We start from the raw sequence: 115,343 nt of genomic DNA, 5'->3' as shown, positions 1-115,343 counted from the left end.
AAAAGTGAAAGGATAAAATACTGCTATCATCTTAGAAATAGACATTCTTGTATATGATCAGAAATATGGTCTGATTGTTTCTACCTAGTAACCGTAAAAAACTAGACTACAAGAAAGTTTGAATAAATTTGAACGAGTTGAAAAGGACAAGTTCTTTTCTGTTTGCTCTTATTTTTCACACTTTCTGCACTTCCAGAATTTGTGAAGAATAAGAGCTTTTTTTGTTTCCAAAATAAACCTCATAGGAGTTGCTATCATGTACTTTTTATTAAACCTTGTCGGTCTCATTGTGATTATGGCAGTTGTATTCCTATGTTCTCCGCAGAAAAAGAAAATCAAGTGGCGCCCGATCATTACGTTAATTGTTCTGGAATTGCTCATTACTTGGTTTATGCTGGGAACAAAAATCGGGAGCTGGACCATCGGTAAAATTGGTGATTTCTTCACTTGGCTGATTGCTTGCGCCAGTGATGGTATCGCGTTTGCCTTCCCGTCAGTGATGGCGAATGAAACAGTAGACTTTTTCTTTAGCGCGCTTCTTCCAATTATCTTTATCGTCACATTCTTTGATATTTTAACCTATTTCGGAATTTTGCCTTGGATGATTGATAAAATCGGCTGGTTGATTTCAAAGGCTTCCCGCTTGCCGAAATTAGAGAGCTTTTTCTCTATTCAAATGATGTTTTTGGGAAATACTGAAGCACTTGCGGTCATCCGCCAGCAGCTGACGGTATTAAACAACAACCGCCTGCTCACGTTCGGCTTAATGAGTATGAGCAGCATCAGCGGCTCTATTATTGGATCTTACCTGTCAATGGTGCCGGCGACATATGTGTTTACAGCGATTCCGTTGAACTGCTTAAACGCGCTGATTATCGCAAACCTGCTGAACCCTGTTCACGTGCCAGAAGATGAAGACATCATCTATACGCCGCCTAAAGAAGAGAAGAAAGACTTTTTCTCTACAATTTCTAACAGTATGCTTGTCGGCATGAATATGGTTATCGTGATTTTGGCAATGGTGATCGGGTATGTCGCATTAACGTCTGCAGTCAATGGCATTCTTGGCGTTTTCGTCCACGGCCTGACCATCCAGACAATCTTCGCTTATCTCTTTAGTCCGTTCGCGTTCCTGCTGGGGCTGCCGGTACACGATGCGATGTATGTCGCTCAGCTGATGGGAATGAAATTGGCAACGAACGAGTTTGTTGCGATGCTTGACTTGAAAGAAAATCTCACATCACTTCCGCCTCACACAGTTGCGGTGGCGACGACATTCCTGACATCATTTGCCAACTTCAGTACTGTCGGCATGATTTACGGCACGTACAACTCGATCCTTGACGGCGAAAAGTCAACGGTCATCGGAAAAAACGTGTGGAAATTGCTCGTCAGCGGAATTGCGGTATCTTTACTAAGTGCTGCGATTGTCGGCCTGTTTGTATGGTAAAAACATTGAGCCATATCCCTTTCCCGGATATGGCTTTTTTGATTATTGATAAATAGACGAAGGCACCTGCACATCACGGATTCCGGCCGCATAAGGCCCTAAGTCATACTGGCCGAAGACGATGGCGATCCCGTTTTTCGTAAAGTAAAACGTTGTGTCTTGGTTAAGGGTAATATCCTCTTTCTTTACGTCAGGAAAAAACAGCGTCTCATGTTTTTTGATATAGCTGTACAGGTAATCTTTCGTTTTGCTGACTTTTGTTTTGGTATTCAGAATCTGATTCAATGTCACCCGCTTTTTGGTTTTCAAGTCATAGTTGAAGGACTGAACAGACGTTAAACCATGGGCGCCGCCTGAATAGATATAATTGAGTGTTTGAATGCTAAGCTTGCCCGCCGCATTATATTTGACGCTGAACGATGTTTGATATTCCGCTTTGAAGCCTTGCTGTTCACCGGCTTTTTTGTTTTCGAGGTATTCCTGATACGATTGTTCAATGTAAGCTTTCAGCTCTTGGTTGATTTTCTTTTCAAACGAAGCATTCCCGATGTGATGTACCTGGGGATACTTTAATTCCTTGATCTTTTTGTACGCATGGCTGCTGACAGTCGGTGTTTTCAATTGAACCGCTTGTAAAGTTGGAGCCGCGTATGCCAAAACAGAGAAAAGCAAAACTGCAATCCCCGCGGCTTTTAGCGCATGATTCCATTTCATATGATCTCCTCCTTTGATGTCTTCGTTTATCATTCCCTTTTAGGACTGATCAAATCAAAAGAAGTGTCCAAATAAAAAAAGAGACAGGATGCCTCTTTTTTTACTGTTTACGCTCCGAAATCGCTTCATGAACCGCTTGCGCCAAATCTATATTTCCAAACATCTCTAACACTGCAAGGACGGTCTGGTCGGGAATGTTCTCTGATTCGTGTTTCGGCACGACCAGTTCATCCATGGTTTTTTTCAAACTTTCATTGAGCTTTTGCTGCGGATACGCCTTGGTGTACAGCTCCAGTGGATCAAGGTCATGGTTCACGCACCATTGGGCAAACACCAAAATCATCATATTTTCATCGCGTTCGTAAGCTTCGGCGAGCTGTTTTTCGTTCATCTGTCATGCTCCTTATGAAAAGTATCTTCTTTTAAGATACAGGAGCAGATCAAATTCGTCTATCCCAATGGCGGTGAGCGGCGACCGCCTCGATAAACGTCTTGCTGAAGGCGTTGTAATCAGCATCATCTTTAGCAGTCACAAGACCCGGCCCCTCTGTTGTCCCGACAGCTGATTCAAGAAGATCAATTCCTTCATTTGCCGCACCGATCGCCTTATAGTGATTGTAGGCTTCTCTGATAAACGCCATTGCTTGTTTGTCGTCTTTTAACTCTGGTCCTCCCGCGGCATAGACGGCATCATACAGAACAGAGTCAGTCGTCAGGAACGTGCCGCCTGCCTCAAGCTGCCGACCGTTGCCGCTCGTGATGTACCCCAGCGTTTGGCTGATGATATCCGCTGTGATTCCTTCTTGCTTTAAGGCATCCAGCACGGTTTGCAGCTCTTTTTCATGAAATCCGTTTCCAGCGAGAACAGCTACTTTTCTTGATGACGCTGTTTTCACTGTGCGGGCTTGGCTTAACGCAGGCGAGGTCAAGATTTCTTTAGACGCATTACGTTTCGCCGGCGGCGCCACACCTACTCCTTTGGCGATTTCTTCTGCTAAGCCTTCATCCACATTGCTGAAGACATCAACGACCTGCCGTTGCACATCCTTGCTCTTGACCTTCCCGACCTCGAAGCAGAAGGCAGAGATGATGTGCTGTTTCTCGACAGGAGACATGCTGTTCCAGAACAGCTTCGCCTGTGCGTAATAATCGTTGAAGCTGTCACTCCGTTGGCGGATTTTTTTGCCCTCGACTTTTTCCTGATAGTGGACGTAGCCGCCTTCTTCGGCTGTCGCAGGCGACGGGTCATTGTTTTGCAGAGAGTTTTTATGATAAGCGACAGGTCCCTTATTGATCGTCATCCGGTGATAGCCGTCGTATTGATTGTTGTGGAACGGACATACCGGGCGGTTAATCGGAATCTCATGGAAGTTCGGGCCGCCAAGACGGATCAGCTGTGTGTCCGTATAAGAGAAAAGCCGGCCCTGCAGAAGCGGGTCATTTGTAAAATCGATGCCCGGCACGACATTTCCCGGGTGGAATGCGACTTGTTCTGTTTCCGCAAACACATTGTCCTGGTTGCGGTTCAGCGTCATTTTCCCAATGATTTTCACCGGCACGAGCTCTTCCGGCCACAGCTTGGTTGGGTCAAGAATATCAAAATCAAATTTGAACTCATCTTCTTCATCAATCATCTGCACGCCGAGCTCATATTCAACCGTGCCGCCGTTTTCAATCGTTTCCCACAGGTCGCGGCGGTGGAAGTCGGGATCTTTCCCGGCAATTTTCTGCGCTTCATCCCATACGAGAGAATGCACGCCAAGCACTGGCTTCCAATGGAATTTCACGAAACGCGCCTTTCCTTGTTCATTAACAAAACGGAATGTGTGAACGCCGAAGCCCTCCATCATTCTGTAGCTGCGAGGGATGCCTCTGTCAGACATCGTCCACATCACCATATGCGCTGACTCTGGATTGTTGGCGACAAAATCCCAAAACGTATCATGAGCGGTCGCGGCTTGAGGCATTTCATTATGAGGTTCAGGCTTAAACGCGTGAACCAAGTCCGGAAATTTGATCGCATCCTGAATGAAAAACACCGGGATGTTATTTCCCACAAGATCATAATTTCCTTCTTCAGTATAAAATTTCGTCGCAAAGCCTCTGGCGTCGCGCACCGTGTCTGCGGAGCCTTTAGAACCCGCGACCGTCGAAAACCGGACAAATACCGGTGTCTTCACTGAAGGGTCCTGAAGAAATTTGGCCCGTGTATACTCGGCCATCGGCTCATAAACCTGAAAAAAGCCATGTACGCCATACCCGCGCGCATGCACAACACGCTCCGGAATCCTCTCATGGTCAAAGTGCGTCATCTTCTCCCGGAAGTGAAAATCCTCCATCAGCGTGGGACCGCGAACCCCGGCTTTTAACGAGTGTTCATCCTCTGACACCCGCACGCCTTGGTTTGTCGTCATTTTCTTCCCGCTGTTATCGGCTCTGTACTGCTCAAGCTGCTCGTCCTTTGCGTGTTCATTTACACGTTTGCTTTGATCATCACTCATGTCCGTTCCCCCTTTTATTGATTCCATATCTCAAAACGAAACATTCTACAGCACATTTACCCGCGGCATTCTTCAGATAAACTGCTAATCCGTTCAATAGGATTTTAGGTCTACCTATCAGTATGAGGACATACATATTTGAAATAAGCCTTCTGTTCAGAAAGAAAACGTGGAAACGCTTACTTAAAATCGACTGAGGGAGGTCATAGCGTGCTTGCCATACTCGGTTTTGTGATGATCATTGTCTTTATGTACCTGATTATGTCTAACCGGCTTTCCGCTCTTATTGCGTTGATTGTTGTTCCTGTTGCATTTGCCTTGATCAGCGGATTTGGCAAAGATCTTGGCGAGATGATGATTCAAGGTGTAACAGACCTCGCTCCGACCGGCATTATGCTGTTATTTGCCATCCTGTATTTCGGCATAATGATTGACTCCGGTTTGTTTGATCCGCTCATTGCCAAAATCTTATCGCTTGTCAAAGGAGACCCGTTAAAAATCGCCGTCGGCACAGCAGTTCTGACGATGACCATTTCGCTGGACGGGGATGGGACAACAACCTATATGCTTACCATTGCGGCGATGCTGCCTCTGTACAAACGGCTCGGCATGAACCGATTGGTATTGGCCGGAATTGCGATGCTAGGTTCGGGGGTCATGAATATTATTCCGTGGGGCGGGCCGACTGCGAGGGTTTTGGCTTCCTTGAAATTGGACACGTCGGAGGTCTTCACGCCGCTGATTCCCGCTATGATCGCCGGCATTCTCTGGGTGATTGCAGTCAGTTATATCCTCGGAAAAAAAGAGCGGAAGCGGCTCGGCGTCATTTCGATTGAACACGCGCCTGCCTCCGATCCGGATGCAGATCCGCTCAAGCGTCCCGCTCTCCAATGGTTTAATCTTCTGCTGACTGTCGCCCTCATGGCTGCGCTGATCACCAGCCTGCTTCCGCTCCCTGTTCTTTTTATGACTGCGTTCGCCATCGCCTTGATGGTCAACTATCCAAATGTCAAAGAGCAGCAGAAACGGATCTCGGCGCATGCGGGAAACGCGTTAAACGTTGTCTCGATGGTGTTTGCGGCAGGCATATTCACAGGCATTCTTTCAGGCACGAAAATGGTGGATGCGATGGCACATTCTCTCGTTTCACTCATCCCTGACGCCATGGGCCCGCACCTGCCGTTGATCACAGCTATCGTCAGCATGCCATTCACCTTTTTCATGTCGAATGACGCCTTTTACTTCGGTGTTCTTCCCATTATCGCAGAAGCCGCTTCCGCTTACGGAATAGACGCCGCCGAGATCGGAAGGGCCTCCTTGCTGGGCCAGCCGGTGCATCTGCTCAGCCCGCTTGTGCCTTCCACCTATCTGTTGGTCGGAATGGCAGGCGTCAGCTTTGGCGACCATCAAAAATTCACCATCAAATGGGCCGTGGGGACAACGATTGTGATGACGATTGCGGCGCTTTTGATTGGGATTATTTCGTTTTAATGAGAAAAGGATTTCCGCTGGCGGAAATCCTTTTGTTCTGCATAATTTAAAAATCGAAGACCATACTATGAAAAAATCAAAACAAAAAGGTGATTGCATGAATTTTGCTTGGGAAGCACTCATTTTAATTATATCCGGCATCATATTGCTAAGAATTTCAGGAAGAAAGTCAATCTCTCAGATGACATTAGCACAAACTGTGGTGATGATTTCCATTGGAACGATTATTGTCCAGCCGATTATAGAGACAAGTTTATGGAAAACCCTTGTGGCAGCCGGTATTTTTACTGCGGCTTTAATACTCATGGAATGGTTCCAGGTGAAGGCCAATTGGATGGAAAAGTTCTTAACCGGCAAAGCGAAATTAGTCATTGAAGATGGCAAACTCAATATAGAAAATATGAAAAAACTGCGGCTGACAGTTGACCAGCTTGAAATGAGATTGAGGATCCATGGAATCTCCAGCATAAAGGACATTAAGAATGCAACGATTGAAGCGAATGGTCAAATAGGATATGAATTGCGTGATGACAAGAAACCGCTCACGATGGGTGAATTCAAGAAATTGATGAATATGCCGGCTGCAAACACAGTTAACCAGCCTGAACCAGAAAATCAAGAAAACATTTTTCAAGAAATAAAAAACGGTCATTCCACTCCATCTGGCAAACTAAAATAAGGCTGTTCCTTGTGCAGAAACAGCCTGAGTGATTGGACTTATTGGATATATGAAATGACCGGCAGACTTTCAACACCCGATGCATAGTAGTAATTGAAAACGCTGAAAGAATCGATTGCTTTGCCGGTTTTTACATCTACGATTAAAATATGATATCCGTAGCTTTGATCATCTGCATCTAGTCTTCTAGGTGTTTTTTTCCTAACGTATCTGAAAACATTGGATTAACCAGACCTATAAAAAACTGATTTTTATGAATCAAAAGAGGACTGATATAATCTCGATAAGTATTGCCCAGATCAGAAGATTCATGCCAACAACTTCACATTACAATCATAAGAGCCTGACTATATTGAAGCAGCAGGCTCTTATCACATTTGACATTATTTTTTTGTATAACGCACCCAGTCGTAATGAGCGTATAGCGGTGTTACACCATTGTAGGAACCGAGCCACTCATCAACACCCGTACCATTCCACAAGTTCATCATGATCTTTCCTGGTGTTGTCGGAATTTGGCTTGTCGCAGTATGTTTTAATTGCCCATCGACATACCATTTAATAGAGTTTGGCTGCCAATCGAACGCATACGTATGATGAGCAGTGGCTGCATCAAATCCGAGATCCACCACCTTCTCATGGTTTCCTGCACCATTTGTATAATAGTTAAATTGAACCTTTGTTGTGTCTTTTCCTAAAAATTCGATATCAATCTCATCCCAAGGAGTTCCATCCGTTGGTCCTGTGTAAGTGAAGAACGATGAAACGATCCCTGTGTTTTTAGCTGGTTTCATTCTGACTTCATAAAGTCCATAACCATATGTTTGAACAGAGCGGTTTTCCCCGCAGTCAAACTTGTTATAAGATGGACTTGTTAGCGCCAAACGCATTTCACCTAATGACGTCATTGATACGTTATTTGCACGCCAAGTGCAGTTAAACATATTTCCATTCGAGTAACCATTTGCTTTTTGCCATAATCCGGAGTTATAGCTGTTAAAAGGGTCAAAAAACGATCCACCTGTTTGAGCCGAGGCATTAGAAGTGACTGCAGACAAACTCATAAACAATCCAGTGACAAGAATCAACAACACTCGTTTCATACAAGATGCCATGTTGACATTCCCCTTTCTAAGAAAGCGTTTTCTTTGTCGATCATACATGATTCTTTTAAAGGGAACATCGGTCAAAATAATGATAATAACGAATCTTACTTACTAGAATCCTGTACTATCATTTTTAGATTATACTTAGACTCAACTTTAACAAAATGAAAGTGATGAATGTATTGAATTCAACATGTTTGGTATTTCTTCTTCAACGCTGCGCTTTTATAAAAAGGAAGGAATTGGTTTCAGAAATGAATCGAGATGCAAGCGGCCGAACAGTCGATGATTTGTTGATCGAGTACAAGAGATGGCCGCTCTGAAAAATTGTACGACGGCTCAGCTTGCACTTGCATAGACGATGGCAAATGAAGTGATTCATATCCCTGAAACAAAGAGAATCCCTTATTTAGAAGAAACGACCAGCTGTAAAATGCCTTTTGCCGCTGCTTGAATCCCCATTTTCTCATCCCTTCTTCTAAAAAATAAAAAACCTAAACTACCCCTATCGCAATAGGAACGAGTAGTTTAGATTTTGCCTGCCTGATCAGTAACAATCCTATGAAACGCCCTCCACCATCCCTCTGAAAAAAATAAAAACCTAAATTACCATCAGTACAGACAGAGATCATCCGCACTTATTGTAATTTAGGTTTTGCCTGCTTATCAGTAACAATCCTAACAACATCATATATGAATGTAAGAAAAAATTAACATAAGGAAATAAAAATGTCAACGCTTTCATTCTGCTTATTTGACGACCCTTTCTATGTGAATCGTTACATACAGCAGCTCGTCACTGGTGAGCTTGTGTTTATACTCCCGCTCAATGTAGGTTTGGATTTTTTTCGTGCATTCATACGCGTGATGGTATTTTTCTATCACTGTCTCCAGTAAAAAATCGTCCTGGCTTTCCATGTGCGTGCCATTAAAAAGACGTTGCGCGAAAAACTTCAAATGGGTGACAAACCGATAATAGTGAAGCGATTCTTCGTTGAAATCAATCTTAAAATGGTATTTTACGATACTCAAAATCTCTTGCATGACTTTTGTAATATTGATGATATTAGGCATCTCTTCATTCAGCTCGGCATTTACGATATGCAACGCGATAAAGCCTGCTTCATCCTCCGGCAGAGACACGCCAGTCTTGTTTTTCACCATGTACAGCGCTTCTTTTCCGATCGCAAACTCGTCTTTGTACAGCCGCTTTGTTTCCCACAGCAAGGCGTTTTTGATATCAAGCCCTTTCTGATTGCGCTGGATGGCGAAGTTAATATGGTCGGTCAGCGACACATAGATGCTGTCGTTGAGCTTTTTGCCGAGCTTTAATTTCGCATAGCTGATAATCTCTTCGGATACTTCCATACACTCGATCGGTATATCATACAAAAGGGTTTTGAATTTTTCTGATACATCCTTGTTATCGAGCGTGAACACCTTCTCAATGCGGTCTTCATCGACATCATCGCCGGTCTTTTTCTGGAACGCGAGCCCCCTGCCCATGATGACCAATTCTTTTCCCTGTTCATTGACCACGCTGATCACGTTATTGTTGATCACCTTCGCAATTTTCATGACATGTTCCTCCAATCAACTAAGAACAAACTACACCTTGATTGTACATTCTTTTTGTACTAGGTCAATATCATCAGGGAAAGAGCAGGAAGCAGGTCAATACAATCCACTCAGCACCGGCTGCCCGGGCTGTTTTTGAAGCAGTGCCTCCAGATGTCGTTCAAATGATGGCTTGTCAGCCCCCTGCTTTTTGACAATGCTGTTCATGATTTTGACGCTTTCGGCACTGTATTGCGTATATTGTTTTTTCAGCTGATCCAGCTGCTGTCTTGTCTTCTTCGCGTTTTTCGGTGTGACTTGGCTGATGAGTTTGATCATACGTTCTGTGATCTCAAAAAAAGCAGCACGATTTTCTTTCAGCTGCTGCATTTCGTTGCGGCTCATTCCATGATTGCGGGTTTTTTGAAGCAAAGCGATTGCCTCGGTGTTTTGTTTTTTGAGCGGTTTGTTTTCATGTTGAATCGCTCTAAGGTTCTCCTTCGCAATGTCTGCTTCTTCTTCAGTCATGCTGCTCCGCACAAAGTATTCAGGATTGCCGATTCCATAATCAAATGCTTCGCTTACACGTATCATGGAACTGAATACAATCGCCAGCTGCATATCGATTGGAAGGGTCTGGAAGTCCTGTTTATTCTTATTGCTCATCGGTTTGGCTGTGGTTTGTTTGACCGTCTCTTGATCACGATCTGCAAACGTCTGAGCCTCATCTTCACTTTCGCATGCGCTCATCACAAGAACTGTGACCAGCAGGCTTATACACAAGCCTATTCGCCTCATGCTCTGTCTCCTCTCTGCTGAATCCCTTCTGGAAAATACGTAAAATGTAGTTAAATGGTACCAGATATACCTATCCCCATCAATAAACCAAAAGTTTGATTTGAAGCGCAAAAACATAAACATTTTGTAAAAATTTACGTGCTTTCCATTCTTTTCAGCCCCATTTCTCGTACAATAAAAGTATTGTTACCAGAGAAGGGGGCTTGTGATGAAACGTTTTACGAAACAAGAAAACAGCTGGATTTTATATGACTGGGCAAATTCTGCATACTCGATTGTCGTGACCACCGCGGTGTTTCCGTTGTTTTATAAAGCAGCTGCTGCGGAAGGCGGTGTCGGAGCAGCTCAATCGACTGCCTATTTGGGATATACCATTGCGATTTCAACGTTTGTTCTTGCGATGCTCGGGCCGATTTTAGGCACGATCGCCGACTATGAAGGGTGCAAAAAAAAGTTCTTCGGTTTCTTTGTGTCAGCCGGTGTTGCCAGCACCGCGATGCTAGCCTTTATTCCGAGTGAACATTGGCTGCTTTTATTGCTGTGTTATACGATATCAGCTATCGGTTTTTCCGGCGCCAACGTGTTTTACGATGCCTTTCTCGTTGACGTCACCCCGGAGAACCGAATGAACCTCATCTCTGCACGGGGTTTTGGCTTAGGCTACATAGGAAGCACGATTCCATTTATCATCAGCATTGCTGTCATCCTACTTGCTCAAGCAGAGTCGATTCCGCTGTCTGTATCGGCCGCAAGCCAGCTGTCCTTTTTCATAACGGCTGCCTGGTGGGGGCTGTTTACCATCCCGATGCTGAAACATGTCCATCAGCGCTATTTCATCAAAAGAGAACCTCATATTGTTATCAACAGCTTTAAGCGGCTCGGCCAAACGATGAAACGGATTAGGCAGTACCGGGCGCTGTTCCTCTTTTTGCTTGCTTATTTCTTTTATATCGACGGAGTCGGCACGATTATTACGATGTCGACCTCCTATGGGTCTGATTTAGGGATCAGCCCCTCAAGCCTCCTGATCATCCTGTTTGTCACTCAAGTCGTCGCCGCGCCGTTTTCCATTGTATACGGAAAACTGGCAGAACGCTTTACGGGAAAAACAATGCTGTACGTTGGAATCGTCATTTATATGATTGTCTGTGTGTACGCTTATTTTATGGAGACAACGCTAGATTTCTGGATACTGGCCATGCTTGTCGCCACCTCGCAGGGCGGCATTCAAGCCCTGAGCCGATCCTATTTCGCCAAGCTCGTGCCAAAGCGCCACGCCAATGAATTCTTCGGTTTTTACAACATTTTCGGAAAATTCGCTTCGATTATGGGACCGCTGCTCATTGCCGTTACCGCTCAGGTTACCGGGAGATCCTCGACTGCGGTGTTCAGCCTGATCATTTTGTTTGTGATCGGCATTGTAATTCTTGCGTTTGTCCCGGAGGAAAACCAGGCCGATGTCAGCCAGCATCAAAATGACCTGCCCCTTTAACTGGGAGCAGGTCATTCATCATTTATTCGCTTTATTCACCTTGAGCTTTTTCCCTTTGACGGATGTGTTTTTCATCACTTTGAGAACTTGAGGGCCTTTTCCGTTTAAAATTTCCACATAAGAGGCGTTATCCATGATTGTGATAATGCCGATGTCATCAGCTGACACACCATCAATTTTGGCAATCGTTCCTACAAAATCAACGGCTCTGATTTTCTTTTTCTTTCCGCCGTTAAAATACAGCTTCATAATGTCTTTATTCAGCTCTTCGCTTTTGTCCTTTTTGAATTCCGGACGGTCATTCAATTTGGATAGAAAATCAGGTTTCTTCTTGGCCGCTTCCTCTTGAGAAGGAGCTTCTATTTTCGGAATCTCAAACCCAATATACTCTTCAATGTCAGCTAAAAACCGTTTTTCGAAGGCCGTGACAAACGAAATGGCCTTTCCTTTGTTCCCTGCTCGCCCCGTCCGGCCTGTGCGGTGCACATAGCTTTCCTTTTCAAGCGGCAGATCATAGTTAATGACAAGGGAGATATTTTCAATATCAATCCCGCGCGCGGCGACATCTGTCGCGACTAGGTACCGATACTCGCCCCGTTTAAATTCATTCATGACTTCGAACCGGTCTTCTTGAATCATTCCGCCGTGTATTTTATCGCACGGATACCCTAAGTCATCCAATTCATCGGTCAGCTGATTGACATGTTCTTTCGTCCGGCAGAAAATGATGCAGCTATCCGGATTTTCCGTTATTAACACATCTTTCAGCAAAGAAAACTTATTCTCTTCTCTGACTTGGATCACCGCATGTTCAATATTCCTTGTGGTAAGGCCGGCCGCTTTGATCTCAATATGCTCCGGGTTTTTCATATATTGACGGCTCAATTTCTCAATATCCTCCGGCAGGGTCGCCGAAAACAGCATCGTCGTGCGCTCAACCGGCAGATGCTTGATGATCGCCTCCACCTGCTCAATGAAGCCCATATTCAGCATCTCATCGGCTTCATCAATCACCAAATAGGACAGACGGTCTAACGGCAGCGTGCCCTTTTCGATATGATCCAAGACACGTCCCGGCGTGCCGACAACGATGTGGCTTTTTTGCTTCAGTTCAGCTTTTTGTTTATCAAAGGAAGACTTTCCAAACACGGCAGTCGCTTTAATTCGTTTAAAGCGTCCGATGTTTGTGAGATCCTCTTTTACTTGTACGGCAAGCTCACGGGTCGGTGTTAAAATAAGCGCCTGCGGCTTGTTTTCGTCCCAATCCGCCAGCTCACAGAGAGGAATCCCGAATGAAGCCGTTTTCCCGCTTCCCGTCTGTGATTTGACGACAAGATCCTTTCGTTCTAAGGCAGCGGGGATCACGCTCTGCTGCACCTTGGTCGGTTCTGTATATCCCAGTCCTTCTAATGCTCGTAAAATGTCATGACTGATTTGATAGTTTTTAAAATGACTCATGTATAAACTCCTGTCTCTTGCAGATGTTCTCATTATACGCTAATTCACGCAGGCATATGTGTTTTGCCGAAAAATGACGTATTAAAATCCTTCAATTCTCTGGCGTTTCAACTCCTGAACAGCTAGCCGCGCCAGTGCGTCAGCTCCCGCGCGGTTAGGATGCAGCGTATCTCCGTCCATATATAACGCGAGTGTTTTTTCCGGACCGATTGATGTAAAGTAAGCCGAGCTGAGGACATTTAAGTCAATGAGGTGCGTTTTTTCCTCTTCGGCCAAAGCCAAAATAGAAGCCCTGTACCATCGGTTGACAGACGAATGAATGCCTTCAGACGTAAAATCTGTCGCCCGTCCCTGTGGTGTTGAAAGGATGACTTCCGCACCCTTCGCTTTCACCTCGCGGATCATATCTCGCATAATCTCCTTAAACTCCGCTTCAGATTCATTATGCTTCGGATTTGTGTCATTAATGCCGAGCTGCAACATAAAATAATCTCCCGGCTTGATATACTTCAAGATCGCCTCAAGCTGCCCGTCATTTCGAAACCCTCTCGCGATCTGCCCGCCTGACGCCATGTTTCTCACTTGAAATTGTTTGTCGACATAGTGAGGCAGCATCTGCCCCCAGCCCGCCTGCTTGCTGCTGTTGAGCGGATAATAATTGCAAACCGTCGAGTCGCCTCCAACATAAATGGTTCGATTCGTCACCGGCTGATCAGACAATTTCTTGATTTTCAAGGCGCTGAGCGTAAAAGCGGTGCCTGCTTTTCCCTCTGTCACCAGCAGATTCAGCTGCCCGTCGGTGACAGGAATTTGGAACGTATCCTCCGCACCGTCTCCCGTCATATTGATGACCTGAAACACACCCTCCGCCGCCACACTGGCCCTTGCCGTATTGCCAAGCGTCACCTTCACCTCGTAAAGGCCGTTCGGGAGATCCACGTTAAACGTGTTGTCGCTTTTCGTCCCATACGCCAAAAATTGAACCGCATCACTTTTCACACCAGTGCCGGATGCCGCCACATCCTTCATATTCTCCGGTGTTTGAAAACCGTAGCCCTTTGACGGGTGATAACGGTCAGACGCCCTTACCCCAATGTAACCAGGCTCAACTGAACCGTCTCCAAAGTCAAACTGATACACCTTCGGCTCTGACGCCTTCAAACTCTCCGCCCCGCTGAAACCTAACATCAACATCATCACAAAACCCGCCGTTATCCATTTTTTCATCAAGATTCCCCCTCTATGAAAACGTATACATTAATGCATACTCGGTGATTGTTTCTTTATGATGACTGAATGCAGAATTGACAAAACAAAAGGAAGATTTTATTATATCAATAAGTGATATATCATTAGTTGATACAAGAAATGAGGTGACCCCTTGCCAAAACAACGTCAGGAAATGGATCAGCTTACCGATCCAGCCTATTATATTGTCTTAACATTGCTAGAACCAAAGCACGGATATTCGATCATGCAAGAGATTGAGGAAATGACCGATGACTCCTTTACGATCGGCCCGGCTACTTTATATACATTGTTAAAGAAATTACTGCAAAAAGAGATCATTGAGCTTATCAACAATGACAACCCACGCCGCAAAGTGTACCAGACCACCCTGCACGGCCAAGAATTACTCAAAAAAGAAATTCAGCGCAGAAAAGTGATGGCTGAACACGGCGAACGCGCTTTTCAACAAAGGAAAGGGGATGAATCATGAAACAGAAAAAATATATGATGTCCGAAGGCTTGGCGTTTTCAGAAGAAAAGGATATGAAGAGACTAAGCGATATGGCCGGCAAAGGCTGGGTGCTCGATTCATTTGCGTTTATGGGGTATAAGCTTAAAAAAGCTGAGCCGCGGAAGTTGATATACAGCATTGACTATCATGATGTTGAGGAAGAAAGCTTGGCGGAATACACCGAGATGTTTGAAGCGGCCGGATGGGAACGTGTTTGCTCTGTATACGACACACACATCTTTGCTGCTGAACCCGGAACGAAGCCGATTTACTCCGACCGTTCAACTATGATTGATAAATATAAACAAAGTGAATCTTCCCTGCGCTATATCACATTGTTCATGCTCTGTCTTACCGCGGCTGTCACTGTCATCAGGAATACGTTTATTTCTGGTGAAGCTTCCATACTTCATAACACCGTCCACGTCCTTTTTGTCTTTCTCATCGCTATCACTATACCGGCTATTCTCACTTACGCAGCCTCTGTCTTTAGAATTTGGCGAGTCAAACACAGAAACCCCAACCTTGAGTGAAGGCTGGGGTTTTGCTTTTTCATTACTTTCCGTGCCTGTTGTACAAATATTCTAAGCTTATATATACTATCATTTCTTAAAGTGCTTGCTAATTAGAAATGATATTAATTAATAATCTCCTTGCTCGCTCGTGTAGTTCTATTTCTCGCTTTAGTGCAGGATAGTTTTCTAAAATTCCATTCATTTGATAGTACCTAGGGTATAGTTCCAAAAAAGATTTTGATAATGAATCAAGTTGGCGTTTGGGCAGTTTTTTATCTGCTAAAACATAACTTAGACTTCCAACAATGAGCATAAAAAATTCATAAAAATCTTCCGCTAAACAAAATTCATTATAATCGTCCTCTAATTTCTCAATATCAGAAGGAAATGGACCTTCTAAATCTCTTTTAATTCTCTCAAGGGTGGAAATTAATTCATTATCTAAATTGTAACGTTTATACTTTTTTATTATTATCCCTCCACAAATAATTAAGACCGCTTAGGCCTTTTTACGTTTTCTCTATTAGTGTTACTGAATTTGTTCAATATCCTTACCCTCAGCGACCACATCCGCTTTCCCCTGCCTTCTGACAAGCGTCAAAGCCATGCCCGCAAAGATCATCACGATGCCTAGTGTTTGATAGAGGTCTGGGCGGAAGCCTGTGAAGACGGTATCCAGCACGATCGCGACAGCCGGGTCGAGGAAGACAATGATTGAAATAAATTTCGTTGATAAAAAACGCAAACTGTCAAAAAACAGCAAATACACAATACCCGTATGAATGATACCGGTAGACACCACCATGATCCAGTTCCCCTGAGACAGGCCGGCAAAAGCGCCAAAGTGAATAAACGGAATCAGGATAATGATCCCTAAACCGGTTTGCAGGAAGGTGGTCGCGTAAGGGCTGAGGTTGTGAATGCCTTTTCCCAATAAAGTTGTGAATGCATAAAACAGTGCGGCGAGAACGGCCCAAATGATTCCTGATCCCATCAGCTGCGTTAGTGATGTGCTGCCATTAATCCCGGAAATCAGCGCAGTTCCCAGAAAACAGATGATAATGGAACTGACGGAGATGACGTTTAATTTTTCTCTGTAGATGATGCTCCCCAGGAGAAGAACAAGCACCGGTGCAAGGTGATAAACCGAGATGGCGATCGTGACAGATGTTTCTTCAAAAGACTTAAATAAGAACACCCAGTTGAATACAAGAAAGAAACCGCACGCCAATGTTTGCAGCACTTCTCTCTTGCTCCACTTTTCGGTTTTATACTGGCCGGACGCCAGCCAGCAGAAGCTTAAAAATAGCGTCGCGCAAAGGCAGCGGATGAATACCAATTCAAATGACGGCAGATTGGTATGCTCTGAGAAAAAGCCGATGGAACCGAAAATCACCATGGAGATGACCATTTTCAGCACGGCTGTTGATTTTTGTTTTGATATGATTGAGAGATCTTGCTTCATCAAGTGTATTCTACCTCCAGTTATGTATAGGGAAAAGCACCCCAGCTGCAAGGTGCTTTTCCCTTTATTATAGTTTCTTGCCGGCCGTCCAGCCGCCGTCTATGACAAAGTTTGAGCCTGTAATAAAGTGCGCCTCATCAGAAGCTAAAGATGACCTTTTAAATAATCCTGCTGATAATTCAAAAAAATTCCTTATTCCGCCGCATTGATTAAGATACCGGAATCAAATGGTTTTGTTCAGGCTTTGGCATCAAAGATTCTGCCTGCTGAACATCAGACAAGGCTGCTTCCTTCATGTGAAAGCATTGTTTACTATAAATTCTGACATCTTATCCGTTTAATTATCTACTCCAACGACACGCTGGCCGCTAGAAGTTGCTTTACCGCCTCAAAGCCTTTGCACTTGTATTCATTATATTCTTTTTTTCACCATTTTACATTATGACTTTATTCATTTTGGTAATTTTAAACAACACAGATACTATACTTAATTGATGTATCACTTATCTTTTAGCATGTTGCACATGTAGATTTCTGGTTTTTGCCAACACGAAGAGCCCCCAAGAAATACCAACCTACTCAATTGGATTAACGATAGATGAGAAGGGGAATGCTGTTGATATCGCAACTTTTACAGCACACTTTACGTTTTAGAAAGGAACGATGTTAATGGAGTCTATCTGGCTGGAATATGCCTGGACATTACTCATTTTAATTGGATTAGAAGGACTGCTGTCGGCTGATAATGCCCTTGTACTGGCAGTGATCGCCAAGCATTTACCCGATGATCAGAAGAAAAAAGCGATAAATTATGGAATCATAATGGCATTTGCGTTCAGGTTTGCGGCGCTTTTTGCCATTTCGTTTATCGCGAATGTCTGGCAGATTCAGGCGATAGGAGCAGCGTATCTTCTTTACCTGGGCTTAAAGCATGTGATGAAGGCCCGTTTCGGGAAAAAAAACGAGAATATTCATGAGGAGGCCAAAGAGGAGGCTGCCGGGAAAGGTTTCTGGCCCACAGTCGGGAAGATTGCTTTAGCGGACCTCGCTTTTGCCATTGATTCGATTCTTGCTGCGGTTGCTTTAGCTCTCGGCCTTCCGGAATCACCGCTTGATGATTTCGGCGGCATGGATGGAGGACAATTTATTGTTGTTGTCCTAGGCGGAATTGCAGGCCTTATCCTGATTAAGTTTGCCGCAACCTGGTTTGTAAAACTTCTTAATCAGCGCCCCGCACTGGAAACAACCGCATATGCCATTGTGGCCTGGGTCGGTGTCAAACTGGTGGTCATTACCCTTGCCCATGAAGATATTGGAATCCTGGACCATCACTTTCCCCACAGCACCACCTGGACGCTGATCTTCTATGGCGTTTTAGTGGCCATTGCTTTATTCGGTTGGTTTGCGCCGGCCAATAAAGCAGCAAAGAAATAGATAGAATAAGCAACAATGAAAAGAGGAAGGTATGTTTAAGAGCATACGGAATTTTTATGTGAACGGGGCAGCTAACATTCGAATAGGAACTGGGAAAACAAATTAAAACGCTGTGGCAACTAGGCAGTTGGATTTGAAACCAAACCAGATAGAGGCGTCATCCCTTATTGTTCAAAGGGAGGCGCCTCTTTTGGTATTTGTTTTTCTTGGAACGCAACAACTTTTAAAAAAAAATTGAATATAAACTTTCTAATGTTCACTTATCCATCCATACTAACAAGTCCACCAATGGATAACTCCAGTGATTTTCGGACGCCACCCAGTTGCTATAAATAGCAATACGCAATACATAAATTCAAACGAGTTATTTTTGGGCAATGAAGATAAGTATCGCTAACTGTTCTAAGAAACACAATGGATCATTAAAAAGCAGAATCAGCGCTGTCACCAAAGCCATTGAACACCATAAACATTTGTCCAAGACAGTTGTTGTTCTAATAGGTTGTATCATCCTATTGTTGCCCCAATGGGAAAATACCCCTGTTACTTTTGATTGCACATTGCACATAAATTCTAAGGTCTTTCCCTTGAACTATATTAAAGCGAATGAAGTCATTTATTTGATTTGAAAGTATGGAACTACAATAAATAAAGAAGCAAGTAAGACTAAAGCAATTATTATGACTGTATATATGCTTTTTATTAAAACGCCAAAAACCATAAGTAACAAAGGCATTAATATAGTGAATACTCCAATTATAAATAGTATAATCCCCATTCTTTTTGATAACTTTTCCTTATCACCTAAAAAAGTAAAGTCATTGTAATTTATTAATAGAACTAATATTTTTTTTACACCAATTAAATAGGCAAATAATAAGCATAAAAACCCGCCAATAATATAGTTCATCAATCTCTTTCACCCTTTATAATGGCTTCTAAAAATTGTTTTGAATCAAATCCTAACTCTGCATCGGCTTGTTTTTTTATTTCTGTTTGATTGTCTAAAAAGATCTTATACTTCGAACTTATTTTATATAACATATCACTAAATTTACTTCCTTCTTTTAATTGAGGAAGGTCATTTCCGCTATTTACTTGTTTAATGAAACTCTCTTTAAACTCTTTATTTGAATTTACATTTTTCACTAAGTTTATTATTGCTTGTTTTTGTTGTTCAACTAATTCAGGGTCTTTATTAATTATTTTATTTACAGTATCTTGATTGTTCTTCTTAAGGCTTTCCAGTTCTTGCTCATTTTCCATAATTAACTTCATAATCGGATGATTGTCCTCTACCTCTTCAATATCATCCAAATAGCTGACTAAATTTAACCAATCTAAACGTTTACTCTCATTATCAATAGTAACTTCTAAAAAAGGCTCAAACATAACAACAACGAATTCACCAAATTTACCTGGGAATATTCTCAAAATTTTATCCAGTATATATTCTTTCTTTTCTTGATCTTTCAACTGCAAAGTGTCTTCTAAAATTTTAATCTTATCACTAAAATCATCTATTTCATTTATGTTCTGTATGAGAGTCTCTGTTAATAATTTCTGTTGCTCAAGTTGCTTTAAATTTATATTAATTTGATTTAACTGTTCATTTAATAATTCTGGAAGCTTTCTTTCTCCTTTTAGAAGCGATTTAATCTCTTTTATAGGCAGATGGAGCAATCGAAGAGACGCAATTAAATTCAACTGAGAAATTTCTTTTTCAGAATACTCTCTATACTGATTCGTTGGGTTTTTATTAACTTCAATTAATCCTTCAGATTCATAATACTTAATCGCTTTTTTAGTTAAACCTGTTAATTCAGATACTTGTTTAATATTCATGAAATTCACTCCTTAGAGATTTTCACTTTAATCTTAAAGGTATACGTGAGGGATATGTCAATAAAAAATGGATCTTAACTTTTTTAAAATTAAGATCCATTTTTAGAGTTTAATTTAGTCTTTCCACCATATTTTTAACAAGCATTTCATTCATCAAAGATGTCTTATCATTGGTCACAGTGGAGGCAACAACCACAGCTCCAGCAACAACAGCTACCCATATAGCAGCTACTGCCGTCCACGTCACAAATGTGACACAAGCTCCTTCGGCAGAGTCAACTTGAGTATTTTCAGATATGTTTGGATCAACCTTTTTTAGAATTTTTCCGCTTCTTGTGAGAAGTTCCTTTACTTCTTTTGGATCTTTGTTTTCATAAATGGCTTTCTCCAAATTATTGAAGTAGTTTGGATCTACTTCCTTCATTTCTGCGATTAACTTAAGTGCTTTTCTTTTTGATTCTTTTGTAGATAATTTTTCTAAATTCTCTTTACTCCAAACTTCCGGAAAAAGTTTTGCTACATCTCCTTGCCCAAAGGCCACACCAGCATAAATTTCTTCGCCAGAAAATTTATGGCTTTCGATAGCCTTAGCAGAGTTAAAATGGCTTGTAATTGATGAAACTAACAATACAAATAGAATGAATATTAAGTTTTTTCTGTTGATAAAATTCCCTTTCATTTTTCTTCCTCCTTTATTATTTAATTTAATAATTCACAACCTTTTGTTTATCCCCCCTTTCTAATAAACCTTTTTTAAGTTTAATTTTTTTCAACTTGAAAGGTTTGTCTAGAGGTCTTAAATATAAAATTAAAATACTGCACATAATCATTGAAAAACTAATTAAACCAAACATAATTGCAAAAATATCATGCATAAGCAATCCTATATAGAATAAAAGATTCCATTTTTTTTAGGTGCCAGTATAGCTGCAAACAATAAGAACTGAATGAGCAATGTTCCCCAAGTAGCTACCACAACATATTTACTAGTGATTATAAATTGAAAGACATGAAGTATGGGCTCTGGAAAACCTAACATTAAGTGTTGGGAATAGTAATAAACTGCTGTTCCATTAATCCAGTCTTCCTCACCTAACTTAGCTACAAAGGAATTAAAATATAATATAGATACTTGTACTCTTATTACAGCAAAAGAGACCAAAGCTATCATCCTAGCATAAAACTCTCCGTTGCTATTAATGTTGCTTACTTCATTATTGTACCAATGCCATTTCCTACCGTCAGTTAATGTTATAGGTAAGAGCAATAGACTAAAAACCGCATTTACCTGTTCGCCACCATCAATCGTAAGGGCAGAAACCTGCAAACTATAACAAATCCACCAATGAATAAATCCAGTGATTCTCGGTCGCCATCCAGTGGCTATAATTAGCAATAAAAATACACAAATCCAACGTACTATATTGAGATGAAGATAATCATTTGAAGTAAAGCAAAAAACACTTGGAATAGTTTTTGGACAATAAGGGTAAGTATCTATTCCGCTAGCCGGTCTAAAAAACACACTGGCATCATTAAAAATCAGAGTTAGAGCTGTTGCCAAAGCCATTAAACTTCTAGATACTCCATAAACATTTGTCCAGGGATAGTTACAATTAACCCACTCAAAAGTCTTTTCATTGAATGTCTTAAAAACACTTCGATTTAAGAACATTTAACTTCAACTCTCAATACTTTAGATTCTTTTGAAATATTACTTCTACTTTTACTGCTCCATGCCCAAGGTATCAGTGTTTCTCTGGATAAACCTAAATTTCCGCATAAAGATGGATTAAGTGTTTTATTATTTATAGTCAATAAAGTATAAGTCTTTTTTAAACAAGCTCTTGATCCGTCATGACATTCTTCCCATTCTATTGATTTTGGAATCTGTTCTATTAAATATCCCAACTCAATCCCTTGTGCTCTTCCATGTCTGTCTAACCCAAAAATGTTCTTAAAGCTATTATTCGGCCAAGAAACTGCCTGTGTATAAGTTTTAGTTTCATAAACATTTATCATTTCTTCTCTAGGATTTTTGCTAAAAAAGCCCCATCCCTGAGGATACAGAGTTTTCATGAAACTTTGCTCATCAATATTGGAAGACAATGGGTTTGTGGGTAAGACGGCAATGATCGACTTACCTATAAAAACCATCCACACAGCAGAAATGACTACTAACATTAGAAAACTCTTGTTTTTTATCGAACTATTATTCATATCGAATCTCCTGTATATTTGTTAATGATCATTATGCATATATTAACATAGAAGAAAAAGGTAAAATAGATCTGTATTTATTTGGTTATTAACTTATTGTTTTAAATATAATTTAAATTTTTTTAATTTTCTTGGGCATTTTTTTGTTTGTTTATTTTCAATTATTTTTAGCTTAGTAACTTGCTTTTGTTCATTACATTCAGTTTTGATATACAAAAAAAAGAGAGCTTATTAGCCCTCTCTACTTATTCAAAAATCCTCCAAATTACTCTTACTATAAATCACTCACTCTTTCTAACTTTTTCCACTTTTGTAAAAATTATTAATTTAAACTTCGCAATTCAATTTTCTTATTTTTAAAATTAGACCCAATCGCTTTTTTTCTATCGAACAATTAATACAGGACAGGGCGATAATTGAGACACTTTATGGCTGACGCTTCCAAGCATCATTTCTTTGAGGCCGCTGATGCCCCGGCTGCCGACTACGATCAGGCTGACGCCTTTCTCTTTTGCGGTATTTAGTATCTCATGCGCCGGCTCGCCTTGCGCGTAAATCGTTTCAGCTTGAACACCGTTTCCCGCTGCTTTTTCTTTTGCATTCTCAAGAATTTTCAGGCCTTCTTTTTTAACCTGGTCCCTGATTTCTTCAATAAAATGTTCAGGCACATAGACCATTCCCGTCAGAGAAGAAGTCGTGACGACGGCTTCTCTCCCCACATGAAGAATGCTTAGTTCCGTCTGCTGCTCTTTAGCCAAATGCACTGCGGCATCAAGCGCTTTTGCACTCATATCTGATCCGTCAATCGCAACTAACATTTTGTTAAACATGCTCTTCCCGCCTTTCGGACTGTGGGTGGTTCATCTTTCTCTTTTATTGTCCGCCTGCTTCCGGTTATTGTCAATTGAAGCGCATGAGTATTCAAAAAGTTGTCAGAGACTCTCTCCATTTGTGGCGATGACCCGCTGATACCAGCCGAAGCTTTTTTTCTTGATGCGGTTTAATGTTCCGTTTCCTTCATTGTCCCGATCAACATAAATGTAGCCGTAGCGTTTTTTCATTTCCGCAGTGGAGGCGCTGACAAGGTCAATCGGTCCCCATGACGTGTATCCGATTAAGTCGACACCGTCAGCAATGGCTTCCCGGGCTTCAATCAAATGGTCCCGCAGATAGTCGATTCTGTAATCATCCTGAATAGAGCCGTCCTCCTCCACTTTGTCTGCCGCACCAAGGCCGTTTTCCACGATAAACAGCGGCTTCTGGTAGCGGTCATATAACGTATTAAGCGTGGTGCGCAAGCCTTTCGGATCAATCTGCCAGCCCCATTCTGATGATTTGAGATATGGATTTTTCACACCGCCCAGCAGGTTGCCTCCTGATTTTGCAAGATCTTCAGGATCAGTGCTTGCCGCCATGGACATGTAGTAGCTGAATCCGATGTAATCCACCGTATGTTCTTTCAAAATCTCTTCATCGCCATCAGCCATTTCAATTTCAATATGATTTTCTGCCAAGAAGCGTTTCATATATCCCGGGTATGCGCCTCTTGCCTGCACATCTGAGAAGAAAAGTGTTTTGCGCTCATTCTCCATTGCCGCGAAGACATCCTCCGGCTTAGATGTCATCGGATAGGTTGTCGTTGCCGCAATCATACAGCCGATTTTTGAATCAGGAATGATCTCATGCCCCGCTTTGACAGCGCGGGCGCTGGCGACAAACTGGTGGTGCGCGGCCTGATACATCGCGTTTAATTTGTTTTCTCCTTCTTCAAAGACAAGGCCGCCGCCAGTAAACGGCGCATGGAGCACTACGTTAATTTCATTGAACGTCATCCAATACTTCACTTTGTGTTGATAGCGCTTGAAAACGGTTTTGGCATAGCGTTCGTAAAACTCTATGACCTTGCGATTCTTCCAGCCGCCGTAATTCTTCACTAAACCTAGCGGCATTTCATAATGAGAGATGGTGACGACAGGCTCAATCTGATGCTTTAACAGTTCATCAAATAGATCATCATAAAATGTGAGGCCTTCTTCATTTGGTTCCTCTTCATCACCATTCGGAAAAATTCTTGTCCACGCAATCGATGTACGGAACGCTTTAAAACCCATCTCCGCAAACAAGGCAATGTCCTCTTTATAACGATGATAAAAATCAATTCCGTTATGATAAAGATTCAAGGAAGACATCGACTCATCAAATGGAGACATGATGCCGTTCGGTGATACGTCAGCTGTCGAAAGCCCCTTACCGCCCTCGTTATAAGCACCTTCCACTTGATTGGCAGCAACCGCGCCGCCCCATAAAAATCCTTCTGGAAATCGTTTTGCATTTGCACTCATATTGATCACCTCATCAGTTTTTTAAGATATAGCTAGCAACGCTTCTTTTGTCTTCACCTTGCCGATTTCTTTTACAGGGGAAAACGAATATTGGTCTGTGTTGGTCACGATCACCGGGGTGATGACGTCATATCCCACCGCTTTGATTTGTTCCAGATCAAAGGACACGAGCAAATCTCCCGGTGCGACCTTGTCGCCTTCTTTGACGTGAGCTGTAAACCATTGCCCCTCCAGCTTCACAGTGTCCAATCCAATGTGTATGAGAATTTCGGCTCCCTGATCACTCGTCATTCCAATCGCATGCTTTGTTTTAAAAACAGTGGTAACGCTTCCATGAACAGGAGAAACAACTTCTCCTTCTTCAGGCTCAATAGCGAATCCTTTTCCCATGACCCCGGCAGAAAACACCCCGTCATTCACTTCACTTAATGACTTTACTTCACCTTTAATCGGGCTGTGAATGATTTCTCCGCTGCCTTCATGCACAGACGGCCGCTGATCACTATCAGACGGCACATCCTCGAATCCAATAAGATAGGCTGCCGCTGTTCCCGCCGCAAACGCAATCACAAGGCCGATCATGGCGTAAATAAACGTTGGTCCGATGAAGACCGGAATACTCGGCAGACCCGCGTTTCCTCCAACAATATAGGAAGCAACACCCGTCACACCGTAAAATGCTCCGCCGGCCGCGCCACCCAGCAAAGCCGCCGCAAACGGTTTTTTCAATCTCATATTCACGCCGTACATCGCGGGTTCTGTAATCCCCATCAGCGCCGTGACACTCGTTGTGAGCGCAAGTGATTTAAACTTTTTGTTTCTGGAGCGAAGGAAAACGGCAAATGATGCCCCGGCCTGCCCCATATTCGCCAAAAACATAGCGGGCAGCAAGTAATCGTGCCCGTTTTGGGCAATGTTGTTAATCATAATCGGCACCAGTGCATAATGCATGCCCGTCATAATGATTAAAGAGAATGTTCCCGCAAGCAAAATCATCGCAATAAGCCCTGCATGATCAAATAAAACGTTTACACCGACAGACAAGTATTCTCCCAAAATAGCGCCAAGCGGACCGACTGTCATCAGCGTCAGCGGCACAACAATCAGCAATGTCAGTGTCGGAACCACAATCAGCTTCAGAGAAGAGTGGGTGATCCGGTCAATCCACTTCTCAACATACGATGCGATCCAAATCGCCAGCAAAATCGGAATGACTGTTGACGAATACGTAGCAGCGGTGACAGGAAGCCCGATAAAGGAAATCGGTTTCCCCGCACCAAGCAGCGCCGTCAAATCCGGATGCAGAATCGCCGCCCCAATCGCCGCCGCTACATATGGATTGCTTCCGAACTTTCTCGCCGCGCTCATCGCAAGCAGGAGCGGCAGGAAGTAGAACGCGCCGTCACCGACAGCCGAAAGAATCACATGTGCCTGGCTCGTCTCTGCCATCCAGCCGAATGTAACGGCTAACGCGACAAGCCCTTTAATCATCCCCGCTCCCGCAATCGCCGGAAGAATCGGGGTAAACACACCGGAAATCACATCAAAGACCGCACTCAGCACACTCTTTTTCTGAGATGATGAACCGGCACTCTTCTCATCACTGAGCTTACCGTGCTGCAGCATCGCCTGGTACACCTTCGGCACATCATTTCCAATGATAATTTGAAACTGACCACCGCTGATATTAGTGCCCATCACACCCGACAGCCGCTCCAATTGACCGCGATCCGCCTTCGAATTGTCATGAAGATTAAAACGAAGCCTCGTCATGCAGTGAATCACGCGCTGAACGTTGTCTTCACCGCCTACGAGTTGTAATATGTCTTTCGATAACTTATCATAATCCATGTGAATACCTCCTTTTTATGGGGGAACCCGCTGGATGAAAGGTGGCCGCCTTTCACCAGCTTTTTTTGTATCAAATGCCGCATCACCTCCTAAATTGAGAATAAAAAAAACCTAAATGACACAGATTGCGAGAGTCTCCTCCTGCACCTGCACCATTTAGGTTTTGCCTGCTTTCGCAGTAACAATCCTGACGGGTCGATGTATTTGTTTGTAGGTATACTTTAGCACTAGGTTTATAGGATGTCAACGCTTTCATTTTTGGTTTTTGACTAAGGGTAACGCTTCTAGTACAACGGCAATTGATCTTGTATAGTTTGTTTTTCTTTTACTAAAAAGTCTTGAAACAAATTGCATAATTTATTTATATTTTTTTCATATGAATGTAAACGCGGATTGCATCCGTCATTAGAAGGCTGATAATGAATAAAACCCTCCATATCTTCAGGGTAATTCATATCTGCGTAAACTTCTGCGAGCTTGCTCAAAAGCTCAGTTGCATGATCACTATACTTTGATTTTACTTCAAGAAGAATAACATATCTCCATTTTCTTTTTTCAATAGCATAAAAACCATTTTCTTCAACTCGTATTATATTTAAAATGGATTCTTCAATCTCATCTTTGTCTCCCCAAGCCAGTTCTAGTATCTCTTCTTGTTGTACATCGGGATGGTTCATCAAATATTCAACAGCATAATTCATTACTTCAATTTTGTTTATCCAATCCTTTTTCAATCCAACGTAAAGAGTTTTCCAATCGTAATTTATATGATGTACTTTGAAAGTATTTAAGGTGATTTTCATTTTCTAACATTCCTTTAATTTCATATATGTCATTAAATAAAAATAATTCCAAGTTGCTTTTTAAATATAACCTTTACCCTTGGTTCGTTATGAATATATATAAATAGATCAGAATTACATCTCTTTAATTGAGTAACATTTATAAACTTAGATTCAAAAACAAGCAACTCATTGAAGGCAAGACTTAGATTGCACTCCAAAGCGTATACATCCATTGTCAGAATCAGTTTAAAGCCTTTCATATCCTGGATAGAGTACATAAACACTTCTGCAAGAGGATCACTCGCCACGCTTATTGGCTCGCTATCAAACAGTTCTAATAAATCATATTCATTATAAATAGTAAAAATTATAAGCCGCCCCTAAACTTTTTATTTGTTGTTGCTAGAAAAAGATGATAATTGTGAAAAACCTTGAAAGGTTCGCCCTTCAAGGTTTTTCTTTATTATTATTTTAATGCCTCTTCTAATATGTTGATTTCATTATCTCCTACATCGTTTATAATGACACCACAAATATTGTTATCACTATCCAAACAAAATAACACGTGATTATTTTCTATAAGAGATTCTATCTCATGAGCTGAAAATTGAATATAAACTGTCTTATCTGTTATATATACGTTTAATATTCCTTTTACATCAAAATACATTTCATTTTGTTGTCGGTCTACGCTAACAACAGGAACCCCTTTTATTGGTTCAATGTTTTCAATATTCCATTCTTTAGATCTATAAACACTTTCACACAGAGTTAATGTAATAGAACGAATTTCTCCTGTTTTTTGTGCAAATCCTATTTCGATTATAAAATCACCGGTTCTCCAGTATACCGTTTTATCTTCTGATATATCCCAATTTCCAAATTCTATATTAATGGGTGTGTAATAATCAAATTTTATTACTTCTGTCTTTTTTCTTTATATACCGATACTCTCAACATAATTCAAACTACCTTTATCAAAATTAGAAATAAACTAAAATCCATTTAGCTAAATCAAGGTTTAAAAGTCAATTGCCATTCTAATTCCGGAAGTTTATTCCAACAAATTAACGAAATCTCTAAAGCTATCTGCAATTTCAAAAATTGCTTCTCCCCTATCTTCATACGCTAAATCATAGCTGAAATATACAATCGATGGCTCATGTTCCCTACCTCGACTGTAATAAAAACATATATAATCCTCATCCTCTGTAATAGCAAAAGGTACTAAATCTTCTAATAGCATATTTCTATCTCTGCCATAAACATTTACTAAATAATCTTCATCATTTTCGTTTTCTAAGGAACAATATTTTTTAATTTCAACTATCTCTTTATCATCAGGTAGATACAAGCGACTAAATCTATTAAAATTATTATTTTGATAGCTATTAACATACTCGACAGGAAGTTTTATATTTAATATTTCTTCAATTTTTTTATACATATTTCATATCCCCCTAATTACTTATTAATTTTAAAATAAGGAAATTGCGAGTGCCTTCTAGGATTATTAAGATTTAAAAACACTCTGTGCTGTCCTGTTGGAGTATCAGGGGTACTAATATTAAAATTGTAATTCTTTTTGTATGCTATGGTATTCCTAATATCGTCGTAAACAATACTATCGGGGTTAAGCATGGTGTCTCTTCTTAATTCGGACACATTTATGTCTTTACTGTACTGTGTTTTTTTAGGGGTTGAAACTTTATTTGGATTATACATATGCTTTTGTGAATGACTTGAAATAAAGTCATTAGCATTTGATCCCCCATTAACCTTTGTAAAATGAGTCGCCCCCTTAGAAGCAACCTTATTAACTTCACCCTTACTTTCCTTCTCCGCTACATGTTTAGCAACATCTGTGACAACACGCTTCCCGCCTCGCACCGCCAATTTTTTAACAGCACCCTGAGGGCTTACCCACTCAATAAATTCATATTGAGTTCCGGCAAGAAACGAATCAAGTGGCTTAGCTCCGCCAACTTTATCCTCTGGAATGTAAGAAACTTCTTCTAGCCGCTTTTTCCCTCCAGCGTAGAATTCTCTCACAATTTGGCCGTTTTCATATACAATATATTTGCCGCCGACGTAGTCGATGCTTGCAGTATCGCGAGTTAGTTCGTCAATCACTTCTATCGTATCTATCTTTTTTAATCCTTTATGATTATACAGTTTATCATTTATCACCCGTATGTCTCCATAGACTTTCGGGTGCGCTGCTGCTTCTTTCTGCAGAACTGTTACGTAACTGTCATCAGCATGAATCTCACGCTCGATCTTCTGCTGTTTGCCATCCTTCATCACGGTATCAACGTTGGACTGCTTATGTTTCTCCAGCTTCTTCAACATCATCTCCATCGGAGAATCATCCGCCTGCTTCATTTGCGGGTTAATCGCGCCGAAGGTTTGGTTGATGTTTTCTTCTTCCTTTGATTTCAAGATCGAACCGCTTTTGTAGCCTGTGATTTCAATTTTCGGGCCGGTGTACATCGTTTCGAGCTGATCTATGTATTTTTTCATCGTTTGAAAATCTGATTTTGCTGTTTCCAGCGCTTGGGTTTGCTGGCCGTCAAATTGAAAGAGCTTATGCAGGGTGTCCGTGATCAGCCTTTCAGCCTGTTCTGTTTCCATCCGAAAAAAGGAGTCATTGACTGTCGGCAGGCTAACGATGTGGTCGATGGCTGATGTCTGGCGATTGACTGCGTCTGTGAGCTGTTCTGTCACTTCTCGCGCATGCTTGATCCCGTGTCTTGCGTCATGTGAGAGAAAAGCCTCCGCAATCATGCCGTGAGAGTCGGATTCTACAGAGGAAATGCCGTGCTGCGTTTGTTTCAACACTTTTTTGTATTCGTCGATAAACATGCCGAAGAAAAGGAGAAAGGGTTTATGAATTAGCTTTATAAAAAATTATTTTTATTAAAAAACCTTGAAAGGCACTTTGCCAATCAAGGTAAAACAGTTACCACTACACTACTCTAAAGTTACTCACTAGGAAGCAAATCAGAGGGTTCTGAAAACCATTTAATTGAAATAATTAAGAAGTGAGAGTTTTATAATTCTCTTCTGACATGAAAAAACCTCTAATTGTTTATCATATAACATGTGTATTAAATCCAAAATTGATTACAGTTCTGATATATTATATTCTTTTATAACTATAAGCAACTAGCCAACAACTCTTTTGGTGTTATCCTTGTAATTTAAAGTATTGAGATAAATTATTCATATACTTATCATAGTCATCGTCTTTACATTTATTCATGATAGTCTCTACAGTAGAATTGACAGTTTTTATATTAAAATCTCTCATTATGAAATATCCATGACCTAATTCAATTTCTGTACTTTCAAGTACCTTATCCAATCTTTTAGGGCTTATAATGTTAAAAGTAAATAAATCAGAAGCACCAGGGACATCATGTAACCCTACATCAAGTTCAAATGAAATGTAGAAATCATTAGTGTCTTCTCCCCAATTTTCATAGTCCTTAGTTAAAGCTTTAATTTCTAACATAATTATATCCCACCTTTTAATCTAAAATATCAACATGTACATTTCTTAATTCTGTTTTTGACCCTACAACTGTAATTTCATTTTCAGTGAAGTTAGCTCTCCACATGTTTTCTTTTGGCTTATATTGCAATCTAAAAGCTCTCATTTTATCTACACTTTTGTATCCTAAAAAATTTCCTGCTTTATCATACATTTTTTCTGCTCCTTCACCAACCCATCCTTTTCCTGCATCTAGTGCATTCTCACGTGTAGAACTACCAAGCGTTGATAAACCTTTCGGGGAATTTTTTATTCCTATGACGGTTTGAGTAGAACTTATATTATCTACATACCCAGGATGCCACCACTTACTATTAACGCTACCCTTAGAAGTTTTCTTCTTTGCATCTCCCTTTATTTCCTTCTCCGCTACATGTTTAGCAACATCTGTGACAACACGCTTCCCGCCTCGCACCGCCAATTTTTTAACAGCCCCCTGAGGGCTTATCCACTCAACAAATTCATACTGAGTTCCGGCAAGAAACGAATCAAGTGGCTTAGCTCCGCCAACTTTATCCTCTGGAATGTAAGAAACTTCTTCTAGCCGCTTTTTCCCTCCAGCGTAGAATTCTCTCACAATTTGGCCGTTTTCATATACAATATATTTGCCGCCGACGTAGTCGATGCTTGCAGTATCGCGAGTTAGTTCGTCAATCACTTCTATCGTATCTATCTTTTTTAATCCTTTATGATTATACAGTTTATCATTTATCACCCGTATGTCTCCATAGACTTTCGGGTGCGCTGCTGCTTCTTTCTGCAGAACTGTTACGTAACTGTCATCAGCATGAATCTCACGCTCGATCTTCTGCTGTTTGCCATCCTTCATCACGGTATCAACGTTGGACTGCTTATGTTTCTCCAGCTTCTTCAACATCATCTCCATCGGAGAATCATCCGCCTGCTTCATTTGCGGGTTAATCGCGCCGAAGGTTTGGTTGATGTTTTCTTCTTCCTTTGATTTCAAGATCGAACCGCTTTTGTAGCCTGTGATTTCAATTTTCGGGCCGGTGTACATCGTTTCGAGCTGATCTATGTATTTTTTCATCGTTTGAAAATCTGATTTTGCTGTTTCCAGCGCTTGGGTTTGCTGGCCGTCAAATTGAAAGAGCTTATGCAGGGTGTCCGTGATCAGCCTTTCAGCCTGTTCTGTTTCCATCCGAAAAAAGGAGTCATTGACTGTCGGCAGGCTAACGATGTGGTCGATGGCTGATGTCTGGCGATTGACTGCGTCTGTGAGCTGTTCTGTCACTTCTCGCGCATGCTTGATCCCGTGTCTTGCGTCATGTGAGAGAAAAGCCTCCGCAATCATGCCGTGAGAGTCGGATTCTACAGAGGAAATGCCGTGCTGCGTTTGTTTCAACACTTTTTTGTATTCGTCGATAAACATGCCGAAGAAAAGGAGAAAAGGCTTGTGGCACTCCTCGTAGAAGGCCCGGATCGCGTCTCCGCCTTTTCCTTTTAACGCATCCTTCATGCCTGCCAGATGCTCAACGCTTTTTTCCAGCTTCTCCAGCTGCTGTTTTTGCTTGTCCAGTTTCTCAATCGTATGCTGAATGCCCTCGTAAAGAGCGTGGACATCTAATGTTTTCAATCCCTTGTCCTCCCGCGCTTTATTTCATGGAAGATGATATGTTTTCGTCCGTTTCCTTCATCGCGTTTACAGCACTTTCCGTTTGTGCGATATGCTTGGCCAAAACAGACGCATATGCTTCAGTGAGCTCCTTGATATCCTCATTTAATTGCTCGATGGACTTCACAACATTCAAATGGTTTCGTCCTGAGAGATGGCCGGGCAAGGAGGACTTGAGTTCCGCTGAATTCTTAAGCTGAGAGAGCCCTTGCTTCACTGTGCCGTAGACCATTTTAATTTCCTGTGCCATTTGTGCTCACCTCACTTTTTATGTTTTTCCTTCTCTATTTCATGCTCTATCCTCGTGATTTGGCGTCTTATAGAATATATGTCTCCCTCTAATGAATGGATTTTTCCTTCTATACTTTCGATAATTCCACTGACTTGTTGGCTTTTGATTTGATCGTACGATTTGTTCATTCCTTCACGAATATCTTCAAACCGCTCCGCATGTGTTCCTCTCCATGCCTCCCGGTTAAGATGCGGCCGGTGAATGAGATGCTGAACCTCGGAAAAATCGTGTTTGATTTGCCTGATTTCGTTCAGCACTCTTTTTAATTGATGAATCTGTTCCTGTTTTTCATGTAAGTCGGCTTTGACCGAATGTAACAACATTTCACTATGCATGCCGCAACACCTCGTGTTTCTATCAAACTGTGTTAATTCTTTACAATACAGACTATTTTCATATTACATGATGGGTCATATTGGATAAATAGGTAAAAAGATTTGTCTTAGGGAGAGTTATTCCGGTTCTAAATTGCTAAAAATACGTTTTTTTGATTTTATAAGTGGGGTGATAATCATAAGAGGGACTTTTCGTTCAGGTCTTTAATCTCACTGCAAGTTCTAATTTCTTCTTCCGCTTAACCGTTACTTATAGTCAATAATAATCATAAAAAAACGCCTTCCCTCGAAGGCGCTTCTCCATCTTATTTAGATCCCCAAACAGCCTCACCACTGCCATTCAACACACTAAACGTCATCACGTTCTTCTCTCTCATCGAATCCCACTGCTGTAAAAACACTCCGCTATACTTCTTGCCATCTAACGTGATTTCGGCTGTGTTTTTACCGGTTTTCTTCCATGTCCCTTTCATTTCCCCGGAAATGGTGTGGTTTTTATTGAGCTGAATGTTGATGGTTTTTTTGATGTCGGCTGAGATGTCTTTTCCGTGCTGGATGAGTTTGTAGGTTCCTGTGATGTCTTTTTGTTTTACATCTTTCAGCGTTTCACCCGCGTAGCGATATGGCGCTGTTACCGGCCAGCCGTCTTTGTTCATGAACATTTGATGGACTCTGACCTGGTGTTCTTCACCTCTGCCCGGGAAGCGGGTGTGGAAGAGTAAATAGGAACGTCCGGTTTTTTCGTCATAGTATGCCGAGTTGTGGCCTGGTGAGACGTATCCTGTTCCTTTTTCATTTTCTGTCTCAAACGAATAGCTGCCCATGAGTTTGACACCGTATGGTTCGATGGAGCGGTCGTCGAAGATTGTGCCTTCTTTGCCGCGGACGTCAATCATTGGGTTGCCTTCTGCGTCATAGTAAGGGCCGTCCGGTTTTTTGGAGCGGACCACACGGATATTGTATCCGCCTGTTGCGTCGAGACCGCCATAAGACAGGTATAAGTAGTAGTACTTGGTCTCTGGATTGTAGAGAACATACGGGCCTTCAATTCTGCTGTGGTTGCCGCCGAGCAGTTTTTTGCCGTATCCCTGGCCAGGAAGCGGGAAGCCCGTTTTCGGATTCATTTCTAGAATGAAAATGCCGCCAGAGTATGATCCATACACCATCCACAGCTTGCCGTCTTTATCAAAGAAGGTATGCGGGTCTACGGCATTTGGATGTTTGGTCGCGTCATACGGTGTTCCATCGTTGCTTGTGCCCTCCATGCCTGATTTCAAAAAGATGCCTTTGTTTTTGTATGGACCTTCAATGTGATCAGCGACGGCCACTCCCATGGCCGATCTTGGCGAGTCACCGCGGCAGGCGTTGTAGTACATGTAGTATTTGCCGTCCGCCAGCTGTGTGACGTCAGCCGCCCACAAGGTATCGGATTGCGCCCATTCGAAGGTATCTTTTAATTCTTCGTAGACATTCGGAATCAGAGGATTGTTGTTACTAACGTTGGTGGTCAGCTGTTGCCATTGCATGAGGTCATTTGTTTTTGCTGAAGAGAGATGAGATCCAAAAACATAAAAGGTGCCGTTTGTCTCAATGACGGAAGGGTCATGTACACTGACTTCTGTAAATACAGGTTTTTCTCCCTTTTTTGCATAAGCGGAGTTTGGCAGGGTGAAGGCCATGATAAGGGCTGCAAGAAAACATACACGGAACAATCGGTACAACATCTAAACAGTTCGCCTCTCTTTTTTATTAAATTTTTAAGCGCTTACATTTTTCTTATGAAAAAGCCCGGGTCCGTTATAAAGGCCGGATGTTTTCATATTCAAACGTTCCCCACTGTTCTCTTACATTGACCATGATGTTCATGACATCCAGGGAGAGGATGGTCTGGCTGCCTGCTTGGCGCAGGACTGTAGCTTGCATATTCTCTACTTCATAATTCAACCCTTTTGCCGTTTCTCCTTCTTTCTTCACTTCTGTTTTTCCATTTACGTACGTAATAAGTGCTTTGTCTGGCCTTGTGAAATCATCGACTGGATAAAGCCATTTTCTCCGGCAACTACGCCTTTTTTTGCATTTTCACCCTCATTGTCAGTGATATGCCTGACTGCTCGTCTCCACCTTTGTCAGCCGGCTTGGCCGTGCTGAGGATCTCATTCGGCTGGCTCGTGAGAAAATCGACAGCAACCGCCCATACTCCTGTCTGGCTATCGTGTGCAATGTGCTGAAAAAACCCGTCCGGTTATCTGCGCCACGCTATCACAATAGCAATCTAACTTGTTAAAGACTGTAAAAAACCTTTTGACTTCTGCTGCTGAACCAATTAATATAATACACAGTTAATAGTTATCAGAATTTTTAGGAATTGAGTGATTCATATGACACTGCACAAAGAGCGCCGGATCGGCCGGCTGTCTGTTCTTCTGCTGCTTAATGAAGATGAAGAACGTACACAGGTCGGGGAGCTGGAGCGAGATGGATGGAAAGTCTGTCTCGGCAAGGTAGGATCAATGGACGCGCATAAAGTAGTAGCCGCAATTGAAACCGCTTCCAAAAAGAGCGGTGTCATTCAATCTGACGGTTATCGCGAGTCACATGCGCTTTATCATGCGACGATGGAGGCTTTACATGGCGTGACCAGAGGTGAAATGCTGCTTGGATCGCTGCTTCGGACGGTTGGCTTGAGGTTTGCCGTTTTGAGGGGAAATCCTTATGAAAGTGAAGCGGAAGGCGATTGGATCGCTGTCTCGCTTTATGGAACAATCGGGGCGCCGATCAAAGGACTTGAGCATGAGACATTCGGCGTTGGAATCAATCACATATGAAACAGCCCATAGATCTTAGACGATAGGGGGCTATGCGTGAAATCAAATTTTCACAGCATAGCCCCTTTTTGTATGGGCGCTTTACCAAAGTAAAGACAAAGGAGTTGGGCTTATGGTGACTTTAGACGGTTCTTCATTGACAACAGCCGACGTCGCTCGTGTGCTGTTTGATTTTGAGGAGACAGCGGCTTCCGAGGAAAGTATGGAGCGCGTGAAAAAAAGCAGAGCGGCAGTTGAACGGATTGTTCACGAAGAAAAGACAATCTACGGCATCACCACCGGATTTGGCAAATTCAGTGATGTCCTGATTCAGAAAGAAGACTCGGCGGCGCTGCAACTGAATTTAATCCTTTCTCATGCCTGCGGAGTCGGCGATCCTTTTCCTGAGTGTGTTTCCAGAGCAATGCTGCTTTTGCGCGCCAATGCGCTGTTAAAAGGTTTTTCCGGTGTACGTGCTGAACTGGTCGAACAGTTGCTTGCTTTTCTAAATAAACGCGTCCATCCTGTCATCCCCCAGCAGGGATCACTTGGCGCAAGCGGTGATCTGGCGCCGCTTTCCCATCTGGCGCTGGCGCTGATCGGTCAAGGAGAAGTCTTTTTTGAGGGAGAAAAGATGCCGGCAATGAAAGGATTGAAAAAAGCCGGTATTCAGCCAGTAACGCTGACATCCAAGGAAGGACTTGCCTTGATTAACGGGACTCAGGCCATGACTGCTATGGGTGTGGTCGCATACATTGAAGCTGAAAAACTAGCCTATCAAATCGAGCGCATCGCCAGCTTAACGATTGAGGGGCTGAGGGGAATTATTGATGCGTTTGACGAGGATATTCACTCAGCCCGCGGCTATCAGGAGCAGATTGATGTCGCAGAACGAATTCGCTTCTATCTATCCGACAGCAGCCTGACAACCTCTCAAGGTGAACTGCGGGTTCAGGATGCCTATTCATTGCGCTGTATTCCGCAAGTGCATGGTGCGACTTGGCAAACGTTAGGCTATGTCAAAGAAAAATTAGAGATTGAGATGAATGCAGCTACGGACAATCCTCTTATTTTCAATGACGGTGACAAAGTCATCTCTGGCGGAAACTTTCACGGACAGCCGATCGCCTTTGCCATGGATTTTCTCAAAATCGCAATGTCAGAGCTTGCGAATATTGCTGAGCGCAGGATAGAGCGCCTTGTGAACCCGCAGCTAAATGACCTGCCGCCTTTCCTAAGCCCTCATCCCGGTCTGCAATCCGGTGCAATGATCATGCAGTACGCCGCGGCCTCACTCGTTTCTGAAAATAAAACACTGGCGCATCCTGCAAGTGTGGATTCTATTCCGTCATCCGCCAACCAAGAAGACCATGTCAGCATGGGAACCATTGCTGCGCGGCATGCCTACCAGGTGATCGCGAATACAAGAAGAGTCATTGCAATCGAAGCGATTTGCGCATTGCAGGCGGTTGAATACAGAGGCATAGAACATGCAGCGACCTATACCAAACAGCTCTTTCAGGAAATGAGAAAAGTCGTGCCTTCCATTCAGCAGGACCGTGTTTTCTCCTATGACATAGAACGCCTGAATGACTGGCTGAAGAAGGAATCTTTATTACCAGATCACAAGAATGAAGAACTGAGGGGGATGAACATATGACTGATATAAAAAAATCTATCCGTGCCAATAGGGGAACAGAGCTTGAATGCTTAGGGTGGGAGCAAGAGGCAGTGCTTCGGATGCTTCGAAACAACCTTGATCCGGAAGTCGCCGAAAAGCCCGAAGACCTCATTGTATACGGCGGGATTGGCAAAGCCGCGCGGAATTGGGACGCTTTTCACGCCATTGAACATGCCTTGAAAACACTAAAAAATGATGAGACCTTGCTCGTGCAATCCGGAAAGCCCGTTGGCATGTTCCGTACTCACCCGCAGGCGCCGCGCGTGCTTTTAGCAAATTCTGTTCTTGTTCCGAAGTGGGCGGAATGGGAGCATTTCCACGAACTTGAGAAAAAAGGGTTAATGATGTACGGACAGATGACGGCAGGCAGCTGGATTTACATTGGCTCACAAGGCATATTGCAAGGAACCTATGAAACCTTCGCTGAGCTCGCGAGACAGCATTTCGGAGGAAGCTTAAAAGGAACATTGACGCTGACAGCCGGTCTCGGCGGAATGGGAGGCGCCCAGCCGCTGTCTGTCACGATGAATGAAGGAGTCGTCATTGCCGTCGAGGTTGACGAGAAACGAATCGACAAACGAATTGAAACAAAATACTGCGACCGAAAAACAGCGTCAATTGAAGAAGCCTTAGCATGGGCTGAAGAGGCAAAGCTAGCAGGAAAACCTCTCTCCATCGCTCTTCTCGGAAACGCGGCAGAGGTTCACCATACCCTTCTGAATCGCGGTGTCACCATTGATATCGTCACCGATCAGACATCTGCCCATGACCCCTTAATCGGTTATGTTCCCGAGGGCTATTCCCTTAATGAAGCCGACCGTTTGCGCCAAGACAATCGAGAGCTTTACGTGCGCCTTGCGAAGCAAAGCATGAAAAAACATGTGGAAGCCATGCTGGCCTTTCAGCAAAAGGGCTCTGTTGTATTTGACTACGGTAACAATATCCGGCAAGTTGCTAAAGATGAAGGCCTGGAAAATGCCTTTGATTTTCCAGGGTTTGTCCCAGCCTACATCCGCCCCTTGTTCTGTGAAGGAAAAGGACCGTTCCGCTGGGCGGCGCTTTCCGGTGATCCGGCAGATATTTACCGTACAGATGCGTTATTAAAAGAACTGTTCCCGGAAAATAAAGCTCTTCACCGGTGGATCGATATGGCACAGGAAAAAGTCACGTTCCAAGGCTTGCCGTCCCGTATTTGCTGGCTTGGATATGGAGAACGAAAAAAGATGGGCCTCGCCATTAACGAGCTGGTCAGAAACGGGGAGCTAAAAGCGCCTGTCGTCATTGGGAGAGACCATTTGGACTGTGGGTCTGTCGCCTCTCCTAACCGGGAGACAGAAGCGATGAAGGACGGAAGTGACGCTGTCGGCGATTGGGCTGTGCTAAATGCGCTTGTCAACACGGCGGCCGGTGCAAGCTGGGTTTCCTTCCACCATGGCGGCGGCGTCGGAATGGGCTATTCCCTGCATGCCGGCATGGTCGCGGTTGCCGATGGAAGTGAGCTGGCTGACGAGCGGCTTGCCCGTGTCTTAACGAGCGATCCGGGAATGGGCATTATCCGTCATGCGGATGCAGGTTATGAACGTGCCGTTGAAGTAGCGAAGAAACAAGACATTATCGTGCCAATGCAAAAAGAAAGGGAATGATGACATGCCGAAACAAATTGATACGATTCTCATCAACATCGGTCAGCTTTTGACGATGGAAAGCAGCGGCCCCCGCGCGGGCAAAAGCATGCAGGCTCTTCATGTGATCGAAGACGCTGTGGTCGGCATCCATGAACAGAAGATTGTGTTCGCCTCAAAAAAAGGAGCTGAAGCCGATTACGAAGCAGACGAAATCATTGACTGTTCGGGACGGCTTGTAACGCCGGGTCTCGTCGATCCGCATACACATCTTGTATTTGGCGGATCTCGGGAAAAGGAGCTGAATCTAAAGCTTCAGGGCATCTCATATTTAGATATACTGGCGCAGGGGGGCGGAATTCTGTCTACTGTCAAAGACACCAGAGCGGCTTCAGAAGAAGAGCTGCTGCAAAAAGGCCATTTTCATCTGCAAAGAATGCTGTCATACGGCACAACAACGGCTGAAGTAAAAAGCGGCTACGGCTTGGAAAAAGAAACAGAGCTGAAGCAATTGCGTGCCGCAAAACAACTTCATGAGAACCAGCCTGTTGACCTTGTCTCCACGTTTATGGGAGCCCATGCGATTCCTCCCGAATATCAACACAAGCCAGATGAATTTCTGGATCAAATGCTTTGCCTTTTGCCGGAAATAAAAGAGCAAGAGCTCGCAAGCTTTGCGGATATTTTTACAGAAACAGGCGTTTTTACCGTCAGTCAATCCCGCCGTTACTTAAAAAAAGCGGCTGAAGCGGGATTCGGGTTGAAAATACACGCAGATGAAATCGACCCGCTTGGAGGAGCTGAATTAGCGGGGGAGCTAAAGGCTGTCTCAGCCGACCATTTGGTAGGCGCCTCAGACGAAGGCATAAAAAAATTGGCTGAGGCAGGAACGATCGCCGTCCTCTTGCCGGGCACGACATTTTATCTTGGCAAAAGCACATTCGCCAGAGCAAGAGACATGATTGATGAGGGTGTATGTGTCAGCTTGGCAACGGACTTTAATCCTGGCAGCTCGCCGACTGAAAATATCCAGCTGATCATGTCGATTGCCGCGCTTCATCTAAAAATGACTGCGGAAGAAATATGGCATGCGGTCACAGTCAATGCCGCATACGCCATAGGAAAAGGAGAAGAAGCCGGTCAGCTCAAAGCCGGCCGCTCAGCTGATCTTGTCATTTGGGAAGCCTCGAATTACATGTATATTCCGTATCACTATGGAGTCAATCATGTACATCAAGTCATGAAAAACGGAACAGTTGTTGTTAACAGGGAGAGAGCCATTTATGGATAAATACCCTTTTCTCAGAGAGGCTGGTTCTTCGTTTCAAGACCGGGATGTAACAAAAATGAGCGACCTGATCGCAAAATGGGACGGCCAAGGCATTAAAGGGCCGGCATTGATAGGTGTCCCCCTATCAAAATCCTCCATCAGTCATTCAGGCGCTTCCTTTGCTCCCGGAACAATCCGCCAGGCTCTTAAAAACGCATCTGCCTATTCTGCTGAGCTTGGAGAACATGTCGTATCTGACCTTCTTTACGATCTGGGGGATATTGATATTCATGTCACTGATATCGTAAAGTCACATCATCAAATCTTTCTTACCATGCATGCGCTACTTTCGGAACACCCAGATTGGGTGCCGTTCATACTCGGTGGAGATAACTCCATCAGCTACTCCACTATAAAAGCAATGGCACAAACGAAAGGAACGATCGCAGTTATTCAATTTGATGCCCATCATGATGTTCGAAACACGGAGGACGGAGGGCCGACCAACGGCACTCCCTTCCGCCGCCTTTTGGATGAAGAAATCATTGAAGGCCAGCATTTGATTCAGCTGGGTATCAGAGAATTCAGCAACAGCTTAGCGTATGAAACATATGCGAAAAAACATAACGTGAACATTCACACGATGGGCATGGTACGTGAAAAAGGACTAGTCCCGACGATAAAAGAGATTCTGCCTGCCATTCAAACGAGAACAGACTCCATTTTTATATCAGTTGATATGGATGTCTTAGACCAGTCCCATGCACCCGGCTGTCCAGCGATTGGCCCAGGCGGCCTTTATACAGACGAATTACTCGAAGCCGTCAAATACATCGCACAGCAGCCTAATATCGCCGGGATTGAAATCGTTGAAGTCGACCCTACCCTCGATTTTCGAGATATGACTAGCAGAGCCGCGGCTCACGTTCTGTTACACGCATTAAAAGGAATGAAGTGCTCCCCATTCTAATGATCTTCTGTCTGGTTGTATTTTGGGTACGAGAAACTCATCTGCCTAATGAATGGCAGCTAAAAGGAGGACGAGACGGTGAGTCTTCAGGGAAACAGCGGCCAACAGCTAAAACGCACGATGAAAAGCAGGCACTTATTTATGATCTCATTGGGGGGCGTCATAGGCACAGGACTTTTCCTCAGCACAGGCTATACGCTAAATCAAGCTGGACCCGGCGGTACGATTTTCGCATATGTAATCGGCGGGTTGATGATGTACCTCGTCATGCAATGTCTCGGTGAATTGTCGGTCGCCATGCCGGTGACCGGTTCTTTTCAAAAATACGCCACAACATTCATCGGGCCATCTACCGGTTTTATGGTCGGCATCATGTACTGGGTGAATTGGGTGGTGACGGTAGGTTCAGAGTTTACCGCATCCGGCATTCTCATGCAGCGCTGGTTTCCTGACAGCAGCGTATGGATGTGGAGTGCAATTTTCGCAGCTCTCCTTTTCGTATGCAACGCATTTTCAGTCAAGTTATTTGCGGAAACCGAATTTTGGTTTTCCAGCGTAAAGATTGTCACCATCATTTTATTTATCATTTTAGGGGGAGCCGCCATGTTCGGCCTGATCTCTCTAAACGGGACGGCTGATGCTCCTGTGTTTTCAAATTTCACAGATCATGGAGGGTTGTTTCCGAACGGCTTTCTCGCCGTATTTATCGCTATGATATCTGTGAGTTTTGCCTTTTCTGGAACAGAATTAATCGGAGTCACAGCAGGAGAATCAGCAAATCCTCAAAAAGATATTCCGCGCTCCATTCGTAATGTCGCATGGAGAACAGTTATTTTTTTCATTGGTGCCGTCTTCGTATTATCCGGACTGATTTCATGGAAAGAAGCAGGAGTGATTGAAAGCCCCTTTTTAGCAGTGTTTGCAGAAATCGGAATCCCTTACGCCGCAGATATTATGAATTTCGTGATATTAACAGCCTTGCTGTCCGTTGCCAATTCAGGCCTATATGCCTCAACCCGTATGCTGTGGTCGTTAGCAAATGAAAACATGATCAGCTCTCGTTTTAAAAAAGTCACATCTAAAGGCATTCCACTAAATGCCTTAATCATCAGTATGGCCGTATCTTGTTTATCTCTCGTTTCCAGTATCGTGGCGCCCGGAACTGTATATGTGGTGATGGTAGCGATTGCTGGGTTCGCAGGAGTTGTGGTCTGGATGAGCATTGCCCTGTCTCAGCTCTTGTTTAGAAAGAGATTTCTTAAAAAAGGGGGGAATGTAAAAGATCTGACATTTCGCGCACCGCTTTATCCTTTTATACCTATAGCCGCTCTTTTATTATGTTCAGCTTCTTGTATCGGTCTCGCTTTTGATCCCAATCAAAGAATCGCACTATTCTGCGGAGTTCCTTGTATCATCCTTTGCTATCTCATCTTCTATTTCAAAAGTAAGGTTGAGAAAGCAAAAAAAATCACCCAAGAGGATTATCAGATCGATCATATCCTTTAATTAAAACAGCACACCCCACTCAGGATGGGATGTGCTTTATTTTTATTCCGTAATTAACGTATGAATCAGCTTCGGCGCCTTCGCCTCTGCTGCGATGCGGATGTTGTCATAGACTTTCGCCATGACTTCATCGACGTTCTCGCGGTTGGCGTAAAGCGTGACGAGTGGTTCGCCTTTTTCTACCTTGTCGCCGACCTTTTTGCGGAGCATGATGCCGACGGCTAAATCGATTTCGTCTTCTTTTGTGGCGCGGCCGGCACCTAACAGCATCGCTGCGACACCGATTTCGTCCGCGACGATTTCAGAAACGAAACCGGCTTCTTTGGCAGGCACATCAATTTGATAAGCAGCCTGCGGAAGCTTAGACGGCTCGTCAACAATCGAGCTGTCGCCGCCTTGGTTTTTCAGGAAGTCCTTGAACTTCTCAAGCGCTTTGCCGTTTTTCATGACTTCTTCCAGCTTCGCCCTCGCTTCGTCCAATGTATCGGCTTTTTTCGCAAGCACAACCATTTGGCTTCCCAGCGTTAAGACAAGCTCATGAAGATCCTCAGGGCCCTCGCCTTTGAGTGTGTCGATCGCTTCTTTGACTTCAAGCGCATTTCCAATCGCAAAGCCGAGCGGCTGGGACATGTCGGAAATGACTGCCATTGTTTGGCGGCCGACGTTATTTCCGATGCGCACCATCGCTTTGGCGAGTTCAGCCGCGTCTTCTTCCGTTTTCATGAAGGCGCCCGCTCCCGTTTTCACGTCAAGCACGATGGCATCCGCACCGGCAGCGATTTTCTTGCTCATAATCGAGCTTGCGATCAGCGGAATGGAATTGACCGTCCCCGTTACATCACGTAGCGCGTACAGTTTTTTATCAGCCGGCGTTAAATTGCCGCTTTGGCCGATGACGGCGACCTTGTCGCGGTTCACGAGCTTAATAAATTCATCCTTTGTCAGCTCCACGTGAAAGCCGGCAATCGCTTCTAATTTATCAATCGTTCCGCCTGTATGGCCGAGGCCGCGTCCGGACATTTTGGCTACCGGCACATCAAGAGCCGCAACAAGCGGGGCGAGAACGAGTGTTGTCGTGTCGCCGACGCCGCCGGTGGAGTGTTTATCCACTTTAATTCCTTCAATGGCAGAAAGATCAATCGTTTCACCGGAGTTCACCATAGCCATCGTCAAATCCGCACGCTCGCGGTCACTCATATCCTGGAAAAAAATCGCCATGGCAAGCGAGCTTGCCTGATAATCAGGAATGCTTCCATCCGTATAGCCGTTCACGAAAAATTGAATTTCTTCTGTGGTGAGTTCTTTTCCGTTCTGTTTTTTGATGATAATATCTACCATTCTCATTATGGTCACCGATCCTTTTCGTTTATGTTCAGTAAATCAAGCCCACAATTGCCGCTGATAAAAAGCTGACAAGCGTAGCGCCGTATAATAATTTCAGGCCGAAACGAGCAACAACATTTCCTTGTTTTTCATTCAGTCCTTTTACGGCACCGGCTATGATTCCGATTGAGGAGAAGTTCGCAAATGACACAAGGAATACCGATACGATCGCTGTTGTACGGCCGCTGAATTCAAAGCCGTTTTGCGTTAATGTCGTCATAGCGACAAATTCATTCGATACCATTTTTGTTGCCATAATGCTTCCCGCATTAACAGCTTCATTCCATGGGATACCCACAAGAAAAGCGAATGGAGCAAACACATATCCAAGAAGGTCTTGGAAGGAAATACCGAGCACTGCATTAAAAATACCGTTAATCAAGGCAATAATCGCGACAAATCCGATCAGCATCGCAGCGACGACAACCGCTACTTTGAAGCCATCGAGGATGTATTCTCCAAGCACTTCGAAGAAGGATTGTTTTTCTTCTTCTTCAACACGAAGCATATCCTCTTCTTCATCAACATCGTAAGGATTTATAATAGTAGCAATAATGAAACCGCCAAATAAGTTCAAGACCAGCGCCGTTACAACATATTCCGGTTCCAGCATCGTCATATACGCGCCGACGATTGACATGGATACAGTTGACATCGCAGAAGCGCAAAGCGTGTACAAGCGCTGCTGATTTAAAAGACCGAGTTCTTTCTTCAAGGAGATAAACACTTCAGACTGCCCTAAAATAGCAGAAGCGACTGCGTTATACGATTCCAGTCTTCCCATACCGTTTATCTTGCTGAGAGCAAGTCCGATATACTTAATAATAAAGGGAAGTATCTTCCATTTTTGCAAAATCCCAATCAGAGCGGAAATAAACACGATCGGCAAGAGAACATTCATAAAGAATGTCGTTTGGTCCGCATTCACCAGACCGCCAAACACAAAGTTGATTCCTTCTGCCGCGTATTCAAGCAGGTAATTGAATCCTTTTGCAAATCCTCCTACAAGGAAATTCCCTACCCCGGTATTGAGGAGAATGTAGCCGAGTATAAATTGCAAAATGAGCATAACAACAATTGGGCGGATCTTAATTCTTTTTTTCCCGCTGCTTGCGATCCACGCAAGGCCTAAAAACACGATTAAACCGATAATCCCAATCAAATACTTCATATGTGTTCTCCTTTATCTGTATTCGCTTACAATTATTATTTCCCCGTGAATAATAGAAGAGTAACGGAAAGCAATGGGCCTTCCGTCTGCTTCTTAATAGTTGTCTCCGCCAGATGCGTTTTCTCCTTTTACAATGGAAACGCCTGCGCTTGCGCCGATACGGCTCGCTCCCGCCTCGATCATTGTGTCTACATCTTCTTTCGTTCTGACGCCGCCGGATGCTTTCACGCCGATATCAGGGCCTACAGTTTTGCGCATTAAGGCGATATCTTCCTTCGTTGCGCCGCCTGTAGAGAATCCCGTTGATGTTTTCACGAAATCCGCTCCCGCAGAAACCGCTAAACGGCACGCGCGTTCTTTTTCTTCATCAGTCAGAAGGCATGTTTCGATAATGACTTTGACAAGCGCTTTTCCGGCTGCAGCTTCCACCACACCGCGGATATCCGCTTCAACTATATCGTCTTCTTTGTCTTTCAACGCCGCAATGTTAATAACCATGTCCACTTCAGTGGCGCCTTTTGAAATCGCGTCTTTTGTTTCGAACGCTTTTGTTTCAGTTGTGTTGGCACCGAGCGGGAAGCCGATGACCGTACAGACGTCAACTCCAGTTCCCTCAAGCTCTTTTGCAGCAAGCTCCACCCATGTCGGATTGACACATACTGAAGCAAATTTGTATGTTTTTGCTTCTTGAATTAATGTTAGAATCTCCGCTTTTTGTGTATGCGGTTTCAAAGCTGTATGATCAATTATGTTAGCTAATGACATCCTTCGCACACTTCCTTTTTTGTTAAGATATTTTTTAGCATAACCGACTTTTGAACATATGTAAATTGGTAATTGAAATTTTGTTCAACGAACGGTTTGCACGTGTCACAAATCATTAACAAGCGCCCTTGCAGTATGCTGGTCAATGATCAAAACGTTGGCATATTTTCCGGTTAATGCACCGTGTATGGAGGACACTTTTCTGCTCCCGCCGGCCACTAAAATCGAGCGTTCCTTCAGCCTAAGGTCTTCAAGCTCAACGCCGATGGTCCGGCCATTGATGGCTCTGCTGCAAATATTTCCTTTCGCATCAAAAAAGCGTGAACAGATATCCCCGACGGCCTGTTTTTTCAGCAGGGCTTTCTCTTCTTCGCTAAAGTATCCGAGCCGGAACAACAGCGCTTCGTCACGGACAGTTCCCACCGTGAAGAGAGCGATATTCGCCTGCTTGCCCATCTCGATGATCCGCTCGATATGACGGTCTTTCTCCACCATTTGCTTTACATCCGCATGGTCAAATACGACGGGAAGCGGGAGATAGCGCGGCATCGTTTGAAAAGCCTCTGCAAACAGCTGAATCGTTTCAGCAGAATACGTGTTCACCCGAGAATGGCTGATGCCGCCTTTCAACTGGACGACCTCGACGCCTTTAACCTGCTTCGGCTGCATGTTCTGCGCGATTTGATACATGGTGGTTCCCCAGCTGACCCCGACAATGTCGCCGTCTTTCACCGTTTCATGCATATATTCTGCACCATAGCGGCTTAGGTCATGTGTAATTCCTGCATAATCGGGGGTCGGAGAAAACACAACATGCGCCTCGAGAAGCCCGTATTTTTCTTCAAGCATGGAACCGAGCGCATCCAAATCCTCAAAAGGGTCCATGACGCGAATCTGGACAAACCCTTTTGCTTTTGCATATTGCAGCAGCCGGGAAACGGTCGGCCTTGAAATGCTGAGCTGCTCAGCAATTTGCTGCTGACTGTAGTCAGACTGATAGTATAGCCTTGCCGCTTCTATGCTTAATTGCTGTTTTTCCCGATCCATTCCGCACCTCCCTGTGGATCAGTTCATGATGAAACTGCTTTCGATTTGCTTTTATTATACAGGCTGACACCAGCTTTCATCCACCTGATTTCTAAGAAACTGAAAAACGCCCTGGAACGCGAATCTGCCCAGAGCTCACTTCTTCCATGTCATATGCTGATAAATGCCTTTCATAATGGCGTACATTCCGTATAAGATCAGCCCGAACGCCAAAATAGATAGAAGCATTTTGCCATGCGGCTGCTGCGCGAGTTCGGCGAGCGCGCCGTCAAAGCCTCTTGTGTCGTCAGGATCCGCGGTCATGGCTGTCTTAATGAGGAAATAACCGATAGCTGAGAAAATAATGGCCCGGGCGATATGGCCTGCGCGTCCGGTGTTTTTCGCAATACATATCATGTGTTTGTCCATTTTTGACGTGTCGAACTCTTTCATAAAAGCAGCCCGTACACCCTTCACAAATTGTACAATCGCAAATAGAATAAAACCTCCACCCGTAAACCCTGTAAGCCATTGACCGAACGGCTGTGCCAATACATAAGCGGACCACGTCTTTTCCGACGTGCTGCCGTCCCCTTGGTCAAACACAAATCGCAAGGCTTTCCAAGCAATGGATGCGTAAACGGCGGCGCTGAAAAAGTTTCCCGTTCTCCGTGACAGGCCGCGCTTGCTTGTTCCGTAGCCCTCTGTGTCCTTGAGCGCGCTCAGCACCATCCATATCACATAGCCGATGAGACCGACGCCAATGAGCAAAAGCAAGATTGATCCATACGGCATGCGTGATAGCGTTTGAAACGCTCCGCTCGAATCTTTCGGGCCGCCCGCCCCGGCTGCCGTCATACATGCTAAAATCCCGAGCAGGATAAAAACGCCGCCGAATGCAAAATAACCAAGCCTCCCAAATCGCTTGACCCAAGGCTTGGTTTCCTGTTTGATTTTTGACATGCACTGGTCTCTCACGGCCATGTGTCCAACCCTCTTTCACAGAATCCTTACTGTTACATTCCCGATTGGATAAAGTTGAAACAGCTTCTGCCTCAGTTATAGCCGGCTGAGGTGTTTCTGCTGATCAGCTGATTGTGCAGGCGTCATCCAGGCAGCCGCTGCCGCAGCTGTGATTCCCCCAGCTAATTTTCCAATGATCATGGCCGCCGCCATTTCTTTTTGCATTCCCGCCACAAAACCGAGATGGCTGCCAAGCACAAAGGCTGCGCTAACGGCAAATGCGACATTGATGACCTTCCCTCTCGGCGTCATATTTTTTAATGAGGCCAGCATCGGAATATGATGAGCCAAAGAGGTCACCAAGCCTGCTGTTGCTTTCTCATCTAAATGAAAACATCTCCCCACTGCCTGAAGCGGCTTTTTAAAGACTTTTGTGATAAAGGCCGTCATCGGAAAAGCCCCTGCCAAGGCAATGGCGATGGTGCCAGTCGTTTGTATTCCTGTTTCAACGCTTTCCATTCCCGGAATCAGCATAATGCCGGTCATCGTTTCAACGGAAACAGCTGCGAGCCCGATAATCGCAACCATACTGACAGCCTTTCCGAAGAGATAAAATAATCGAATGATGTTGTCGGTATACCGCCATAATCCAAGAGCGATCACAGCAGCAAAAAGACTCGGAATCAGAAGGTTTTTTCCTATCATAATGGTGTCAAAACCTGCGCATAACCCGCCGGTTAAGCACCCGATCGGTACTGTACACAGCCCGATTAATATGCCTTTCGCAAAATACGGGTGATCCTCTTTTTCGATGATGCCAAGAGCGACGGGAATCGTGAAAACGATTGCCGGCCCCATCATCGTTCCTAAAAACACCCATGAAAACAGTCCGGCATCTGGATCTTTGGCCATTTCTCCAGCGAGCGCATATCCACCCATATCAATGGCCAAGATGGTGTTCGCAAAGGATGAGGGATCGGCGCCAATCGCTGTGTAAACCGGAGAGACAATGGGAATCAGGATTGCTGCCAGCACGGGTGCCAGCGACACAATTCCGATCATCGACAGCGCCAGCGGACCCATAGCCTTGAAGCCGTCGGCAAACCGCTCGCCAAGCCCCCATCTGTTTCCCAAACAATAATCCGCTGCTCCCAATAGTAAAAAGGCAGCCAAAATGAATACAACCGCGTCATTCACCAACAGGGTTTTCTCCTTTTTTAAACGTATGATTGGTTTAATCATATCATCTGAAATCACCTAATAGAGCCCAATCTTAATCAATATGCGCTAAAAATTCATTGATCTCGGCTTTCTCAACGGCTGTTATGATATGCCGCGCTTATGCAGAACCGCTAATGTCCATTTTGTTTTGCCAATCATTCAGAAGCTGTGACATTGTACAAAAAAATCAGCTGACCCCGGATTCATAACGGCATCAGCTGATTGAATCTTAATTAAGCTCTAGAATATTTTCTTCTGCTTTAGCAGAAAACACTTTAGGCTCCAGACAGTCAAGGTCTTCATGAAATAAACTTACTTTTTGGATTTGCCGATTATCGTAGTGGTGAAAGTAGTAGTTTCCCGTGTCGCTGCACATCACAGAAGTATATTGCGTATAATCAATTTCGTCATCTTCCGTTATCACAGCACCCTTGGGTATCGCCATGTTTGACAAAAGCTGAAAAGCTGCGGATACACCTCTCGTTTCATCTGCCGCCGGCTCTAGATGTTCTTTCAGAAAAACAGCTCTGACAAACCGTGAAGGCGGTGTATAATCTCCCGGCAGACCTACAGTGCCCGAGCCTTCGCCAAAAGCGGACAGCATCAAGCCAGCCATCTCCTTGCTCTCGAATTGTTTCGGCCTTATTCCTATATATTGCCGAAGATTGGTCACATGCCATAAAAAGTCGGGGCTGTTCGTCATGACACCTGGTTGATTGTCATAGATTTTGATGCCTTCTGTTCTCGGTTCTATCGTCAGGCTGCGTCCCGTCCGGTCTGACAATATCCAGTGTAAAGGTAAAACTGTATCCAATAGCTCTAATTTCTTCTCTACAATCGTTAAAGATTGGATCTTTTCTTTTACGTCTTCCAAAGACTTACAGACTGACAGCACCCATGTTACAAACTCATGCGGGGCAATATGAACGCCGTCTCCCCGTATCGTTTTTTCGTACTCCGCATATCCCATAAAATAAAGCGCCGCACAAGATAAACCGCTTTCATTTACACCGTCGGCAAATAATATATTTCCAAGTTTTCTCCCCATACCGATAAACGCGTACTGCGTTTGATGCACCTTTCCGTCAGCTTCACTCGTCCAGCTGTAACGGCGCGGATAGAGAATGACCTCCGTCCCCAGCTGAAATGCAAAATCCATTGTTCTCGCTAATAAATGATTCCGGTCAGCAGTTTCCAATGTAAGACTTGTGCACATCTGATTCAGTCCCCTTTCAATTCAGGCTAAAATCATACATTTTGTGAACAACTTGTTTTATCAGCATAACGAAAGTCAAATAGATTCGTCAAAAGATTAGCATGACATCAAAACAATGAACAAGAAGATTCGTTCCTCAAAAAAAATGTACGATGCTGATGTTTATGGCGATTGATTCCTTTTTATTTCTACAGTCCTCTTCAGCAGCAGAGCCAATCAGAAATTATAAAGGTTCATGATCAATCGCTGACGTTCTAAATATCGACGGGGCAGCAGGAAAAGAAATGTTAGCGTCCATTCCGCAATTACAGACCGGACAGGACAATAAAGCCGCCATAACAAAAAATCCAGCCTCCTAAAAGGCTGGACTTCATTATTTCGCCAAAACAAGCTCGTGAATCGCATGTGCAACCCCATGTTCATTATTGGAGCGTGTTTGAAAGTTTGCGGCCTCCAATACTTCTGGAATGGCGTTTGCCATGGCAACGCCGCATCCCGCCCATTCAATCATTGTCAGGTCGTTCCCGTTGTCACCTATGCTCATGACTTCCGCCTGTTCAATTTCAAGCAGCTGCGCCAGCTGGCGTACGGCATTTCCTTTGCTGGCTTCCGGATGCAGAATTTCATAAAAGAAAGGCGCGCTTCTGACCATCGTATATTTTTCTCTCACGTCTTCTGGAATCGATGTAATGACGCGGCTTAAGTTCTCCGGTTTATCAATAAACATCACTTTCGGGATGAGGATGTCTTTTGGCATTTCGTCAACTTTGCGGTAATGAAGCGGCACTTGTGTCACATAGGATTCGTATACGGTAAATTCACTGATATCCCGGTTAGGCGTATACAGATTAGATGAGTCAAAGTAATGCATCGGCGTCTTCAGCTCTAAGCTCAGGTCATATAATGAAGTTAAATCATCATATCCGAGAGACAGCTCCGTGACCACTTCATTTGTATGCGTATTTTGAACAAGCGCTCCGTTGTACGCGATGACATAGTCGCCTTCTTCAATTAAATTCAGTTCATCTAAATATCTCCGCACTCCCCCGATAGGCCGGCCGGTGCAAAGCACAATTTTGACGCCTTCCGCTTTTGCAGCGTGAAGCGCGTTGCGGACCTCCTCTGTTACTTCATGGTGATCATTTAAAAGTGTTCCGTCCATATCAATTGCAATTAGTTTGTACATCCTGCATCTCCTTCATGTCGTTTTCAGTCTATAGTCCCATCATATCGTTTTTTCTTTTTGATATTCAACTGGAAGAGATGATTTTCTCCTGATTCTATTTTGACGCCGGCCTTGTCTTCGCATACGCGTGCGCGGTTTCCGCGTTCTTTCTGTCTCCATGCCGCCATTTTCTGCTTTTTCCTGTTTCATCAGCAGGAAGCCGGCAGCTATATAAGGAATGCCGGTTATATTCAAGATGGCTAGCTTCACACCTGCCGCCGTCAAAAAGACTGCCCATGATGATGCAGGGTTCCGTCTGATCATAACGTAAGCGGCCATTTCCATAACAATCAGGATGGCGTGAAGCACTACACAATAAATAAGCAATACAAGCGCAAAAAACAAAATATAATTCACGAATGCCCCCGAGTAGATCATAGCGCGCATCATTTGGATAAATGATAAGGACTGCATAGATCCGCTGATGACATTAGGATTATAAATCGTATAGTCACTAAATAAATGTTTAATCTTGAGAAAAGCCCATAATATCAATATCCACTGAATAATATGTAAAATAAGTCCTGTTAGCACAAGGCTTTCAGCTTTTTTATTTCTCATATGTCTCCTCCTTGCCGGTCTTTGATTCGATTCTTGTCATCGTTTTTGTCTGGCCATTTTGCTCCCATATTTCAACGTCCCGTTTTCACCTCTTTTCAGCGTGCTTTTGAGCGGATAATAGGAGCCGAGATACTGAATCTCAATGGACCCGTCAGTGCTCTGGGACATGATCTTGTATGCCTTAAAACAGCTGCACCTCTCCCTTTAATCACTTCCGTCTCTACTACCTCGTCTTTGGTAAATGTAACTGCTGCTGATCTCACGGCGTCCATGGGTCCCGGGGTCATCCCCTCATCCCACGTTCCATCATAAAACGGCGTTGCTGTTGGCAGCCCGCTATCATGAACATACAGCCGTTAAGAGTAACATGGCACAGTTTTTTTCATGGCGATCTCCGTCCTTTCTCTCCTTTTTGGGCGAATGCCGTGACACTGTGCCAATGACTACATAAGTTATAAAGAATTCACCCATATTTTACATTTTTTAAGGAGATTGATCACATGGACCCTTATCAATATTACAGTCCGCAGCCGCCTTACTATAGCCAATATGAATACAATCCTTATCCGCAGCAGGATTATTATGAGCCCCGCCAGATGGACAGACAGCCGCCAGCATTAGAAAGAAGAATTGCAGCACTTGAACGGCAAAATGAACAACAAACAAGAGAGTTAACACGCCTGACAAATGAAGACCGCCGCCAAAATCGGGAAATTGCACGGATGGCCGAACAGGTTAATCAGTTAAGCCAAGCTGTTGAACGCCATACCCGCCGCTTAAATCGGCTCAATCAGCGCCTCCGCACAGTAGAAAACAGGCTGAATATCCCATTTACCGCAGGTGAAGGCGGTTTTTGAAGCGGGCAAAGAAAAAAGCGGAATACGATTCCCCATTTCAGGGTTCCGTGTTTCGCACTCCTTATGGTATGAAAAGCGGAGCATTTACATAAAAAGGGTTTGTGCAAGTATACAATCTTTACCGGTTGCATTCAAAGAAAGAGAAGTTGAGGAAAATAATTGTAGTTTTTCGTTTGCGGAATTTCTTTTCATTCAGGTTGCATGATAATACCGACTCACGTCAATCGATCACATGGAGGGATAACTCATGCATAATACACAACACGGCTTGCAGCAGCTGAACCAAGCCCGCCAGACTGCTCAGCAGCTCATTCAGCAAACACAGCAAAGCAGCCAGCAATATCGCCAAATGCTTCATCAGGAGCAGCAGAACATCCAAATGCTGCAGCAGATACTAAACCACGAACAACAAGCTGCACATACCATTCAGCAAGCACTGCACGGACATGACATGGCGATTCAAAAATGCCAGCAGGTTGTCAACATGTGCAACCAAATGCAGCAGGAACTCACTGGGCAATCCAGCGGCATGAATTCGAATGTTTCAGCACTTCCATTCGGACAAAACACGCCATTCCAGCAGCATTCCTACCAGCAGTAATATATAAAAGCAAGCGGCATAGCTCCCCCTATGCCGCTTGCTTCTCTATTGTTTTAATTGTGATTGGACGTTTTTGGGCAAATCTTTATATTGCACTTCTTCCCAGGTCTCTACATATTTGCCTTTTGTGTTGACTTTTAAATAGGCATTCTTCCGCAAATCACCGCTTACCAGGAACGTTACTTCGCTCTTTTCACCGGACTTATTGCAGCCGTCTAGTGTATATTTAGTGCCGCCTGGTTTAAGGTGCTGGCCATCTCGATTCATCTGGACATACAGATCCTGTCTGGGAACTAGCGGATTGATTCTATCTGTTATCTCGTTATGAATGAAGAGAATGCCGCAAATGGCCGCGATGGCCCCTGCACCCACTATAATTGATAAAAATTTTTTCATACTCACCATCCCTTATTTCATCGTTAAGAAGCTTTTTATTTTTTTCAAGTAGCTAAACCGCACCATCAGGAAGAACAGCAGCTGAAAAGCTAAAAATCCTCCGATTGTCAGCAACACTGGTTTGGTTACGTTGACAAAGTCGCCAGCTCTAATGGCAAAAACCGTATGAAGAACAGCCATCGCAAAGGGAAAGAAGAACAAGATCGCTAATTGAATGGTTACGCTCTGTGACATTTCTTCTTCACTAAATCCAATCTTCGCTAATGAACGGTAGCGCTTCTGATCTTCCTCTAAATCCGTAAACAAACGGAAATACAAAAAGCTTCCGGCCGCGGTAAAGAAGACAATGGCAATGAAAAGCCCAATAAATAAGCTTAAGCTTGGCAGTTGCACTGTCATATAGTGCGTACTGGCCTTCGCATCAAATTGAAAGTGAACGTCAGAATAATCACCATACAATTTATTTGTAAGTGATTGGCTGTTGCCTAAACTGTCTTTCCAATTCTTAAATTTGTAACCAATGAGCTTCGTGCTTTCTCCAAGCTTATGAAGCTTTTTGTAGGTTGTTTCATTTACGACAAGAACGCTGTTTACAGAAATCAGCGGTTTTTTTGTTTCTTTCACTTCGAGCTTCTGATTTGCCAGCTCATTTTTCTTGTTCAGCAGATCTAATTGTTTCGGAAATTCAGTTTTATCCTTGACTTCATAGGTGCTTGGGAAATAGATGCTTTCCCCGTTTTTCAGATCATTCATGCTCATGCTGAAGTGCTTTTGAAATGTTTCCTGATCCATTAAGATAACAGGCGGCACTTCATCTCCCCGCTTATAGCGCACATATGAAACTGACATATCGTAACGTGTAAATGCGAAATGATTCTGTTTCAGCTCATGTTCAATATCATGCAGGTGTTGTTTTTCTTTCAGATTGCCTTCAAATGATAAGTACTCCATTTCATAGGCTGAATCCATTGCCCCGACAGTTGATTTGTAAACGGCCAGCACTCCTGTAGCAGTAAAAGCCACTGCTGAAATAATACTGACGATAAAAAACAGGCGGGCATTATCTTTTAGGCGATAGACTAAATCAGAAATCCAAATGACATTTTTCCCGCGCAAGTAAAAGCCCTTCCACTTCTTCACGGCCCTCAATATCCAAATGCTGCTCTGGCTGAAGAAAAAATACGTTCCAACTATGGTTAAGATCAAAATCAGAAAAGGCATATAGGAGTGAACATTCTCTTTTAAGACCATTCCGTAGCTCATCACAAGGCATGCCACGCCGAAAATCGACAGAAGGATAGACGGCTTCGGCTCAGGTTTCATGTTTTCCGCGCCTTTGATCAGCAAAATAACGGTTTTGGATTTAATAAAAAAGAGCGTAAACTGCGATAATAGGAAAAATAAGAGCATAAATCCGCAAATCGTAATCCCCAACGCCTTCCAAGGCATATACAGGGGTAAAGCGTCCATTTCTAAAATATAAGCTCCGATTGTAAAAAATGTTTTTGAAAAAATCAGTCCGCCGATGATCCCGGCAACAATTGAAAAGGCGCCGATCATCATGTTTTCAGCTGTCACCAGCACCCGCAGCTGGGCGGGAGTAATCCCCTGAATCAGCAGAATGCCAAACTCTTTGTTTCTGGATTTCAAAAAAGCATTAACGGAATATAGAACAAATAAAATTGAAAAAATAAAAATCATCCACTCCGCTGCTGTTAATCCTTGCCTCGCAATGTTATTCAAGTATCCTTCCTTAAGAGCAGGATGAAAAATAAACATAGCGAAAGTAAAGAAAATCAATACAGAAAAAGCACTGCTCAAAAAAAACGCCAAATACGACCGTTTGTTTCGTGTAACATTTTTATAAGCGAACTGAAGAAAGGTCATTTGCGTTTCCCCCCAGCATAGAAAGTACATCCAGGATTTGATCATAAAACACCTGGCGGTTATCCCCGCGGTAAATTTCGTTAAACAGTGTTCCGTCTTTAATAAAAATCACACGCTGGCAATAGCTTGCCGCCACAGGATCATGGGTGACCATCAATGCTGTAATCTGATCGTTCTGGTTCAGGCTTTGCATGGTTTCCATAACATCCTTGGAAGCTTTAGAGTCGAGGTTTCCCGTCGGTTCATCAGCCAGAATCAGTGAAGGTTTATGAATCATTGCTCTCGCAATGGCCGCCCGCTGGCGCTGTCCGCCTGAGACCTCAAACGGACGCTTTTGTAAAAGATTCTCTATTCCAAGCTTTTCTGCGATGGCATACAGCTTTTTTTCCATGACAGAAGGAGATTCTTTTTCGAGTGTTAACGGCAGCATGATATTTTCGCCAATCGTCAGTGTATCAAGCAGATTAAAGTCCTGAAACACGAAACCAAGCTGTTTGCGCCTGAATTGTGCCAGCCTTGTTTTTTTCAGATTGTGAGGGTTGTCTCCTTTGATCAAGACATCTCCGGAATCAGGACGATCTATGGTAGAGATGATATTCAAAAGCGTTGTTTTACCGGAACCCGACGGGCCCATTACAGCCGTGAATTCCCCTTCTTCTACTGAAAAAGAGATTTGTTTTAACGCCCGGTGAGACACTTGTCCTTTGTAAGTTTTATTTAAATGTTTGACCTCGAGCATATTCGCCATGAGAATCCTCCTTATCGTTATTCTTCATCAGAAACCGGCTTATCATGTGTGCGAAGAACCTCATAAAAAATCCCCCCTGATAAGCTGATAAACAAATCTTATCAAGAGGGATGGCAGTGTGCTATGCGGTTTTCTTAATGCCTCCTTACACTTTTGTAAGAAATAAAAATTGTACCGCTGTACCTTTTCCCGAAGAAGAGCTGATCTCTACTTCATGATTCAGTTTTTTCGTAATTTCTTTCACCAGATGAAGGCCTATCCCGGTTGATTCTTGGAAACGCCGGCCGTTTTCACCTGTGTAATAGGGATCAAACACACGCTTTATATCCTGTGAGGGAATCCCCACACCATAATCTCTTATTTCTAACACCGTTTTAACCTCATGCTGAAATATCGTCAGCTCAATCCGGTCACTCATTCCCGCGGAATACTTCACCGCGTTTGTCACAACCTGCCCAATCGCAAATTTCAGCCATTTTGGGTCTGTATAAATCGTATCGTCAGTGAGAATATTTGTTTTCGGATATACACGATGCTCAATAAAATACCGTTTATAGCTTTGAATAACGGTTTGGAGAATCTCGGATAAAGAGACTGCTTCTATTTTGAAATCTCTCTCAAACAGGTCGAGCCTCGAGGAATATAGCAATGTTTCCAATCCATATTCAATCTGCCGGACTTCTTTTTTGATTTGCCCAAAAATGGGTTCGTCCTCTTCCTGAATGATTAAATTAATAACAGAAAGCGGTGTCTTCACTTGGTGCACCCACTGGTTCATATAGGTTACCCTATCTTCCAGTTTGGCTTCTTTTTCTTGAAGCTTTTGATTGTGGAGGCGGTTCAGTTCCATCTGTTTTTCATAAAGCTCAGAACAAAACAAAGAAGAACCTAAACCAGGCACTTCCGCATCCTCCTGATGAGAGCTGATCCACTGATAAACACCGCGGTCTTGATACCAGCGATAGATCAAATACACCGCTAACAACAGCAGCTGCACGCCGAGTATATAGAATAAATGGGCAAGGGAACGCTGACCTGCAAACCAATAGTACGTAAAAACAAAAATGCCTTGAATCAAAAAAAGCAATATTAAGAGTACATGAGCCCGTAAAAACAGTTTCATGACAGCGGCCTCAACTGATATCCTTCACCGCGGACAGATTCGATCGAAAAAGGCACCTCTAAGTCACGAAGCTTTTTGCGCAAACGGGTGATATATACATTCAGCGTATTGTCATCAACAAACAGATCAGTATCCCACGTTTTTTCCATTAACCGGTCTCTTCCCGTTACCTTTTCTCCGCGTTCCAGCAACACCTCAAGAAGCTTGCTTTCTTTCTTTGAGAGCTCGCACTTTTGTTCTTGATAACGCAGTTCAAATCGCTCTACATACAGCTGCACACTCTCGAATTCCACGATTCTTTCTCCCTGCTTTACCGCATACTCTCCATACGCCCTGCGAATTTGGCTTTTGATTTTCGCGAGCACAATATCATAAGAAAAGGGCTTTTCAATATAATCATCGCCGCCGTTTTCAATCGCCATCACCTGATCCATTTCGCCGCTTCTGGCAGAAATAAAGATGATCGGGCTGGTCGAATGCTGGCGGATTTGCCGGCACCAATAATATCCGTCATATGCCGGTAAGTTGATATCAAGCAGCACCACATCGGGCTTTTCCCGCAAGAACTTATCCAATACAGCTGTGAAATCATTGATAACCACGGTATTATATCCGTACTTCTCTAAATAATTTTGTAATAATGACCGAATGTCTTCGCTATCTTCCACAATCATGATTTTATTCATGCAATCCATCCTCCAAAAGGATAAGGCCGTTTCAGAGCCATCATTTTTTGATGCCCCCATCATAATGCTTTCATCGGTTCTGCGCAACAAGAGAAAGCGGGCCTTCATAAAAGACCCGCTTCTTACCGTTCTTTGCGAATATGTATATCTTGAATCGATTGTTTCGGTGCATGAAATCTGCTTTCGGCTTCACTTCTTGCCTCAGCAAAGGTCCGTGCCTCCACATTGTCTTTGTAGACATCCAGCTGAATCAGATACAGCGGACGCACTTTAAAACCATGAATAATCGTCACAGCCCATAACGGGAGCACAATAAAAATTCCTGGTAAATCGGGCAGCACAAAACCAAACGCAAATACGAAAAAATAAATAATTCCATACATGATCCACTTTTTATTTCTAACCTTGATGCCAATCAATAAAAAGGCAAAAAAACTGGTGATAGCAAAAGGCATGAAAATAAACAGCATCCACCAGCTATGCCGCCATTCCCAAGCGGCACCTCTTTTTGTAATTTCCATATTTTTATCCTCCTATTTACCTATAATAATAGATTAAGCATACCGCGTCACCTGTTAACGAGAAATTTTTTCCCTTAAAAATAGTGATAGACGGAGCACAGGTTTCCTGCTATATTATTAATTGATAATGATAATCATTACTGATTAATTAAATACATATTGGGGGATTCTTGATGAAAAAGAACACATTGCTCGTGGGCATGCTGGTGCTGCTTCTTATATTTATCAGCGCATGCAGCAGCACGGCTTCGAAAGGAAGCTCAGGTGATTCAGCTTCCGATAAAACAGAAATGAGAACATACAAATCCACAAAAGGAGACGTCAAAATCCCTGCACATCCGAAACGCATCGTCACTGATTTTTATGCTGGAGAATTGCTGTCTGTCGGGGCGAATGTGGTTGGCTCGGGTTCATGGTCATTTGATAATCCGTTTTTAAAATCAAAGCTGAAAGATGTGGAGGATGTCGGGGATCCGATCAGCGTCGAAAAAGTGATGGAGCTTCAGCCTGACTTAATTGTTGTCATGAATGAAGAAAATGTAGATCAATTAAAAAAAATCGCGCCAACTGTTGTCGTTCCTTATAACACAGCGAAAAACATAGAAGACACAGTCAGCATGTTCGGGGATATCGCCGGAACGAAAGACGAAGCAACATCCTTTATGGCTGACTTTAACAAAAAAGCGGAAGCAGCCAAAAAGAAAATGGCCGGCATCCTCGACAAAGATGCGACTTTCGGTATTTATGAAAACACGGACAAGGGCGAATTCTGGGTGTTCAATGACAATGGCGGACGCGGTGGCCAAGCTGTATACAACGCGCTTGGGTTAAAAGCGCCTGAAAAAATTGAACAAGATGTCATCAAAAAAGGAGAGATGAAACAGCTCTCTCAAGAGGTCATTCCTGAGTATGCCGCAGATTATATGTTCATTACGGACTACAATCCGAAAGGCGAAAGCAAAACACTCGACAAGCTGAAGGAATCCGCTATCTGGAAAAACCTAGACGCTGTCAAACATAACCGCGTGTTTATCAATGACTTTGACACATTCTACCCGTACGATCCGATTTCCGTCAGCAAACAGGTTGATTTGATTGCTGATATGCTGGTGAAGCGTGAGAAAGAAAACCAAAAATAAATGGCATGACAAAAGCACTCACGATGACGTGAGTGCTTTTTCTTCAGCTGACTTGCTGTCTAGCGGCTTTTCCCGCTGAGCCGAATTCTTTCATTTTGCTTTTCACTGTTTCCTTTACCGCGTCAATTCCCGGCGTCATATAGGCGCGGGGTTCGTATAAGTCTCGATTTTCTTCAAACATGACGCGCGTTTTTTCTGCCCATGCCACCATACATTCTGTATTGATGTTGATCTTCGCGTGGCCAAGCTGGATGGTTCTTACGATTTGATCAGCCGGAATTCCCGATGCACCGTGAAGAACTAGGGGAATGTTCGTAGTCTTAGCGATTTCCTCCATCTCTTTGAATCCGAGCTTAGGCTCACCTTGATACTTTCCATGAACTGATCCGAGCGCAGCGGCCAGGGCATCAATATTGGTTTCTTCCGCGAGACGCTGGCACTCATGAAGATCAGCGTATTTTACACCGCCCACAAGACCGTCCTCCATGCCGCCTACCGTACCGACTTCAGCCTCTACTGACACACCGTGAAGCTTGGCATAGTCTGCTACCTCTTTCGTCATGGCGATATTCTGATCAATCGGTGAATGTGATCCGTCAATCATGACCGAGCTAAACCCTGCGTCAATGGCTTGTTTACAGCGCTCCACGCTGCTGCCGTGATCAAGGTGAAGGACAACGGGAACGGTGATTGACAATTCTTCCATTAATGCATTGACCATCGCGGCTACGGTTTTGAATCCGCCCAAGTAGTCGATCAGCCGATCTGATGCCGCCGCGATGACAGGAGACTGTTCTTCCTCCGCAGCCCGTAAAATCGCTTTTGTCCACTGCAAGCCATTAATATTAAACTGGCCGATTGCGTAATGCTCCCGTTTTGCATCTTCAAGAAGCTCTTTCATCGATACAAAAGCCATGTTCACCCCTCCTTTATCCATTACATGTTGAAGTATTTTGATACAACATCAACCGTTGTTTTTTTCGCTGTTTGAATGGCTTCCTCGGCACTCAGCTTATAGTATTCAGGCCGGAAAAGCTCAACCGATACAACATCAGAGAAACCGATTTCTTTGAGGGCTGATAAATGGGCATTTAAGTCAATCGCTCCTTGGCCAGGCCACACACGATCCTCATCCGTTAAAAAGCCGATTGGGAAATCTTCGGTATCGTCGATGTGGTAGATGAAAATTTTCTTTCCGTCCGCCTGCTTTAAGCTTTCAATATTTGAACCCATTGCATGGAAGTGGAAACTGTCAAGGACAAGCCCGACATTGTCCCGGTCGACTGTGTTTACGATGTCGTACGCTTGTTCAAACGTATTGACCGTACATTGCGGGTGGCCGACAAATTCAAGTGCGATTTTTACGCCGTACGGCTCCGCGATATCTGAAAGCTCAGTCAGCACCTCTACACTGCTCTTTTTGATCTCTTCTTTTACAATCTTCTGCTCAGTCACAAGCGGGACGGCCACGACATATTTTACGCCGAGGGTTTTGCACGTTTCCATCATGCCTTTAAATTCAGCGATGATCTCATTGTGGCCCTTTTCATCACGGTTGTTAAAAAAAACGAGTGCGTTTAAGGCAAGCGGTTTAATGTGATGGGTTTGAAAATACTCCGCAAGATCGTCCAATGAATGGTCTTTTAAGTACTCCGGCAGCTTATCCATTGTGCGGATTTCAATATAATCATAGCCGTGCTTTTCGCATAGTTCTAGTTCCTGTTTAAGATTTGAGTTTTCCAATGTTGTTGCTTCATTAAAGCAAAGTTTCATGTCAGACTCCCCCATCTGCGTTTTAGATATGAAGGGAGTTCGGCAGGATGGCTATTCGCCATATCCCGCCGAACTCCATGCTCAGCTTATGCCAGACCTAATTCTTCTTTCATTTTCCGAAGCATAAATCGGCTTGATTCATCCGCTCTTTCGTCGACCCAAGCAAAAACGGCATTCGTCGCAATTCCGTCGAACTTCATCTCTCTCAGCTTTCTGAAAATCGTTTCAAAATCAACCTCGCCTTGGCCAATGTCCAAATGCTGGTGAACCGTTACTTTCGCATCTGGCGGATTGACGATATAGCGAAGCCCGTGGGCCGCTTTATGATTAAAGGTATCCGCAAATAAAACGTGTGTGAGGCGGTCGCCGGCTTCGTCAAACATTGTCTCAATGTCGCCTATGCCGTCATCATAGAAGAACGTATGCGCAGTCGAGTAGACAAGATTGATCCAGTCCTTGTCAAGCGCGCGAATCATATCCATCGCACCTTTGTGCGTTTCGATAAAATCGTATGGATGGGCTTGAAGATTGAGTTTAACGCCTTCTTTTTCAAAGACTGGCAGAAGCTCATCCATGGATTTGATAAATTTTTCTTCACTTGTTAAAGGATCATATTTTGAACCGCTGAATTCACTGTTCATCAAATCCACTTCAAGTTCAACCGCAATTTCAATCGCCCTTTTCCAATTGCGCACCGCAGCCTGACGGCGATCTTCATCAGGACCCGCCCAGTGGTAAAGAGGGAGGAGCGATGAAAGCTTGACACCTGTATCCTTTAAAAGCCGCTTTAATTGTTTAATCTTTGCTGAATCGACCTTCGGATATTTATAGAATGGACAAAAATCCTCGCGCGGCGATAGCTCAATATATTCATAGCCAAGCTCCGCAGTTTTATAAACCATTTCCTCCAACGTTAAATCATCACGATACATCGATGGATCCAATGCTAATTTCATATTTTCACTCCTCTATTTTTTAGTTTTCAACTGTTGTATAAGATTGATAGAATTCAGGTTTTTCCTTCAAATCAACTTTTTCTTTTTGTCCGGATTCCTGGGCTTTTACACATGCGTCAGTCGTAACAGCAGCAATATAGCCGTCCCACGCCGTCGGTCCGCTGACCTCGCCTTTCTTTTGAATCGAATCAATGAAGTCTTGGATTTCTACATCGTACGCGGCCACAAAGCGCCTCTGCCAATCCATCAGAATATCTGTGCTGAATTTGCCTTCTTTTCTCATGCTGATGCTTGATGGTTCAGGAAGCTTGATGATACCGTCTTCTCCGACGATTTCACATTGAATGTCATAGCCGTATTTACAGTTCACATAGATTTCAGCATTGATGACGATGCCGCCTTTTGTTTCAATGACTACAATTTGCGGATCTTTTAAATGCGGAAGCGCGTTTTTCGATTTTTTCGGATAGAAGACTTGAACGGACTCGTAGTCATCATTGACAAGCCAGTGCAGCACATCAATTTCATGAACAAGCGTATCAACAACGGCCATATCCGTTGTGTAGTTTTCGGCAACACTTGGGTTGCGGTGCGCGCAGTGAATCATAAGCGGCTCACCAATGACATGGTTATCAAGCGCTTCCTTCAGCTGTACGTAACCGCTGTCATAACGGCGCATAAAGCCGACTTGAACAAGGCGTTTGCCCACTTTGATTTCCTCTTCGACGATGCGCATGCATCCTTCAGCCGTTGTCGCGAGCGGTTTTTCACAGAACACATATTTCTGGGCTTTAATCGCTTTCAGTACGCTCGATTCATGAGCAGGCCCCCAGCTTGTCACTAAGACAGCGTCTACATTTTCGTCGGCAAGAAGACTGTCATCATTCGGATACACCGCCGCGTTTAATTGGTATTGCTCAACGACCTTTTGCGCAGCTTCTTGATTCACATCCGTTACAGCCACGATTTCTGCACCGGACAGCTTGTTCGTGATGCGGTTAATATGTTCTTTTCCGATTGCTCCAGTTCCAATTACACCAATACGTAAACTCATTGACAGCCACTCCTTCTGTTGGTTACATGATTTTGCTTTCTGTTCGTTGCTTTACTTGGGTCCGAGGAGATCCGTAGAGTTCCTCCTGAATTTGTTCAAGCGACTTGCCAGACGTATTAGGCGCGAAGAGAAGCCCGATGATCATACTGGCCGTCACACATCCGAGAAGAATTGCAGCCATTGTTCCAATGCCGAAATTGGTCATAACCATTGGGACAAACAGACTCCAAATCCCGATTGAAATACGGACAAGGAAAAACATCAGTCCTTGTGCAGAAGCACGATATTGCGTAGGAAAGATTTCACTGGCCCATAACTGATAGTTTGCTTGCTGCCCGGCTCCGTTATTGATGCCGATGACAACAATAAACAGGAGCAGAACCGGCAAGCCTTCAACCGGCAGCAGAAACAGCGTCCATCCGATCACTGCCATAAAGGCAGCGATTCCAAACACGGTTTTTCTATATTTGTCGGCATAGGGCATGAAGATCAAAGCGACCCCCAATCCTGTGAAGATAAACAAACCCATTTGCAAAAGGTTTGCCGTTGTGGCCGATACACCGCCGACCTGCTGATAAATGTATGGCATAAAGAAGCCCATTACACCGGCTGCTAAATTCCAAACCAGGAACACACCCATTAAAAACAGTATATTTTTTAGATACATAGGTTTAAGCAAATCAAAATACGATGTTTTGTTCAATACGGCTGGCTTCCCTGTCTGCGAATCTCCCGCCTGTTTTTTTGGCTGCCAGGCGTCTGACTCCGGAAGCCTGATTCTCAGGATGTACGTAATCAGCGCAATGACAAGCAGATGGGCAAAGACGATTTTATTACCCAGGAGGCCTAAATCACCGACCAGTACGGAGAGAAGCAGCACAACCACAGCGCCCGCGGCCCAAGCGACTTGTGCTACGCCGCAATGCCGGGCCCGATTTTTCTTTGGCGCATTTTCTGCAATAATCGTCCATGATGCGGTAATGTCGGCTCCTACTGATAAACCGATAATCATGTAACCGCTTAACAACATGGGGAAATTAGCCCCGAACAGAACCAAACAAATCCCTAGCGCATAAACCAGCATGCTATTGGTATAAACAGCCTTCCGCCCGATTTTATCAGCCAGAAACCCGCCGAGCAAAGCGCCGACAGCGGCTGAAATTGCATTTGCGCTTAGCGCGCCGAGCAGCCCGATCTGCGTATCAGATAGCTTTAGGTAACTGACCCATAACGATAAACCGGCAGATCCAGCTACAATGGAACCGGCATCAATATAGTTGGCCAATGCCGCCGCGATTGTCCGTTTATTGAAGGCCGAATCGGCTTTGGTATTTTCCATATATTCAGTCCCCATTAAGCCAGATTCAACAACTGCTTATCAATATAGTTTCTGGCGATCAATGCATACTCAAGCGGGTTTGCCACATCAGGGTCCTGTTCAGCTTCAACGACAATCCATCCGGAATAATTGTTCTTTAACAGCAGCTGATATACTTCTCTAAAATCAATGCATCCATCACCGGGAACCGTAAACATGCCTTTTAAAAACGATTGCCGAAACGACTTCCCTTCAAGCCTGCACTGTTCCATGACATTCAGTCTGGCATCTTTAAAATGCACATGCTTAATGCGGGCGAAATGCTTCTCAAGCATTCCCATGTAGTCTCCGTCAGAAATATAAGCATGGCCTGTATCATAGAGGAGGTGTACATGCGCAGGGTCTGTACCCGCCATCAGATGGTCCACTTCTTCCGCCGTTTGAACGCCGGTGCCGAGATGATGATGATAGACGAGCTTTAAGCCATGCTGATCGGCAATTTTGCCAAGGTGATCGAGCCCTTCACAAAGCCGTTCCCATTCTTCATCATTAAAGTACGGTTTATCTGTGAACACGTTTTTTTCCAAGCTTTGCACACTGTAGGTTTGTTCAGAGACAACAGCGACATCCGCTTTTACTTGCTGTAAGTACTCACAATACGCTTTAAACGCCTTTGCTGTTTCTCCGAGTCCGTCTCGGAGGATGAAGCTGCTGAACCATTTTCCTGCGATCCGCAAATTCCGAAGCTTCAGCTCTTTATTCAGAATGGCAGGTTCGGGGAAAAAGCCCCCGACTTCCGTGCCTTGAAAACGCGCGACGACAATATCACTTAACAAATGCTGAAGAGTATTTCCCGCTCCGATTTCAGGCATATCATCATTCCGCCACCCAATGGGAGCGATCCCCCACAGGATTTCATTTTTGCCCATCTATGATGCCTCCCCTCTAATACTGCTTAGCAGATTCCAGCATTTTCTCTTTTGCTTCGTATGCTTTCTGAACACTTTCTTGTTCAGACACCTCTGCTACGCCGACATGCCACCAGCTGTCATAGCCGTCCGTCATTGTTTTTGGCAGAACCTTCATTTCAATTAACGTTGATACGTCCTGTTTCTTCGCATCCTCTAACGCCGCTTTTAACTCTTCTACTGTGTTCGCACGATAGGTTTTCGCGCCGTAACCCTCAGCAACTTTCGCATAATCGACATTTAAAATCTGGTTGTCATCTGTGCGGAACTCGCAATAGTAGCTGCCACTGCCGTGATCCATTTGCAAGTTGTTGATACATCCAAAACCAGAGTTATCAAAGAGCAGCACATTGATTTTCTTGTTGTACTGAATCGCTGTAATCAGCTCAGAGTGAAGCATCAGGAAGCTGCCGTCTCCGACAATGGAATACACTTCTCTGTCAGGATGGGCCAGTTTAAGACCCAGTGTCCCGGACACCTCATAGCCCATGCAGGAATACCCGTACTCCAGGTGATACGTATTTGGCACATTTGAATGCCACAAACGCTGCAAATCTCCTGGAAGAGAGCCTGCTGAACAGATGATTACGCTGTCTTCAGCAATCGTTTCGTTGATTGTCAGCAATGCTGTTGTTTGCGGAAGCTCAGTATTTAACGCGTCAGCGTATTCGTTTAGAACCTCCTGGGAGAAATGATTTTTGATTTCCGGATCAAATGCCTCCCGTTTAAACGTCACTTTGCTAAGGCGTTCGCGTTCAGCGAGCCATTCTTCCTTTAGCTCCTTAATCGTTGAGCCGAATTCACTCTTATAGCCTTCAAGCAAGCCGTTCAGTTTGCCAAGCGTTATTTTCGCATCCGCCACCACTTGGAACGCGTCGAGTTTATACGCCTGCATTCGGCTGACATTAATGTTCAGGAACTTCGCTTTATCAAAATCAAAAGCGGTCTTAGAGGATGTCGCAAAATCCGTATATCTTGTGCCGATGCCGATAATCAAATCAGCTTGGCGGGCCGCTTTATTTGCCGCAAGTGTACCTGTGATGCCCATTCCGCCGAGGTTGTTCGCAAAATCAGCTTCAACTGTCGACTTTCCTGCCTGCGTTTCAACTAACGGAATGTGATACGCTTCAGAAATGGCAACCAATTCATCGCGCGCACCGGAGTATTTTGCGCCTCCGCCGACAAGGATCACAGGATTTTTGCTGGCTTTCATCAGCTCCGCCGCACCTTGCAGCTCGCGCTCGCTCGGCTGCATGCGATCAATATAGTGAATCCGTTTGACGAAGAAACTTTCATCAAAGTCGTATGCTTCTCCTTCCACATCCTGAGAAATACAAATCGTTGCCGGACCTGCTTTTGCCGGATCAGTCATGACTTCAAACGCGCGCAGCAAACTGCTCATAAGCTGCTCAGGACGCGTAATGCGGTCCCAGTATCTCGATACAGGTTTCAATGCATCGTTTGTTGTAATCGCCGCACTGTATTCTTGCTCCATCTGCTGCAGTACAGGATCTGGCTGTCTTGTCGCAAAAGTATCTGCCGGAATCAAGAGAACCGGGATATTGTTTGCCAATGCAGTGCCGGCTGCCGCCACTAAGTTGGCCGCTCCCGGTCCGACGGATGTAGAGACCGCATATATTTTTCTTCTCAGCATTTGTTTGCTGTACGCCATTGCGGCATGCGCCATTCCTTGTTCATTTTTCCCTTGATAGACTTTCAAATGGCCTGCATCCTGCTCAAGCGCCTGGCCAATCCCTAATACGTTACCATGACCGAAAATCGTGAAAACCCCTTCAACGAAAGGCTCTTCCTTTCCATCTACATGGATGTACTGCTGGTTTAAGAATTTAATCAGCGCTTGTGCTGTTGTTAAGCGAATTTTCTTACCCACAAACGATCCCACCTTTCCTCGATCTTTTTCAATTATGACTGTGCTTCAATAAGCTGTACGATTTCTTCCGCAGTCGGCATCGCTTCTGACGAACTGTGCTTGCTCACCACAATGGAGGCTGACGCGCTGCCGTATTTCAATGCCGTTTCGATATCTTTTCCGCTGACAAGGCCATAGATAAAGGCTGACGCATAGGAGTCACCGGCTCCAAAGGTTTTCAGCACTTTTGTCTTGTACGCTTGCGCTCGGTATACCTCACCAGATTTGCTGTATGCGTAAGAGCCTTCGACGCCGTGTTTGATGACAACGAGGTCGGCTGAATGGCCAAATAAATGATTGACGGATTCCTCATTGCTTCCGCCTGTGCGATTTTCCATCGCGTCAAACTCATCGCGTGTGCCAATGACGATATCAGACTGCTCGGCGACCAAAGAATAGTAAACGGCTGTTTCATCCGCTGACTGCCACGTATATGGGCGGTAATCCAGTTCGAACACCACTTTGACCTGATGCTTTTTCGCATATTGAACGGCTTTCAACACCGCTTCCCGTGAGGGGCTTTTGGCGAGCGCTGTCCCAGAAACAAGCAGCATTTTCGCCTTTGCGATATACGCCTCGCTTACCTCTGAAGGCTCCAGATAGAGGTCTGCCACATCATCGCGATACATTAAGATGCTGCACTCCTCAGGGCTGAGGATTTCTGTAAATGCCAGGCCCGCTTTATGGCCATCTTGATCAACAATCATCTGGGTTGTGTCAACGCCGGTATTTCTCATATAGGACTCTATGAATCTTCCATGCTGGTCATCTGGAATTTTGCCGATGAAGCCCGCTTTTAAGCCTAGCTTCGCACTGCCGATCGCGATATTCGCAGGTGAACCGCCGACGTATTTCGAAAATGTCATTGTTTCTTCCATTGGGCGGTTGTATTCGACTGCGTTGAGATCAATACATGCCCGGCCGATGGCAACAATATCAAAAGCCTTCTCTTCATTAAATGTATACTTCATCGTAAACAGCCACTCCTCACTTGTTAGCGTTCTAAAATCCACTCATGCGCCGGGTCATTATGAAACTTCCATTTCCGCGTCGGCCCTGCCATGACATTTAAATAGTAGGATGTGTATCCGTCCGGAACGCCTACCGGGTGGTATCCAGCAGGAACAATGACAACGTTTTCATTTTCTACAGTCATTGTCTCGTCAATAGAGCGGTCATCTGTGTATACACGCTGAAACACAAAGCCCTGTCCCGGGTCTAATTCATGGTAGTACGTTTCTTCTAAGAAAGATTCTTCCGGCAAGTTGTCTTGATCGTGTTTATGAGGCGGGTAGCTGGACCAGTTGCCGCTGTCTGTATAGACTTCAACTACTAACAGGCTGTTAGCTGAAGGGTCTGAATCCGGAAGAATGTTGTGAACAGTACGTTTGTTTGAAAACTTCCCGCGATGCTCAATTCCGGTGTCTTCCGCTTTGATTAGCTTTGTCGGAAGCTGTTTTTCTGATGGAGAATAGCAAAGCGCCACTCTTGCGTCGCTGACCGCTGTAATCTCAAATGCACGGTCATTTGAAATATAGACGCTGTCTGTCGGTTTTCGTTCGAATACGCTTTCACGTGTGCCGATATTCTCAAAAGTCGACTCATGATCGGTCACTGTGATTTTTCCCGTTACTGCCACAATACAAATTTCTTGTTTTTTCAACTCTTCTGCATAGCTGGAACCGGAAGCGAGATCTAACACTTTAAACTCTACATAGGTGAGATCAGAGTTGGATTTCGTTACTTCGTGCACCAGTTTGACCCCATTCGATCCTTCATTCGACTGCGGCTTACGCAACAAATAACTCATAGTGAAGCCCTCCTCTTTCTATTGTAAGAATGAGTCCGAACAGCGCACATGGACGCCGTTCGGCTGTTCGTCGTTTAGTTGAAATCAGGTGCCGGATATCTTGCTGTAACCACTTTTTTACGCGTATAGAAGTCGACGCTGTCTTTTCCGTTCGCATGCAGCGTTCCAAAGAATGAAGACTTCCAGCCTGAGAATGGGAAGAACGCCATTGGAGCCGGCACACCTAGGTTGATGCCGAGCATTCCCGCATCGATGTTTTCACGGAAGTAGCGGATTGCATTTGAGTTGGATGTGAACAGGCAGGCACCGTTCGCAAACTCAGACTTATTGGCAATTTCAATCGCTTCTTTCAGGTTTTTCACGCGGATAACAGATAAGACCGGTGCGAAAATTTCATCTTTCCAGATCGTCATCTCTGTCGTGACATTGTCAAAGATCGTCGGGCCGACAAAGTAGCCTTCGTCAGACCCATTTTCACGTCCGTCACATACGAGTCTCGCGCCTTCTTCCAAACCTTTTTCGATATAGCTGAGTGTGCGTTTCTTGTTGTCTTCGCGAATAACCGGTCCTAAGAACACGCCGTCATCAAGGCCGTTACCGATTTTAATGTCAGCCACTTTTTCCTGCAGCTTCGCCATAAACTCATCAGCGATTCCTTCTTCAACCGTCACAACCGCACAAGCCATGCAGCGTTCACCGGCAGAACCGAAGGCTGCTCCGATGATGTTGGTGATTGTGTCTTCGAGATTCGCATCGTTCAGGACAATCGTATGGTTCTTCGCTCCTGTCAAAGATTGAACGCGTTTTAAGTTTTCGCTACCTTTTTTGTAGACGTATTCGCCGACCGGCTTAGAGCCTACGAATGAAATCGCTTTAATTTCAGGATGCTCGAGGATGCCGTTTACAACATCATGCGCACCATATACGACGTTGAATACCCCTTTCGGAAGACCCGCTTTTTCAAAAAGCTCAACCAATTTCTCTGTTAACAGCGGAGTCCGCTCAGATGGCTTTAAAATAAATGTGTTTCCGAGTGCGATTGCCATCGGGAACATCCAGCAAGGAACCATCATCGGGAAGTTGAATGGCGCGATTCCGCCGACAACTCCGATTGGGTAGCGGTAGTTGGCCGCTTCAACGTCCGTTGCGATGGAAGCAAGTGAGTCACCCATCATCAGGGAAGGTGCTCCAGCTGCGAATTCCACGTTTTCAATTCCGCGTCCCACTTCTCCAAGAGCTTCTTTTGTGTTTTTTCCATTTTCAATGGTAATCAGATGAGCAAGTTCCTCTATATGCTGAGAAAGCAGCTGCTGGAAGTTAAATAGAATTCTGGCACGGCGCGGAACCGCCACTTTTGACCAGGTTTGAAATGCCTCAGCCGCTTTTTGCGCAGCGTACTCAATATCCTCTTTTGTAGAGATCGGCACTTGGCACAGCACTTCTTTCGTCGCCGGATTAACAACGTCTTCGTATTGATCTGTTTTACTTTCAACCCATTCACCGTTGATATAGTTTTTTAATTTTCTGATTTCTGCCATTCTTATTGCCTCCTTCATTAGTAAACACATACACTTGTATGGATGGTTCAAGATAGATTCATATCAATATCCACTTTTCAGCAAGCCAAGAATTAAACGCTTTCAAAAAAACCAAAAAAATAAATGGCGATGCAATTTGAGATAAGCAACCATTTCATGCACATCAGGTTACTTTTTGGTCATTTCTTGGTTATATTCTAATCGCACAATACCCATAAGTCAATCATAAACACTACATTTTTTCATTATTTTTATTATATTAATCTTTTAACTAATTAAGAGATAAACAAGAAGCCCGTCGATTCTTGCAAAAGATATACACCGGTGTTATCATTTTTTAGCAACTATTGATCAACTCTTGGTTTTCATTATATATTTATGTTACGTAAAGATTCAAGAAGGAGTTTTTAATATGAAACTGATGCGGATTCAGGAAATGGAGGAGTACATTTTATCGCATGGCACTGTTTCCTTAGATGAGCTGTGCCAGGTGTTCAATGTCTCTAAAAACACAGTCAGACGAGATATCAACAAGCTAACAGAAAAAGGTGCGATTGAAAAAGTATACGGCGGCGTAACATCTATTGAAAAAACCGCATTAGTTCCTTTTGAGAATCGCACCATTCAGCACCAAGATGAAAAAACAAAAATTGCCCATTATGCTTCCCGTTTTATTGAAGATCATGATTTGATCTTCATTGATTCAGGAACGACAACTAAGTCTATTCTCGATACGCTTGATCCGGCCAAAAATGTCACCATTCTAACCAACAGTTTGGACATTATCAATGCGGCGTCTGCTTTGAAGAATATCAACTTAATCATTATCGGAAACAACTATAAGAGAAAAACCCGCTCCTTTGTCGGCATGGACGACCCGGCTATGCTTGATAAGTACAACATCAACAAAGCCTTTATGTCCGCTACCGGAACGACGCTGACACACGGATTGACCAATTCCGATCTGCTGGAGTACGACATTAAAAAAAGGATTTCGGAAAAAGCAAGAGAAGTGTATTTATTGGCTGACCATTCTAAATTCGGAAAATCAACGCTTTTGACGTATGCGCCGTTTGACAGGCTGCATTGCATTGTGACATCTCAGCCATTAGATGACGAGTACACACAGTACTGTAATGAGCACCAAATCAGCATTCATCTGGCCTAACGGTTACAATAGTGTTGAGAGTCTTTCATCCATTTTATTCTAGGAGGCAGATCATGAAAAAAGCTACGCTTGGAAAATCAGACTTGCAGGTCTTCCCTATCGGATTAGGAACAAATGCTGTCGGAGGACATAACCTCTACCCGAACCTGAATGAAGAAACCGGGAAAGAATTGGTACGCGAGGCGATCCGTAATGGTGTGACCATGTTAGACACCGCTTATATTTACGGGATCGGCCGTTCCGAAGAGCTAATTGGTGAAGTGCTGAGCGAGTTCAATCGCGAAGATGTCGTCATCGCGACGAAAGCGGCGCACAGAAAAGAAGGAAATGACTTTGTTTTTGATAACTCACCAGAATTTCTTAAGAAATCAGTTGATGAAAGCCTGAAGCGTTTGAACACGGATTATATCGATCTGTTCTACATTCACTTCCCGGACGAACATACGCCGAAGGATGAAGCGGTTAATGCGCTGAATGAGATGAAACAAGCCGGAAAAATCCGTTCCATCGGTGTATCCAACTTCTCTTTAGAGCAGCTGAAGGAAGCAAACAAAGACGGCTTGGTAGATGTATTGCAAGGCGAATACAACCTGTTAAACCGTGAAGCGGAAAAGACATTTTTCCCGTATACAAAGGAGCATAACATTTCATTTATCCCTTACTTCCCGCTCGTATCAGGATTATTGGCAGGAAAGTATACAGAAGATACAACGTTCCCTGAAGGAGACCTGCGAAACGAACAAGAACACTTCAAGGGCGAGCGTTTTAAAGAAAATATCAGAAAGGTCAACAAGCTTGCGCCGATTGCCGAAAAACACAACGTGGACATCCCTCACATCGTATTGGCTTGGTATTTGGCAAGACCGGAAATTGATATTTTAATCCCTGGAGCAAAACGTGCCGATCAGCTGATTGATAACATCAAAACAGCCGACGTAACGCTTTCTCAAGACGATATTTCGTTTATTGATAAGCTGTTCTCATAATAAAAGGAAACCCGCCTTCTCACTTAGGAAGGCGGGTTTTGTATATTAATCTTGATCGCATTTCCCATCTTTATACTTAATTGGATTTATCTCATCCTTTTTTTCATTTTTTAAAATTTGAAGTTACTTTTTCCCTAAAGTAGTAGTATGATAGGAATTGTTGAGCAGAAAATGAACTTTGCAATCTTTCTTTTGTCTTATTTTTCTTTGATTCTGCTTACGATATCATCTTAGAGAAGAGGTTGAATACGATGAAGGTTTTGCTGAAAAACGAAGGCGGACTGACAAAGGAAGTAAAAGTCGGATTTAGCTGGACGACTTTCTTCTTCGGGTTTTTCCCTGCGTTATTCCGCGGTGATTTAAAATGGGCTGCGATCATGTTTATTATTTCTGTCGTTCTTGGCTCATTTACGTTAGGAATTGGCGGCTGGGTCAGCGGCATTGTTTTCTCATTTATTTATAATAAGCTTTACATAAAAGAACTGATCGAAAAGGGATACCGTCCAGCAAACGAAGAATCCCAAGCGATTTTAGAAAGAAACCAAATCGTTACACCTGCAGCATAAGAATGAAAACCTTACCCCATTAGGTGTAAGGTTTTTTCATGACATTTCCCCTTCGGCACATGAAATGCAGGTGCAGAAACGGCCTGTTTTCCGATAAATATGAAGAGCACCGCCCCTATGATCAGCAGCTTTTTGCTTTTGATTTTATCGGAGAGAAATCCAAACAGGCTCGCATCAGGGATAGACCCCAAGGGACAAGAGAAGCATTTGTAGGCTATACTTACACATTTTTTCTTTTCCCAATTTGTAAAATAACTTTTTTAACTTTTCACATTTGAAAATCACATGATCATTTCATTATGCTGTTGTAAACCACGTAAATAGATAAGCTGTTGTCCCTTCATATCCAAATACCAGAAACAAATTCCATTCATCAAAGATGACGACATGTCTGCTTTCATTTGTAAATAGCCGTTCATCAATTTGAATCCCGTTATTTTCATAGGCAAGAATTCGCTGTAAAACAGATGCTCTGTCAAATTCTGAAAAGACCCCATACTCTATTACCGGTTCCAGTATTTTGGTGATTACAGCCTCTCTGTTTTTCTCTACCGCTGCTCTTTTCCATTCCCAGCCTTCTTCCGCATACTCTTCCCTCTCCATCAATAAACTAAAGACCTCTTCAACTGATCTCTCCTCTGGTCGTTCAGCTGTTAAGTAAAAAACGAATGATTCTGATTCAGGCTGGCGAAATTCCTGAATACTGATATGTGGTAAAAAAGCCAATTGGCTGCTGCACACTTTCTCAAGCTTTTGTTTTTTCAACACGGTAAAACCTCCTTTTATTCATATCCTTGCGTGAAAAAGGTTTTGGCGCTTACAATGATGTTGAAAGGAATGATTACATTGGCAAATACTCAATTCCCTCTTATCACACAAAACCTTTCTCTCGATCTCGTGAATACTGAAATCATAAGCTATGATAAACGGCACGATCTTATCCAGTCAGAAAAAGATCTGATGGCATGGTTAGAAATAATGGGAGAAACCGCTCCTTTTCTCCATTCTTTTACATTACAGCAAGTCCAAGAACATGATTCTCTCGTGCTACAACGAATTCATCAATTTCGCGCTGAGCTGAGAAAACACTTTGAGCGTATCGCCGAGGGCAGTGAACCCTCTCAAGCTTTCATCTCTTTCCTGCAAGATCAAATTGCCGCCGCTCCCTTTTCTTATCAAATCATAGTTGACACACTGGCCCGCATACCGAATGGAACACTCGATCAATCCATTTTATCGCTTATCGCTTACGACGCGTTATGGCTGATTCATACAAAAGAAATCCAACAGCTGAAAAGGTGCGCAAACGAAAAGTGCATTTTGCTCTTTCTTGATAAAACAGGAAGGCGAAAATGGTGCTCCATGAAGATATGCGGCAACAGACAAAAGGTCTCGCGCCATCAGAACAAAATCAACAATGAGTAAAAAACCGTTCCCCAGTGAACGGTTTTTTATTGCCATCATATACTAACCATTAAAAATTAAATTGACAGGTTAGTTTATAACTATTATTCTATACCTACTGGAGGGATTCATTTGGAAAACAACTTCTTTTTGAAAATGAAAGGAAAAGGGAAAACACCTTTACAGGTAAATAGCAAAGATGCTGTTACAGGGCTTATAGGAGGATTTATCACCATATTGGCACTTGCTTCATTGACCGCTTATACTTCAAGCTTATGGTTAATGGCACCTTTTGGAGCAAGCTGTGTGCTCGTATTCAGCGCTTGGAATGCTCCATTATCACAGCCGAGAAATGTGATTGGCGGCCATTTCATTTCTGCACTTACAGGGATTGTTGTCTTTGAGGTGTTCGGGGCCCATCCATGGACCTTTGCATTAGGCACAGGACTTGCCATTTGCTTGATGATGCTGACTAAAACCACTCATCCTCCTGCCGGCGCAGATCCGATTGTCGTCATTCAAGGGGCGTATGCTTGGAGCTATTTAGTATTTCCCGTACTTATTGGATCTGTCATCATCGTGATCATCGCTCTCGTTATCAATAACTTGCGCAAAAATCGCCAATATCCCGCATTTTGGCTTTAATATTTCCTTTTTTCAAAACAAATGTTTCAAATTTGATAGGGAAAGGGTACTCCTTTATTAACTTTGTTAAACATATATGAGGTGCTCATTGGTTCAACAACTGAGGGGGAACATTTGTGAAAAAAGACATAAGGAAATATATGATCTACTTTTTCGGCGCTTTAGGGGGGCTGCTTTACGGTTACGATACGGGCGTCATCTCTGGAGCGTTACTGTTTATCAACAACGATATTCCTCTAACAACATTAACAGAGGGATTGGTCGTCAGTATGCTGCTTCTTGGCGCGATTTTCGGATCAGCCTTAAGCGGCACATGCTCAGATCGCTGGGGCAGGAGAAAAGTTGTATTTGTCCTCTCCATCATTTTCATTATTGGTGCGCTCGCTTGCGCATTTTCTCAAACGGTCGGCATGCTGATTGCGTCTCGGGTGATTCTCGGGTTGGCCGTCGGCGGTTCAACGGCACTGGTGCCTGTATATCTTTCAGAAATGGCGCCGACAAAAATCCGCGGAACACTGGGCACGATGAACAACTTAATGGTGGTTACCGGTATTTTATTAGCCTATATCGTCAACTATCTGTTCACGCCATTTGAAGCGTGGCGCTGGATGGTGGGGCTGGCTGCGGTGCCTGCTGTGCTTTTATTAATCGGGATCGCGTTTATGCCTGAATCACCAAGATGGCTCGTGAAACGCGGGCGTGTAGAAGAAGCGAAAAACATTATGAAAATCACTCATGACCAAGAAGATATTGAACAGGAACTTGCAGATATGAAAGTAGCGGAAGCAGGGAAAAAAGAAACAACACTCGGCTTGCTAAAAGCCAAATGGATTCGCCCTATGCTTCTCATTGGCGTCGGCCTTGCCGTTTTTCAGCAGGCTGTCGGCATTAACACGGTGATCTACTACGCGCCAACCATTTTCACGAAGGCCGGTCTCGGCACATCGGCATCAGTACTCGGCACAATGGGGATCGGCGTCCTCAACGTCATCATGTGCATCACCGCCATGATCTTAATTGACCGTGTCGGCCGCAAAAAGCTCCTGATCTGGGGAAGCGTCGGCATTACACTGAGCTTGGCCGCATTAGCAGCTGTGCTCCTGACACTGGGGCTCTCTACATCAACAGCATGGCTGACCGTCGTTTTTCTCGGCGTCTATATCGTGTTTTACCAAGCAACATGGGGGCCGGTTGTATGGGTTCTGATGCCTGAGCTCTTCCCATCCAAAGTACGCGGAGCCGCAACAGGCTTTACTACTTTGGTATTATCAGCGACCAACCTGATCGTGTCGCTCGTCTTTCCGCTGATGCTCAGCGCGATGGGCATCGCATGGGTCTTTACCATTTTTTCAGGGATCTGTCTGCTTTCATTTTTCTTCGCCCTCTACGTGGTTCCTGAAACCAAAGGGAAAAGCTTGGAAGACATTGAAGCAAGCCTGAAACAACGGTTTAAAAAGAAGAACAGCAGCCAGAGCCAAGTGCTGAATGAGCGTACATTATAAAAAAGGAATCGTCTCACAGGACGATTCCTTTCTCTGTTACACCATAACCTTGCACATATTGTTCGTAAATTCCACAGGGTCCTGAATCGGCAGGCCTTCGATGAGAAGCGCCTGATTGTACAGGAGATTTGTGTACAGGCTCAGCTTCTCTTTATCTTGTTCAAATGCGTCCTGCAGTGTTTGGAATACCTCATGATTCGGGTTGATTTCCAGCACTTTTTCCGCCTGTACATTTTGGCTGTCCGGCATCGCGTTTAAGATTTTTTCCATCTCAATCGTGACTTCGCCGTCAGCAGCAAGGCAGACCGGATGTGATTTGAGTCGTTTTGAGATTTTGACGTTTTTTACTTTATCTGACAAAATGTTTTTCATTTCCTCAAACAGATCCTTGTACTTGCTTTCCTCTTCCTCTGACTGCTTTTGATCCTCATCCGTGTCTATGCCAAGATCCCCGCTTGATACGGATTTAAATTCTTTTTCCTGATAAGATGTCAGCATTTTAATCGCAAACTCATCGATGTCCTCTGTGAAGTAGAGAATTTCATAGCCTTTGTCCGCTACCATTTCCGTTTGCGGCAGTTTCTCAATGCGATCGTATGAATCACCTGTCGCGTAATAAATATATTTCTGCTCCTCAGGCATTCTGGATACGTACTCATCTAGGCTGACCAATTTTTTCTCTTTCGAAGAGTAGAATAATAAGAGGTCCTTCAATTGTTCCTTATTCGCGCCAAAATCATTATAAACGCCGAATTTCAGCTGTCTGCCGAACGACTTGTAGAACGTCTCGTACTTCTCACGGTCTTTTTTGAGCAGGCTTTGCAGCTCGCTTTTGATTTTTTTGCTGATGTTTTTCGCAATCAGCTTCAGCTGACGGTCATGCTGCAGCATTTCCCTGGAAATGTTCAGTGACAGATCCTCAGAATCGACCATCCCCTTCACGAAGCTGAAGTGGTCCGGAAGCAGGTCCGCGCATTTGTTCATGATCAGAACGCCATTGGAATACAGCTCCAAGCCTTTCTCATATTCCTTGGAATAATAGTCAAACGGCATGTTTTCAGGAATAAATAGAATTGCGTTATAGCGTACGGCGCCATCCACACTGATATGAACGTGTGAGAGCGGTTTATCAAATCCATAATGCTTTTCAGCATAGAACTTTTCATAGTCCTCATCTGTCAGCTCGCTTTTGTTTTTTCTCCAGATCGGCACCATGCTATTGACTGTCTGTTCTTCCTGCACCTCTTCAAATTCATTTTCGCCGTCTTCCTTCGGCTTATTAATGGTAGTATCCATTTTGATCGGGTAGCGAATGAAGTCGGAGTACTTTTTGATGATCGCTTTTAAACGATATTCCTCTAAAAACTCGTCATAGCTGTCATCTTCTGTGTTCTCTTTGATTGTCAGGATAATGTCTGTACCGACAGCATCCTTTTCACACGGCTCAATCGTATAGCCGTCTGCGCCCGCAGACTCCCATTTATACGCCTCTTCGCCGCCGAGCGCCTTACTGATGACCGTCACGACATCGGCAACCATAAACGCCGCGTAAAAACCGACACCGAATTGTCCAATGATGTCATGGCCGTCTTTCTGCTCGTTTTCCTTTTTAAACGCAAGGGAACCGCTTTTTGCAATTGTTCCGAGATGCTGCTCAAGCTCATCCTTTGTCATCCCGATTCCCGTATCAGAGATCGTTAACGTTCTCGTGCTTTTGTCAGCTGTGACCTTTATGTAGTAACTGTCTTTATCAAACGTAAGCGCATCGTCTGTCAGCGCTTTGTAGTAAATTTTGTCAATCGCATCACTCGAATTGGAGATTAACTCACGCAGGAAAATTTCTTTTTGGGTATAAATGGAGTTAATCATCATATCCAGCAGGCGTTTGGACTCTGCTTTAAATTCTTTTTTAGCCATTCTAGATCGCTCCTTTTTGATTTGTTGTTATGTTATGTAAACCCTTTTCAGCATCTATTTATTACATACGGTGACAATTGTCAACTAGATTGATAGATGCATATATATGTAAATTTAACATGATTTAGATGCGTTTTCACTATTTATTCTGAAAAAAAGAGAGGCCATCACCCTCTCTTTTTTTCAGCCTCGTTCCAGCGGCCAAACTCCCGCTTCATCCATATATGCACCGGATAGAAAAACAAACCGAACGGTATCAGAAACAATAGATTATGCCATGAAGCATTCAGAAACGCGCTTGCTGTCACCGGAAACGTAATCTCCTTCAAGATAAAAGAGACGACAGTCAGCACAACAAACGCCGATGGAATCGTGATAAAGCAATAAAACTTGAGTTCCTTCTTGTGCTGTATCTTCAAACACACAAACCTCCCAACAATTTCCCAATCCATCTTAACATATGTTGGCAGTTCTTTTCCGGCATGTTTATCACTGCATAGAGCGGGAAGACAAATAGAAAAAGGAGGTCTCGTCATGGGAAGACTTGAAAACAAAACCGCAGTGATCACAGGTGCCGCGACAGGCATTGGACAAGCGACGGCAGAGGTTTTTGCCAATGAAGGCGCGCGTGTGATAATTGGAGACATCAATACAGATCAAATAAAAGAAACAGTTGAAGCAATCAGACAAAACGGAGGACAGGCGGATGCCATACACCTTGATGTGTCGAATGAAAATAGTGTGAAAGCATTTGCTGATCAAATGAAGGAGACGTGCGGAACGATAGATATTCTGTTTAATAACGCCGGCGTTGATCAGGAGGGCGGAAAGGTGCACGAATATCCGGTTGACCTGTTTGACCGAATTATCGCCGTCGACCTGCGCGGCACGTTTCTTTGCAGCAAATACTTGATTCCGCTCATGCTCGAAAACGGAGGCTCCATCATCAACACCTCCTCCATGTCAGGCCGGGCCGCGGACCTCGACCGCTCCGGCTACAACGCCGCAAAAGGCGGAATCACCAATCTGACAAGAGCGATGGCGATAGATTACGCAAGAGACGGCATCCGCGTCAATTCCATCTCACCGGGCACGATCGAAACGCCGCTGATTGACAAATTAGCAGGTACCAAAGAACAGGAACTGGGCGAAAAATTTCGCAAAGCCAACAAATGGGTCACGCCGCTCGGACGCCTCGGCCAGCCGAAGGAAATGGCGACGGTGGCGCTGTTCCTCGCTTCAGACGACAGCTCATACGTTACAGGAGAAGACATCACCGCAGACGGCGGCATCATGGCATATACATGGCCTGGGAAGATGCTGATTGATGAGAAGTGGAAATAAAATTCAGATGATTCATTAAGAGAGGGTGGATAGAAATCTGCCCTCTTTTATTGAATTTAGGATTAGCTTTTCTAGAAACCTATAAATTAGATTATTAGAACTAATCACATTATTATAATTATCTAATTTATCATCTTGAAGATTCATTTAATATGATATCTTTATCCAAAAGAAATTAAATAATCTCCACCATCTAATAGTAAGTTGATCCCAAAGAAAAATATAGTAAATGATATTGATTTTACCGATAATTTATACTAGAATAACTAAGAAACTAGTACAAAAGGAGTGTTGTTTATGAGAGAATTATCTAATTTAGAATTAGAAAAAGTGGAAGGCGGTAACTGGCAAAATGTTACGAAGAATGCTCTATTTGCCGCTGCTGATGGAGCTGCAATCGGAGGAATGTTTGGTGGCCCAGCGGGCGCTTTTGTTGGGGCTCATTATGGGGCTGCTGCATATGCTATTGGTTACGCTTTGGATCACAGAAAATAAAACTATGTTAGGGGAATATACATATGAATAATTTAGAGAATAAAAATTTTGAAGTCTTATCTGATAGTCAGCTTGAGTTAGTAGAAGGGGGTTCTGGCTATGGTGATGGTGTAGCTGGAGGACTCACAGGAGGAGCTATACTGGGTGGTGTAGTAAAAGGAGCCCAAAATGGCGCAAAATATGGAAGACTAGGTGGAGCATGGGGAGTTGCCGCTGGTGTTGTAGTTGGAGGAGCCATCGGTGGTTACTTAGGATATAAAGGGGCTTAAAAATCCCTAATTTAAGACGATCTGTTTGATTAACAGATTGTCTTTCTTTTTTAAAATAATTAGAATCATGGAGTATTTAGATGTTCTTTAAAAAATACCAATATGTAAAACAAATCGATGAAAAAGACTGTGGAGCAGCTTGTCTTGCCACTATATTGAAGCATTACGGCTCCAAATTATCAATAAATAAAATTCGAGATATTGCGGGAACAGATAAACAAGGCACCAGCGCACTTGGACTAGTCAGAGCCGCTGAACAATTAGGCTTTTCAGCAAAAGGAGTAAAAGCTGACAAAACAGCTTTAGAAGAACCCATTACACTGCCGGCTATCGCACATATCATTCTTGATGGACAATTATTACATTATGTTGTTATTCATAAAATTACAAAAGATCAGGTTATTATTGCAGATCCTGGCCGCGGAATCATTAAGTATACAAAAAAAGAATTTTTAGAAATTTGGACAGGAATATTAATTTTACTGACTCCTTCTGAAACATATAAGATCCATGCTGAGACCAGTACTATACAAAGTGATATATTCAAATTGATACTTCATCAAAAATCATTGATCATACACACAATTTTAGCATCCTTTATTATTACAGTTTTCGGTATTATGGGGACTTTTTATTTTCAAACGGTCATTGATGAGATTTTACCAAATGGATTGAATAGCACGTTACATATACTTTCATTCGGCCTCATCATTATGTACTTATTTAAAGTCCTTTTAACAGCCTTTAGGCAATATTTAATGATATTATTGGGCCAAAAATTAAGTATTTCAATAATGTTTGGTTATTTCAAACATGTACTTAGCTTACCGATGAAGTTTTTTAGCACTCGAAAGATCGGGGAGATTATATCAAGATTTAATGATGCTAACAAAGTAATTGATGCGATTATTAGCGCCTCTCTTTCAGTAGTACTTGATACAGTAATGCTTGTAATGGTAGGCATCTTTTTATATCTGCAAAATACAACTTTGTTTTTGATTACTTTGGCTTTTATTCCATTTTATGTTCTTACAGTTTGGCTCTTTATGAAGCCATATGAATCTATCAACATTACTGAAATGGAAAACAATGCTCAGCTGACATCAAAAATAGTTGAAACACTTAATGGTATTGAAACAGTTAAAGCATATAATGCTGAATATATGATGTCATATGAGACAGAAAAGAAATTTGTGAAATATTTGCGCTCTGCTTTTAAGCACGGCGTTATTGATAACCTTCAGAATTCTATTAAAATGTTTCTGGATTTAGTAAGTGGAGCATTCATATTGTGGATCGGTTCAACTCAAGTCATGAAAGGAAATCTCACAGTGGGGCAGCTCATTACATACAATGCATTGTTAACGTATTTTTTGAACCCTTTACAGAATATAATAGGCCTTCAATCGAAACTTCAGTCAGCTTCTGTTGCTTCTAAACGACTGGGAGAAATACTAGAAGTAGAACACGAAATAAAAGATAAGGATGCTCAGATAACAACGCCAGCGTCTATTAATGGCCCAATAGAATTTAATAAAATTAACTTCCGATATGGTACTCGGCGACTAATCTTAAAAGATATTACATTACATATAGATAAAGGGGAGAAAGTCGCTTTAATTGGAGAGAGCGGTTCCGGCAAATCTACTGTAGCTAAACTCTTAATGAAATTTTATACAGCTGAGTCTGGTGAAATTTTAATTAATGGTTATCATATCAATGATATTCATGCTCATGCATTAAGAGAAAGTATCGGTTATATCCCTCAAGAATCCCACTTTATACAGGGGTCCATTTTTGAAAACCTTCTGCTAGGTAACTCAGGCAGTTTTACATTTGAAGAGATTATAAAAGTATGTAAACAAACTAAAGCACATGATTTTATCAATGATTTACCAATGAGATACGATACACTTGTAGAAGAAAACGGGTCTAATTTATCTGGAGGCCAGAAACAAAGACTCGTAATTGCCAGAGCATTATTAAGAAAACCTAACATTCTCATAATGGATGAATCAACTAGCAATCTCGATACGACTACCGAACAAGGAATATCAAAGATGATATACGATCAGACTGTTGGTATAACTACGATTATAATCGCTCACCGTTTGAGTACAATTATGAATTGTGACAAAATATTTGTCATGGAAAATGGAGAAATCATAGAGTATGGGAACCACAATGATTTATTGAAGAAAAAAGGCAAGTACTATGAATTGTGGGAGAACCAAATGCCATCCAAAGGGATGGTGACTATTTAGATGAAACGTAACTTTTTCAATTTACATGATTTGAAGGATAGCAGAGAATTCTATGAATCAAAACCCAAACCAATTGGTGTTTTATTTACATATATACTGATAGCTTTACTTATTGCATGTATTGTTTTTAGTTTCTATGGAAAGAAAGAAGTGATTCTAAAAACGACAGCTGACATCCAATATACCAAGCCTAACAGCAACGTAACAAGCGAAGTAGCCGGAAAAGTAAAAACTATTGATATTAAACAGGTTGATAAGGTGAAAAAGGGAGATACTCTATTAACTCTAGACAATACTGAAATCCAAGCGCAGAAAAAAGCTGTTAAAGCAGATATCAAAGATTTAAAAGAACAAGCTGCGTTAAACAAAACTCTAAAAAAAAGTATTGAAAATGACAAAAATTTATTCAGTGAGGACGATCATTGGGGTTATCAAGATCAATATCTCTCGTACGAAAAACAAAGTAATTTGTTAGAGTCATCAAAAGAAAATGCAAAAACTCAGCAGAAAAAACTTAAGAAGCAGAAAAAAAGCATAAAAAATAGTCTCGATAAGACAAAAAAAAAAGTGGAACTAAAGCTTCAAAGAATTTCTGATCTGCAAGACTCCATTAAAAACAATAAATCCTTTGCCAAACAGGATGATAAGTATAGTTCTTACTATAATAGTTATCAAACTAACAAACAAAATGTAGAGCAGCAGCTTGATGATCTACGGAAGATGAAAGATGAGCTCGATAAAAACAGTTTCTCACAGCAGAAAGAGAATCTAAACGGACAGCTTGAAATTTTAAAACAAGATATGGTAGTAAAACTAAGTGAAGAAAAAGACGAATTAAATCAATCACTTGATGAGATTAACAGTTCAATGAAAAGTGGCGATTCTGATAGTGCTTCCGATAACTCAGAGGAAACAAATTATAAGCTTTCAATTGAACAGCTTAAAACAAACTTGCTAAATCAAACATCTCAAAAGCAAACAGATCTTCAGACCACTCTTAAATCAAAAGAAGATGATCTAAAGATGATAGATTTACAATTAGAAAAATATAAAATAAAAGCAACTAGTGACGGCTATGTTAATGTACTAACAAATATATCTCCAGGTGACAATTTACAAGCAGGCACTGCTATTTTGACTATTGTCCCTGATAAAGAGAAGCTTAAAGGTAACATTTATATTCCGAGTCATGAGATCACAAATATTAATGAAAAAGATAAGGTTAGATTCCATATTGAAAATACAAATCAAACCATTAAAGGTGTCATTACAAAAATAAGTCCAGACAGTATAAGTGATCAAAACGGGCAAAAATTTTACATTGCTGAAAGCACCATAGAGAAAAATAAAGTTATGAACGATAATGGATCAACTTTACACTTAAAAAATGGAATGCAGACTGATGTTTCAATTTTAGTGGATTCTAAAAGGTACATTGATTATCTATTAGAAATACTACATTTACAATAATAAAATGTAAATAAAACAGTGACAATTGGACTCACCAGCCTGAAATAAATAAAGTTACTTAGAATAAGTGAACAACTCAAAATAAACTATTATACAATTTCATTTTTGTGGATTCATTTCTTGTTTTATGTAATTATGTTATCATTACAACTAAATTTTCAACAGAAAGGTCAAGTAATTTATGTCGCAAAACAAACTATTATTTTTACTCTTTTCATTTTCTTCTATCATTCACTTGCTTTTCAACACGATTTTAGACCCTGCTTCAAGCTGGAAATCTTGGTCGGTGAACATTGCTCTGATTCTTTTGGCCCTTCTATTTTTAAATCTCACCTTGAAAGAAAAGAAAGAAACGCGAAAGAACAAGTGACAAAACGACACAAAAGCCCGGACTGAGTATCCGGGCAAATGGATATCCGTTAGAAACGCTACCTCTCTAAGACTTCCTTTTCAAAACATATTGAAGTAACTCCGCAGGCTGATTTTTTCGTTTATAGCAATACAACCTTATACTTCTTCACATCCAAAAACTGCAAAAACTCCCTCGCCAGCACTTCCGGCGCATGCGTCTTCCCTTCATCCAGCCGATACAAAATCAGCCCGATAATCATCGCGGATACATAATAGGCATAAAGCTTTTTCTCCGCATGAATGTCAGTCTGCTGATGCAGGTAAAACGATTCCAGCGCTTTGAACATATCAGGTATCACATGAGGAACACCCCATTCCCGATTGAGAAAAGGGACAATGGGCATGTTTGATAAAGCAGAAAGCAGACTGGCTAACGCCTCCTCCGCATCCTTTAAAGAAAGCTCATTCGGACTTGAGGCAATCGACAGGTGATCTATGATCTCCGCACACGATTGCTGAATCATGGTTTGCAGCAATTCTTCTTTACTGGCATAGTGATCATAAAAGGTTGCGCGGCGGATATTGCTTTTACGGGTAATATCCGAAATCGTAATGGCCGCGTAGTCTTGTTTCTCCGCCAATACGTCCAACAAAGCCTTCTGCAGCGCCTCTCTCGTTCGAACCACACGCCTGTCGATTTGCTTGTCCTCCTGCCGCTCCCCTGACGCAGCCTGTCCAAACAGCCAATAAAACCTCTTTTGAGAAACAAGCTCCCATACCTTTTGGCTGATGGCTTCCGGAGACGCGTCCGCATCCTCATTCAGCCAATAGAGGATAATTGCGTACGTGTATAAAGCCCGGTAATGTCCGTAAATCTCCTGTTCAATCGGCGTCAGATTCACATTGACCGGAGCCAGCAGGACATCCTGCTGAAACACATCCTTAAAAAAACGATCAAAATGTTCTCTGTTCATCATCGTGCCAAAAAAGGATCGATGCTCGTGAACAAAGGACAGAGTCGGATGCACGGTGTGCCGTTTTTTATTTAAATGGAGTGTGTCCATATGCTTAAAGGCGTCATAGAGCGCTTCGCCCAGCCCTTCCTTCATGTCTTCGATTACATCCTCAATAATGGAGAACTTGTCTTCATAATAAAGATAGAGCGTCCCGCGGCTCACTTTGGCATTCTCAGCAATTTCTTTCATTGTGATATGTTGAATATCCCTTTCTTCCAATAAGGCCAGCAGCGCCTGTTTCACTTGAGCTTCAGCAGATTCCGGCACAAAAGACACCCCCAATCATTAGACAGATGTTCGATATATGTACGGTAACGTATAGATGGTTCACCGTTGTCTTTCTTACAGAAAAGGTACCACTTTATAATAGGTCTGAGAAAAGAAGAAAGCAAATGAGGGGGATTTTACAATGGAACAGCAAGTAAAAGACGACATTCAGCGTGTCTTTCAGCTTCAGAAAAAACAGCAAAAAGCACTGCGCGCTTCAACAGCGGAACAGCGCATAGAGAAGCTTCAGCGCTTTTTAGATTCCGTCATTGCCCATGAAGAAGAAATCATCGAAGCGATTCGCAAAGACGTCCGCAAACCATATCACGAGGTCAAAAGAGCGGAAATCGAAGGAACGAAAAAAGCGATCAGAGATAATATGAACAACCTGGAACAATGGATGGCGCCTAAAGAAGTCGGTTCATCTTTAAGCCCTGACGCAAACGGAATTCTTATGTACGAGCCTAAAGGCGTAACGCTCATCCTCGGTCCGTGGAACTATCCGTTTATGCTGACGATGGCGCCGCTTGCCGCTTCTCTCGCAGGCGGAAACAGCGCGATTGTGAAGCTGTCTGATTTTACGATGAACACAAGCAACATTGCCGCAAAAGTGATTCGAGACGCTTTTAACGAAAAAGAAGTCGCGATTTTTGAAGGAGAGGTTGAGGTGGCAACCGAGCTTCTAGATCAGCCGTTTGACCACATTTTCTTCACTGGAAGCACAAATGTCGGAAAAATCGTCATGACAGCAGCGGCCAAACACTTGGCATCTGTCACACTTGAGCTTGGCGGCAAGAGCCCAACGATCATTGACAGTGAATACGATCTCACGGACGCAGCGAAAAAGATCGCCGTTGGGAAATTCGTAAACGCCGGCCAAACCTGCATCGCACCTGATTATCTGTTTATTAAAAAAGATGTGCAGGACAAATTCGCGGGCATTTTACAAACAATCGTCAACGCAGGATTTATGGAGGATGATCGCAATCCGGACCGCAGCAAATTTACGCAGATTGTCAACGACCGCAACTTCAACCGCGTCAAAGACCTGTTCGACGACGCTATCGAAAAAGGTGCGGAAGTCGTGTTCGGCGGCGTATTCGATGCCAGCGACCGCACGATCTCGCCAACCGTTTTGAAAAACGTCACGCCCGACATGAAAATCATGCAGGAGGAAATCTTCGCACCGATCCTGCCAATGATGAATTATGAAGACATCGACGAGGTCATCGATTACGTAAATGACCGCGATAAACCGCTTGCGCTTTATGTATTCAGCCACAACCAAGGCCTGATCGACAACGTCCTTCAGCATACAACATCAGGCAACGCAGCCATTAACGATGTTGTCGTTCATTTCAGTGACGTCAACCTGCCCTTCGGCGGCGTCAATACAAGCGGAATCGGCTCCTATCATGGAGTATATGGATTCAAAGAGTTTTCTCATGAGAAGGGTGTATTTATTCAATCCGCTAAATAATCGCATGATCAAAAGGCGCTTCCTTAGAGGAGCGCCTTTTATTGTAACTCCTTGACCAAAAGCAATTCATCACGGATAGGTATTTTATTATCTGCCAGTAAAGGAATTTCGGGCTTCATCTTTCTGGCCGTCTCGACTGCATTCACAAATAGTCGATCCAACCGGTACCCTCTCTTCTGATAAAACGCTAATGCATGAATATTATCATTGGTTGTGATCAGTTTTATTTGTTTGACATTTCTCTCTCTGCATGCTTCCTCGGCTTTCTCTAGCAGAGCTGTTCCGATCCCTTTATTCTCAATGACACTATCCAGCGAAATGATTTCACAGGCATTTTCTTCAAATATGTATGTAATAAGGCCAACAATCTGGTTATCATCGTTGAGCATTCCATAGCCATCTAATTCATCGCAGTTATAAATACCGCTAGAAATAACCATTTGCGGACTGCCCCAGTGTTTTTGAAAAAACGCGGAAACAAGATCTTTTGGTATCTGGCATGTCGGAATAATATTCATATTTTCCTCCTTTTAGCTGAACAAAGATAAGAGAATTAACAACCCATTTTATGTTATTAATCCCCTTATCTAGTATTTACTAGAACTTATAACTTGTCAAAAGCTGTCTGAATACCAATTGCGTGGATTGATAAGGATCAAAATCTGAATCCTGAGATTGGAAGATTTGCTCTGGGGTCAATATCTCTGCGTTCTCTGATAACGTTTGAATCAGACTTTCCAAATATCCATTTAACTCTGATTTGGACGATTCATGCAGGGATTGATGATTTACAGCGAGTTCTCTAAATCTGTTATCGCTGATTAATTTTTTTCGAAGAGCTGCTAGCATCAAGTCAAGCCATGCAGGCTGGCCAAATGTAATATTTAAAGCTAACGTTGCTTGATCAGATTTGGTGGAGTGCCATAACCCCCTTGGCAAATACAGCATGGTTCCCGGTGTTAAATTAACGATTTCTGCATCTGGCAGATCCTCTTTTGGCGGATCTCCTTTCCAATATGACTGTAAATCATCAGGATAGTAAGGAGCCTCTGATAAATCATAGTGCTGCATTGGATTGCTCACATTTTCATTCTTGGCAAGCTTCCATGTTTTCTCACCTTGAATTTGAAAAATCAAGTTGGTATAGGCGTCAAAATGGGCTTTGAATCCCCCGCCATTTTTCGCCGCGTAAACAATGGCTTTGGAAGAGGTACCCGCAGGCAGTCTTAATTCCGCTTTGAGTTTTTCTATCCACCTTCTGACTTGGGGAATAAATAGGTCGGTGAAATCAAACTCTAATGCAGCCCCTTTTTCATACCACTCTAAAGCCTCTGCAGGTGACACAAGAAATCTGTCTGTGATCCCTTCAGATTCTTCGATCACAGCATCACCAACGACCATGACTGGATTATTGTAGATAGCCAATACGTTTTCTAGCGTTCTAACCTTTTCAAACCCCGGTATGCTTGTAAATCTCTCCACTTCTCCTCTGGCTACCAAAGGTTTTACAGGCCAATATTCTTCTAAAAACTCACTCATCGTTACAGGACTGATGATAGACTCCAAAACCGATTCGGTTACAGCACTCATATTATCCCTCCCAAAAAAAATAACTTCACCACAAAGATATAACATTTTTTTCTAAAAGTAAATATTGACAGAATTATCAGATGATTATAATATTTAGTTGTGCGTGATAGCCTATTTTTTTATAAGGAAGGAGGGAAAAGGATGAAAAAAGCTTATAAGAAACCTCGTCTTTTTGAACTACGCCGTGCTGTAGCAGCTGGCGGCCATTAATCTCATCTAGCATTTGACATCTAGTACTCTATTTTAGGAGGGATGCTCAATGAAAAAAGCTTATAAGAAACCTCGCCTTTTTGAACTGCGCCGCGCTGTAGCAGCTGGCGGTCATTAAACTCATCTAGCATTTGACATCTAGTACTCTATTTTAGGAGGGATGTTCAATGAAAAAAGCTTATAAGAAACCTCGCCTTTTTGAATTGCGCCGCGCTGTAGCAGCTGGCGGTCATTAATCTTATCCAAAACGATTAACGTTTGAGGCTATCACGCCAACTTGATAAGGAGGATGCTGAAGATGATTACGGCTGAAGAATGCAGAACGTACAAAGAATTTGTTGATCTTTACCAATCCTATCTTTACCCCTTGCTTGGCGCCAGACTGTCCCGGATGTATTACCCCAAAAACAAAGTCATTATCGATATGGGCACAGGTCCAGGTTATTTAAGCATTCAGTTGGCTAAAAAAACAAATGCGAACGTGCATGCTGTCGATATTAACCCGGCCATGCATGAAATCGCTCAAGAAGAAGCTAAAAAAAGCGGAGTAAGCAGCCTGATTTCATTTGATTTGGAAGATGTCCACCATTTATCTTATGCTGACCAATATGCTGACTTCATCGTCTCCTACTCTTGCCTGCATCATTGGGAAGACGTTGTTAAAGGACTTAAAGAGTGCTATAGAGTTCTGGCTCCGGGCGGAAAAATTGTCATTTTGGATACATTTAATCCCGAAGGAAGCCATTTAGAGATTATGCGAAAGCAAATCAAAGAACCGGAATACTTCAGGTTTGTAAGAGAGGCATTTGAAGAAAGTTATTCCTTTGAAGACATTCACCAGTTTGTTCAGGATGCCGGCATTCCCAATTATTCATTAGAAACCTTTCACTTTTTACCGGAGGATTTTATAGAAAGCTTAGATGAGCTGGAGGATGCTCCACTGTGGGAACAAAATGATCAAAGCGCTGATCATGAAATTGAGTCTGTCACATGGATGTTAACGATAGAAAAAGAAAAGGAAGGTGCATTGTAATGATCAATGAATCAACTGTTTTATCCAAAAATCCAGAAATGCCATCAAGAAAATATTTGAAAAGCATTATTATAGAGCCGGGCATCACTTTAAATGAAATGGCATCAGATATTTATAACCATATCGACGGCAAGGTCAGCATACATGATATTTGCTCAAAAATCGTAAATGAATATGATGTTGATTATCAAACCTGCTTGGAAGATTGTATGGAGCTGTTTGAGTTGCTTATTGAACATGAAGCAATCAAAGTTAAGCAGGGGGCATGAGAATTGGAAAAACAAAAAGTGCTTGCTTTACCAGACGATATACATGAGCTGAGTACACACCGTTCTAAATCAATCGTAAATTACATCATCACTCTGCTTGCCTTTGCCAAAAAACAAGGATTGACTCATCAAGACATTGTAAGCTGGATTCACGAGCAATATGAGGAAAGAGGATATTATGATGAGTGGAGACACATTAACAGCCAACAACCAGTTGAATCATTTGTGGAACTCTTTATAAAAGGAAGACGTTTACTTTATGACAAAATTGAATTGTTTGAAACAGAAGATAAATATATCGTAAATACCCACACTTGGTATGAAAAAGAACCTAGTGAGGCCTTTTTTTATTTTGAAATTGATCCCGAAGAATTTTCTGCGTACGCTTCCATTCTCGCAATCGAAAACGCAAAACGTCTCGGAATTAAAATCGATATTTTAAAAGAAACAGATGTAGAGACAGCTTATATCTATAAACATCAATAACTCTATTGGGAGGGAGACATATGTGCGGGCTCGCGGGTATTATTAATCTGGCTGCTCCCCGTTCTCAGGAACGTACCTTTCATATACTGAAAGGCATGGCAGATGCCATCAGCTATAGGGGACCGGATGATGAACAATATCATATCGATTCCAAAGTCGGCTTTGCATTTCGGCGATTGTCCATTCTTGACCTTGTAAATGGACAGCAGCCCTTTTTAAATGAGGATGGATCAATCGTCGTTATGGTAAATGGAGAAATTTATAACTATAAAGAACTGAAGGCTTCTTTACACAATCATATGTTTAAAACGACATCTGATTGTGAAGTAATTGTTCATTTATATGAAGAAAAAGGGATTGGATTTGTAGACGACATCGTCGGAATGTTTTCAATAGCCATTTGGGACAAAAATAAAAACAAAGTATTTTTAGTTCGTGACCGCTTTGGGATTAAACCGCTTTTTTACACAGAGCTAAAACACGAGCTTATATTTGCCTCTGAAATAAAATCCCTATTTTCTCATCCTCACTGTCCCCGCCAATTTAATTGGAAAGAAGCACTATCAGACATTTGGCTATGCGGGGAAGCAGCCAGTAATCATAAAGAAACCACTTCCTTTTTTGTAAACATCCAAAATCTCGATGCTGGCCATTATCTCGAAATTAATCTGACAACAAATGAACGAAAAACAGCAAGCTATTGGTCTTTACAGGATATTTTGCTCAGGCAAGGCTATCATGAGAATCTTCATCTGGATGACTTGATTGATAGATATAGAGAACTGCTGGCAGATTCAGTCCATAGATGTCTACAAAGCGACGTTGAAGTCGGCTTGTTTCTTAGCGGTGGCATTGATTCAGCTGCAGTCGCACATTTTGCGGCAGAAAAGCAAGATCTTCATACGTTTACAGTATTAAGCCAAAGTACATTTACAAATGAAGATGCAAAATATGCCCATTGGCTGGCTAAAGATTTACATCTTCCAAATCATCAGGTTCTCTATCAATTAGGGAACGATGAGCTATTACAACCAGAGTCATATAACCATTTGTTATGGATCTGTGAAACACCGTTTTGCGGGCCGGAACAATTATATAAGTTTCATTTACATAAGTATGCCAAAGCGATAAGGCCAAACCTGAAAGTCATGCTGACCGGCCAGGGCAGCGACGAATTTAACGGCGGTTACAGCACGACACTTTCACCTGCCGAGAACCCAAGCTGGGCAGGATTTATTGAATCAGTCAATACGATGGAGATGAACCGGCTGCACCGGCAGCAGGGAAATATCTTTAGAGTGTGGGAGGAACATTTTGGACTTTCTCCTATAAACCTTTCTTATTTAAAGAGCAATGATTCCAGCCAAGCAGATCCTTGGCAATCATATGTCCTGACAAAATACCGTGACCTGCAAATGTATAATTGCTGGCATGAAGATCGGATCGCCGCGGCTAATCATATCGAAAACCGTGTACCGTTCTTAGACCATCGGCTTGTTGAATGGGTTTGCGGAATACCTGATGAACTCCGTAAAGACCTGTTATGGGATAAGTCGATATTGCGAAAATCATTAACAAATGGGCTGCATACAAGTTATACCCACCGGCCAAAGGTTCCTTTTTTCTATGGTAAGGACGTGAGATATACACATAAAATGATGTTTCATCTCCTGAAGAAAAAAAATTATCAGCTTATAGAGGAGGCCTTCTCTCACAGCGATGCCTCCAGCATAATACAGGTTGAACACATTCATGCCATCATGACAGACATGGAGGATGATCCTGAGTTTACAAATTTTGAATTTTTATTAAGACTGGTGAACATGGGACTTTTATCAAAAATGACTAAAGAAACCCCTTCTGTTCAATCAGACATAACCAGCCATTTAGAATCGATAACAATAAAAGACTGGCACTCACAGGAAGGTGATATTGCCAGCCGTTTAAATATCTCAGCCAATAAGTGTGATGAACAAGATATTTTGGCGCTAAACCCTGGCGTCACTCTGTTAAGGCCTAAAAGCGATAGTGAGCATTGCATCTACATTGCGGAAGAAGGATTTATTCAGTTTATCGTTTCTGAGGAAGACGTCGGAGCTTGGCTGCATATTCTCTGTGATATTAATGGAAAAGACACACTTCATACGATTTTAGAAAGACATGGTGTCAGCCTTGAAGAAGTGGCCAAATATATTCAAGAAGCCATCGAACACAATATCATTTTGATCAAACAAAAGAATCTGCCAGAAGGAGCATATAGATGAGCATCTTTTATTCGTTTTCCGCACTTAGGGGATTAGCAATGGGGATTTTTTCGCCTATTTGGATTCTTTATCTGATATCTATAGATTATGATTTCCTTCAGATTGGATTAATGGGAGCGGTACTTGAAATTGCTAAGCTTATATTTGAAGTTCCTTCCGGCGTTTTTGCTGATCGTTATGGAATTAAAATTTCAATTGCCAGTTCATTCTTTTTCTCCATCCTTACATGGGCCTTCTTCCCTTTTATCGATTCAGCTGCTATTTGCATACTGGCTATGATCATATGGGCTTTATCAGATTCCTTAATTTCCGGTTCTTTTGAAACTTGGATGAGCCGTGTCGCAGGGGAAGATCGATTCGGCAAAGAAATGATGAAAAACACACAATTGCTAATCACTTTCTTAATTATTGGAAGTATTGCCAGCGGGTATTTGTATTCATTAAATATCTATTTTCCTTTCCTGCTCGTTATGGTGATCTATTTACTACTATTTATTTGGATGTCTGTATTTATTAAAGTCCCTTCTGTTTCCGAAACAAATCATGGGGATCAGAACCAACATGATTCGATAAAGATTATCAAAGAAAGTTTAAAAATTATCCTTAACAAAAAAAGGGTTCTTTTAATCGTCATAGCCGGTTTCTTTACGGCGACAGCCTATGACACAATTTCTCGTTACTGGCAGCCCTTTTTGAGTGATTTAGGCTTTTCAGAAAAGTCGCTGGGATATATTTTTGCCCTAGGAGGGTTTACCGCTCTTGTTCTTTTGACATTAACCATCAGGTTCGAAAAGAAGATCGAAAAAAATCCGTATCTCGCTTTAACCTCATTGGATTCAATGGGCATGGTCATGACCTTTCTATTGTCTAGAGCCTTCAGGCCGCTGGGCATTCCATGTACTGCGTTTTTGCTTGCAATTGAAGATATTCATCATCCGATCGTAACAAGTTACTTAAATAAGTTTTTCCCCGATTCATACAAGAACACACTTTTCTCGTTAAACTCAGGGGTAGGAGCAATTGGAGAAATTCTTTCCGGTGTCATTTTCGGCATCATTTCCGCAGCCTTTGGGCTCTCTGCCATGTTTGTTGTTGTAGCTGTATTTCTATTAATCCCTATTATCCTTTATACGATAGTGCCTAAGATTAAAGACAATGATATGAAAGTTCAGATTGAAAAATCCCAGCAAGTGTAAATGTTTTGTATCACAGTAAGAAGACCTTCTTATTAAAAGAAGGTCTTCTGCTATTCTATTCAGTTATTTCCCAAAAGCCATCAGCTTCGTATAGCTTCCAATATAAAGCGTTCCATCTTCAGCAAGCTGAGGAGATGACACGACGTTGTTGTCGGTTTGATAGCTCCATAATTCATTGCCGTTTGAGTCCGCCGCATAAACCTTCATATCATCTGACCCGAAATAAACCGTTCCTTTCGCATCAATTAGCGGCGCCGTTCTGACAGGGCCTCCTGTGTAGAATGACCAGTTCATATCTCCGTTTTTGCTGATGGAAAACAGCTCGCCGCTTCCTGAACCGATGTAGATATTGCCATTATGGTCGATCGCAGGCGATGAACTGGAGAACCCGTTAAGCGGAAATGTCCATTTTAAGCTGCCTGTTGACGTATACGCATACAGCTGTCCGTCTTGGTTACCGGCATAAATGTTGCCGTCCTTATCAATCACTGGATATCCTTTAAACGCTTTTGACGTCGTTCTGGACCATTTCACCTGTCCGGTTCCGGAGTTGATCGCATAAAACACGTAATTATATGTGCCTACATATACAGTGCCGTTTTTGGCAAGCACCGGCACAGAGCTGACGACACCATTTGTTTTCAACTTCCAGCGTTCTGTCCAAGTTGATTTTGACGTCGGTTTGATCGCGTGAACATAATTATCAAGTGTTGAGAAGTACAACGTGCCGTCTGAACCGATCACCGTTTCAGAGCTTGGCCCGCCGCTTAATGGGACCGTTGTTAGAATCTCGCCTGTTTCCTTGTCGATAAAATAAATCTTTTTGTCATAGGATGCCAGATAGATAACGCCGTTGGTTCCGAGTACGGGAGATTGCGTGAATGTTTTTCCCAGATTGCCTGTCACCCATTTGACTGAGCCATCCGGATTAAAAGCTTTCATTTCCCCATCTCTGGAATGAAGATATACTGTGCCGTCTTCATCAATCACAGCCCCCGCACCATTTTGCGGAGTCGTTCTGATGTCGTTTTGCCATTTCAGTGTCCCGTCTGTATTTCCGGCGAACCGGCTTTCGCGTGACCAGTTAAACATGGCAGGCGCCATAGCTTGTACATCATACCTTCCTGTCAAAAAGCCGGATGCTCCATTATTTTGAGAAAACACCGTTTCCGCCGCATAAGCAGCTGTTGGCTGAAGCACTTTGGCAGCGGGCACATCAGAAACAGCGCCGACTGACACAGCAGCCGCCACCGCAGCTCCCGCAATCAAAGCTTTCATGCGAAATGAACTGACCATCATTGAGACCCCCATTATATGTAATTTCTAATTTGTGATCATCATAACATATTCATCCATTTTATAATTCTACTTCACAAAACCATCACAAACTAGAAAACTATGTAAGGCTGTTCGCGGACGTTTTTTCAGCAACAGAACGAAAAGCAGCCACAAACCAAATGATGTTGACAGCAGCCGCGGCGAGACAAACCACAATCACAAAGACCACCTCAGAAAGCAGCTGGCCACTGAACAAACCAAACATCAAGATAAAACCGGCCGAAGAGAAATGAATCAGCAGCCCAAAGCCGCAAAACACCGCCATTACATACCTCATCGCATCAACTCCAAGCATGTAAATGACAAAAGGAATGAAATACATCACAAGGATCATACCGATAGCTGACCACATGCCGACTGAGTTAAATTGATTGGCCGCCGCTCCCGTTCCGGCCAGCGGCGAAAGTGAAGCAGCGGCAATCACGGCACAAAAAAGAAACGCAGAAATGATTGTTGCGATCGCCACCCTGTTTTTTCTAGACATCAAACCCCTCCCTCAAATGAAAATATTAACATATATCATTATAATGTAATCTAAATGAGAAATTCATTATATTTTAAAGAAAATGGCAGAATGCAGAAAATGAGATTCGCTTAAATGTAGTAGATTTATATAGTAAAGACACAGGGATAAAAGACTCATTTTTCAGGCATATCAGGATTTTATCACCATATCATATTGCACATATTATTTTTTCAAAGTATACTATTCCAGATTCATTCAAAGGAGAGAGAAAAAGACATGGAAAAACCAGCAGGATTTTGGATTCGTTTTTTAGCTTATTTTATTGATGGCATTATTGTATCTGTTCCTAGTTATATTATTCTATTTATTATCAATAGCGTGTTTATAGCTGGATCTGTGGCAACAGACCCTTACATGACAGAAGAGGAGTATTTCGTGAAATACATGACGCTGGCATTTTTGCCTACCATGCTGATCATGCTCGTCATCTGTGTGTTATATTACGGTCTGCTCACAGCTTCTAAAATGCAGGGCACACTCGGCAAAAAAATTCTTGGCCTGAAAGTGGTCAATGAACAAGGCGAACGGGTTTCTGTCGGACAGGCAATCGGCCGTTACTTTGCATACATCTTATCTGGAATTATCTTTTATATTGGCTTTATCATGATCGGCTTTGGAGAGAAAAAAGGCCTGCATGATATCATTTGCAAAACACGTGTCGTGTATAAATAATAGAAAAAAGTCTAGACGCCAATAGGCGTCTAGACTTTTGTTTTCTTTAAATTAGGCTGCCACGCCAGATACGTAGCGCTTCTCCACAGCCACTCAAACGGCCCCATCCGGAATACCCGAAGCCAAAGGTGGCTGAAGGCCATTTGAATGGCACAAACGGCAATCGTGATGAGCACGCCGGCAGCAGGATACACTTTCCCGTACAGGCCCAAGCCGTAATGATAGAATATCCACGTACACACGATAGACTGCATCAGATAATTGGTAAATGCCATCCGTCCAACAGCGGAGAATGATTGCAGCACTGTTTTTACTCTTGTTTTATGATAAAGATAAACAACCGTTGTGACATAGAAAAACATGAGGAAGGGCGCGCCAATCAGCAAAAATACTTCCCTATCCGTTACACTGTACAGCACTTGGGCACTGATGCCGATGACTAGCCCAGCCATCCACACTCTTTTCAACCCTTTGCGATGCTTTCCGGGTTCATGCAAATATCGTGACTTCGCCGCCGCAGCCCCCAGCAAAAACATGCTGAAATAAGGAATGGATGCAAAAAAGAAGCTGATCGGGTTATACGTAAGCATGCCGTTCGAAGACATGTAAACAAGACGATCGTGGATCCGCTGTTCCGCAATCTCCTTCAAACTGCCGCTTCCGTAAACATGGAGCGCTTGTTTTGCCTGCTGAGTTACCGCTTGAGTCCATTCCTGTCCGTTTGCTTGATAAAAGCTTGTCAAAATGAACGGTATGGTAAACAAAAGATACAAAGAGACCACCCATATCAGCAGTGTTTTCGGCTTTGCTTTTCGAAATAAGAGCAGAACAAAACCGAGCAGAGCGTATTCCGTTAAAATGTCCCCGTCCCAAATCAAAAAGGCATGAACCGTTCCAACCAAGAGAAGCACCGTTAACCTTCTCGCATAGAGCGGAACAAACCGTTTCCCTTTGCTTACTGCCCTCTCCATCATAACAACCATGCCGAATCCAAATAAAAAGGAAAACAATAAAATACATTTTGTTTGAATGAAAAATTTCAGTATTTCTGTTACTACAAAATCAGCTTCAGACCATTTTTCTGTAAAAAAATTCTCTTTTCCAAGCATAGACAAATACATATCCGGATAACTGAAATGGGCCAGATTGACAAATAAGATGCCGAAAATCGCCATTCCCCTTAGCACATCAAGCACGCCGATCCGTTCATTTGTCAAAGTCGGCTGTAATGAAGCCATATCTATCACGCTCCTTTTTTCTGTACCTTAAGGGTATGAAAAAAAGGAACGCAGAAACATCGATTTAGATGTCACACAGGCATGGAAACCTTACAATCTTGTCATTTTTATGGTTTCATGACCTTTAAATCTAATGCTTCGATATTTTGCAAAACGCGGTCAAAGCGCAGCGCCTGAGGCTCACTTGGAAAGATGTGGCCTTCATATGGCTCACCTAGCGTCCGGAAAAACGGTTCAAATAAGCCTGGAACCAATACGCCCACCATCTTTGTATAATGGGAATCCAGACGATAGGAGTGAACGGTATTCGCAGGGACATGCAGAAAATCTCCAGGGTTCAGCCGAATTTCTTGGCCATCCGCCCACATCGTCATCTGTCCTTCAAGGCAATAAAATGTTTCTGTATGGTGTTCATGGTAGTGATCAACGATCCGGTCGCCTTTAGGGCCGTCCGATACGACGACGATAAACTGGCCGTCTGTATTTTTTTGTGCAGCCACAATGCGGTGAAGCTGATCTCCCGTCAATAGGCGGTCTCCTTCTCCAGATTCAAGCACGTATGGAACGGCTCCATCCGGCAGCTCTGTAAGTTCCGCTAACTTTGCCGCACCGGAAGGCTTTTCTTCATCAAGAAATGCAATGTCCGCCACAGTCTCCGCTTCTGCAAATCGCTCGTTTGACACCTCTTCGCTTGCGTACGGAGGATGTTCAGCGTAATCATATGGATTCCCAATAACGGAATACAAGTGCGCTACATCTCCCTTCATCGTGTAAGACACCAGTCTTGTTCTGTGGCTCTGCATCCGGTAGCTGTGCGGTGTTCCGGCCGGAATGTTCGCATAATCACCTGATACTAATAAATAGCGTTCTTCGTCAAGTGTCAGCTCAAGCTTCCCATCCAACACGAGAATCCCTTCATGTGTGTCCTTGTGGACGTGAAGCGGAAAGGCATCTCCTTTTCCCCCTGATAGCAGCACAATCTCAAACAGATCACCTGTACTCTTCCCATTCGCCATCACCGTGGCAACTTGTCTGCCGAATAAATAGCGCTCACCTTCTCCGCTGCGGAGCAAATAAGGCATTTTTTCTTTAGGCAATGAATGTTTACATAATGTTTTCATATATCGTTCCCTCCGATTTAGACCAGTCTATATATTAAAATATGCATTACTAGACCGTTCTATATAATTGTAGGAGAAAGGATAACAAAATGCTACCCTTTTTTTCTCACGAGCACTGGAATTTGTTCGGCAATGAGAAGAAGAGGCGTTTTGACTTTATTCGTTAACGAAAGCATGATGCCGCCCTCGATCATCGAATTGATCAGCATTCCAAGCTGATTCGCTTCTTCTTCTGCAAATCCGTTTTCCATTAGTTTTCTGGCAAAAACCGCTTCCCAGCTTTTAAACACCTTCATGCAAACCGTCCGCAACGGTTCACTGATTAACGCTGTCTCACTCGCCAGCAAACCAACTGGAAGGCCTTGAATGCTTTCTGTATTGTCAAACTGGCTGGCTGTTTTTTTGATAAATCGCTGAATCGCTTCTATTGGATCAGAGAATTCATCCATGCTTTGCTGTATCAGATGTTCAATCAGTTTTCCTGTATATGTAACCGCTTCAATTGCTAATTCTTCTTTGCCGTTTGGGAAAAAGTGATAAAGCGATCCCTTAGGAGCACCGCTTTCTTTCACAATCTGGTTCAAACCCGTCGCGTGATATCCTTGAAGCTGGAACAGACGTGACGCTGTGTGAAGAATTTTTTCGCGTGAATCTCCTCTGCTAGTCATTAAAACATTCCCTCCTAGGTATGGTAGAGCGACTTATATAATATAAAAAAGAACCCTGTGATTGTCAAAAAGGGGTAAGGACCTCCCGGATGGGGTAAATGCAGAAAAACAGCGTCTAGGAGGGATCTCAATGACAAACGATGATTCACTCACGAATACGGAAAAGCTTGAACAACAGAACGCGGGCATGAAAACGAAGCTCAAGCTGAAACAACTCAAGGATCAAGTGAGCGTGATTACCGGCGCTTCAAGCGGAATCGGACTTGTCACTGTTCGAATGGCAGCTGAAAAAGACGCAAAGGTTGTGGCAGCAGTGCGAAACGAAGACGCGTTGAGGGAGCTTGTTGATGAATGAAAGGAAAAAGGGCATAACGCCACGCCTCAGCCAAATTTGCCACTCACGGCTGGACGGAAAGCATTCGGATGGAGCTCGTGAAAGAACAATCTCCCGTCTCGGTTACGCTCATCCATCCGGGCAGAATTGGCACGCCTTACAATCAGCATGCTCACAGCTACCTCGACAAACAGCCGGCTCATTCCCGCTCCATGATCTACCCGCCGGAAGCGGTCGCTGAAGCCATCCTGTTTGCTGCCGAACACCCGAAGCGCGACATGTACATCGGCTCACAGGCAAAAGCCATCGCCATGCTGGGCGCTCTTTTCCCCCGGTGACCGACAAACTGATGGAAAAAATCATGTACCACAGCCAGCATGCCGAAAGACCGTCTAAACCACGTGAAGAAAGCGCGCTTTATCATGCCGACTACGGCATGCATGACAGGGGGACAAATAAAGGATGGCTGCGGTCCAGAAGCTATTACACGAAAGCTACGAAGCGCCCGATTGTATCTGCGGCTGTTGTTGCCGGACTGGTGGCTTGGGGAATGGCGAAGAGGAGAAAGTAAACCGATCACTAAAATAAACAGGCGTTTTGCCTGTTTATTTTCATTCTCCTATATCTCTTAAATACTGTTCACGCTCTTTTTTATCGGGGTAAGCGGTTTTGATGTATTTATCTTTTACTTCTTTGCTGTATTCGTTCCAATCTGTAAAACGATTACCTACATCCTCAGAGTAACTCATTCCGTCCACTTTATTGGACTCGTATATCAAATCTGCGGAAAAGTCGAATTTATCCGGATTGTCATTGATATAGCCATTCACTACAATTCTTCCCATCGGATTTATAGTCACTTTATCTTCGAAAGTTACGGATTTTATAAAATGATGAATATCCTCTTTTCTTAACTCTTCTTCTATCTTTGGCTTCATTTCGTCGACGTATGCTTCAGTTTTTTCTTTACTACCTATGTATTTTTTATCTTAGAAGTGTCTGACGTTTTTTTGATTTCATAAATAAAGCCAACCATTACGATTAACAAAACGCTACAAAAGCTAATAGTTTAAATGGCGCTTGTTTTTCATAGATTATTTTATTTCCCCTATGTCTTTTAAATATTGTTCTCGTTCTTCTTTCGATAAACTATTTAAAAAGTCTTCTTTGACCTCTTTATCAAAATCATCCCAGTTTTCAAATCGGTCCGCTAAGTCTTTATCATAACCTATGGAATCTACTTTATCAGTTCCATATCTCAAAGAGACATCGAATGAGAACTTTTCCGGGTTGTTGTTTACATACCCTGATAGTTCGATCATTCCCATTGGACTGATTGAGACATCCTTATCGAATGTTATATCATTAACAAAATGATGGATATCATCTTTTTTCAATTTTTCCTTTATTTTCGGTTTCATTTTTTCAGCGTATTCTTCTGCCTTTTGTTGTTCATTTTTTTCATTTGTGTTCACGCTATGATCCCCTCCAGATTTATCTGATGATTGATTATGATTAAAGTAAACAATTCCTATTAAAAATACTATAATTACTCCAAAAAAAAGTGTTTTTTTGGAAAATGACATGGTTTTTCCCCCTTTTTTATTTTATTATACTAGATATGTAAAGATTAGGAGTGTTGTGATTGACTAAAGACAGTTCAAAAAAATTAACCGCTGAAGATTTCAACCTTATTTCAAATAATGCTTATAAAATAGAAAAATACCATGTTGGAGAGACTATTGAAGTTAGTAATGGAGAAAGATTATACGTTATCGATTATAAAAAAACAGACAAGGGCCTTAACGCCCTTACCCTGGTTACTAGAGAGGATTATCGTAATTCCCATGAAGGCAAACACCCTGAAAAAATCCAAAACGTCATCATCGCCTACCGCGGATCAGAACCCATCAGCCCGGGCCAATTACAAGACACAATAAAGCCATATCGGGAAGAGCGGGAACAGCTTATTAAAGAATTAGAGAAAAAGGGAATCAACATTCCTAAAGATGAAGATGGTTCTTTCTATGACTACGCACAAGGGGTTCCTGAATATTCAAATGAGATTTTACAGGATTGGCTCCATATGGATACCAGTTATTTGGTTGGCAAAAAACCATTTGATGACGGGACGGAGAACCAAGCCATTCAGGCAGATCAATATGCAAAAAAAATACATAAAGACTTTAAAAATGCTGACATTCAAGTCACCGGTCACTCTTTAGGCGGTTCTAATGCAAGCTATGCAGTCGTGATGAATGACTTTATCAAACGCGGCGTTACTTTCGAAAATCCTAACATATATGAAAACCTGCCTGAGGATGTCAAAGCCCGAGCATTAAAAGGGGATTTCCGCAGCCGTTTAACAGAATATATTAATTTAAATGATGGATTATCTTTGCTGAATCGGGATGCTGCTGAAATAGGTAATGTGAAAGTGATGTATGACGAGGCTTTGCCGAACGGTGTACAAAATAATCGCCTTCCTGATGCAGTAAAGATGTTGGGCCTTGCATTTAAACGTTACAACAATCAATCTCTTGATGTATCACTATTTGTCGAAGCCTTGATGGGAAGTCACAATCTGGACCGATATAACTTCAATTCAGATGGCTCTGTCCAAACTGTTGATGATGTGTTAAAAAACAATCCTGACTTTGCATTAACGATGCTTAAGCAAATGAAATCAACCAATGTGAAAGCCAATACAGGTGTTTCAATCCTCATTAAGTCGCATGTATTGATGAATACAAGCACGCAGTTAAGACATATCGCTGAATCGGAATGGTCTAGAATTATACGTCAAATTGAAAGAATTGATGACAAAGTAAAGGAATCTATTGAAGATGTCAGGAACATGCATACACGAATGGTTGGTTTTGGCACATACGATGAATTATCAATCTCTGATGTCGATGATTTAATCAACAAGATCAAAAAGAACAAACCGCATCACCTTTTTTACTCAAAAGAAAAATATGATCAGGCAGTAGATGCCGCGCTTCATTTACGGCACTTGCTTCAGATGGTTGCAGATGACCTTGGACATATGGGGCACGCTTACCATGATGCAGATCTGGCCGCAGCAAGCCGGATGGGGATTTCATAAGGGAGAGAAAGAGACATGGATTTTATGAATAAAAAACCTACAGATGCAGACCGTTTTATGCAAAGAGTGACAAGCCAGCATTCAACCACTTCACTTTTTTCAAATGCCCATCTTGATACTTCTGAAATGACACCAGAACAATTGGCGGCGTACAAAGCGAAGAAAAGACAAGAACAAAAATTGGCACTGATGAATTCAATCAAAAAACAACTAAGCTATGCTTTTCAGGAAGACCGCAAAAACCTGTCTTCAATCCTTGATCACATCACAGATAACGAGCAGGCAGTTAAGACAAAGCGGGACATTCTCGGCCATCATATGTCAGGAAAAGCGATTGACAGTGTCACGGATAAAATGAAGGATCATCTATCTTTTGATAAAGTTCGTTCTCATGTATCGAGTGTAGTGAATTCCATTGGCTTATAGAGTAAAGAACCAAAAGCCGGCAAATTGCCTGCTTTTTTGCTTTTCCGCAGACTGGCAAAGGACTGTTTTACATATGATATGATTACCAATGATAAAATGAGGGTAATTTTTTAGTTACACAATTCATAAAAGGAGGTTCTAATGGAACACTTAGATTTGCATCATATTTTCGAACTAGGTTTTTTGTTGGTCATGATTGCAGCCGGTATTACAGCGATTGCCAAGAAGTGCAGACAGCCTTATCCGATCGCACTCGTGATTGTCGGCACGATCATTGGACTTGTACATATTCCGCTCTTCGAACCGCTGAAAGATTTTATCACTGAGGGCGAAGTCTTTAACTTCGTCATCATTACGCTGTTCTTGCCGGCTTTATTAGGAGAAGCGGCGCTGAAGCTGCCCTTTTCCCATTTGCGAGAAAATAAGCGTCCCGTTCTGGCGCTGGCCTTCGGCGGCACGCTCATCTCGTTTCTGATCGTCGGCTTTTCTTCCATGTGGCTGATGCATTTAGCCATTCCGGCGGCGTTTGTGTTTGCCGCGCTGATGAGTGCGACAGACCCAGTCAGTGTGCTGTCCATTTTCAAAAGCGTCGGTGCGCCGAAAAAGCTTTCGATTGTCGTTGAAGGAGAAAGCCTGTTCAATGACGGGCTGGCGGTAGTGCTGTTCAACATTTCCGCCTTTTACTTAATGACTTATTTAGATCTCGGCATCCAAGGCGCCGGTTTAGGCTTGTGGGAGTTTGTCAAAGTCATTTCCCTCGGCCTCATTATCGGAGGCGCTCTAGGATTTGTCTTTTCCCAGCTCACCAAGTATTTTGATGATTACCCTTTAGAAATTATTTTTAGTATCATTCTGTTTTACAGTTCATTTCTTTTGGCGGAAATGGCAGGTGCCTCCGGTGTAATCGCTGTCGTAGTCGCCGCGCTTATATTCGGCAATTACGGCGCAAAAATCGGCATGAGCCCGACGACCAAGCTGAATATCAATAACTTTTGGGACGTCGCCGCCTTGCTCGCGAACTCCCTTGTCTTTTTGATGGTGGGACTTGAGATCACGAGAATTGACCTGACTGACAAATGGGGTTTGGCGATTATGGCGATTGTCATTGTGCTTATCGCCCGAAGTGCCGCCGTCTATATCAGTCTGGCCTTTATTAAGAAATTTCCGGTTACATGGAAACATACCATCAATTGGGGCGGGCTGAAGGGCTCTCTGTCCATTGCACTCGTGCTGAGCCTGCCGAGAGACTTCCCGGGGCGTGAAGACATTCTGATTTTCGCCTTCAGTGTCGTTTTGTTCTCCCTTGTTGTTCAGGGGCTCACCATTAAGCCGCTTCTGGAACGGTTAGGCGTGAATCAAAAGGAAGAGGGCAACCAGGAATATGAGGAATTGCTTGCAAAAGGACACCGGCTAGAAACCGCTATTCAAGAAGTCCAGCAAGTCAAACACAATTTGCTGATTCACGAAGCTGTCTCCAGCGAACTGACAGATCAGTACAAAGAAGAAGTCAGCCAGCTGCATCAACAAACAAACCAATTGTTCGAAACATACCCGGAACTCAAAAACAAACAGCAAACCATCTTGAAAAAACATTCGTTATACGCCCAGTACCAAGCGATCGAGAACTTATCAAAGGAAGATATCATCTCAAACGAAGTGGCTGAGAAAGAACAAGCGCGGATCATTGATGAAATCGTTTCTTTGGAAAACGATCATTAACACAAAAAAGCAGACTGTCATCAGTCTGCTTTTTCTTTTATGATTTAAAAAAATCAACCAGCGGCTGAAAATCCTTGGATAAATCAACTTCATTCGGTTCTGCTTGAAGCAGGCGGTCAATCATGCGCTCCAGCTCTTTTCTATCATGTTGATCTGTGTATTCAATGAAGTTTAAGCTTTCGAGCCAATCCCGGTACGAATGTTTAGCTTTGCCGTAACTGTTTCCAAAGACAAGGCAAGGTGTTTTGGTGATAATCGAGAAAATCATCGCGTGAAGCCGGTCGGTGATCACCAATTTACTGGAACCGATGCGGTCAAGCATCTCCATAAAATGTTTTTCACGATCGGCGTAATCAATGGTGTCTACCGTGTCCAGCACCGTATCGGTACGTTCCGTATAGGTTGTTTTTTCTGCCCACTTTCTCATCTGTGAAATAAAATCTTCGTCGGTCACTTTCTCCTTATCCGCTCTTAAAATAAAGAGAACGCCGTCCCGCTCAAGCTCTTTCGGCACAATATCCAAGGAGAGCACCATATCCGGTGTAAAAATCACATTGGAATTGAAGGTCTCTTTCACAACATCCAGCGTCTGTGTCTCACGAGCGGCAATCGTTAAGTTAGAATTTTGATGGTACGCGTCCTGTGTTTTTTTCTTTTCTTTATTTCCATCCTCTGTGTCTTCAAAATAAACGGATTGCGGCAGAGAAATCGATTTATAGTCCTTAAACGCCAAGAAAACCTTCCTTCTGTCTTCCTCAATATCGAGATATAGGTTTCCTAAATTTCCTCCGCCGGTAAAACAGACAATATCGTCTTCACGAATAATTTCCTTCACCAGTTCAATGCCCTCATCCGTCGCATAATCCATAATTTCAATATATTCATAATACGGAAAATGATTTTTTATAAATTTCTCTTCCGCATACGCAATCGCTTGGTCTCCAATGTTTGTGTAACTCGGGGAACCAAACAAAAATACTTTTCGTTTATCATTTAACAGGGCATCTGGCTCGACATTTGGCGCAATGCCTTTTACGAGTTTTTTGCCTTTGATTTCTTGTAGTGTCATGTCGTCGTCCTCCTTCTAGGATGAATGCCTTATTGTGTGGTTAACTGTCTCTACCCAAAAAGGAGGATGGCTATGCATCGGCATGTGCGCCGGCTATATGAGAAAGATCGTTTTCGCCAATTTGATGGATGCGGCAATATCCCGAGCCGTTCTTTCCATGTATTCTGCGGCATGTTCAAACGCGTCTTCAAGAGGCACGGCGCCGGGAACGATGCTAAAAAGCGCATCAATTCCATGTTGATAGACGGCATCACTGTCTCGTGATACTGATCCCGCTATGCCAATGACGGGCACATCGTATGATTTAGCCGCTTTGGCCACGCCGATCGGTGTTTTCCCATAAATCGTTTGGCTGTCAATCCGCCCCTCCCCGGTGATCACAAGATCCGCATCCTGAACTTCATCTTCAAAATCAACCGCTTCAAGCACAATATCAATGCCTCTTTTCAAATCAGCATGAAGAAAAGCCAGCAGACTCCACCCGAGACCGCCCGCTGCGCCGGCGCCCTTTATTTCCCTGCAGGCTGTTCCGAGCGCTTTTTCTGCCACATCCGCGAAATGGGTTAGGTTCTGGTCCAGCACTTCCACCATGTCGTCTGTCGCGCCTTTTTGCGGCCCGAAGACAGCCGAAGCTCCTTTTGGCCCGATTAACGGATTGTCCACGTCGCAGGCGACCTCCAGTTTGACATTCTCCAATCTGGAATCAAGCTCGCTGATATCTATTGATGCAAGCTGAGATAACGAGCCTCCTCCGAACCCGATCTCACGGCCTGATTCATCAAGAAGCCTTCCGCCCAATGCTTGAATCATCCCGGCTCCTCCGTCATTCGTTGCGCTTCCGCCGATCCCGATAATCAAATGCTCTGCGCCCGTGTCAAGAGCCGCTGCCATTAATTCTCCCGTCCCCCTTGTTGTCGTGACGAGCGGATTGCGCCTTTCAACAGGCACGAGATGAAGACCTGAAGCGGCAGCCATTTCAATCACTGCTGTTTTCCCATCTCCCATCATGCCAAAAAACGCTTCCACCGGTTCTCCCAGCGGCCCCGTGACAACCTGTTCTTTGATCCATCCGTTTGTGGCATCAACCAGAGACTGAACGGTGCCCTCACCGCCATCCGCCATCGGCAGTTTTCTGTAATCAGCATTCGGAAAAACCGATTTGAAACCTCTTTCTATCGCGTCAGTGGCCTCCAAAGCTGATAAGCTTTCCTTAAAAGAATCAGGTGCAATGATGATTTTCATCCAAATCGCCTCTTTCAAAACATGATTCACTTACACGATCTATCTCCAATGTATCATATCGGGTTTGGAAATACATACCATAAGTTATGGTAAAATTTTAATAAAAATTAGAAATGAAAGTGTTTGCATAAATGAAACATTCACGTTATCATACTTGTATACAAGTATACTCCTTGAGTGAGGAAGGTGAGTGTATGCTAGACTCCAAAGACCTGTTGTATCCCGCAAAATGGCTCTCAAAAGCATCAACTGGTGTTCGTGTCGCATACGAGCTGAGGATGCGGATCATTTCAGGCATGGTTGAAAGCGGTACCATTTTGTCAGAAAATACGATCGCCGCCGAGTTTTCAGTAAGCCGTTCGCCGGTTCGCGAAGCGTTAAAAATACTCGCATCTGAAAAAATCATCCGCTTAGAACGAATGGGAGCGGTCGCAATTGGGTTAACTGAGAAGGAAATCACGGAAATTTATGATGTGCGTTTACTATTAGAAACATTTGTCTTTGAACGGCTTGTCAAAATCGACATTGAGCCCTTAGTCAAGGACCTCAGCAAAATCCTTGAAATGATGAAAGTCTCCATCAAATACGAGGACGTAGATGAATTTTCATTTCAAGACGTGCTGTTTCATGAAACGATTATCCGTGCGATCGACCATTCATACATTCAGATGATCTGGAACAATCTAAAACCCGTTATGGAAAGCTTTATTCTTTTATCAATGCGGGCACGATTAAAAGAAAAACACGAGGATTTCACAAGGATTTTAGATAACCATGAGCTTTATATTCAGGCCATTAAAGCAAAAGACAGGGCACTGATGATTCAGTCTCTTCACCAAAATTTTGATGATGTGCAAGAAAAGGTAGAAGACCTGTGGCTCTCACAACAAATGCTGGCAAAAGGAGCTGAACACAATAATGACTAGTTATATGTTAGGAATCGATATCGGCACGACAAGCACAAAAGCTGTGTTGTTCAGTGAAAACGGAGACGTGGTACAGAAAGAAAGCATCGGCTACCCGCTCTATACACCGGACATCTCAACGGCTGAACAAGACCCTGAAGCGATTTTTCAGGCCGTCATCCAAACTACCGCGAGAATCACAAAACAGCATCCAGAAAAACAGATCTCATTCATTTCATTCAGCAGCGCCATGCACAGTGTCATCGCAATTGATGAAAATGACCAGCCGCTGACGCCATGCATCACGTGGGCCGACAACCGGAGCGAAGGCTGGGCGCATAAGATCAAAGATGAATTGAACGGGCATGAGGTGTACAAGCGGACAGGAACACCGATCCATCCGATGTCGCCGTTAAGCAAAATAGCCTGGATCACGAATGAACGAAAAGAAATCGCTTCCAAGGCGAAAAAATATATCGGCATCAAAGAGTACATTTTTAGACAGCTGTTCAATGAGTATGTAATCGATTACTCCATGGCATCAGCGACAGGCATGATGAACCTGAAAAGCTTGGATTGGGATGAAGAAGCACTGCGCATCGCAGGCATCACGCCGGATCACTTATCAAAACTTGCGCCAACGACTGAAATCTTTCAGCATTGCAGCCCGGAATTAGCGATACAGATGGGAATCGATCCGGAAACACCTTTTGTCATCGGCGCCAGCGACGGCGTGCTGTCCAATCTCGGCGTCAACGCCGTTAAAAAGGGCGAAATTGCCGTCACCATCGGGACAAGCGGTGCTATCCGAACAATTATTGACCAGCCGCAAACTGATGAAAAGGGCCGGATTTTCTGCTACGCCTTGACGGACAAGCACTGGGTGATCGGCGGACCGGTAAACAATGGGGGCATCGTGCTTCGCTGGATCAGAGACGAATTTGCCTCTTCTGAAATCGAGACAGCGACACGGCTGGGGATTGATCCATATGACGTGCTGACGAAGATCGCCCAACGCGTCAGACCCGGTTCCGACGGTTTGCTGTTCCACCCGTATCTCGCCGGAGAACGCGCTCCGCTGTGGAATCCAGATGTACGCGGCTCATTTTTCGGCCTGACCATGTCGCATAGGAAAGAGCATATGATACGGGCTGCATTAGAGGGTGTCATTTACAACCTGTACACGGTGTTCCTGGCGTTAACCGAATGCATGGATAGCCCGGTAACCCGCATCCAGGCGACTGGGGGATTTGCAAGGTCGGAGGTTTGGCGCCAAATGATGGCGGATATCTTCGAATCACAGGTTGTCGTTCCGGAAAGCTACGAAAGCTCATGTCTCGGCGCCTGCATTTTAGGCCTGTATGCAACAGGAAAGATTGATTCATTCGACGCCGTGTCCGACATGGTCGGCAGCACGCACAGACACACACCGATCGAAGACTCAGCCAAAGAATATAGAAAATTAATGCCGATTTTCATTAATCTCTCAAGATCATTAGAGAATCAATATACACAAATTGCAGATTATCAGAGAGGCTTAATCACACACAACTAGTACATGACACGAAGGGGAGGGGCACTACCATGCCATTAATCATCGTTGCAATTGGGATCTTAGCTTTACTGCTTTTGATTATGGGCTTAAAATTAAACACATTTATTTCCTTGCTGATCGTATCGTTCGGCGTGGCATTGGCACTCGGGATGCCGTTCGATAAAGTTGTCAGCTCTATTGAACAAGGAATAGGGGGAACTCTTGGCCACATCGCACTCATCTTCGGGCTCGGTGCGATGCTGGGCAAGCTGATCGCGGATTCTGGAGGCGCACAGCGCATCGCGATGACGCTCGTCAACAAATTCGGCGAGAAAAACATTCAATGGGCCGTTGTCATTGCCTCATTCATTATTGGTATTGCTTTATTTTTTGAAGTAGGATTGGTTCTATTAATTCCGATTGTATTTGCGATTTCAAGAGAATTGAAGATTTCTATTTTATATCTCGGAATTCCGATGGTCGCCGCGCTGTCCGTCACGCACGGTTTCCTGCCGCCGCACCCGGGGCCTACGGCGATTGCCGGTGAGTACGGCGCAAACATCGGGGAAGTGCTGCTGTACGGCTTTATGGTTGCTGTTCCGACAGTGCTCATCGCAGGGCCTTTGTTTACAAAGATCGCGAAAAAAATCGTGCCTGCATCATTTGCGAAAAGCGGCAATATCGCATCACTCGGCACGCAAAAAACGTTCAAGCTTGAGGAGACACCCGGCTTCGGAATCAGCGTCTTTACGGCAATGCTTCCGATTATCATCATGTCGGTCGCGACCATTATCGACCTGCTTCAAGAAACAATCGGATTTGCGGATAATGGCGTTTTAGCTTTTATTCGATTGATTGGAAACGCATCGACTGCTATGATTATTTCGTTATTGGTCGCAGTCTATACAATGGGCATCGCACGCAACATTCCAGTCAAAACCGTGATGGACTCTTGTTCAGCAGCCATTTCACAAATCGGCATGATGCTATTGATCATCGGGGGAGGCGGCGCCTTTAAACAAGTGCTGATCAACGGCGGTGTCGGCGATTACGTGGCGGACTTATTCAAAGGTACAGCATTATCGCCAATCGTCTTGGCATGGCTCATCGCAGCGATCCTGCGCATTTCTCTAGGATCAGCCACTGTTGCCGCGCTAAGCACAACAGGGCTCGTCATTCCGTTATTGGGACATTCTGATGTCAACCTGGCATTAGTCGTGCTTGCAACAGGCGCCGGAAGTGTCATCGCTTCCCACGTCAATGACGCCGGCTTCTGGATGTTCAAGGAGTACTTCGGATTAAGCATGAAAGAAACATTTGCCACATGGACGTTGCTGGAAACGATTATTTCCGTTGCTGGACTTGGATTCATATTATTGTTAAGTTTAGTTGTATGAAATTAAGAAGGAGCTGTAACACATGTTCAATACGATTGGTGTCATAGGCTTAGGCGTAATGGGAAGCAATATTGCCTTAAACATGGCAAATAAAGGTGAAAACGTCGCCGTCTATAATTACACCAGAGACTTAACGGACCAGCTTGTCCAAAAGCTGGATGGACAATCTCTCAGCCCGTACTACGAGCTCAAGGATTTTGTTCAATCGTTAGAGAAACCAAGAAAAATCTTTCTGATGGTCACAGCGGGAAAACCCGTAGATTCCGTCATCCAATCATTAATGCCTTTGCTTGAAGAAGGCGACGTCATCATGGACGGGGGCAACTCCCACTATGAAGATACAGAAAGAAGATATGACGAGCTGAAGGAAAAAGGCATCGGCTATCTGGGAGTCGGCATTTCCGGCGGCGAAGTCGGCGCGCTGACAGGGCCTTCCATCATGCCGGGCGGAGATCGCGACGTCTATGACAAAGCCGCTCCTATCCTGACGAAAATCGCAGCTCAAGTTGGAGAAGATCCGTGCTGTGTCTACATCGGTCCAAAAGGGGCAGGGCACTTTACAAAAATGGTGCACAACGGCATTGAATATGCTGACATGCAGCTGATTGCAGAAGCGTACACGTTTCTGAGAGAAACACTGCGCCTGCCGCTCGATGAGATTGCATCTATTTTTGAAACCTGGAACCAAGGTGAGCTGAAAAGCTATTTAATAGAGATTACTGCTGAGATTTTACGCAAAAAAGACGAAAAAACAGGCCAGCCTTTGATTGATATTATCCTTGATAAAACCGGCCAAAAAGGCACCGGAAAATGGACGAGCATGCAGGCGATTGATAACGGCATCCCGTCCACCATCATCACAGAGTCCTTGTTCGCCCGCTACTTGTCTTCCTTGAAAGAAGAACGGGTGGCAGCTCAAGACGTGTTAGCAGGTCCGGAAGCTGAAGAAAAACACTTCGATAAAGACACTTGGGTTGAATACGTCAGACAGGCTCTTTACATGGGGAAAGTATGCGCCTACGCACAAGGCTTTGCCCAATACAAAATGTCATCTGAGCTTTACGGCTGGAACCTGCCGCTCAAAGACATCGCTTTGATATTCCGTGGCGGTTGCATCATCCGCGCAGATTTCCTAAACGTGATAAGCGACGCATTCAGCGAGCGGCCTAACCTATCAAACCTGCTGATCGCGCCTTATTTCTCAGATAAGCTCCAAGGCTATCAAACAGGTCTGCGAAAAGTTGTTTGCGAGGGCATCAGCACTGGCGTCTCGTTCCCATGCTTAACAACCGCGCTCTCTTATTACGACGGCTACCGCACAGGGCGTTCCAATGCGAACCTCCTGCAGGCGCAGCGCGATTATTTCGGCGCCCATACGTACGAACGGACAGATATGGACGGCGTTTTTCATACCAATTGGCAGTAATCAAAAAAACCTCGCTCATTTTGAGCGAGGTTTTTGATTATGCCTCTAATTCTACAAGTTTTTTTGCTTTCTTTTTGTCCCGCTTTTCTTTTTTTGTCATCGTCAATCCAGTGATTCCATAGAAAAGAGAAACCAATGGCGTGATGAATGCCAAGAAACAAAACGGAAGATAAGCGACTGTTGCAATCCCTAAGGCTCCAGCTGTATATAGACCGCCGCCAGTCCATGGAATAAGCGGTGCAGCTTGTGTTCCTGAATCCTCTAACACGCGCGACAAGTTTTCAGGTTTTAAGTTTAAGCGTTCATAAATCGGTCTCATCAATGTACCGCCCATAACTGTTGAGAAGTACACAGATCCACCGATTGCAAGTGTCAGATAACTCACAATGATGGTCACAAAAACAGCCGTCCCTGTATGCTTAATTTTATGGGCAAAAGAAGCAATCAACGCTTCTAATACTTGTGACTCCGCAAGCAT

Annotated in this window: 108 protein-coding genes, 4 pseudogenes and 1 riboswitch (1 of these 113 only partly in view); of the genes and pseudogenes, 42 read left to right on the top strand and 70 right to left on the bottom strand. The window is 43.3% G+C overall.

From position 1 onward, the window contains the following. The first annotated feature begins 27 nt into the window (after positions 1–27). Positions 28–129, top strand: a riboswitch (purine riboswitch). Between the two features lie 127 nt (positions 130–256). Beyond that, positions 257–1,450: a NupC/NupG family nucleoside CNT transporter gene (locus tag V6D41_RS16865; RefSeq protein WP_202327847.1), complete on the top strand. Its 1,194-nt coding sequence runs from the start codon at positions 257–259 to the stop codon at positions 1,448–1,450. Positions 1,451–1,492: 42 nt separating this feature from the next. Here V6D41_RS16865 and V6D41_RS16860 read toward each other — a convergent pair whose 3' ends face one another. The 3 genes from V6D41_RS16860 to V6D41_RS16850 form a co-directional block, all read right to left on the bottom strand. Continuing rightward, positions 1,493–2,164, bottom strand: a complete 672-nt coding sequence (locus V6D41_RS16860) for a DUF3298 and DUF4163 domain-containing protein (RefSeq protein ID WP_333518993.1) — start codon at positions 2,162–2,164, stop codon at positions 1,493–1,495. A 100-nt stretch (positions 2,165–2,264) separates the two neighbouring features. Continuing rightward, positions 2,265–2,555: a hypothetical protein gene (locus tag V6D41_RS16855; RefSeq protein ID WP_333518992.1), complete on the bottom strand. Its 291-nt coding sequence runs from the start codon at positions 2,553–2,555 to the stop codon at positions 2,265–2,267. Positions 2,556–2,604: 49 nt separating this feature from the next. Further along, a complete protein-coding gene (locus V6D41_RS16850; RefSeq protein ID WP_333518991.1) occupies positions 2,605–4,665 on the bottom strand; it encodes a catalase in 2,061 nt (686 codons plus the stop codon). A gap of 210 nt (positions 4,666–4,875) precedes the next feature. On the opposite strand from V6D41_RS16850, the gene citH reads away from it, so the two are divergent. Next, positions 4,876–6,156 (top strand): citrate transporter CitH, encoded by a 1,281-nt coding sequence (citH, locus tag V6D41_RS16845; protein ID WP_333518990.1) that lies wholly within the window; start codon positions 4,876–4,878, stop codon positions 6,154–6,156. Between the two features lie 97 nt (positions 6,157–6,253). Next, positions 6,254–6,835: a DUF421 domain-containing protein gene (locus V6D41_RS16840; protein WP_333519058.1), complete on the top strand. Its 582-nt coding sequence runs from the start codon at positions 6,254–6,256 to the stop codon at positions 6,833–6,835. Positions 6,836–7,218: 383 nt separating this feature from the next. Here V6D41_RS16840 and bglS read toward each other — a convergent pair whose 3' ends face one another. The 3 genes from bglS to V6D41_RS16825 all read right to left on the bottom strand — a co-directional run bounded on the left by bglS (position 7,219) and on the right by V6D41_RS16825 (position 10,296). Continuing rightward, on the bottom strand, positions 7,219–7,950 hold the full coding sequence (gene bglS / locus V6D41_RS16835; RefSeq protein WP_333518989.1) for a beta-glucanase: 732 nt from the start codon (positions 7,948–7,950) through the stop codon (positions 7,219–7,221). Positions 7,951–8,691: 741 nt separating this feature from the next. Further along, on the bottom strand, positions 8,692–9,519 hold the full coding sequence (gene licT, locus V6D41_RS16830; protein WP_333518988.1) for a transcriptional antiterminator LicT: 828 nt from the start codon (positions 9,517–9,519) through the stop codon (positions 8,692–8,694). Between the two features lie 96 nt (positions 9,520–9,615). Then, positions 9,616–10,296, bottom strand: a complete 681-nt coding sequence (locus V6D41_RS16825; protein WP_333518987.1) for a hypothetical protein — start codon at positions 10,294–10,296, stop codon at positions 9,616–9,618. A gap of 205 nt (positions 10,297–10,501) precedes the next feature. Between V6D41_RS16825 and V6D41_RS16820 the strand changes: the two genes are divergently transcribed. Then, a complete protein-coding gene (locus V6D41_RS16820; protein WP_333518986.1) occupies positions 10,502–11,788 on the top strand; it encodes an MFS transporter in 1,287 nt (428 codons plus the stop codon). A gap of 18 nt (positions 11,789–11,806) precedes the next feature. Here V6D41_RS16820 and dbpA read toward each other — a convergent pair whose 3' ends face one another. Both dbpA and V6D41_RS16810 read right to left on the bottom strand, forming a co-directional pair. Further along, complete coding sequence (gene dbpA / locus V6D41_RS16815; protein WP_333518985.1) at positions 11,807–13,246, bottom strand: ATP-dependent RNA helicase DbpA; 1,440 nt, start codon at positions 13,244–13,246, stop codon at positions 11,807–11,809. Between the two features lie 81 nt (positions 13,247–13,327). Continuing rightward, on the bottom strand, positions 13,328–14,473 hold the full coding sequence (locus V6D41_RS16810; protein ID WP_333518984.1) for a rhamnogalacturonan acetylesterase: 1,146 nt from the start codon (positions 14,471–14,473) through the stop codon (positions 13,328–13,330). A gap of 154 nt (positions 14,474–14,627) precedes the next feature. Here V6D41_RS16810 and V6D41_RS16805 point away from each other — a divergent pair, with 154 nt between their 5' ends. Together V6D41_RS16805 and V6D41_RS16800 are read left to right on the top strand one after the other, a co-directional pair. Beyond that, positions 14,628–14,966, top strand: a complete 339-nt coding sequence (locus V6D41_RS16805; RefSeq protein WP_148963309.1) for a helix-turn-helix transcriptional regulator — start codon at positions 14,628–14,630, stop codon at positions 14,964–14,966. Beyond that, positions 14,963–15,520 (top strand): DUF2812 domain-containing protein, encoded by a 558-nt coding sequence (locus tag V6D41_RS16800; protein ID WP_333518983.1) that lies wholly within the window; start codon positions 14,963–14,965, stop codon positions 15,518–15,520. Before V6D41_RS16805 ends, V6D41_RS16800 begins: the two co-directional genes overlap by 4 nt. A gap of 88 nt (positions 15,521–15,608) precedes the next feature. Here V6D41_RS16800 and V6D41_RS16795 read toward each other — a convergent pair whose 3' ends face one another. The 3 genes and pseudogenes from V6D41_RS16795 to V6D41_RS16785 form a co-directional block, all read right to left on the bottom strand. Next, positions 15,609–15,914, bottom strand: coding sequence for a YxiJ family protein (locus V6D41_RS16795; protein WP_442893078.1), 306 nt, complete (start codon positions 15,912–15,914; stop codon positions 15,609–15,611). A 117-nt stretch (positions 15,915–16,031) separates the two neighbouring features. Continuing rightward, positions 16,032–16,967: a DMT family transporter gene (locus tag V6D41_RS16790; RefSeq protein WP_333519056.1), complete on the bottom strand. Its 936-nt coding sequence runs from the start codon at positions 16,965–16,967 to the stop codon at positions 16,032–16,034. Between the two features lie 67 nt (positions 16,968–17,034). Then, positions 17,035–17,115 (bottom strand): annotated as a pseudogene (locus V6D41_RS16785) (SDR family NAD(P)-dependent oxidoreductase); the annotation flags it as partial. Positions 17,116–17,636: 521 nt separating this feature from the next. Between V6D41_RS16785 and V6D41_RS16780 the strand changes: the two are divergent. Beyond that, positions 17,637–18,401 carry a TerC family protein gene (locus tag V6D41_RS16780; RefSeq protein ID WP_333518982.1) on the top strand — a complete coding sequence of 255 codons (765 nt, stop codon included), beginning with the start codon at positions 17,637–17,639 and terminating at the stop codon, positions 18,399–18,401. Positions 18,402–19,017: 616 nt separating this feature from the next. Here the strand turns inward: V6D41_RS16780 and V6D41_RS16775 are convergent. From V6D41_RS16775 to V6D41_RS16695, 17 genes and pseudogenes are all read right to left on the bottom strand, one after another. Then, positions 19,018–19,311 (bottom strand): hypothetical protein, encoded by a 294-nt coding sequence (locus tag V6D41_RS16775; RefSeq protein WP_333518981.1) that lies wholly within the window; start codon positions 19,309–19,311, stop codon positions 19,018–19,020. Next, positions 19,311–20,246 (bottom strand): MerR family transcriptional regulator, encoded by a 936-nt coding sequence (locus V6D41_RS16770; RefSeq protein WP_333518980.1) that lies wholly within the window; start codon positions 20,244–20,246, stop codon positions 19,311–19,313. Before V6D41_RS16770 ends, V6D41_RS16775 begins: the two co-directional genes overlap by 1 nt. 109 nt (positions 20,247–20,355) lie before the next feature. Next, on the bottom strand, positions 20,356–20,925 hold the full coding sequence (locus V6D41_RS16765; RefSeq protein ID WP_333518979.1) for a sporulation delaying protein family toxin: 570 nt from the start codon (positions 20,923–20,925) through the stop codon (positions 20,356–20,358). Positions 20,926–21,129: 204 nt separating this feature from the next. After that, positions 21,130–21,816: a sporulation-delaying protein SdpB family protein gene (locus V6D41_RS16760; protein ID WP_333518978.1), complete on the bottom strand. Its 687-nt coding sequence runs from the start codon at positions 21,814–21,816 to the stop codon at positions 21,130–21,132. A gap of 95 nt (positions 21,817–21,911) precedes the next feature. Next, positions 21,912–22,466, bottom strand: a complete 555-nt coding sequence (locus V6D41_RS16755; protein ID WP_333518977.1) for an SdpA family antimicrobial peptide system protein — start codon at positions 22,464–22,466, stop codon at positions 21,912–21,914. Positions 22,467–22,849: 383 nt separating this feature from the next. Beyond that, positions 22,850–23,296, bottom strand: a complete 447-nt coding sequence (locus V6D41_RS16750; protein WP_148963301.1) for a universal stress protein — start codon at positions 23,294–23,296, stop codon at positions 22,850–22,852. A gap of 102 nt (positions 23,297–23,398) precedes the next feature. Beyond that, positions 23,399–24,808, bottom strand: coding sequence for an aryl-phospho-beta-d-glucosidase (gene bglH / locus V6D41_RS16745; protein ID WP_333518976.1), 1,410 nt, complete (start codon positions 24,806–24,808; stop codon positions 23,399–23,401). Positions 24,809–24,829: 21 nt separating this feature from the next. Then, positions 24,830–26,659, bottom strand: coding sequence for a beta-glucoside-specific PTS transporter subunit IIABC (locus V6D41_RS16740; protein WP_333518975.1), 1,830 nt, complete (start codon positions 26,657–26,659; stop codon positions 24,830–24,832). 284 nt (positions 26,660–26,943) lie between these two features. Next, on the bottom strand, positions 26,944–27,462 hold the full coding sequence (locus V6D41_RS16735) for a DUF2247 family protein (RefSeq protein ID WP_333518974.1): 519 nt from the start codon (positions 27,460–27,462) through the stop codon (positions 26,944–26,946). A 1,036-nt stretch (positions 27,463–28,498) separates the two neighbouring features. Further along, a complete protein-coding gene (locus tag V6D41_RS16730; protein ID WP_333518973.1) occupies positions 28,499–28,891 on the bottom strand; it encodes an SMI1/KNR4 family protein in 393 nt (130 codons plus the stop codon). Positions 28,892–29,735: 844 nt separating this feature from the next. Continuing rightward, positions 29,736–30,351 (bottom strand): annotated as a pseudogene (locus V6D41_RS16725) (T7SS effector LXG polymorphic toxin); the annotation flags it as partial. Positions 30,352–30,634: 283 nt separating this feature from the next. Continuing rightward, positions 30,635–30,961, bottom strand: a complete 327-nt coding sequence (locus V6D41_RS16720; RefSeq protein ID WP_333518972.1) for an Imm8 family immunity protein — start codon at positions 30,959–30,961, stop codon at positions 30,635–30,637. Positions 30,962–30,977: 16 nt separating this feature from the next. After that, the gene (locus V6D41_RS16715) at positions 30,978–32,594 is read right to left on the bottom strand and encodes a ribonuclease YeeF family protein (protein ID WP_333518971.1); all 1,617 of its coding nucleotides are present in this window, start codon (positions 32,592–32,594) and stop codon (positions 30,978–30,980) included. A gap of 19 nt (positions 32,595–32,613) precedes the next feature. Continuing rightward, positions 32,614–32,883 (bottom strand): YwqI/YxiC family protein, encoded by a 270-nt coding sequence (locus V6D41_RS16710; RefSeq protein ID WP_014481382.1) that lies wholly within the window; start codon positions 32,881–32,883, stop codon positions 32,614–32,616. An 11-nt stretch (positions 32,884–32,894) separates the two neighbouring features. Beyond that, positions 32,895–33,260 carry a YwqH-like family protein gene (locus V6D41_RS16705; RefSeq protein WP_333518970.1) on the bottom strand — a complete coding sequence of 122 codons (366 nt, stop codon included), beginning with the start codon at positions 33,258–33,260 and terminating at the stop codon, positions 32,895–32,897. A 305-nt stretch (positions 33,261–33,565) separates the two neighbouring features. Beyond that, entirely contained in the window at positions 33,566–34,984 is a 1,419-nt protein-coding gene (locus V6D41_RS16700) for a glycoside hydrolase family 43 protein (protein WP_333518969.1), read from the bottom strand. A gap of 73 nt (positions 34,985–35,057) precedes the next feature. Beyond that, positions 35,058–35,234 carry a hypothetical protein gene (locus V6D41_RS16695; RefSeq protein WP_333518968.1) on the bottom strand — a complete coding sequence of 59 codons (177 nt, stop codon included), beginning with the start codon at positions 35,232–35,234 and terminating at the stop codon, positions 35,058–35,060. A gap of 404 nt (positions 35,235–35,638) precedes the next feature. On the opposite strand from V6D41_RS16695, the gene hutP reads away from it, so the two are divergent. The 6 genes from hutP (at position 35,639) to V6D41_RS16665 (ending at position 43,113) form a co-directional block, all read left to right on the top strand. Beyond that, positions 35,639–36,085 (top strand): hut operon transcriptional regulator HutP, encoded by a 447-nt coding sequence (gene hutP, locus V6D41_RS16690; protein ID WP_141113404.1) that lies wholly within the window; start codon positions 35,639–35,641, stop codon positions 36,083–36,085. A gap of 112 nt (positions 36,086–36,197) precedes the next feature. Further along, a complete protein-coding gene (hutH, locus tag V6D41_RS16685; protein ID WP_333518967.1) occupies positions 36,198–37,724 on the top strand; it encodes a histidine ammonia-lyase in 1,527 nt (508 codons plus the stop codon). Next, positions 37,721–39,388, top strand: a complete 1,668-nt coding sequence (hutU, locus tag V6D41_RS16680; protein WP_333518966.1) for a urocanate hydratase — start codon at positions 37,721–37,723, stop codon at positions 39,386–39,388. The genes hutH and hutU overlap by 4 nt, the downstream gene beginning before the upstream one ends. Before the next feature lie 4 nt (positions 39,389–39,392). Continuing rightward, positions 39,393–40,658 (top strand): imidazolonepropionase, encoded by a 1,266-nt coding sequence (hutI, locus tag V6D41_RS16675; protein WP_333518965.1) that lies wholly within the window; start codon positions 39,393–39,395, stop codon positions 40,656–40,658. Then, positions 40,651–41,607: a formimidoylglutamase gene (gene hutG, locus V6D41_RS16670; protein ID WP_333518964.1), complete on the top strand. Its 957-nt coding sequence runs from the start codon at positions 40,651–40,653 to the stop codon at positions 41,605–41,607. The genes hutI and hutG overlap by 8 nt, the downstream gene beginning before the upstream one ends. Before the next feature lie 78 nt (positions 41,608–41,685). Further along, entirely contained in the window at positions 41,686–43,113 is a 1,428-nt protein-coding gene (locus V6D41_RS16665; RefSeq protein ID WP_333518963.1) for an amino acid permease, read from the top strand. 42 nt (positions 43,114–43,155) lie between these two features. On the opposite strand, the gene V6D41_RS16660 is transcribed toward V6D41_RS16665, so the two are convergent. The 10 genes and pseudogenes from V6D41_RS16660 to V6D41_RS16615 all read right to left on the bottom strand — a co-directional run. Further along, the gene (locus V6D41_RS16660; protein ID WP_333518962.1) at positions 43,156–44,457 is read right to left on the bottom strand and encodes a pyrimidine-nucleoside phosphorylase; all 1,302 of its coding nucleotides are present in this window, start codon (positions 44,455–44,457) and stop codon (positions 43,156–43,158) included. Positions 44,458–44,485: 28 nt separating this feature from the next. Then, positions 44,486–45,667, bottom strand: coding sequence for a nucleoside permease NupC (nupC, locus tag V6D41_RS16655; RefSeq protein WP_333518961.1), 1,182 nt, complete (start codon positions 45,665–45,667; stop codon positions 44,486–44,488). A 93-nt stretch (positions 45,668–45,760) separates the two neighbouring features. After that, the gene (gene deoC / locus V6D41_RS16650; protein WP_333518960.1) at positions 45,761–46,432 is read right to left on the bottom strand and encodes a deoxyribose-phosphate aldolase; all 672 of its coding nucleotides are present in this window, start codon (positions 46,430–46,432) and stop codon (positions 45,761–45,763) included. A 105-nt stretch (positions 46,433–46,537) separates the two neighbouring features. Beyond that, positions 46,538–47,479, bottom strand: a complete 942-nt coding sequence (gene deoR / locus V6D41_RS16645) for a DNA-binding transcriptional repressor DeoR (protein ID WP_333518959.1) — start codon at positions 47,477–47,479, stop codon at positions 46,538–46,540. A 135-nt stretch (positions 47,480–47,614) separates the two neighbouring features. Further along, positions 47,615–48,442 carry a DUF1206 domain-containing protein gene (locus V6D41_RS16640; RefSeq protein WP_333518958.1) on the bottom strand — a complete coding sequence of 276 codons (828 nt, stop codon included), beginning with the start codon at positions 48,440–48,442 and terminating at the stop codon, positions 47,615–47,617. A 75-nt stretch (positions 48,443–48,517) separates the two neighbouring features. Then, entirely contained in the window at positions 48,518–49,624 is a 1,107-nt protein-coding gene (gene eutH, locus V6D41_RS16635; RefSeq protein WP_333519055.1) for an ethanolamine utilization protein EutH, read from the bottom strand. Positions 49,625–49,871: 247 nt separating this feature from the next. Beyond that, positions 49,872–50,858, bottom strand: a complete 987-nt coding sequence (locus tag V6D41_RS16630; protein WP_333518957.1) for a choloylglycine hydrolase family protein — start codon at positions 50,856–50,858, stop codon at positions 49,872–49,874. 373 nt (positions 50,859–51,231) lie between these two features. Then, positions 51,232–52,044: a sugar-phosphatase gene (gene yidA, locus V6D41_RS16625; RefSeq protein WP_087991932.1), complete on the bottom strand. Its 813-nt coding sequence runs from the start codon at positions 52,042–52,044 to the stop codon at positions 51,232–51,234. A 39-nt stretch (positions 52,045–52,083) separates the two neighbouring features. Then, a complete protein-coding gene (locus V6D41_RS16620) occupies positions 52,084–52,644 on the bottom strand; it encodes a hypothetical protein (protein WP_333518956.1) in 561 nt (186 codons plus the stop codon). Then, positions 52,634–52,964 (bottom strand): annotated as a pseudogene (locus V6D41_RS16615) (DUF3255 family protein); the annotation flags it as partial. The pseudogene V6D41_RS16615 and the gene V6D41_RS16620, both read right to left, overlap by 11 nt. Positions 52,965–53,144: 180 nt before the next feature. On the opposite strand from V6D41_RS16615, the gene cotNE reads away from it, so the two are divergent. Both cotNE and V6D41_RS16605 read left to right on the top strand, forming a co-directional pair. After that, entirely contained in the window at positions 53,145–53,501 is a 357-nt protein-coding gene (gene cotNE / locus V6D41_RS16610) for an inner spore coat protein CotNE (protein WP_333518955.1), read from the top strand. A gap of 247 nt (positions 53,502–53,748) precedes the next feature. Further along, positions 53,749–54,102: a hypothetical protein gene (locus V6D41_RS16605; RefSeq protein ID WP_087991936.1), complete on the top strand. Its 354-nt coding sequence runs from the start codon at positions 53,749–53,751 to the stop codon at positions 54,100–54,102. 45 nt (positions 54,103–54,147) lie between these two features. Here the strand turns inward: V6D41_RS16605 and V6D41_RS16600 are convergent, their stop codons facing one another. The 6 genes from V6D41_RS16600 to V6D41_RS16575 all read right to left on the bottom strand — a co-directional run bounded on the left by V6D41_RS16600 (position 54,148) and on the right by V6D41_RS16575 (position 59,463). After that, positions 54,148–54,498, bottom strand: coding sequence for a YxeA family protein (locus V6D41_RS16600; RefSeq protein ID WP_333518954.1), 351 nt, complete (start codon positions 54,496–54,498; stop codon positions 54,148–54,150). Positions 54,499–54,510: 12 nt separating this feature from the next. Then, the gene (locus V6D41_RS16595; protein ID WP_333518953.1) at positions 54,511–56,385 is read right to left on the bottom strand and encodes an ABC transporter permease; all 1,875 of its coding nucleotides are present in this window, start codon (positions 56,383–56,385) and stop codon (positions 54,511–54,513) included. Beyond that, positions 56,360–57,133, bottom strand: coding sequence for an ABC transporter ATP-binding protein (locus V6D41_RS16590; protein WP_333518952.1), 774 nt, complete (start codon positions 57,131–57,133; stop codon positions 56,360–56,362). The genes V6D41_RS16595 and V6D41_RS16590 overlap by 26 nt, the downstream gene beginning before the upstream one ends. Before the next feature lie 145 nt (positions 57,134–57,278). After that, on the bottom strand, positions 57,279–58,256 hold the full coding sequence (locus V6D41_RS16585; RefSeq protein ID WP_333518951.1) for a sensor histidine kinase: 978 nt from the start codon (positions 58,254–58,256) through the stop codon (positions 57,279–57,281). Next, entirely contained in the window at positions 58,253–58,942 is a 690-nt protein-coding gene (locus V6D41_RS16580; protein ID WP_333518950.1) for a response regulator transcription factor, read from the bottom strand. Before V6D41_RS16580 ends, V6D41_RS16585 begins: the two co-directional genes overlap by 4 nt. A gap of 122 nt (positions 58,943–59,064) precedes the next feature. Continuing rightward, positions 59,065–59,463: a hypothetical protein gene (locus V6D41_RS16575; RefSeq protein ID WP_148963263.1), complete on the bottom strand. Its 399-nt coding sequence runs from the start codon at positions 59,461–59,463 to the stop codon at positions 59,065–59,067. Between the two features lie 173 nt (positions 59,464–59,636). Here V6D41_RS16575 and V6D41_RS16570 point away from each other — a divergent pair, with 173 nt between their 5' ends. Then, complete coding sequence (locus tag V6D41_RS16570; RefSeq protein ID WP_333518949.1) at positions 59,637–60,602, top strand: iron-hydroxamate ABC transporter substrate-binding protein; 966 nt, start codon at positions 59,637–59,639, stop codon at positions 60,600–60,602. A gap of 43 nt (positions 60,603–60,645) precedes the next feature. Here V6D41_RS16570 and fba read toward each other — a convergent pair whose 3' ends face one another. The 10 genes from fba to iolA form a co-directional block, all read right to left on the bottom strand. Continuing rightward, a complete protein-coding gene (gene fba / locus V6D41_RS16565; RefSeq protein WP_333518948.1) occupies positions 60,646–61,518 on the bottom strand; it encodes a class II fructose-1,6-bisphosphate aldolase in 873 nt (290 codons plus the stop codon). Positions 61,519–61,538: 20 nt separating this feature from the next. Next, a complete protein-coding gene (gene iolI, locus V6D41_RS16560) occupies positions 61,539–62,375 on the bottom strand; it encodes a 2-keto-myo-inositol isomerase (protein ID WP_333518947.1) in 837 nt (278 codons plus the stop codon). 86 nt (positions 62,376–62,461) lie between these two features. Continuing rightward, complete coding sequence (locus V6D41_RS16555) at positions 62,462–63,331, bottom strand: sugar phosphate isomerase/epimerase family protein (RefSeq protein ID WP_333518946.1); 870 nt, start codon at positions 63,329–63,331, stop codon at positions 62,462–62,464. Positions 63,332–63,350: 19 nt separating this feature from the next. Beyond that, entirely contained in the window at positions 63,351–64,385 is a 1,035-nt protein-coding gene (gene iolG / locus V6D41_RS16550) for a bifunctional inositol 2-dehydrogenase/D-chiro-inositol 1-dehydrogenase (RefSeq protein WP_333518945.1), read from the bottom strand. A gap of 22 nt (positions 64,386–64,407) precedes the next feature. Continuing rightward, positions 64,408–65,724 (bottom strand): MFS transporter, encoded by a 1,317-nt coding sequence (locus tag V6D41_RS16545; RefSeq protein WP_333518944.1) that lies wholly within the window; start codon positions 65,722–65,724, stop codon positions 64,408–64,410. Positions 65,725–65,738: 14 nt separating this feature from the next. Continuing rightward, positions 65,739–66,632, bottom strand: a complete 894-nt coding sequence (gene iolE / locus V6D41_RS16540; RefSeq protein ID WP_333518943.1) for a myo-inosose-2 dehydratase — start codon at positions 66,630–66,632, stop codon at positions 65,739–65,741. Between the two features lie 16 nt (positions 66,633–66,648). After that, complete coding sequence (gene iolD / locus V6D41_RS16535; RefSeq protein WP_333518942.1) at positions 66,649–68,562, bottom strand: 3D-(3,5/4)-trihydroxycyclohexane-1,2-dione acylhydrolase (decyclizing); 1,914 nt, start codon at positions 68,560–68,562, stop codon at positions 66,649–66,651. Positions 68,563–68,594: 32 nt separating this feature from the next. After that, entirely contained in the window at positions 68,595–69,572 is a 978-nt protein-coding gene (iolC, locus tag V6D41_RS16530) for a 5-dehydro-2-deoxygluconokinase (RefSeq protein WP_333518941.1), read from the bottom strand. Between the two features lie 23 nt (positions 69,573–69,595). Continuing rightward, positions 69,596–70,411: a 5-deoxy-glucuronate isomerase gene (gene iolB, locus V6D41_RS16525; RefSeq protein WP_253268710.1), complete on the bottom strand. Its 816-nt coding sequence runs from the start codon at positions 70,409–70,411 to the stop codon at positions 69,596–69,598. Between the two features lie 74 nt (positions 70,412–70,485). Then, positions 70,486–71,949, bottom strand: coding sequence for a methylmalonate-semialdehyde dehydrogenase (gene iolA, locus V6D41_RS16520; protein ID WP_333518940.1), 1,464 nt, complete (start codon positions 71,947–71,949; stop codon positions 70,486–70,488). A 412-nt stretch (positions 71,950–72,361) separates the two neighbouring features. Here iolA and iolR point away from each other — a divergent pair, with 412 nt between their 5' ends. The 3 genes from iolR (at position 72,362) to V6D41_RS16505 (ending at position 74,669) form a co-directional block, all read left to right on the top strand. Beyond that, on the top strand, positions 72,362–73,117 hold the full coding sequence (iolR, locus tag V6D41_RS16515) for a myo-inositol utilization transcriptional regulator IolR (protein WP_148963251.1): 756 nt from the start codon (positions 72,362–72,364) through the stop codon (positions 73,115–73,117). A 53-nt stretch (positions 73,118–73,170) separates the two neighbouring features. Beyond that, positions 73,171–74,103, top strand: a complete 933-nt coding sequence (locus V6D41_RS16510) for an aldo/keto reductase (protein WP_087991953.1) — start codon at positions 73,171–73,173, stop codon at positions 74,101–74,103. Between the two features lie 251 nt (positions 74,104–74,354). Further along, positions 74,355–74,669, top strand: a complete 315-nt coding sequence (locus V6D41_RS16505) for a DUF2628 domain-containing protein (RefSeq protein ID WP_121641573.1) — start codon at positions 74,355–74,357, stop codon at positions 74,667–74,669. Positions 74,670–74,966: 297 nt separating this feature from the next. On the opposite strand, the gene V6D41_RS16500 is transcribed toward V6D41_RS16505, so the two are convergent. Continuing rightward, positions 74,967–75,437 (bottom strand): hypothetical protein, encoded by a 471-nt coding sequence (locus V6D41_RS16500; RefSeq protein ID WP_333518939.1) that lies wholly within the window; start codon positions 75,435–75,437, stop codon positions 74,967–74,969. A gap of 69 nt (positions 75,438–75,506) precedes the next feature. Here V6D41_RS16500 and V6D41_RS16495 point away from each other — a divergent pair, with 69 nt between their 5' ends. From V6D41_RS16495 to V6D41_RS16485, 3 genes are all read left to right on the top strand, one after another. Beyond that, positions 75,507–76,094 (top strand): CGNR zinc finger domain-containing protein, encoded by a 588-nt coding sequence (locus V6D41_RS16495; RefSeq protein ID WP_333519054.1) that lies wholly within the window; start codon positions 75,507–75,509, stop codon positions 76,092–76,094. 135 nt (positions 76,095–76,229) lie between these two features. After that, complete coding sequence (locus tag V6D41_RS16490; RefSeq protein ID WP_242519884.1) at positions 76,230–76,718, top strand: HPP family protein; 489 nt, start codon at positions 76,230–76,232, stop codon at positions 76,716–76,718. 116 nt (positions 76,719–76,834) lie between these two features. Then, the gene (locus tag V6D41_RS16485) at positions 76,835–78,220 is read left to right on the top strand and encodes a sugar porter family MFS transporter (protein ID WP_333518938.1); all 1,386 of its coding nucleotides are present in this window, start codon (positions 76,835–76,837) and stop codon (positions 78,218–78,220) included. A gap of 36 nt (positions 78,221–78,256) precedes the next feature. Here V6D41_RS16485 and htpG read toward each other — a convergent pair whose 3' ends face one another. Further along, positions 78,257–80,137, bottom strand: a complete 1,881-nt coding sequence (gene htpG / locus V6D41_RS16480; RefSeq protein ID WP_333518937.1) for a molecular chaperone HtpG — start codon at positions 80,135–80,137, stop codon at positions 78,257–78,259. Positions 80,138–80,304: 167 nt separating this feature from the next. Then, complete coding sequence (locus V6D41_RS16475) at positions 80,305–80,556, bottom strand: hypothetical protein (protein ID WP_333518936.1); 252 nt, start codon at positions 80,554–80,556, stop codon at positions 80,305–80,307. Between the two features lie 115 nt (positions 80,557–80,671). Between V6D41_RS16475 and V6D41_RS16470 the strand changes: the two genes are divergently transcribed. From V6D41_RS16470 to V6D41_RS16450, 5 genes are all read left to right on the top strand, one after another. Beyond that, entirely contained in the window at positions 80,672–81,481 is an 810-nt protein-coding gene (locus V6D41_RS16470) for an SDR family oxidoreductase (RefSeq protein WP_333518935.1), read from the top strand. A gap of 297 nt (positions 81,482–81,778) precedes the next feature. Continuing rightward, positions 81,779–81,976 (top strand): Blp family class II bacteriocin, encoded by a 198-nt coding sequence (locus tag V6D41_RS16465; RefSeq protein WP_148963244.1) that lies wholly within the window; start codon positions 81,779–81,781, stop codon positions 81,974–81,976. Between the two features lie 23 nt (positions 81,977–81,999). Further along, positions 82,000–82,245, top strand: a complete 246-nt coding sequence (locus tag V6D41_RS16460) for a Blp family class II bacteriocin (RefSeq protein WP_148963243.1) — start codon at positions 82,000–82,002, stop codon at positions 82,243–82,245. Positions 82,246–82,325: 80 nt separating this feature from the next. After that, entirely contained in the window at positions 82,326–84,509 is a 2,184-nt protein-coding gene (locus tag V6D41_RS16455) for a peptidase domain-containing ABC transporter (RefSeq protein ID WP_333518934.1), read from the top strand. After that, positions 84,510–85,979: an HlyD family efflux transporter periplasmic adaptor subunit gene (locus tag V6D41_RS16450; protein ID WP_333518933.1), complete on the top strand. Its 1,470-nt coding sequence runs from the start codon at positions 84,510–84,512 to the stop codon at positions 85,977–85,979. It begins immediately after the preceding gene. Between the two features lie 491 nt (positions 85,980–86,470). Here the strand turns inward: V6D41_RS16450 and V6D41_RS16445 are convergent, their stop codons facing one another. After that, a complete protein-coding gene (locus V6D41_RS16445; protein WP_333518932.1) occupies positions 86,471–87,613 on the bottom strand; it encodes a TetR/AcrR family transcriptional regulator in 1,143 nt (380 codons plus the stop codon). Between the two features lie 142 nt (positions 87,614–87,755). On the opposite strand from V6D41_RS16445, the gene V6D41_RS16440 reads away from it, so the two are divergent. Beyond that, positions 87,756–89,093, top strand: coding sequence for an aldehyde dehydrogenase family protein (locus V6D41_RS16440; protein ID WP_333518931.1), 1,338 nt, complete (start codon positions 87,756–87,758; stop codon positions 89,091–89,093). Positions 89,094–89,131: 38 nt separating this feature from the next. On the opposite strand, the gene V6D41_RS16435 is transcribed toward V6D41_RS16440, so the two are convergent. Together V6D41_RS16435 and V6D41_RS16430 are read right to left on the bottom strand one after the other, a co-directional pair. Further along, on the bottom strand, positions 89,132–89,611 hold the full coding sequence (locus V6D41_RS16435) for a GNAT family N-acetyltransferase (protein ID WP_333518930.1): 480 nt from the start codon (positions 89,609–89,611) through the stop codon (positions 89,132–89,134). Positions 89,612–89,690: 79 nt separating this feature from the next. After that, positions 89,691–90,683, bottom strand: a complete 993-nt coding sequence (locus V6D41_RS16430; protein ID WP_333518929.1) for a cupin domain-containing protein — start codon at positions 90,681–90,683, stop codon at positions 89,691–89,693. Between the two features lie 508 nt (positions 90,684–91,191). On the opposite strand from V6D41_RS16430, the gene V6D41_RS16425 reads away from it, so the two are divergent. From V6D41_RS16425 to V6D41_RS16405, 5 genes are read left to right on the top strand one after another with little or no spacing between them, the layout of a single operon-like run. After that, positions 91,192–91,926, top strand: coding sequence for a class I SAM-dependent methyltransferase (locus V6D41_RS16425; protein ID WP_333518928.1), 735 nt, complete (start codon positions 91,192–91,194; stop codon positions 91,924–91,926). Further along, positions 91,926–92,195, top strand: coding sequence for a PqqD family protein (locus V6D41_RS16420; protein WP_033882790.1), 270 nt, complete (start codon positions 91,926–91,928; stop codon positions 92,193–92,195). The genes V6D41_RS16425 and V6D41_RS16420 overlap by 1 nt, the downstream gene beginning before the upstream one ends. A 3-nt stretch (positions 92,196–92,198) precedes the next feature. Beyond that, on the top strand, positions 92,199–92,681 hold the full coding sequence (locus V6D41_RS16415; protein ID WP_333518927.1) for a hypothetical protein: 483 nt from the start codon (positions 92,199–92,201) through the stop codon (positions 92,679–92,681). Positions 92,682–92,701: 20 nt separating this feature from the next. Beyond that, the gene (asnB, locus tag V6D41_RS16410) at positions 92,702–94,945 is read left to right on the top strand and encodes an asparagine synthase (glutamine-hydrolyzing) (protein WP_333518926.1); all 2,244 of its coding nucleotides are present in this window, start codon (positions 92,702–92,704) and stop codon (positions 94,943–94,945) included. Next, positions 94,942–96,141: an MFS transporter gene (locus tag V6D41_RS16405; protein WP_333518925.1), complete on the top strand. Its 1,200-nt coding sequence runs from the start codon at positions 94,942–94,944 to the stop codon at positions 96,139–96,141. The genes asnB and V6D41_RS16405 overlap by 4 nt, the downstream gene beginning before the upstream one ends. A 63-nt stretch (positions 96,142–96,204) precedes the next feature. Here V6D41_RS16405 and V6D41_RS16400 read toward each other — a convergent pair whose 3' ends face one another. Both V6D41_RS16400 and V6D41_RS16395 read right to left on the bottom strand, forming a co-directional pair. Continuing rightward, complete coding sequence (locus tag V6D41_RS16400) at positions 96,205–97,437, bottom strand: PQQ-binding-like beta-propeller repeat protein (RefSeq protein ID WP_333518924.1); 1,233 nt, start codon at positions 97,435–97,437, stop codon at positions 96,205–96,207. 100 nt (positions 97,438–97,537) lie between these two features. Further along, entirely contained in the window at positions 97,538–97,963 is a 426-nt protein-coding gene (locus V6D41_RS16395) for a DUF5391 family protein (RefSeq protein ID WP_333518923.1), read from the bottom strand. Between the two features lie 258 nt (positions 97,964–98,221). Between V6D41_RS16395 and V6D41_RS16390 the strand changes: the two genes are divergently transcribed. Continuing rightward, positions 98,222–98,677, top strand: a complete 456-nt coding sequence (locus V6D41_RS16390) for an RDD family protein (RefSeq protein ID WP_333518922.1) — start codon at positions 98,222–98,224, stop codon at positions 98,675–98,677. Between the two features lie 29 nt (positions 98,678–98,706). On the opposite strand, the gene V6D41_RS16385 is transcribed toward V6D41_RS16390, so the two are convergent. The 3 genes from V6D41_RS16385 to yxaF all read right to left on the bottom strand — a co-directional run bounded on the left by V6D41_RS16385 (position 98,707) and on the right by yxaF (position 101,704). After that, entirely contained in the window at positions 98,707–99,915 is a 1,209-nt protein-coding gene (locus V6D41_RS16385; protein WP_333518921.1) for a DUF418 domain-containing protein, read from the bottom strand. Between the two features lie 107 nt (positions 99,916–100,022). Further along, positions 100,023–101,036: a quercetin 2,3-dioxygenase gene (locus V6D41_RS16380; RefSeq protein ID WP_333518920.1), complete on the bottom strand. Its 1,014-nt coding sequence runs from the start codon at positions 101,034–101,036 to the stop codon at positions 100,023–100,025. 92 nt (positions 101,037–101,128) lie between these two features. Beyond that, positions 101,129–101,704 carry a transcriptional regulator YxaF gene (yxaF, locus tag V6D41_RS16375; RefSeq protein ID WP_253268715.1) on the bottom strand — a complete coding sequence of 192 codons (576 nt, stop codon included), beginning with the start codon at positions 101,702–101,704 and terminating at the stop codon, positions 101,129–101,131. Between the two features lie 130 nt (positions 101,705–101,834). Between yxaF and V6D41_RS16370 the strand changes: the two are divergent. Beyond that, positions 101,835–102,609: pseudogene (locus V6D41_RS16370) on the top strand (SDR family NAD(P)-dependent oxidoreductase). Between the two features lie 40 nt (positions 102,610–102,649). On the opposite strand, the gene V6D41_RS16365 reads toward V6D41_RS16370, so the two are convergent. Both V6D41_RS16365 and V6D41_RS16360 read right to left on the bottom strand, forming a co-directional pair. After that, positions 102,650–102,976, bottom strand: coding sequence for a DUF1433 domain-containing protein (locus V6D41_RS16365; protein WP_333518919.1), 327 nt, complete (start codon positions 102,974–102,976; stop codon positions 102,650–102,652). A 156-nt stretch (positions 102,977–103,132) separates the two neighbouring features. Further along, positions 103,133–103,624 (bottom strand): DUF1433 domain-containing protein, encoded by a 492-nt coding sequence (locus tag V6D41_RS16360; protein ID WP_333518918.1) that lies wholly within the window; start codon positions 103,622–103,624, stop codon positions 103,133–103,135. Between the two features lie 59 nt (positions 103,625–103,683). On the opposite strand from V6D41_RS16360, the gene V6D41_RS16355 reads away from it, so the two are divergent. From V6D41_RS16355 to V6D41_RS16345, 3 genes are all read left to right on the top strand, one after another. After that, on the top strand, positions 103,684–105,147 hold the full coding sequence (locus tag V6D41_RS16355) for a lipase (protein ID WP_333518917.1): 1,464 nt from the start codon (positions 103,684–103,686) through the stop codon (positions 105,145–105,147). Positions 105,148–105,162: 15 nt separating this feature from the next. Next, positions 105,163–105,573, top strand: coding sequence for a hypothetical protein (locus tag V6D41_RS16350; RefSeq protein WP_333518916.1), 411 nt, complete (start codon positions 105,163–105,165; stop codon positions 105,571–105,573). Between the two features lie 141 nt (positions 105,574–105,714). Further along, positions 105,715–107,292: a Na+/H+ antiporter gene (locus V6D41_RS16345; protein WP_333518915.1), complete on the top strand. Its 1,578-nt coding sequence runs from the start codon at positions 105,715–105,717 to the stop codon at positions 107,290–107,292. Positions 107,293–107,329: 37 nt separating this feature from the next. Here the strand turns inward: V6D41_RS16345 and V6D41_RS16340 are convergent, their stop codons facing one another. Next, a complete protein-coding gene (locus V6D41_RS16340) occupies positions 107,330–108,361 on the bottom strand; it encodes a polysaccharide pyruvyl transferase family protein (RefSeq protein WP_333518914.1) in 1,032 nt (343 codons plus the stop codon). A 93-nt stretch (positions 108,362–108,454) separates the two neighbouring features. After that, the gene (locus tag V6D41_RS16335; RefSeq protein ID WP_333518913.1) at positions 108,455–109,603 is read right to left on the bottom strand and encodes a glycerate kinase; all 1,149 of its coding nucleotides are present in this window, start codon (positions 109,601–109,603) and stop codon (positions 108,455–108,457) included. A gap of 194 nt (positions 109,604–109,797) precedes the next feature. Between V6D41_RS16335 and gntR the strand changes: the two genes are divergently transcribed. The 4 genes from gntR to gnd are packed head-to-tail and all read left to right on the top strand — an operon-like array spanning position 109,798 to position 114,865. After that, entirely contained in the window at positions 109,798–110,529 is a 732-nt protein-coding gene (gntR, locus tag V6D41_RS16330) for a gluconate operon transcriptional repressor GntR (protein WP_148963226.1), read from the top strand. Further along, positions 110,522–112,063, top strand: coding sequence for a gluconokinase (gene gntK, locus V6D41_RS16325; RefSeq protein ID WP_333518912.1), 1,542 nt, complete (start codon positions 110,522–110,524; stop codon positions 112,061–112,063). Before gntR ends, gntK begins: the two co-directional genes overlap by 8 nt. Positions 112,064–112,092: 29 nt before the next feature. Further along, positions 112,093–113,439, top strand: a complete 1,347-nt coding sequence (gene gntP, locus V6D41_RS16320; protein ID WP_333518911.1) for a gluconate permease GntP — start codon at positions 112,093–112,095, stop codon at positions 113,437–113,439. Positions 113,440–113,461: 22 nt separating this feature from the next. Continuing rightward, positions 113,462–114,865 (top strand): decarboxylating NADP(+)-dependent phosphogluconate dehydrogenase, encoded by a 1,404-nt coding sequence (gene gnd, locus V6D41_RS16315; protein WP_333518910.1) that lies wholly within the window; start codon positions 113,462–113,464, stop codon positions 114,863–114,865. Between the two features lie 37 nt (positions 114,866–114,902). On the opposite strand, the gene nhaC is transcribed toward gnd, so the two are convergent. Further along, positions 114,903–115,343, bottom strand: the 3' end of a protein-coding gene (gene nhaC / locus V6D41_RS16310; protein WP_333518909.1) for a Na+/H+ antiporter NhaC. The gene runs 987 nt beyond the window's last position; 441 of the gene's 1,428 nt are visible here — the last part of the coding sequence; its start codon lies off the right edge, out of view; it ends in the stop codon at positions 114,903–114,905.

It is taken from the genome of Bacillus sp. 0102A, assembly GCF_036765155.1.
GTDB lineage: Bacteria > Bacillota > Bacilli > Bacillales > Bacillaceae > Bacillus > Bacillus subtilis_G.
The sequence above is the reverse complement of the archived record's forward strand: the minus strand, read 5'-3'. Positions and strand labels throughout refer to the sequence as shown.

Bases quoted from the DNA above. Each gene is read 5' to 3' on its own strand.
- iolB (WP_253268710.1), bottom strand. From the start codon at position 70,411: ATGAGTTATTTGTTGCGTAAGCCGCAGTCGAATGAAGGATCGAATGGG.
- V6D41_RS16405 (WP_333518925.1), top strand. From the start codon at position 94,942: ATGAGCATCTTTTATTCGTTTTCCGCACTTAGGGGATTAGCAATGGGG.
- V6D41_RS16800 (WP_333518983.1), top strand. From the start codon at position 14,963: ATGAAACAGAAAAAATATATGATGTCCGAAGGCTTGGCGTTTTCAGAA.
- V6D41_RS16825 (WP_333518987.1), bottom strand. From the start codon at position 10,296: ATGAGGCGAATAGGCTTGTGTATAAGCCTGCTGGTCACAGTTCTTGTG.
- V6D41_RS16570 (WP_333518949.1), top strand. From the start codon at position 59,637: ATGAAAAAGAACACATTGCTCGTGGGCATGCTGGTGCTGCTTCTTATA.
- V6D41_RS16505 (WP_121641573.1), top strand. From the start codon at position 74,355: ATGAAGGTTTTGCTGAAAAACGAAGGCGGACTGACAAAGGAAGTAAAA.
- hutU (WP_333518966.1), top strand. From the start codon at position 37,721: ATGACTGATATAAAAAAATCTATCCGTGCCAATAGGGGAACAGAGCTT.
- V6D41_RS16750 (WP_148963301.1), bottom strand. From the start codon at position 23,296: ATGTTTAACAAAATGTTAGTTGCGATTGACGGATCAGATATGAGTGCA.
- iolC (WP_333518941.1), bottom strand. From the start codon at position 69,572: ATGAAGTATACATTTAATGAAGAGAAGGCTTTTGATATTGTTGCCATC.
- V6D41_RS16470 (WP_333518935.1), top strand. From the start codon at position 80,672: ATGGGAAGACTTGAAAACAAAACCGCAGTGATCACAGGTGCCGCGACA.
- dbpA (WP_333518985.1), bottom strand. From the start codon at position 13,246: ATGAGTCATTTTAAAAACTATCAAATCAGTCATGACATTTTACGAGCA.
- V6D41_RS16860 (WP_333518993.1), bottom strand. From the start codon at position 2,164: ATGAAATGGAATCATGCGCTAAAAGCCGCGGGGATTGCAGTTTTGCTT.
- iolA (WP_333518940.1), bottom strand. From the start codon at position 71,949: ATGGCAGAAATCAGAAAATTAAAAAACTATATCAACGGTGAATGGGTT.
- V6D41_RS16490 (WP_242519884.1), top strand. From the start codon at position 76,230: ATGAAAGGAAAAGGGAAAACACCTTTACAGGTAAATAGCAAAGATGCT.
- V6D41_RS16575 (WP_148963263.1), bottom strand. From the start codon at position 59,463: ATGGAAATTACAAAAAGAGGTGCCGCTTGGGAATGGCGGCATAGCTGG.
- V6D41_RS16705 (WP_333518970.1), bottom strand. From the start codon at position 33,260: ATGCATAGTGAAATGTTGTTACATTCGGTCAAAGCCGACTTACATGAA.
- V6D41_RS16510 (WP_087991953.1), top strand. From the start codon at position 73,171: ATGAAAAAAGCTACGCTTGGAAAATCAGACTTGCAGGTCTTCCCTATC.
- licT (WP_333518988.1), bottom strand. From the start codon at position 9,519: ATGAAAATTGCGAAGGTGATCAACAATAACGTGATCAGCGTGGTCAAT.
- V6D41_RS16585 (WP_333518951.1), bottom strand. From the start codon at position 58,256: ATGAAACTGTTTTTACGGGCTCATGTACTCTTAATATTGCTTTTTTTG.
- iolR (WP_148963251.1), top strand. From the start codon at position 72,362: ATGAAACTGATGCGGATTCAGGAAATGGAGGAGTACATTTTATCGCAT.
- hutH (WP_333518967.1), top strand. From the start codon at position 36,198: ATGGTGACTTTAGACGGTTCTTCATTGACAACAGCCGACGTCGCTCGT.
- hutP (WP_141113404.1), top strand. From the start codon at position 35,639: ATGACACTGCACAAAGAGCGCCGGATCGGCCGGCTGTCTGTTCTTCTG.
- V6D41_RS16455 (WP_333518934.1), top strand. From the start codon at position 82,326: ATGTTCTTTAAAAAATACCAATATGTAAAACAAATCGATGAAAAAGAC.
- V6D41_RS16590 (WP_333518952.1), bottom strand. From the start codon at position 57,133: ATGGCGAATATGCTCGAGGTCAAACATTTAAATAAAACTTACAAAGGA.
- V6D41_RS16640 (WP_333518958.1), bottom strand. From the start codon at position 48,442: ATGGCCGTGAGAGACCAGTGCATGTCAAAAATCAAACAGGAAACCAAG.
- gntK (WP_333518912.1), top strand. From the start codon at position 110,522: ATGACTAGTTATATGTTAGGAATCGATATCGGCACGACAAGCACAAAA.
- V6D41_RS16770 (WP_333518980.1), bottom strand. From the start codon at position 20,246: ATGAATATTAAACAAGTATCTGAATTAACAGGTTTAACTAAAAAAGCG.
- yxaF (WP_253268715.1), bottom strand. From the start codon at position 101,704: ATGACTAGCAGAGGAGATTCACGCGAAAAAATTCTTCACACAGCGTCA.
- gntR (WP_148963226.1), top strand. From the start codon at position 109,798: ATGCTAGACTCCAAAGACCTGTTGTATCCCGCAAAATGGCTCTCAAAA.
- V6D41_RS16580 (WP_333518950.1), bottom strand. From the start codon at position 58,942: ATGAATAAAATCATGATTGTGGAAGATAGCGAAGACATTCGGTCATTA.
- iolE (WP_333518943.1), bottom strand. From the start codon at position 66,632: ATGGGCAAAAATGAAATCCTGTGGGGGATCGCTCCCATTGGGTGGCGG.
- fba (WP_333518948.1), bottom strand. From the start codon at position 61,518: ATGGCTTTTGTATCGATGAAAGAGCTTCTTGAAGATGCAAAACGGGAG.
- V6D41_RS16435 (WP_333518930.1), bottom strand. From the start codon at position 89,611: ATGAATATTATTCCGACATGCCAGATACCAAAAGATCTTGTTTCCGCG.
- V6D41_RS16380 (WP_333518920.1), bottom strand. From the start codon at position 101,036: ATGAAAACATTATGTAAACATTCATTGCCTAAAGAAAAAATGCCTTAT.
- V6D41_RS16765 (WP_333518979.1), bottom strand. From the start codon at position 20,925: ATGAAAGGGAATTTTATCAACAGAAAAAACTTAATATTCATTCTATTT.
- V6D41_RS16350 (WP_333518916.1), top strand. From the start codon at position 105,163: ATGGATTTTATGAATAAAAAACCTACAGATGCAGACCGTTTTATGCAA.
- V6D41_RS16620 (WP_333518956.1), bottom strand. From the start codon at position 52,644: ATGAGAAATAAAAAAGCTGAAAGCCTTGTGCTAACAGGACTTATTTTA.
- V6D41_RS16595 (WP_333518953.1), bottom strand. From the start codon at position 56,385: ATGACCTTTCTTCAGTTCGCTTATAAAAATGTTACACGAAACAAACGG.
- V6D41_RS16855 (WP_333518992.1), bottom strand. From the start codon at position 2,555: ATGAACGAAAAACAGCTCGCCGAAGCTTACGAACGCGATGAAAATATG.
- V6D41_RS16790 (WP_333519056.1), bottom strand. From the start codon at position 16,967: ATGAAGCAAGATCTCTCAATCATATCAAAACAAAAATCAACAGCCGTG.
- deoR (WP_333518959.1), bottom strand. From the start codon at position 47,479: ATGGATCGGGAAAAACAGCAATTAAGCATAGAAGCGGCAAGGCTATAC.
- iolI (WP_333518947.1), bottom strand. From the start codon at position 62,375: ATGAAACTTTGCTTTAATGAAGCAACAACATTGGAAAACTCAAATCTT.
- V6D41_RS16420 (WP_033882790.1), top strand. From the start codon at position 91,926: ATGATCAATGAATCAACTGTTTTATCCAAAAATCCAGAAATGCCATCA.
- V6D41_RS16450 (WP_333518933.1), top strand. From the start codon at position 84,510: ATGAAACGTAACTTTTTCAATTTACATGATTTGAAGGATAGCAGAGAA.
- iolG (WP_333518945.1), bottom strand. From the start codon at position 64,385: ATGAGTTTACGTATTGGTGTAATTGGAACTGGAGCAATCGGAAAAGAA.
- bglS (WP_333518989.1), bottom strand. From the start codon at position 7,950: ATGGCATCTTGTATGAAACGAGTGTTGTTGATTCTTGTCACTGGATTG.
- V6D41_RS16395 (WP_333518923.1), bottom strand. From the start codon at position 97,963: ATGTCTAGAAAAAACAGGGTGGCGATCGCAACAATCATTTCTGCGTTT.
- V6D41_RS16810 (WP_333518984.1), bottom strand. From the start codon at position 14,473: ATGAAAAAATGGATAACGGCGGGTTTTGTGATGATGTTGATGTTAGGT.
- V6D41_RS16865 (WP_202327847.1), top strand. From the start codon at position 257: ATGTACTTTTTATTAAACCTTGTCGGTCTCATTGTGATTATGGCAGTT.
- V6D41_RS16775 (WP_333518981.1), bottom strand. From the start codon at position 19,311: ATGAACTATATTATTGGCGGGTTTTTATGCTTATTATTTGCCTATTTA.
- V6D41_RS16735 (WP_333518974.1), bottom strand. From the start codon at position 27,462: ATGAAAATCACCTTAAATACTTTCAAAGTACATCATATAAATTACGAT.
- V6D41_RS16430 (WP_333518929.1), bottom strand. From the start codon at position 90,683: ATGAGTGCTGTAACCGAATCGGTTTTGGAGTCTATCATCAGTCCTGTA.
- V6D41_RS16840 (WP_333519058.1), top strand. From the start codon at position 6,254: ATGAATTTTGCTTGGGAAGCACTCATTTTAATTATATCCGGCATCATA.
- V6D41_RS16600 (WP_333518954.1), bottom strand. From the start codon at position 54,498: ATGAAAAAATTTTTATCAATTATAGTGGGTGCAGGGGCCATCGCGGCC.
- V6D41_RS16605 (WP_087991936.1), top strand. From the start codon at position 53,749: ATGCATAATACACAACACGGCTTGCAGCAGCTGAACCAAGCCCGCCAG.
- V6D41_RS16740 (WP_333518975.1), bottom strand. From the start codon at position 26,659: ATGGATTATGATAAGTTATCGAAAGACATATTACAACTCGTAGGCGGT.
- yidA (WP_087991932.1), bottom strand. From the start codon at position 52,044: ATGTACAAACTAATTGCAATTGATATGGACGGAACACTTTTAAATGAT.
- V6D41_RS16710 (WP_014481382.1), bottom strand. From the start codon at position 32,883: ATGGCACAGGAAATTAAAATGGTCTACGGCACAGTGAAGCAAGGGCTC.
- V6D41_RS16730 (WP_333518973.1), bottom strand. From the start codon at position 28,891: ATGTATAAAAAAATTGAAGAAATATTAAATATAAAACTTCCTGTCGAG.
- deoC (WP_333518960.1), bottom strand. From the start codon at position 46,432: ATGTCATTAGCTAACATAATTGATCATACAGCTTTGAAACCGCATACA.
- V6D41_RS16720 (WP_333518972.1), bottom strand. From the start codon at position 30,961: ATGTTAGAAATTAAAGCTTTAACTAAGGACTATGAAAATTGGGGAGAA.
- V6D41_RS16545 (WP_333518944.1), bottom strand. From the start codon at position 65,724: ATGGAAAATACCAAAGCCGATTCGGCCTTCAATAAACGGACAATCGCG.
- V6D41_RS16440 (WP_333518931.1), top strand. From the start codon at position 87,756: ATGGAACAGCAAGTAAAAGACGACATTCAGCGTGTCTTTCAGCTTCAG.
- asnB (WP_333518926.1), top strand. From the start codon at position 92,702: ATGTGCGGGCTCGCGGGTATTATTAATCTGGCTGCTCCCCGTTCTCAG.
- V6D41_RS16335 (WP_333518913.1), bottom strand. From the start codon at position 109,603: ATGAAAATCATCATTGCACCTGATTCTTTTAAGGAAAGCTTATCAGCT.
- V6D41_RS16385 (WP_333518921.1), bottom strand. From the start codon at position 99,915: ATGGCTTCATTACAGCCGACTTTGACAAATGAACGGATCGGCGTGCTT.
- bglH (WP_333518976.1), bottom strand. From the start codon at position 24,808: ATGAGTGCAAATGCAAAACGATTTCCAGAAGGATTTTTATGGGGCGGC.
- V6D41_RS16340 (WP_333518914.1), bottom strand. From the start codon at position 108,361: ATGACACTACAAGAAATCAAAGGCAAAAAACTCGTAAAAGGCATTGCG.
- V6D41_RS16365 (WP_333518919.1), bottom strand. From the start codon at position 102,976: ATGAAGCCAAAGATAGAAGAAGAGTTAAGAAAAGAGGATATTCATCAT.
- V6D41_RS16360 (WP_333518918.1), bottom strand. From the start codon at position 103,624: ATGTCATTTTCCAAAAAAACACTTTTTTTTGGAGTAATTATAGTATTT.
- V6D41_RS16630 (WP_333518957.1), bottom strand. From the start codon at position 50,858: ATGTGCACAAGTCTTACATTGGAAACTGCTGACCGGAATCATTTATTA.
- nupC (WP_333518961.1), bottom strand. From the start codon at position 45,667: ATGAAGTATTTGATTGGGATTATCGGTTTAATCGTGTTTTTAGGCCTT.
- V6D41_RS16700 (WP_333518969.1), bottom strand. From the start codon at position 34,984: ATGTTGTACCGATTGTTCCGTGTATGTTTTCTTGCAGCCCTTATCATG.
- hutI (WP_333518965.1), top strand. From the start codon at position 39,393: ATGCCGAAACAAATTGATACGATTCTCATCAACATCGGTCAGCTTTTG.
- V6D41_RS16465 (WP_148963244.1), top strand. From the start codon at position 81,779: ATGAGAGAATTATCTAATTTAGAATTAGAAAAAGTGGAAGGCGGTAAC.
- htpG (WP_333518937.1), bottom strand. From the start codon at position 80,137: ATGGCTAAAAAAGAATTTAAAGCAGAGTCCAAACGCCTGCTGGATATG.
- V6D41_RS16495 (WP_333519054.1), top strand. From the start codon at position 75,507: ATGATTACATTGGCAAATACTCAATTCCCTCTTATCACACAAAACCTT.
- gnd (WP_333518910.1), top strand. From the start codon at position 113,462: ATGTTCAATACGATTGGTGTCATAGGCTTAGGCGTAATGGGAAGCAAT.
- gntP (WP_333518911.1), top strand. From the start codon at position 112,093: ATGCCATTAATCATCGTTGCAATTGGGATCTTAGCTTTACTGCTTTTG.
- V6D41_RS16425 (WP_333518928.1), top strand. From the start codon at position 91,192: ATGATTACGGCTGAAGAATGCAGAACGTACAAAGAATTTGTTGATCTT.
- V6D41_RS16780 (WP_333518982.1), top strand. From the start codon at position 17,637: ATGGAGTCTATCTGGCTGGAATATGCCTGGACATTACTCATTTTAATT.
- V6D41_RS16555 (WP_333518946.1), bottom strand. From the start codon at position 63,331: ATGAAATTAGCATTGGATCCATCGATGTATCGTGATGATTTAACGTTG.
- V6D41_RS16460 (WP_148963243.1), top strand. From the start codon at position 82,000: ATGAATAATTTAGAGAATAAAAATTTTGAAGTCTTATCTGATAGTCAG.
- V6D41_RS16660 (WP_333518962.1), bottom strand. From the start codon at position 44,457: ATGAGAATGGTAGATATTATCATCAAAAAACAGAACGGAAAAGAACTC.
- V6D41_RS16755 (WP_333518977.1), bottom strand. From the start codon at position 22,466: ATGAATAATAGTTCGATAAAAAACAAGAGTTTTCTAATGTTAGTAGTC.
- V6D41_RS16345 (WP_333518915.1), top strand. From the start codon at position 105,715: ATGGAACACTTAGATTTGCATCATATTTTCGAACTAGGTTTTTTGTTG.
- cotNE (WP_333518955.1), top strand. From the start codon at position 53,145: ATGGACCCTTATCAATATTACAGTCCGCAGCCGCCTTACTATAGCCAA.
- hutG (WP_333518964.1), top strand. From the start codon at position 40,651: ATGGATAAATACCCTTTTCTCAGAGAGGCTGGTTCTTCGTTTCAAGAC.
- V6D41_RS16400 (WP_333518924.1), bottom strand. From the start codon at position 97,437: ATGGTCAGTTCATTTCGCATGAAAGCTTTGATTGCGGGAGCTGCGGTG.
- V6D41_RS16760 (WP_333518978.1), bottom strand. From the start codon at position 21,816: ATGGCTTTGGCAACAGCTCTAACTCTGATTTTTAATGATGCCAGTGTG.
- V6D41_RS16850 (WP_333518991.1), bottom strand. From the start codon at position 4,665: ATGAGTGATGATCAAAGCAAACGTGTAAATGAACACGCAAAGGACGAG.
- V6D41_RS16390 (WP_333518922.1), top strand. From the start codon at position 98,222: ATGGAAAAACCAGCAGGATTTTGGATTCGTTTTTTAGCTTATTTTATT.